Raw genomic sequence first — 115,343 nt, forward strand, 5'->3', positions numbered from 1 at the left:
ATTCTCGTCACCGAACACCATGGTGGAGAATTCCACCATTCGACCGGTTTTCAGGCCCTGATCGGCGGCTTCCTGAAGCCAGGCGTCCGGAATCGGGCGGCCATTCTCTGCCTCAAGCTGGCGATCCGCTGCCAGGAACGAGCTGGCTGAAGACACCAGGGTGCGTTGAAGCTGACTGGCAAACAGGGCAATGGTGGCAACAGTGGCAACGGCGATGATGAGAGCGGCCAGAACGACGCGAACATCCCGTTCCCGCCAGTCCCGGCGAACCGACATGAGTTTTTTTGCAGCTGCCATCAGTGCGCCATCTCCTGCGCTGCTTCCGGTTCGGTCAGAACGCCGGCTTCAATATGGAACTGCCGATTGCAGCGCGCCGCGAGGTGTTCATCGTGGGTTACCATCACCAACGTTGTGCCCTGCTCCCGGTTCAACGCCATCAAGAGATCAGACACTGCCTGACCGGTGCGGTTATCCAGGTTGCCCGTCGGCTCGTCAGCAAACAGGATCAGCGGCTCAGACGCAAATGCCCGCGCGATGGCAACCCGCTGCTGCTCACCACCGGAGAGCTGTCTGGGTGTGTGGGTCAGCCGTTCGCCAAGCCCAACCCGTTCCAGCAGCTCACGGGCCCTCTTCTCCGGAGACGCCATGCCGGCAAGTTCCAGCGGCAACATAACGTTCTCGAGCGCGGTTAGCGCCGGCAAAAGCTGGAAAGACTGGAATACAAAGCCAACCCGGTGTGCGCGGAGTTTTGCCCGCTCATCCTCGCTGAGCTTGCTGATCACCGAGCCGTCCAGCTCCACCGTCCCCTCGCTGGGCGTATCAAGACCCGCCAGCAAACCCAACAGAGTGGTTTTACCAGAACCGGAGCGCCCGACAATGGCTACGGATTCTCCCCGATTGATTTCGAGAGTGACCCCTTGCAAGATCGTGAGCGTATCGGTTTCAACACTGACGCGGTGGGTCAGGTTATCTACCCGTAACATTGGGCTCTGGCTATCCGGGTTAACATTGGTCATCTGATTCACGGAATCTCCCGATCCTGGGTCTTGAAAACGGCTTAAAGGTGTATTGGTTGTCTATGCATACGGCATTGGTGTACGTCAGATCAATTCTTTTTCTCGTGTTTGCCGTGCTGGCGCTGCCGGCAGTGGCCAGTCAAAACACGCTGCTCATCGTAGGTGACAGCCTCAGTGCGGCCTATGGAGTGCCCTCCGAAACTGCCTGGGTGCAGTTGCTGAGAAACCGGCTCGAGAGCAAAGGGTTGAACGACTGGGAAGTGGTCAATGCCAGCATCAGCGGAGAAACCACGGATGGCGGTGCCCGCCGGCTGCCTGATCTCCTTGAGGAGAACGAGCCCGACGTCGTGGTCATTGAATTGGGTGGCAATGATGGCCTTCGCGGCTTTCCCCCCAACGTAATCGAATCCAATCTCGCCTCCATGATCGAAAAGGTGCAGACCTCGGGTGCTCGCGCCGTACTGGTGGGCATGCAAATACCGCCCAACTACGGACAGCGCTACACAGAGATGTTTGCCGAAATCTATCCGAAGCTGTCTGACCGATACGACACCGCGTTGGTTCCCTTTTTCCTGGACGGCATCTACAACCAGGCCGGGCTGATGCAGGACGACGGGATTCACCCCACCGAGGAAGCCCAGGGCAAACTGCTGGAGAATGTCTGGCCGGTGCTCAAACCGATCCTGCAATAAAGATGGTTCAGGTCAATCCCTGGAGGAATGCCAGCGCACGGCGCTCTGACCAATAAAAGCCATCTTTCGAATGCTCGACAAACCCGACGTGGCCGCCCCACCGAGGAGCTTCGAGGCGCACATGAGCGCCCAGCTCCCGCCGGGATTCCGGGAAACAGCGCGCCGAGAGAAACGGATCGTCGGCGGCGTTCACCATCAGCGCCGGCACGCGGATATCTCGCATGCGCCCCAATGCTGAACACTGGGCCCAGTAATCCCGGGCATTGCGGAAACCGTGCAGAGGCGCGGTGTAGCGGTCATCAAACTCGTGAAAGCTGCGAATGGCATCAAACCCCGAAATATCAATCAGGTCCGGAAACCTCTCCGCCTTTTCCTCCATTTTTACCTTCAGATCCCGGAGAAAGCGCTGCATGTAGATCTTTCGGCTGGGCAATGCCAGCATATCTGCGCTGCCGGCCAGGTCGCAGGGAACCGAATAGGCAACGGCTCCGCAGATCCGGCTATCAACACGCTCGCCCTGTTCGCCCAGATAAAGCAGCGTCAGATTGCCCCCCATGCTGAACCCGGAAAGAAACAGGGTGTCGTAAGCACCTGACAAACCGTGGTTGACCACCAGGCCGAGATCCTCGGTGGCGCCGCTGTGATAGAACCGCGGTTGCCGATTCATAACCCCGCCACAAGAGCGGAAGTTCCAGGCAAGAACATCCCAGCCTTCCCGAAGCAGGGCGCGAGTTAAACCGAGCACGTAGGGCCGCCTGCTGTGACCTTCCAGACCGTGAGACACGATGGCCAGGCGATCGCTACCCTGCCGGTACCAGTCCAGGTGCAGTTCGTCGTCATCCAGTGTGGCGATCACTTCCGGCTCCGGTTCCACCATAGGGACTTTGCGAAACAGTGTGGGCCAGACAGACTGAACGTGGCCATTGCGCAACCACGGCGGGGGCCGGTAGTGAAGAGTCCTGCTTTCGTACAATTTTTAGCCTTTCATATCAGGGGGTTGACCCCGTAAACCAAAGCGCTTAATATGCGCGCCACTTGATGCTGTTCCCCGATAGCTCAGTTGGTAGAGCAACGGACTGTTAATCCGTTTGTCGCTGGTTCGAGCCCAGCTCGGGGAGCCACTTATTCCGAAATGCCGCTGATTCTTCTGAACCAGCGGCATTTTTCGTTTACGGCCTCAGAAAATCTGCTCGCGCTGCATGAATTCGGTCAGCACGCGGAACAACGTGAACCCATCCTCGGTGCCAATCAGCTCCCGAATGGAATGCATACCGAACTGGGGCACGCCAATATCCAGCGTGGTTACACCCAGGTTCCCCGCCGTCAGGGGCCCAATGGTGCTGCCACAGCCCATATCGCTCCGAACCACAAAGGTCTGGTGAGGCAACCCCAGCTCGTCACTGATGTGCCGGTAAACTGCTGCCGATCGACTGTTGGTGGCGTACCGCTGGTTATGGTTGACCTTGATCACCGGCCCCTGATTGAGAATCGGGCCATGATTCTCATCATGTTTATCCATGTAATTCGGATGAATGCCATGGGCATTGTCCGCCGACACCATCATTGAGTTGGCAATAGCACGAGCCTTGCCAGCGCCGACCCAGCGGTCCAGAACCGCTGTCAGGAACGGCCCTTGTGCACCTTCGGCAGACATACTGCCAACTTCCTCGTGATCGTTGCAGACCAGCAACGCGGCTTCGTCCCCGGAGGTTTTCAGCAGCGACTGGAGGCCAATGTAACAACTCAGAAGGTTGTCCAGGCGAGCCGAGGCGATGAAATCATCACGCAATCCGACAAACGAGGCTTCACGGGCATCGTAGAAACTGAGCTCGTAACCCAGGACCTTGCGGACAGTGAGCCCGGTCTCGGCCTTGACCTGCTGGGACAGCAGATCCACGAAGCTGGTGGTATCGCTCTCAGGAACCTGCATCAGAACCGGGGGCAGATCGGTCTGTGGGTTAACCGTGCGATTGCTGTTGGCTTCTCGATCAAGATGGATTGCCAGGCTCGGAATGAATGCCACAGGCTTACGGAAATCCACCAGGGTGTCCCGCACCTTGCCGTCTTCGTCCAGCACCGTCACCCGACCGGCCAGGGAAAGATCCCGGTCAAACCAGGGATTCAGCAACACACCACCGTAAACTTCAACACCTAACTGGAAGAAGCCCTTGCGGCGGAGCTCAGGGTTCGGCTTGACCTTCAGGCAGGGGCTGTCGGTATGAGCACCTACCATGCGGATTCCCGAGGTGGTGACATCTTTGCTGCCGGTTCGGAAGGCGACAATTGAGGAGCCGTTGCGGACAACGTAATAGCCCTGGTTGCTCACCAGCGACCAGTCTTCCCGCTCATCCAGCTCCTGAAACCCGGCCGCACTCAGCCGTTGTTTCATGGTGTCAACCGCATGCCAGGGTGTGGGGGAAGTGTTCAGAAACTTCAATAAATCTTTGTTAAATTCAGCGTGTTCCATGATGTCCCTGATTAAAAGATAATTGCGCCAACAGTATGGCATGAAGCCGTAAAGCCTCATACTGCGTCAACGGACATTCCCTATAACCGGGTCACAAATCAACCATCACCGGGAGCCCAACGTGCCAGCACCGAGATTTCTCGACATTGAATACTGCCAGACCGACGACGCGCTTTTTCCCACCGCCATGGCCTGGTCGCTGGAAGACGGCCGAATGAAAACCGTGGTCATCGCCCCTTCCGACGACTGGCTCCCGGAAGACGGTGACCTGGGCGATGTCGACCTCCTCTACCTTGAAGAACAGGGCGTGCCCCTGATCGAGCTGGCCCGGGAACTGCACCAGGATCTGCCCGACCAGACCGTCTTCGTGGACGGCCTCGATCCAGACGAGATTCTGGTAGACCTCATTTTCACGGCCGTGGCACAGGAGGCCCCGTTCGAAATCGCACCCATCAGTGAGCTGATCACAGGCCTGGACAGCGAAACCCTGGAAGACCGCCGCCGCCAGCTCCTGTTCGAGGAAAGCCTGGAACCCCAGTTGCCTGAAAATGGCGTCTACGCACTGCTGCTGATGGCGCGGGAAGAGGGCCTGTTCGACGAGGATTGAGAAACAGCAGGAATTGACAGGGGGAAGTGTGACACGGGTCGACGTAACAAACGGTTACACGAGGCAGAATCAGCCCGTATTCGCCCATGTCAGGAAGCCCGATAACAATGAACAAGGTTGTGCGAACGCCCCTCGTCTGTCCGCTTGTCCCTGCCCTGCTCCTCGCATCCCAGGCCGCCCTGGCCCAGGAAACGCCAAGGGCCGACAAACACTACATCGGGCTGCTGGCAACCACCTACAACCACCGCACCATCGGTGAAAACACCAAGGAAACCGCCTGGGGCACAGGCGGAACACTGGTGGTGGGTGGCCACATAACCGATCTGTTTCACGCCGAGCTGCGGGCCGGTGGCGGCTTCAAAGACGCCGAGGTACCGGACAGTGACCTGACGCTGAGCATTGACTACTACGCCAGCTGGTACATGGGCCTGCACTACCCGATCACCGACTATGCAAACCTCTACGGCCAGTTCGGCTTTTCCTATATCCACGGCGAAGGCGAGATCAGCGACCCCGCAAATGATCGCAACAACCCCTACCTGGATCTCGAAGGCGAGTTCCCGGACAGCGGCTTCTCCATCAGCTGGATTGCAGGGCTAGATTTCGAAGTGATGGACGATACGTTTCTGGTCTTCGAAGGCGGAAAGCTTTTCGAAGATACGGGAACGGATGTGAACACCTTCCAGTTTTCCGGCGGACTGCGATACGAGTTCTGAGAAACAGCTGACTCAGGCGTTCGCAAAGGCTGGATTGGCTGCCTCTCATGGAATGTGTGAAGCCATGGATGGCTTCACTCAAGCGCACATGGATGTGCTCGTAGCGGTTCCATGAGAGGCAGCCAATCCTACCGGTACCCCCGTAAATTCAGGCCTTGTGGCGAATATGCCAGCACCGGTGAATGCGGGCGTTGCGTTGAAAATCCTTGTCCAGGGTATCCCGCGTCACTTCAGCAACCTCGAACTCGCTTTCCAGTGTCTCGTCCAGCTTGAAGCGTCGGAAATTGTTGGAAAAGATCAGCAAACCGTCGGAACTCAACCTTGCCATGGCCTGCCTGACCAGCGTGGGATGATCCTTCTGGATATCCAGAACGCCGGCCATACGGGCAGAATTGGAAAAGGTCGGCGGATCCATGAAAATCAGGTCAAACCGTTGGTCCGCCGTTTTCCGGTCTGCCAGCCAGGCCAGGCAGTCTGCCTGCTCTACCCGATGCTTCTTGAGGTCGGCTCCGTTCAGCGCAAGGTTCTCCTCGGCCCAGCCGACATACGTCTTTGACATATCCAGACTGAGCGAGCGGCTGGCGCCTCCAACAACAGCGTGAACAGTGGCCGCGCCGGTATAACAGAACAGGTTCAGGAATCGCTGGTTTGCCGAGTGCTGCTGAATCCAGTACCGCACCGGCCGATGATCCAGAAACAGACCCGTGTCCAGATAATCCTTGAGGTTCACCTTCAACACGCAGCCGTGTTCGTGAACCCTGAAAAACTCGCCACTGGCTGCCTGCTTCTCGTACTGATTGGTGCCGGTTTGCCGCTGGCGCTGCTTGCACACCATATCCTCCGGCTCCACTCCCAGTGCTTCGGGAATGACTGCAAGGGCCTCCGCCAGGCGTTCTCGAGCAGCACGCTCATCCACCGATTTCGGGGCCGCATACTCCTGCACGTGCACCCGCCCCTCATAGATATCGATCGCCAACGCAAACTCCGGCATATCGGCATCGTAGAGGCGGTAGCAACCAATGCCCTGCTTTCTTGCCCACTGCCCAATGGTCTTCACGTTCTTCTTGAGGCGATTGCGCAACATGGCCGCGCGTTCCTCATTGGCAATTCGAGGGGTGACCTCACCGGGAATATCCGGGGTCCTCGGTGTCATGGCGCTCACTTCATTTATCTCGAACAGCAGCAACTGGGCGGGCAGCTTGCCGTTGAAAAGCCGGTATTGCTTGTAACTTCTCAATCCGATGGACTTGCCGAATTCCGGGGCTCCGGTAAATACACCGAGGCGCCAGCCTGGAACGCAGCGTTTAACCGCGTCGCCCAGTGCCTGGTACAAGCCGCCCAACTCCCTGCGCTCACTCAACCGCTCACCGTACGGGGGATTGGTTAGGACCAGCCCCTGATCAGACCAGTCGCCTTCCAGTTCCAGGGCATCGACTGCGCGAGCCTCAACGTGCACAACATTCTCCAGACCTGCCCTCTGGATGTTTTTCCAGGCGGTCCCGATGACCCGGCTATCCTGGTCAAAGCCCGCCATTCTTGGGATCCGCCCTTGCTTGCCCTCGTGGGCGCGACGCTCCGCCTCCTGGCGCAGCGATAACCAGAGCTCCGGCTGATGGCCCGGCCACTTCTCGAAACCGAACCTTTCCTGCTTGCGGCCGGGCGCCATATCCAGCGCCATCATGGCAGCTTCAACTACAAGGGTGCCTGACCCGCACATCGGGTCCACGAAGTCGCCGCCGGCGGCGGCGATCTCCGGCCAACCCGCTCGCATCAGCAATGCCGCGGCCAGGTTTTCCTTCAGGGGTGCCATGCCCTGATCGGTACGATAGCCGCGCATGTGCAGGCTGTGCCCGCTCAGATCAATGCCCAGGGACAAGCGGCCACGATTGAGTCGCGCGGAGACAATGACATCCGGGTTCTTGGCATCCACTGAAGGCCGCGGTCCGCCATTGGCCTGAAACCGGTCCACAATGCCGTCCTTGACCCTTTGAGCGCCATATTGAGTATTGCGGATGGCCTCGTTCTGACCGAGGAACGTAACGCGGAAACTGCCATGCACAGGAATGTGCTGCTGCCAGTCCATGTGCACAACGCCGTCATAGAGCTGATCGCCACTGTTGGCATCCACTTCATCAATGTGAAGGATCACCCGGTTGGCGAGACGCGACCATAAGCAGGCGCGATAACCACCCTCCAGAGAACCCTCCACCCAGACCCCGGCCGGGGCATTGCGTACGGTATCCAGACCAAAGGTGCTGAGCTCGTCCGCCAGTAGGTATTCCACCCCCTTCGGGCAGGTTACGAAAAATACAGATTTGGACAAGTTCAACTCCTGGTTCCTGGACGGCTTGAGGTAAGTTTCCGAAATAAGGGCTATTCCGAAAATCGCAGCAAAATTTTTAGTTCATATAACTATAAAAAAAGCGTCACATAGATGAAATAATTAGTGTACATCCGCTAAAGGTTCGACTTACCTTGTAAGTGACGCGTCGTTCCGGAAGGGTGCAAACCTTCCGTTAACAGGATCCTGACTGCTCTGGCTTGAGCTGACAATAGTGGGTTATCCCGGAGCGGATAACACTGGTCGCAGCCACTGCAGATGTGTACACGCTTGTTCTGTTAATCCATCAGTGAGGAACGGCATGAAAAGACAGAAAAGAGACATGTACGCTCGTGCATTCAAGCGGGGTTATCTCGCTGGCGTGTCCGGAAAATCCAAAGACAGCTGCCCGATTGAACAGGCGGAAGTTCGCCAGGAATGGCTGAACGGGTGGCGAGAAGGCCGCACAGATCAATGGGAGGGCATGACCGGCGTATCCGGCATCCATAAACTGGCTAACGTTACGACAGCGTGACGCCTCAACTAACCCCGATTCTTAATCTGATCTTTTTACACACAATTTGACGCAGTACTCAGAGCAACCCAAACGGGGCCTCCCGCCCCGTACCATGCGATGAAGCGCCACGGGGTTCATTCCCCGCTCGGGCCCGCTAAGCGGGCCCACCTTCGTTATGGGGCGCGGTAAATCACTTGACCTGCCGGATAGCCTCAACAGCCTCTTTAATAAGTTCAGGCCCCCGGTAAATAAAACCGGTGTAGATCTGGACCAGCTTGGCACCGGCCCGGACTTTCTCGGCCGCACTTTCACCGTCCATAATGCCGCCGACACCAATAATCGGTAGTGATTTCCCCAGTTCCGCGTAAAGCCCCCGGATAACCCTGAGAGAAGCCTCCCGCACCGGTGCACCGCTGAGGCCACCAGCCTCATCGGCATGGGTATGACCTGCCACGGCATCCCGACTGATCGTTGTATTAGTGGCAATCACGCCATCAAGGCCCGTCTCACGCAGGGCGGATGCCACGAAGCGGATACCGTCATCGTCCATGTCCGGGGCGATCTTCACAGCCACAGGCACGTACCGACCATGCTCCTTCTCACACTGGAGCTGTTCGTCCTTGATGGCCTCCAGAAGGCCTTTCAGAGAGTCTCCAAACTGCAAATCCCGAAGACCGGGCGTGTTGGGCGAGGACACATTCACCGTAATGTAATCGGCCCGACTGTAAACCGCCGATATCCCCTTCCGGTAATCGGATTCGGACTGGTCGTTGGGCGTGTCCTTGTTCTTGCCAACATTGATTCCAAGCACGCCCTTGTAGCGGCGCTGATCCACACGGGCCAGCAAGTGGTCCAGCCCCTCGTTGTTGAAACCCATCCGGTTAATGATGGCCTGATGCTCCGGCAGCCTAAACATCCGTGGTTTGGGGTTGCCGGGCTGCGCCAGAGGCGTCACGGTACCGACTTCAATAAAACCGAAGCCCAGGGCGCCAAGCGCATCGAGGTGATCGGCGTTCTTATCCAGACCTGCGGCAAGCCCGACGGGGTTCGGAAAATCCAGCCCCATAACATTCACTGGCAATGAATCTATCTTTGGTGAAAAAGCGCTCAAAACGCCTAATCGGTGCGCAAGATCGAGACCATTCAATGCAACATTGTGAGCTTGCTCCGCTGGAAGGCGGAAAAGCAGATTGCGGATAACGCCGTACATCTGAAAAAACTCCCCTGATCCAAGTGGGCGGAGTATACCGGAAGTTTTCCACAGCATCCCGGGATAGAACCAAATCAGCTGTAAATGACTGTATCATGGCACTCTCATGACCTTTTCCACGGAATCTGTGGATAAACCTGTTGAAAATCGCGGGGCAACGGTTGCCATCCCTTGATAACTGCGCCAATCTACAAATTGATCATTTTTTGACCAGTTATTTTTATTTTTATTTTCAATGATTTATATATTTTTCTCATGGCTGTCGACAAATACTAAACAAAATGTTACCCAGTCATCGTTCTGCAATGATGTGCATAAATCACTTGAAATCCCCTCTTTTAGCCACACCTGCCAAAGCCCGTGAGAATAACGTTATACTGACACCTGTCTTCTGATCTGGAGTGCATCAATGCAAGAGCCGATTTCCCCCGCCCAACAGCACCGGGAAAACCTCGCGGGCGAAATGAAGGCGGCCTCGCGCGTGACCATTATCGGAATGATTCTCGATGCCGTACTCGGGGTCATAAAAGTCATTGGTGGTGCTCTTTTTAACTCCCAGGCCCTGCTGGTGGATGGCATTCACTCGTTTACGGATGTTGCCTCTGATCTGGTTGTTCTTGGCGTCATGAAGGTGTCCCGCCAGGAGCCGGATGACGACCATCCTTACGGCCATCAGCGAATCGAAACCTTCGGCACTCTGGTTCTGGGCAGCATCCTGATTGCCGTTGGCGCCGCCCTGGCCTGGGAAAACACCCTACGCCTGATAGAGGGTGGCGTGGATACTGTGCCTGGCTGGCCGGTTCTGGTGGCAGCTGCAGCGTCTGTTGCGGGCAAGGAATGGATTTTCCGATACACACGCCACGTCGGCCTGAAGATCCGCTCGGATCTGATTATCGCCAACGCCTGGCACAGCCGAACTGATGCGTTCTCCTCAGTCGTGGTTCTGGTGTCCACGGCCGGAGCCATGCTCGGCATGGTCTGGCTTGATGTGTTCGCGGCGGTGGTGATCGCAGGCATCATTATCCACATTGGCTGGAAGTTTACCTGGGACAGCGTCAAGGAACTCGTGGATACCGGCCTCTCCCAGGAGGACACGGAGATGCTCAAGAGTATCGCCCGGGACACAGACGGAGTGCGCAACGTGCATGAGCTTCGCAGCCGTCGTATGGGGCACGACATTCTGCTGGATATTCACCTGGTGGTTCGTCCGGAAATCAGCGTATCAGAAGGGCATCAGATCGGCATGCAGGTTGTCTCGGGAATGCGGGATGCCCTGGACAACATCCGGGACATCAACTTCCACATCGACGCCGAAAACGACGAAGATCAGCCGCTGACCTCCGAGCGACTGCCCTCCCGTGAAGACATCCGGGCCATCCTGGCCCGACACCTGGGAGAGTTGCCGCAACACAGCCGGCTCCGGCTGCACTATCTGAAAAACAAGGTGCATCTGGAGCTGTTCCTGGACAGCCCCGAGGGTGAAACCGTCTTCTCATCCTCAAACATCAGGGAAGAGCTCGGTGATTACCCCTGGTTTGGGAGTGTCCGGGTCTGGGTGGCCGGCCCCTGAAAGCCGCCGGCCATAGAACCTAGCGACGCCTGTTCTCTTCCATCCTTGAAAGAAACTCCTGCATGATCAGGGTGTAGAGCTCGCCCCCCAGGAAGCGGTCTTCCACGCCCGCATCAATGCTCGGGTTGTCGTTGACTTCGATGACGGCAACCCGGTTGCCTGACTGTTTGATATCCACACCGTACAGCCCGTTGCCGATCAGTCTGGTGGCATTCAGGGCCGCCTGAATGACATTCCTTGGCACCTCATACGTGGGCATGGTCTCAAAGCCACCGCTCTCACTCTCGGATTCGCTGTGCTGATAGATCTGCCAGTGGCCTTTCACCATCATGTACTTGCAGGCGTAGATGGCCCGCCCACCGAGCACACCAATGCGCCAGTCGTAATCGGTGTAAAGGTATTCCTGAGCCAGCACCAGGGCGGACTGCTTGAACAGGTCTCTCAGCCCGGCACGGAGGGTCTTCTCGTCTTCGGCCTTGGTTACGCCGCGGGAAAACGCACCATCCGGGATCTTGATAACCACCGGAAAACCCAGCTCACTGATGACCTGCTCGACAGCGTTCTTCTGATCTTTCGACAGGATGAGTGTCTTGGGCGTGGGAACCTTGTTGTTCTTCAGGAGATCTGCAAGGAACACCTTGTTGGTGCACTTGAGGATCGACACCGGATCATCAATGACCACCATGCCCTCAGCGGCCGCCTTGCGGGCAAACCGGTAGGTGTGATGATCAATGGCAGTGGTCTCACGAATGAACAACCCATCGTATTCCGGCAGGCGCATATAATCCCGCCGGGTAATCTGCTCAACGTTGATACCCAGCTTGCGACCGGCTTTCTCGAAACGCTTCAGGGCAACCTTGTCACTCGGCGGCATCTCCTCATCGGGATTGACCAGCACCGCCAGATCATAGCGGTAACGGCGTCGGGTCCGTGGCTTACGCCAGACCATGCTGCTGAAACGATCCAGGGCCGCCGCGAACACGTCCTGCTCCTGCTCACCCAGATCCGCCGGAGCCGCCGGCTTCATGGACTCGATTTGCCACTGCTTGCGGCGCTTGAAAACAATTTCAAGAATCGGACAAGGGAACCGCTCGAACAGCGCCCGGGCGACCGGCTTCAGATCCGGGTGCTCGGCCTGGCCAAAGTAGGTCCGAATGCGCACTTCATGGGTGGCCGCGCGCTCATCACTGGCAGGGTCAATAGCGGAACCCGCCGCTTCGAGCCAGTTGATGACGCTTTCATCAAGCTCTTCCAGCTCAAGTGAAAACAGTCCTTTGCGGCCGAGATCATTGAGCGTCATCACCGAGGGTACGACATGGTGACCACGGGCCTCTGCCAGGAGTGAACAATAATACCCCTTGCTCAGGTAACGGGCGCTCTGACACAGGTTGATGACCCTCACCCGACTGGCGGGCGGAGCTGAGAACTGGAGGTACTGGTCAAACGTCAGCACGTCCTCACTGGGGTAATAAGGCGCCCAGTCTTTGGCGCGGTCCACTACGATAAGCAATCGGGACATTGAAGGCATTCCTCCCTGAAAGGTCTTGCCTGTGGTAATTGTGGCCACAATACGCCGGTCACAATCGCTGCACAATCGGCGCATAATGCGTGCTTTTACGCATCCTTGTGGTCTTTGCGTTACCCTGACTCTCACACATAATAGCGGAGTACGGGAAGCCCACCAGCATGCCCTCCTCGCGTTTTTCAAGGCCGCCTCTCAATGCCTGATTTCCAGCTCCGACAAGCCTCCAGCAAGGACCTCGACGCCCTGGTCTTGCTCGAAAACCGGTGCTTCACCGAAGACCGCCTCTCTCGGCGGAGTTTTCGTCGCTTTCTGGAAATGCCCAGAGACCGCTTGATTGTGGCCGAGGCCGATGGCGAGCTGGTGGGCTACTGCCTGGTTCTGATGAGCGCTGCCACCCGGCTCGCCCGGATCTACTCCATTGCGGTGTCGCCAGCTGTGCGTGGCCAGGGCGTGGGCGAGAAACTGATACGGGAAGCAGAATCGGAGGCGGTGGAGGCTGGCCGTATCATCATGCGCCTGGAAGTCCGCGAGGATAACAGAGGCGCCATCAACCTCTACAAGCGCCTGGGCTATCGCCAGTTCGGCACCTACCGGGACTATTACGAAGACCACGGAGACGCCCTTCGCTTCGAGCGAAGGATTCTGTTCTACGAGCCTTCAAGAGAATTTCCGGCCGTTCCCTACTATCCGCAGACCACGGATTTCTCCTGCGGGCCGGCGGCGCTGATCATGGCGATGGCAGCTCTGGATGAACAGCAACCACTCACAACCCTGGAAGAACTCAGGCTTTGGCGAGAAGCGACCACCATATTTATGCTCGCCGGCCACGGCGGCTGCGGCCCTCATGGACTGGCGCTCGCAGCGTGGAATCGGGGTTTTGAAGCCAGCGCCTGGATCAGCATGGAAGGAGCCCTTTTCAAGGACACCGTCAGAAGCGAGGACAAGAAACGGGTACTGGAGCTGGTACACGAGGGCTTTTTACACGACATCGGCAAGACAGGCATTCAGCTACACCATGACCCGCTGACCCTCGAAGCGATGGAAGAAGCCCTTCACGAAGGCAGAATTCCGGTCATCCTGATCAGCACCTGGCAACTGAATCGCAGCCGCGTGCCCCATTGGGTCACCGTCTGCGCGATTGACGACCAGTTCGTGTACCTGCACGACCCGGAAATCGATGCTGAACTCGGCGAAACCGTGGCCGACAAGCAGTACCTGCCGGTCGACCGCCGGGTGTTCAGCCAGATTTCACGGTACGGCAGGAACCAGCCATTGCAGGCTGCGATCATCGTAGGGCCCAAGCGACCGGCCTGATCAGCCGGTCCGCAGTGCCGCCTCTTTCAGCTCGGCGATATCATCACGCAGGCGCGCAGCCGTCTCGAAATCCAGTTCGGAAGCGGCCTTGTACATTTCATCCTCAAGCCGGGACACCTCCTTGAGGACCTCCTCCGGCGATCGATTGCCAGCCTTGGCCCGATACTGTTCCGCCTCTTCGGCTGCTTTCTGCCCCGGGCGCTCGGCCTTGCGACGGCCACGGCCGCCGCCTCCGGCACCTTCCATGATGTCGGCAATCTTCTTGTTCAGGCCCTGCGGGGTAATGCCCTGTTCCAGGTTGTGAGCTTCCTGCTTGGCCCGGCGACGCTCTGTCTCATCAATAGCCCGCTGCATGGAGCCTGTAATCCGGTCACCGTAGAGAATGGCCTTGCCGTGGACATTCCGCGCCGCACGACCCATGGTCTGGATCAGTGAGCGCTCGGAGCGCAGGAAACCTTCCTTGTCAGCATCCAAGATGGCCACCAGCGAAACCTCGGGCATGTCCAGACCTTCCCGCAGCAGGTTGATGCCCACCAGCACATCGAATTCCCCCCGCCGGAGGTCCCGGATGATCTCCACGCGCTCGACGGTGTCGATGTCCGAGTGCAGATAGCGAACCTTGATGTCGTGTTCCATCAGGAAGTCGGTGAGATCCTCGGCCATACGCTTGGTCAGCGTGGTCACCAGAACCCGTTCCTTCACCTTCACCCGCGTATGGATCTCCGAAAGCAGATCGTCCACCTGGGTAGACGCGGGACGCACCTCGATTTCCGGGTCCAGCAGGCCGGTGGGGCGCACCACCTGTTCCACCACCTGACCCGCATGCTCGGCCTCGTAAGTGGACGGGGTTGCGGATACGAAGATCATCTGGGGCGCAATTCGCTCCCACTCTTCAAACTTCATGGGTCGGTTATCCAGCGCCGACGGGAGGCGGAAACCGTACTCAACAAGGGTTTCCTTCCGGGACCGGTCGCCCTTGTACATGGCGCCGATCTGGGGAATGGTCACGTGAGATTCATCCACCACCAGCAAGGCATTGGGCGGCAGGTAATCAAACAGTGTCGGCGGTGCCTCACCTGGGCGGCGACCCGAGAGATAGCGCGAGTAGTTCTCGATGCCATTGCAATAGCCCAGTTCCAGCATCATTTCGATGTCGTACCGGGTTCGCTCTTCCAGGCGTTGTGCTTCCACCAGGCGGTTGTTGTCCCGCAGCTGCTGCAGCCGCTCATCCAGCTCAACCTTGATATGCTCGACCGCATCCAGCACCGTCTGCCGGGGCGTCACATAATGCGATTTCGGGTAGATGGTGACCCGTGGCACTCGGCGCAGGACCTCACCGGTCAACGGGTCGAAATAGCTGAGATTCTCAACCTCGTCATCGAAGAGCTCGATGCGGATAGCTTCCTTCTCGGATTCCGCCGGGAATACATCGATCACATCGCCGCGTACCCGGTAATTGGCCCGGTGGAACTCGATATCGTTCCTGGTGTACTGAAGTTCGGCCAGGCGCCGGAGGATGTATCGCTGATCGATCTGATCGCCCCGGTCCAGATGCAGCATCATCTTCAGGTAAGACTGGGGGTCACCGAGGCCGTAGATAGACGACACCGTCGCCACAATGATGGCATCCGGTCTTTCCAGCAATGCCTTGGTAGCAGACAGACGCATCTGCTCAATGTGCTCGTTGATAGAAGCGTCTTTCTCGATAAACGTGTCCGACGAGGGCACGTAAGCTTCTGGCTGATAGTAGTCGTAGTAGGAAACGAAATATTCTACCGCATTGTCGGGAAAGAACTCCTTGAACTCACCATAGAGCTGGGCGGCCAGGGTCTTGTTATGGGCCATGATGATGGTGGGCCGCTGGACCTGCTGGATGACATTGGCGATGGTGAAGGTTTTACCGGAGCCGGTTACCCCCAGCAACGTCTGGTGTGCCAGACCGGATTGGATACCATCCACCAGCCCCTCGATTGCCTTGGGCTGATCGCCCGCTGGCTGGAACGGTGAATCAACCTGGAACACACCCTCTCTGGCGGAAACGTTTGCCTGATTACTGGCCATAACTGGCGGAAACCTCCGGTAAAACCGACGCACGGGCGAAACAGCCCCTGCCATTCGAGAAATTTAGCGATACGCTGGCTTCATGATACCATCAGTGCGATCGACGGCTGGGCGTAAATCAGCCAGCAGCTCTGGCACCCGGCGGTCGCAGCCCTATCAGACGCAGCTTTAAGGAGCGCAAGTTTGGACCTTCAACTTTCCAGCCGAGTACAGGCTATCAAGCCCTCTCCCACCCTCGCAGTCACCAACAAGGCAGCGGAACTCCGCGCAGCAGGCCAGGACATTATCGGCCTGGGTGCCGGCGAGCCGGACTTCGACACACCTGATCACATCAAACAGGCAGCCATTGAAGCCATCAATAACGGCCAGACAAAATACACTGCCGTGGATGGTACGCCAGCCCTGAAAAAAGCGATTATTGCGAAGTTCAAACGGGACAACGGCCTGGATTACGAAGCCAACCAGATACTGGTAAGCAGTGGTGGCAAACAGAGCTTTTTCAACCTCGCACTTGCCACACTGAACCCGGGTGACGAAGCCATCATCCCTGCTCCGTACTGGGTTTCCTACCCGGATATGGTGCTGGTGGCTGAAGGCAAACCCGTGATTATCGAAACCGGTGCTGAAACCCGCTTCAAGATCACTCCAGAGCAGCTGGAAAACGCAATTACCGAGCGTACCCGCCTGTTCGTGATCAACAGCCCCTCGAACCCGAGCGGCATGGCCTACACCCTCGAAGAGCTGCAGGCCATCGGCGAGGTGCTCAAGAAGCACCCGAACATCATGATCGCCACTGACGACATGTATGAGCCGATCCTCTGGACCGGCAAACCGTTCTGCAATATCCTGAACGCCACGCCTGAGCTGTATGACCGCACCTTCGTCCTGAATGGCGTATCCAAGGCTTACTCCATGACTGGCTGGCGTATCGGCTACGCCGCGGGGCCGGCGAAAATCATCGGTGCCATGAAGAAGATCCAGTCCCAGAGCACCTCCAACCCGGCCTCGATCTCCCAGGCAGCGGCACAGGCTGCGCTGGATGGCGATCAGGGCTGCGTAGGCGAGATGGTCAAGGCCTTCAAGGAACGCCACGACTGGCTGGTAGAAGCACTAAACAAGCTGCCAGGCGTTGAGTGCCTGAACGGCGACGGTACCTTCTATGTATTCCCCAGCTTCCAAGGCGCCATCGATGCGGATTCCAGCGTCAGCACCGACGTTGAATTCGCCGAGAAACTGCTGACCGACGCCGGCGTGGCACTGGTCCCGGGCTCAGCCTTCGGCTGCCCTGGCCACATGCGCCTGAGCTTTGCGACCAGCATGGAAAACCTAGAAAAGGCTGTCGAACGTCTTCAGAAAGCGCTTGGCTAAAAAGTTCTGGCCAGGGGTTGACGGGGCGGTATTGCCAACTTAATATACGCGCCTCGTCACACGACGACGTTCCCCGATAGCTCAGTTGGTAGAGCAACGGACTGTTAATCCGTTTGTCGCTGGTTCGAGCCCAGCTCGGGGAGCCACTATTCTAAAAGCCCGCTAATTCTCTGAGTTAGCGGGTTTTTTATTGCCCCGCTTTTCGGTTCAGACTTCGGTTGTTGAGAGCAAATCCTGCCCTAGCCTGCTCGTTGGCGGGACTGGTGCGGCTGTCATGGCTTTCCAAAACACGCTACAAGCACGTCCGTGTGCGCTTGTTTCGGGCCGTCCATGGCCCTCTACAGTTTTGGAAAGCCATGACAGCCACACCGTTCGACGGTGTACGTATCCGCAAAACAGACAAAACTCTCACAGAAAGCAGATAGTCAGTAGGTCGCAGTAGCCCACCGAACTCTGACGCAAGATATATCTGAGAAAGTTCGAAGAGGTGGTGTGGGGCCTCCCTCCCAAAAATGTCTGTGGCCAAGGATGGCCACAGCCAAGCGCACATGGATGTGCTCGTAGCGGTTTTTGGGAGGGAGGCCCCACACCACCAGACTCCAAACCATGCAGGCTAGGAGCCCAAATCAGACAAGAACCTAGAAACTAGGCGCCAATAACCTCAGAGTGAATAGCCTCCAAGGCAGCCAGCGGGTCATTTGCCTGGGTAATGGGACGACCGATTACCAGGTAGTCGGAACCGGCTTTGAGGGCATCGGTGGGGGTCATGATGCGCTGCTGATCGCCTTTATCGGCAGTCAACGGACGGATACCCGGCGTGATCAGCTTGAACTCGGCACCCTGCTCGGCTTTGAGCTTCGGTGCCTCTTGCGCGGAGCAGACGACGCCGTCGAGGCCGCAGTTCTTGGTAAGGGTTGCCAGGCGGGATACCTGGGCTTCCGGGGAATCGGTGATGCCGATACCGGCAAGATCGTCGGCGTTCATGCTGGTGAGGACCGTGACGGCAATCAACAGCGGGCGATCCGCTCCAAAGGTTTCCAGACGCTCCCGACAGGCGGTCATCATTTTCTCGCCGCCAGAGGCATGCACATTGACCATCCACACACCGAGATCGGCAGCGGCCGCAACCGCAGCTGAGGTAGTGTTCGGGATGTCATGGAATTTCAGGTCCAAGAATACGTCGAATCCACGCTTCTGAAGTCCTTCCACCAATTGCGGGCCGGAACGGGTGAACAGCTCCTTACCCACTTTCAGGCGGCATTTGCTCGGGTCCAGTTTGTCGACCAGCTCAAGGGCAGGATTCTGGGAGGGAAAATCGAGGGCGACGATGATCTTGGGATCGTTAGCGGTTTGCACGTTCACTTGTCCTGCAGAAATTCTGTAAAGGTTTATTCGGCTTCAACACCCTGGATCGGGCGCACAGTTTCCCATTGCTTGCAGCTTGGGCAAAGCCAGTGCAGCTGACGGCCAGAGAAACCACAGCTGACACAACGGTAGACGGGACGATTGGCGAGAATCAGGTGGCCAATACGGCTCACCAGCCTGCCCTCATCAGTGGTCATGCCCTTCTCATAGCCGGCCATTTCCACCAGCCTGAGCAAGCCACGGACACTCGGGCGGGTTTCCAGTTCCTGCCTGAGCAAGTCGATGGCAGCCGGTCGCCCCGAGGCACGCTCGACGGACTCCACCAGAGCCAGCAACAAACTGGTGCTCGGGTAGTTTTCGTAAAGCTTGCGCAGTTTTTTCGCCAACCGGCCAATGTCGCCGTGCTCATGCTCAAGTTTCATGAGCCGGTCGATGGCTTCCGGCCCAAACTCCGGGTTCTGTTCGAATACTTTCAGGCACTGGCTGCCTGCCTCGCGATAGCTGCCCTGACGAACCAGCAGCTTCATCATAATCAGATTGGCCCGTACGCAGGAGCGATCGTACTCAAGCGCCTCCTTGGCCAGTTTCTGGGCAGCCCAACGGTCGTCCTGTTTCAGGGACTCTTCCGACAGCTCGCATGTCAGGTAGGCCAGCACCTTGAACATTGCCGGGTCGGCGTCCCCACGTGTCAGCGTTCGGGCCACTTCGGCAGCCTTTGCCCATTCCTTTTCCTGTTGGTAGAGGTCGATGAGCTGCTGGGAGGAGTGCCGTCCGTAATCCTTGTCGCCCATCAACTGGTGCAGCAATGCCTCGGCGCGGTCAAGCAGCCCCGCGTTCAGGTAATCGCGGGCAAGCTCGAGAGTCACCTGCGGGGAGAATCTCGGGGGTAATTCGGGCCTGGCCAGAAGGTTCTGGTGGATCAGTATGGCGCGATCGGTTTCGCCCTTGTTGCGGAAATGGCTGCCAATGGAGAGGTGGAGACTGACCGTATCCTTGTTGACCGCAAGGGACTGGACGAAATTCTCAACCGCCTGGTCGGAGTAGTTCGTGAACAGGAACTGGAGACGGTCCTTCACCGATTCCTCATCGGAAATCGTTTTGCCGGATCGCCTGTCACCGCTTCCCAGCCGGCCCACAAGCCAGCCAACGGCGACTGCAACTGTCAGCAGCAGCCACTGTAATACGATATCCATTAAAGAGTCCGGTCGTTCTGGGCCCTGGATTTCTCCAATGCCTGCTCGGCGCGATCAAGTCGTTTCTGAAGGGTTCGCCGGGACACCGAGTTGCGAACGGTGGCCAGCATGGTCATCAGCACGCCAACAAGGGCGCCGACAACAAATGCCATGATAATCCAGACGGCAACACCATGAGGTTGGGTTTCAAACAACAGAAAGTTGAGGGAGACTGCCATTTGATTGTTGAGCGAGAATACCAGTGCCAGCAGAACCAGGACCAAAACCAACAGAATAATGAGGATCTTCTGCAATCCTGCCATAGCGATAGCACTCCCAAAGGGCATTGATGCCCGAATTATACGCGTTCCCTGAGCAGCTGTTAAAAGCCTTTCTTCAAGCTGTCGTTGACCTGCTCTCTCAATTCCTTGCCGGGTTTGAAGTGCGGCACATATTTGGCTGGCAACTGAACAGCCTCACCGGTTTTCGGATTGCGCCCGGTACGCGCGGCCCGGTGATGAAGGGAAAAACTGCCAAATCCCCGGATTTCTATTCTCTGACCATCGGCAAGCGACTGGGACATGTGCTCGATGATGGTTTTTACAGCCAGTTCGACATCTTTAACGGAGAGCTGAGTTTGCTTGGAAGCAATCAGCTCGACCAGTTCGGACTTCGTCATGAGGCGTTTCCCTCTTTCATTTTTATTCGGCCGTCGGTTACCGGATTCCCATGACTACCTAGTTTAGCCAAACCAGAAAAAAACACAAAAAAAACGGGCTCTTAGAGCCCGTTTTTTTCGTACCAACCGGAAGATTAGTCCTTGTTGGCGTTTTGCTGCTGCATCTGCTCCTTGATGAGATCACCGATGGTGGTCGCACCAGAGGAAGTTTCCGCAGTTTTGGTCCGCACATTTTCCAGTGCCTGCTTGTCGTCCTCAACATCTTTTGACTTCACAGACAGGTTGATGATGCGGTTCTTGCGGTCGATGCTGATGATCTTCGCTTCAACTTCTTCGCCTTCCTTCAGCGCGTTGCGTGCATCTTCAACACGGTCACGGCTGATTTCAGAGGCTTTCAGTACCGCTTCAACTTCGTCGTTCAGAGCAATGGTAGCTGCCTTGGCATCAACTGCAGACACGGTGCCCTTAACAATAGAGCCCTTGTCGTTCAGCTGAACAAACTCGGCGAACGGATCGCTCTCGAGCTGTTTGATACCCAGGGAGATACGCTCGCGCTCCGGATCAACAGACAGGATAACGGTTTCAACTTCGTCACCCTTCTTGTATTCACGAACCGCTTCTTCGCCAGTCTCGTTCCAGCTGATGTCAGACAGGTGAACCAGACCGTCGATGCCGCCATCCAGTCCGATGAAGATACCGAAGTCAGTAATTGACTTGATCTTGCCGGAGATGCGGTCGCCCTTGTTGAAGTTGCTGGAGAAATCTTCCCACGGGTTGGATACGCACTGCTTGATACCCAGGGAGATCCGACGACGCTCTTCGTCGATATCCAGAATCATCACGTCCACTTCGTCGCCTACCTGGACAACCTTGGACGGATGGATGTTCTTGTTGGTCCAGTCCATTTCGGAAACGTGAACCAGGCCTTCAACACCTTCTTCCAGCTCAGCAAAGCAGCCGTAGTCGGTCAGGTTGGTAACGCGTGCCTTGACCTTGGAACCTTCCGGGTAACGACCCTTGATATCAACCCAGGGATCTTCGCCCAGCTGCTTCAGGCCGAGGGAAACACGGTTACGCTCACGGTCAAACTTCAGGACCTTAACGCTGATTTCGTCGCCAACATTAACGATTTCGCTCGGATGCTTGATGCGCTTCCAGGCCATATCGGTAATGTGCAGCAGGCCGTCAACACCACCCAGATCCACGAACGCGCCGTAGTCGGTCAGGTTCTTGACGATACCCTTGATTTCCATACCCTCGGTCAGGGTTTCGAGCAGAGCTTCACGCTCAGCACTGTTCTCAGCTTCCAGAACGGCGCGGCGGGACACAACCACGTTGTTACGCTTCTGGTCGAGCTTGATAACCTTGAATTCGAGTTCTTTGTTCTCCAGGTGCGCGGTGTCGCGAACCGGACGAACATCAACCAGCGAGCCAGGCAGGAAGGCACGGATGCCGGCCAGATCGACGGTGAAACCACCCTTGACCTTACCGTTGATGATACCTTTAACCACTTCCTCAGCTTCGAAGGACTTCTCGAGTACCTTCCAGGCTTCTGCACGCTTGGCCTTTTCACGGGACAGACGGGTCTCACCGAAGCCGTCTTCAACAGCGTCGAGAGCTACATCGACAACGTCGCCGATAGCAATTTCCAACTCGCCTTTTTCGTTAAGGAACTGGGAGGCGGGGATAACGCCTTCGGACTTCAGTCCGGCGTTAACGGTGACCCAGTCGTTATCGACGTCTACAACGGTTCCCTGGACGATGGAACCCGGTTGCATGTCAATTTCTTTTAGGCTTTCTTCAAAAAGATCCGCAAAGCTCTCGCTCATTATGAGTCCTATATGATCAACGCAAGTGTACTCCGTGCCACCAGCAACACGGTCTGTTAACAAGTTCCGGACTAAGCCTGTGGCTGGCAGATAGCGCTACATCCGGCATTTCAACGACAAAAAGGTGTAGTCAGGCCTGACCTGCTGCGGCCATACACCTGTCCAACACCTCTTCTATACTCAACCCCGTAGAATCAATGACTTGCGCATCATCTGCGGGCTTGAGAGGGGCTGCGGAACGGTTCATATCCCGTTCATCACGAACCCGTATCTCCTCTAAAAGGGCGTCAATATTAACATCGACACCCGCGTCCTTCAACTGGCTATAGCGCCGCTGGGCCCTCTCCTCAGCGCTTGCCGTCAGGAAGATTTTTACCGGTGCATCCGGAAAAACCACCGTTCCCATATCACGGCCGTCGGCCACCAGGCCCGGCGCCTGCCGGAAGTCCCGCTGGCGTTGCAATAGCGCATCCCGGACCGGCTGCATGACCGCCACCTTCGAGGCGTTGTCGCCAGCCAATTCTGTACGTATATCTGCTGTCACATCCTGGCCGGCAAGAATCACTTTTACCGGCTCACCTTCCGGAGTGGGCTCAAAGGCCACATCCAGTCCGGCCGCGACTTTTACCAGGCCGTTCTCGTCATCCAGAGACACACCCTGGCGAACCGCGGCCAGCGCCGTCAGCCGGTAAAGGGCACCACTATCAAGAAGATGCCACCCAAGCTTTCGGGCCAGCATCTGGGTGATCGTGCCTTTGCCGGAACCTCCGGGACCATCAACGGTAATCACCGGCGCACTGCTATCAACCATTATTCAGCCCCCTCGGCTGAGATATTGATCCCCGTTCCTTGCGCAAGTTCCACAAAACCGGGGAAAGACGTAGCCACATTGGCACAGTCGTTCACCGTAATGTCACCCGCAGCGCGCAGGGAAGCGACCGCAAAGGACATCGCGATGCGATGGTCGCCATGACTGTTCACGGTACCGCCACCGATGGTCTGACCGCCATCGATAATAATGCCGTCAGGCGTGACGGTGGTCTCGACTCCCAGTGCAGCAAGGCCATCTGCCATCACCTGGATCCGGTCGCTTTCCTTGACCCGAAGTTCCTCTGCGCCCCGCAGCACCGTACGGCCATTGGCGCAGGCCGCGGCAATGAATAGCACCGGGAATTCGTCGATGGCCAGGGGCACCTGATCCTCAGGGATGTCGATGCCCTGGAGCTCCGCAGAGCGGACCCGAAGGTCAGCAACCGGCTCACCACCGATTTCGCGCTCGTCCAGAATCTCGATATTGGCGCCCATCTGATTCAGGATGTTGATCACACCAACCCTGGTCGGGTTCATACCAACGTGGCGAAGGATCAAATCGGAGCCCGGGGCAATACTGGCCGCGACCAGGAAAAACGCGGACGACGAAATATCGGCAGGCACATCAATATTGGTCGCCGTCAGTTTGCCGCCACCACTAACACTGGCGGTCGCACCATCACGGTGAACGTGATAGCCAAAACCCGCGAGCATGCGTTCGGTATGATCACGGGTAGGCGCGGGCTCGGTCACCGATGTACTGCCCTCGGCATAAAGCCCGGCCAGCAGAAGACACGATTTCACCTGGGCACTGGCCACCGGCATTTCATAGTGAATGCCGGACAGCTTCTGGCCACCACGGATTTTCAGTGGCGGGCGCCCCCCTTCTGCGGTATCGATAACGGCGCCCATCGCCCTGAGCGGATCGGCAACCCGCCCCATCGGGCGACCGGAGAGACTCGCATCGCCGGTCAGCTCGGAATCAAAGGGCTGGGCCGCCAGCAAACCGGCGAACAGCCGCATGGCGGTTCCCGAGTTACCCAGATACAGAGGCCCGCGGGGGGCCTGAAGCCCGTGCATGCCAACACCATGGATGCGAACAAAGCCGTCGTCCGGGCCTTCAATGGTAACGCCCATATCCCGGAATGCCTGGAGCGTCGCCAGGCTGTCTTCACCCTCCAGAAACCCTTTCACTTCGGTTACGCCATCTGCCAGAGCACCCAGCATGATGGACCGGTGCGACATTGACTTGTCGCCGGGCACCCGGATATCACCGGTGATCGCGCCACCGGGCTGAAGACGGAACGTTACCTGCTTTTCACTGTTGTTTGTCACGTAAGCCTGTCCTGAGAGCATCTTCGAAAAATGTTCACGCGCCGCCTTGGCGCGACTGAAAACCCGCAACAACGTGGCGCTGTCCTGATTGGCAATGGCAGTGCGCAGTTGTTCGAGGTCGTGGGTAAAGTGGTCAATGACACGAAGAACCGCATCACGGTTCGACAGAAAAATATCGTGCCACATCACCGGATCGCTGGCCGCAATCCGGGTGAAATCCCTGAAGCCACCGGCGGCGTACCGGAAGATGTCCATGTTCTCATCTTCACCCGCCAGGGTATCTACCAGGGAGAACGCGATCAGGTGGGGCAAGTGGCTGGTGGCTGCCAGCACCTCATCGTGATACGCCACCGACATGGTCAGCACCGTGGCACCGCATCCCTCCCAGAGCCCTTTCAGGCGAGCCAGGTGGGGCTGGCTGACATTGTCCGGCGGCGTAAGGATGACCTTGTGGTTGGCGAACAACTCGGGATTGGCCGCCCGGATGCCGCTCTTCTCGGAACCGGCAATGGGATGACCGGGAATAACCAGAGGCGACAAGCCGCCGAACACGGCCTCAACATCGGCTACGAAGCTGGATTTGGTACTACCGACATCCGTGAGTATCGCGTCCGGCTCCAGAGCCGGGCGAATCTGCTCAAGAACCGCGCGTGTTGCCCGTACCGGAACGGCAAGCACAACCAGGTCCGCGCCACGAACCGCATCAGACACCGTTGAAGCCGCCTGATCGATCACACCCAACCCTTTACCGAGCTGCAGTTCCTCAGTGCGATGATCCGCACCAACAACCGTACCCGCAAGCCCATTGCGACGGATCGCGCAGGCCAGGGAGCCACCGATAAGCCCCAGGCCAATCACCGCTACCCGTTTAAACAGAGGCTCGGAAGACGTCATATCAGTCGCTGAGCCCCGATGCAGTCAGGGCCTGGGCCAGAGCTTCAATAAAGCGCTCATTTTCTTCCGGCAGCCCTACGGACACCCGAAGATGTCTGGGCATGCCATAGCCCGCGATGGGCCGGACAATTACACCGTGTGCGAGCAGAGCCTGGTATACGCCCATGGCCTGCTCCCCCACTTCCACGGCAACGAAGTTCCCGGCCGACGGAATGTAACCGAGCCCCATCCGGTCAAACGCCTCCTGCAACTGACGAATGCCCGCTGTGTTCACATCCCGGGAACGCTGCAGGTAATCCTCATCATCCAGAACGGCAGTGGCGGCAGACAGGGCAACCGTATCCACGTTGAACGGCTGACGCACCCGGTTAAGAATGTCTGCAATGGCCGGCGAAGAGATACTGTAACCTACCCGCAGAGCCGCCAGACCCCAGGCTTTGGAGAACGTGCGGCAAACGATGAGATTCGGGAAACGGGCCAACAGCTCGACACCGTCCGGGTATTGATCACCGGTCAGGTATTCACAGTAGGCCTCATCCAGAACCACAAGCACGTTCTCGGGGATTTTCTTCAGGAACGCCTCAATGGCGTCCGCCGTGTGAACGGTACCCGTCGGGTTGTTCGGGTTGGCGACAAACACGAGGCGAGTGCGATCGGTAACCGCGGCAGCCATGGCGTCCAAATCGTGCCCCCATTCCCGGGCAGGCACAGACACACCCTTGGCACCGATGGCCTGGGTCACAAGGGGGTAGACAGCGAACGCGTACTGGGAGAAAACCACTTCGGAATCTGCATCGGCGAAACAACGGGTAATGACTTCCAGTACATCGTTGGAGCCGTTACCAAGGGTAATCTGATCCATCCCGACGTTCAGACGCTTCGACAGCGCCTGCTTCAGGTTGAATCCGTTGCCATCGGGATACAGACAAAGCTCGGAGAGGGCCTGCCGCGCCGCAGACAGCGCTTTTTCGCTCGGCCCCAGCGGGTTTTCGTTGCTCGCCAGCTTGATGATCTCTGCCGGATTGAGGCCAAGCTCACGGGCCAGCTCTTCAATCGGCTTGCCCGGCTGATAGGGTGAGAGGGCCTGTACGCCGCGAACCGCCAGGCTCTGGTAATCAATAGCCATAAATCGTCCTCGACACTCTTTGCTCAGAAACGCAGGTGCAGATACTTACAGAACGCCAATCGGGTAGGAACCCAGGCGTTTGAGCTCAACGGCCTCTTCATCCACTTCTGCCAGCACCTTCCGGACCTGTTCGTCTTCCATGTGTCCCTCAAAATCGATGTAGAACACATAGGCCCAGGTGCCACTTGGCGAGGGCCGCGTTTCGATTCTGGTCAGGCTGAGCCCGTGACGATGGAACGGCTCGAGGAGCTGATACAGAGCCCCCGGCTTGTTGCGCATGGACACCAGGATAGACGACTTGTCGTGGCCACTGGCCGGCACTTCCTCCCGGCCAATGATCAGGAAGCGGGTGGTATTGTCCGGGCGATCCTCAATGCTGTTCGCCAGCATCTCCAGACCATAAAGCTCGGCCGCCATATCACCGGCAATGGCCGCCGTGCCGGGCTCCTCGGCTGCGCGCCGGGCCGCTTCCGCATTGCTGGAGACGGTAACCCGCTCGATGCCGTAGCGGTGGGTGTCCAGCCATTGCCGGCATTGGGCAAACGATTGCTGATGGGAATAAATCCGGGTGATTTCCTGGTCGCCATGCTTCGGAGACACAAGCAGGTGATGGTGAATCCGAAGCTGAACCTCGCCGCAGATCTTCAGCGGCGAGGACATGAACATATCCAGGGTGTGGTTGATCATACCCTCGGTCGAGTTTTCGACCGGCACCACGCCGTAATGGGCAGCGCCGGATTCGACCTCCCGGAATACCGCATCAATGGCCGGCAAAGGCACGCTGACCACCGAGTGACCAAAATGCTTGAGCGCTGCCGCCTGTGTGAAGGTGCCAATCGGACCCAGGAAGGCAATGTGCATGGGCTTTTCCAGCGCCAGGCAGGCGGACATGATTTCCCGGAACAGACGGGCCATTTCCTCACCCGACAGCGGCCCCGGATTCTGTTCCTTGATGCGGCGAAGCACTTGGGCCTCCCGCTCGGGGCGATAGAAAAAGACGTCCTGCCCCGGATTGGCGGTCATTTTAACGTGTGCCACTTCCTGGGCACAGGCGGCCCTGGCACTGATCAGCTCCATGATCTTCTGATCAAGTTGATCGATCTCGTCCCGCAGCTCTCCGAGCCGAACCTGCTCATCACTCATGATCAGCCACGCTCCTTCGCAAATTCGGTCATGTAGTCGATCAGTGCATCGACACCGGCTTCTGGCATCGCGTTGTAGATGCTCGCACGCATTCCGCCAACCGACCGGTGGCCGGCCAGGTTCAGCAGGCCACGGGCATTGGCACCCTTCAGGAATTCACCGTTCAGGGCATCATCCGCCAGCGTGAATGGCACGTTCATCCAGGAGCGGAACCGCGGGTCGATGGGGTTGGCGTAGAACTCGTTGGTATCGATGAAATCGTAGAGCTTGCGGGCCTTGCGCAGGTTGATCTCACCCATGGCCTTCACACCGCCCTGCTCTTTCAGCCACTTGAACACCAGACCGGCCAGGTACCAGGAGTAGGTCGCCGGCGTGTTGTACATGGAGCCGTTATCTGCGATCACCTGATAATTCATCATGGTCGGGGTCTCCTTGCGGGCCTTGCCCAGGAGATCCTTGCGGATAATGACCACCACCAATCCCGAGGGACCGATGTTCTTCTGGGCACCGGCATAGATCACACCGAACCTGGAGACGTCCACCGGCCTCGACAGCATTGATGAGGACATGTCGGCCACCAGCGGCGTGCCCGGGCTATCCGGAATAAAACCGAATTCCAGGCCACCGATGGTCTCGTTGGGCGTGTAGTGCAGATACGCCGCGTCGGCACTGGTCTGCCAGGAGGATTGGTCCGGAATCGTGGTAAAGCCACTGTCTTCCGAACTCGCAACCACATTCACCTTGCCATAGCGACTGGCCTCGGCAATGGCCTTCTTGGACCAGATCCCGGTGTTCACGTAGTCCGCAGAGCCTTTTTCGCCCAGCAGATTCAGAGGAATGGTGGAAAACTGGCTGGACGCTCCACCCTGCATGAAAAGAACCGCGTAGTCGTCCGACACGCCGGCCAGTTCACGCAGATCTTTTTCTGCAGTTTCGGCAATCTGGACAAACTCGTCGCTGCGATGGCTCATTTCCATCACCGACATGCCGGTACCGCGCCAGTCGAGCATTTCATCCCGCGCCTGACGAAGCACGCTCTCCGGCAAGGTGGCCGGACCTGCACAAAAGTTATACGCCCTGCTCATGTTGCTGCTTTCTCTCAAGTCTTGCTGAATCTGTCTGTGGCAAGTGCCGGCTTATTCGTCGCCGGCACCCTCGCCGTCTTCGCCTTCTTCCGGGCTCTCGTCGGCAACAATCGGATTGCCTTCACTGTCGAGCTCTTCGTCGTCGGTTTCCGCAATCCGCTCAACGCCAACCAGCCGCTCGTCTTCCTGGCTCAGCTTGATCAGGCGCACGCCCTGGGTGTTCCGGCTAAGAACCGACACTTCGTCTGTCCGGGTACGCACGAGCGTGCCCTTGTCAGAGATCAGCATCATTTCGTCACCGTCGAACAGCTGCAGGGCTGTCACCAGGTTACCGTTACGCTCGGAGCACTGCATGGCGATAACGCCCTGGCTGCCGCGGCTGTAGGTCGGGAACTCGTCAATGGCGGTACGCTTGCCGTAGCCGTTTTCGGAGGCAGTCAGGATAACCCCACCGTCCTGCGGAATGATCAGCGACACCACATGGTGACCCTGCGGCATCTTGATACCGCGAACACCACGGGCTGTCCGGCTCATGGGACGAACGGCTTCTTCGTTGAAGCGCACCGCCTTGCCAGCGGTCGAGAACAGCATGACCTCGGCATCGCCTTTGGTAATGGCTGCACCGATCAGGGTATCGCCCTCATCCAGCGACAGGGCAATCAGGCCGCTGCTGCGCGGACGCGAGAAGTTCGGCAACGGCGTTTTCTTGACCACACCGGCCGAGGTGGCCATCAGCACGAACTGGTCTTCCGGATAATCCCGAACTGGCAGGAAGGTGGTAATACGCTCGCCTTCGTCCAGCGGCAGGATGTTCACCATGGGCCGACCGCGGGAGGCGCGGCTGGCACGCGGAATCTCGAAGACCCGCAACCAGTAAACCTTGCCACGGTTGGAGAAACACAGAATCGTGTCGTGGGAGTTCGCAACCAGCAGCTTCTCTACAAAGTCTTCATCCTTCATGGAGGTTGCTGCCTTGCCGCGACCACCACGACGCTGAGCCTGGTAGTCTTCCACTGCCTGGGTCTTGGCGTAACCACTGTGGGAAATGGTCACCACCAGGTCTTCTTCATCAATCAGGTCGGCGATGGTCAGGTCGCGACGGGAGCTGGTAATTTCGGTACGACGCTCGTCACCGAACTCGGTAACGATCGCTTCCAGCTCTTCCCGGATCACCTGGAGCAGCCGCTCGGGGTCGCCCAGGATGTCCAGCAGATCGGCAATCTTGTCGAGAATTTCCTTGTATTCGTTCTGAAGCTTCTCGGTTTCCAGACCGGTCAGGCGGTGCAGACGCAAGTCCAGAATGGCCTGGGCCTGTTCCGGTGACAGATGATACAGACCTTCACGCAGCCCATAGATCTCTGGCAGGTCGTCCGGACGGCAGGCGTCCTGGCCGGCACGTTCCAGCATGGCCATGACATCGCCCGGCGACCAGCCCTTGGCAATCAGTTTTTCCTTCGCTTCGGCGGCGGACGGCGAGGCCTTGATCAGCTCGATAATCTCGTCGATGTTGGCCAGGGCAACCGTCAAACCTTCCAGAATATGGCCACGCTCACGGGCTTTGCGCAGTTCGTAGATGGTCCGGCGGGTCACCACTTCACGGCGGTGACGAACGAACGCATCCAGCAGCTGCTTCAGATTCAGGGTTTTCGGCTCGCCATTGATCAGGCCAACCATGTTGATGCCGAATACGGTTTCAAGCTGGGTCTGGGCAAACAGGTTGTTGACCACAACATCCGGGTTCTCACCCCGACGCAGTTCGATCACCACCCGGATACCCTCCTTGTTGGATTCGTCCCGCAGCTCGGAGATACCTTCAAGGCGCTTTTCTTTCACCAGCTCCGCGATCTTCTCGATCAGGCGGGCCTTGTTCAGCTGATACGGCAGCTCGGTGATGATGATGGCATCGCGATTGGTCTTGTTGTCGTGCTCGATCTCGTGACGGGCGCGAATATAGATACGACCACGGCCAGTACGGTAGGCCTCCACGATGCCGGCACGGCCATTGATTATGCCCTCGGTCGGGAAATCCGGGCCCGGAATGAATTCCATCAGTTCATCGATGGTCAGATCCGGGTTATCAATCAGCGCCAGGCAGCCACTCACGACTTCCGTCAGATTGTGCGGCGGAATATTGGTGGCCATACCAACGGCAATACCGGAGGAACCATTCACCAGGAGATTGGGAACCCGGGTGGGCAGAACCTCGGGAATCCGCTCGGTGCCGTCGTAGTTGTCAACGAAATCGACGGTTTCCTTGTCCAGATCCGCCAGCAGGGAGTGAGCGATCTTCTCCATGCGGATCTCGGTGTAACGCATGGCAGCCGCGTTGTCACCGTCAATGGAACCGAAGTTACCCTGGCCGTCAACCAGCGGATACCGCAGGGAGAACGGCTGGGCCATACGTACGATGGTGTCGTATACCGCAGAGTCACCGTGGGGGTGGTATTTACCGATAACATCACCCACCACACGGGCGGACTTCTTATAGGCCTTGTTCCAGTCGTTGTTCAGTTCGGACATGGCGAACAGAACGCGGCGGTGAACCGGCTTGAGGCCATCCCTCACATCCGGAAGCGCCCGCCCGACGATCACGCTCATGGCGTAATCGAGGTAGGACTGTTTTAACTCGTCTTCAATATTGACCGGCAGGATCTCTTTGGCTAACTCACCCATCGAGAAAGGTTCCTTTGCGTTATCTGGAAGTCGTATCGGGGCCGTTTCCGGGCCCCATAGTTATTCTTCAACAAGCCGCCAAGTCTACCACAGTCGCACCCTTTCCGGGGCAACTGTGAGGCAGCCTTAATCAAACACCACTGTCTTGTTTTCGTAGGTGATCACCCGGTCTTCAATGTGGGAGCGCAGGCCCCGGGCCAACACGTTCTTTTCCACATCCTTACCCAGGCGAACCATATCCTCGATAGAGTCGCTGTGGGTGATCCGGATAACGTCCTGCTCGATGATCGGGCCCTCGTCGAGGTCCTGGGTCACGTAGTGGCAGGTGGCACCAATCAGCTTAACACCGCGGCTGTAGGCCTGGTGATAGGGGCGCGCACCGGCGAAGGACGGCAGGAAGCTGTGATGGATGTTGATCACCTTGCCGGAGTATTTCTCGCAGAGCTCGCCGGGAAGGATCTGCATGTAGCGCGCAAGGACCACCACATCGGCCTCATATTTCTGGAACAGCTCATCAATATGGGCGAACGCTTCCTCTTTGTTTTCCTTGCTTACCGGCACGTGGTGGTAGGGAATCTCATGCCACTCCACCATCCGGCGCAGGTCGTCGTGGTTGGAGATGACCGCCACGATCTCGGCATTGATCTCCTTGCTGTGCCAGCGGTGCAGCAGATCAGCCACACAATGGGATTCCTTGCTGCACATCAGGATGACTTTCTTTGGCTGGGCAGAGTCGGCAATGTGCCAGTTCATATTGAATTCGCGGGCAATCGGCTCAAACGCGGCGCGGAACTGGTCCAGACCGAACGGAATCGAGGTGGCCTTGATCTCGTGCCGCATGAAAAACCAGCCGGTTTGCGTGTCGGAATGGTGACTCGCCTCGGTAATCCAGCCATTGTATGTCGACAGAAAATTACTCACCTTGGCGACAATTCCCACCCGGTCGGGGCAGGAAATCACAAGACGATAGGTATGCTCCATGAAAGCCTTTCCTTAACTGAAATCCGGGAAAGCAGGTGCGTCGGGGAATCACCGCCGGCATTAACGGCAGGTTAACGGTACGCACCTATGAAAATGACCGGCTATCATAGCCTATCTGAACGCCAGAAACGAGGAATGGAGATATGGACAGAGGCCTCTACCAACGCACAATCAAAAACCTCGCCACGGGGCGCTCAGGCCGCCTTTCGATTGCGGCCGCCCTGGCCTTTTTCATCACCACCGCGCCGGCCTTCGGACAGGCCATTCTCGAGGGTGAGCGGTTTCACCCGGTTACCGCAACCCAGGGCATGGTTGCCACCAGCCATACACTGGCCACCGAGGTGGCTCTGGAAGTGCTGAAAAACGGCGGCAATGCAATCGATGCAGCCGTTACCGCCGGTTTTGCACTCGCTGTCACCCAGCCCCGTTCCGGCAACATTGGCGGTGGCGGTTTCATGCTGATTTCCAGGGGCGACGGATCAGATCCGGAAGCCATTGATTATCGCGAAAAAGCGCCCGCTGCCGCCACAGAAACCATGTTCCAGGACGAATCCGGCGAGGTGGTCAGGAACCGCAGTCGTTTTACCCACCTGGCCGCAGGGGTTCCGGGCACGGTTGCCGGCCTTGCACTGGCGCTGGAGCGGCACGGCACCATTACCCTCAAGCAGGCACTGGCGCCGGCCATCAAACTGGCCCAAGACGGTTTCGTAGTGCCCCAGCGTTTTACTGAAGGTCTGGAGCAGGCCCGGGAGAGACTCGAACGATGGCCCGCCACCCGTGACACCTTTTATAAGGAAGACGGCAGCGCCTGGCAGCCCGGGGAACGCTTTCGACAGCCGGAACTGGCGGCAACGCTCCAGCGCATTGCCGACAACGGCGTGAAAGGCTTTTACGAAGGCGAAACCGCCGATCTGATTGCCAGCGAAATGGAACGGAATGGCGGCCTAATCACGCACCAGGACCTGAAAGACTATCGCCCGGTTGTCCGGGCGCCGGTTCACGGCAACTATCGCGGGTACGATATTTTCTCGATGTCGCCGCCCTCCTCCGGTGGCACGCACATTGTCCAGATCCTGAATATCCTGGAAGGCTTCCCGATGGCCGAGTTTGGCCATAACTCCGCTGATGCGATTCATCACATGGCCGAAGCCATGAAACTGGCCTACGCCGACCGTTCAAAATACCTTGGCGACACGGATTATGTGGAGGTGCCGCTGGCGGGGTTAACCAGCAAAGGCTACGCAGACGAACTGCGCAAAGGCATTGATCCAGACAGGGCACGACCGGCCAGCGACATCGATCCCGGCCAGCCCGCTGCCTGGGAAAGCCCTGAAACCACCCATTTTTCCGTTGTGGATAAATGGGGCAACGCCGTGTCCAACACCTACACAATCAATTTCAGTTATGGATCCGGCATTACGGTGGAAGGCGCCGGATTCCTGCTTAACAACGAAATGGACGATTTCAGTGCCAAGCCCGGTGTACCCAACGCCTATGGCCTGATCGGCGGCGAAGCCAACAAGGTCGAGCCCGGCAAACGCATGCTGAGCTCCATGTCGCCCACTATCGTTAAGAAGGATGGCAAGAACGTTCTGGTGACCGGCAGCCCCGGAGGCTCCCGGATCATTACCACCACCTTGCAGGTGATCCTCAATGTGATTGATCATGGAATGAACGTCCAGACCGCCGTGAGCGCGCCGCGCATGCACCACCAGTGGCTGCCGGATGAAATCCGGATCGAACAGGGCATCAGCCCCGACACCATCCGGCTTCTGCAGGAGCGGGGGCACACGGTGGTCGGTGGATCAGCCATGGGCGCCATCCAGAGCATCCTGATTGACGAAGACGGTGTTCTCAATGGTGGCGCGGACCCGAGGAGGAGCACTTCGTCGGCCATGGGCTATTAACGGGCAATTGACCAGGGTCACTGACCTGAATGGAGGCTTTATGTATCTTTCTGTACAACTGAGCTGCTATCCCCTGAAAGAGGAGTACAAGCAGCCAATCAAAGACCTGATCGCGCGCCTGGAGCAGACCGGACTGGAAGTCTACCCGGGGCGAATGAGCACCGAGATTTTCGGCGACTATGATGAGGTTATGGGCGTGCTCTCGGACACCATGAAATGGTCGTTCGAGACCTACGGCAAATCTGTCTTCGTGGCGAAGATCATGGAGGGCGACCGGAGACCGAAATGACAGCACCGAGTGGGCCAGACAACCAGCAACAGAAACCGGATCAGAACCAACAACCGGTCATTCCGAACCAGTATGCGTTCCTTTGGCTGAGCGCTGCCATCTTCCTGATGGTGCTCTGGCTGCAGGATGGCGGACAACCGCGGCTTCAGGACCTCGCCTACTCGGAATTCAAGACGGCTGTTGTGAACAATCAGGTGGCAGAAGTCACGTTGAAAGAAGAAGCCATTACCGGCTTGTTCACCGACAGCGGTGCAGCCGATTTCAGCTCTGACAGCCCACCCCACACCAGCACGCCCGGTTTCCATACCATCCGCCCGCCCATGGAAGACCCGTCGCTGCTCAACCTTCTTGAAGAGCACAGTGTCACCATTCGGGCCACGCCATCAGGTCTGCCCTGGTGGCAGGAAATGATTCGCGGCTTCCTGCCCTGGATCCTGCTGCTGGCGCTGATGTTCTGGTTCTGGGGTGCGGCGCAGAAACGCATGACACAGGGTGGCGGCCCGTTTGATTTCAGCCGCTCCAAGGCACGGCGGGCTCAAAAGGAAACCTCTACCGCCACCCTGGATGACGTGGCCGGCATTGAATCCGCCAAGCGGGAAATTGCCGAGATCATCGATTTCCTGAAATCTCCCGAAAAATACCGGGCACTGGGTGCCGTCATGCCCAAGGGCGTGCTTCTGGTCGGCCCGCCGGGCACCGGCAAGACACTACTGGCCCGGGCCATCGCCGGCGAAGCCGAAGTGCCCTTCTACAGCATCAGCGCCTCGGAATTCATCGAGATGTTCGTGGGTGTCGGCGCCGCGCGGGTTCGGGACATGTTCAAGGAAGCCCGGAAAGACGCGCCGGCGCTGATTTTCATCGACGAACTGGATGCCATTGGCCGATCACGTGGTGCGGGCCTGGGTGGTGGCCATGATGAACGAGAGCAGACACTGAACCAGATCCTCACGGAAATGGACGGTTTCGAGGCTCACGAAAATGTTCTGGTACTGGCTGCCACCAACCGGCCGGACGTACTCGACAGTGCCCTGCTCCGCCCGGGCCGTTTTGACCGCAAGATCACTCTCGACCGCCCCCACAAGGAGGCCCGCGCGGCGATCCTCGCCGTTCACGTGCGAAAGGTCCCCCTGGCGAATGATGTCGACCTGGATCAACTGGCCGCACGCACCATCGGCTTTTCCGGGGCGGATCTCAAGAACCTCGTAAATGAAGCGGCGCTCACCGCAGCCCGCGAAAGCCTGCATGAGGTGAATGCCCATTGCTTTGATCTGGCCCGGGACAGAATTATTCTCGGTGAAGAACGGGATACCAAGCTGAACCCGCAGGAGCGTGAGGCCGTTGCCTACCACGAGTGTGGCCACGCCATCATGGCCTACTACATGCCGAACGCGGACCCGCTTACCAAGTTGACCATCATTCCTCACGGCATGGCCATGGGAGTGACGGAACAAACCCCCCGGGAAGATCACTACACCTATACCGAAAGCTACCTGAAGGATCGCATCAAGGTGATGCTTGGCGGTCGCTGCTCGGAAAAGCTGATCTACGGAGAAGTCAGTACTGGCGCCCAGAACGACCTCAAGGAGGCCACCGCGCTGATACGCAAGATGATCGGCCAGTGGGGCATGAGCGAAAAGATCGGCCCGCTGGGCCTGAACATCGGCGAGGAACATGTTTTCCTGGGCCGGGAGATGGGCATGCCGAGGGAGTTCAGCGAAAAGATGGCTGAAATGATTGACGAGGAAATCCAGTCCCAGCTCCTGGCCCTCGAGAAGGCAACCCTCGACTTCCTGACCGAGCACCGAAACCAGTTGGACGCATTGGCCAAAGCCGTGCTGAAACAGGAAACGCTGTCAGCAGAGGACGTCGAGGAAATCCTGCGCAAGGAAGATGCACGGAAGATTGCCTGATACCCAAGTCATGGCCTAGATCACCAGGTCATGACTGAACAGGGTAATACAGAACCCAAGGACCGCTCCCAGAGGTGGGCCCCAATGCCGGTCAAGCCTAGACTGAGGAGCGATGTCCTGGAAAATAAGGTACAGAATACCCCCGGAAGCCATCAGCATCAGTGAGCCCAGTAACACGGGGCGCTCAGACAAGAAGAAATAGCCAAACAGGCCGGCCACCGGACCTGTGATCACCAGGCTACTCATAAAGACCAGCGTCTTTCGTGAGCTGTGGCCTTTCAGGTAAAGCAACTCCCGATAGGCGTTGAACCCTTCCGGCAAGTTCTGCAAGGCAATGAGTAACGCCATGAGCAGCGCAATCTCGGTGTTCACCACGGCGAGCCCGCCCAGCGCGGCAGCTTCCGGAATGAAATCCAGCATCACACCCAGGAGCTGCGGAGATTCACGGCGTTTCAAACCGAGAACCCGCTCTATCAGGAAGAATATGAGCCCGCCCGCAAGAATAGCCGGAATCGCAAGAAGGGATCCTCCCATGCTGGATCGGCCTTCCGGAATAAAAACCACAGCGACCGCGCCAAGCAGGATGCCGCCACCGAGCGCGATCACGAAATGGCGAAACTCCTGCTCCAGCCAATTGGGTCGGATCCGTTCAAAGCTGGCGAGCAGTCCGCCCAGTGGAATGCAGGCGCCGGCAAGGACGGTCAGTCCAACAATGGAGAGAACATCTATAAACATCAGCTAATCAAGACCTATGGAGCAACCGATGGGATTCAGGGCGTGACCGTGACGGGAAGGTTCAGGGCCACCAGCAATCGCTCTGCGCCGGGCTCCTGGAGCAGTGTGCATTCCCGGCTTAGCACCAGCTCTACCGCCCTTTCCTGTCGTAGAATTCCGGCCACAACAACCGGATCCGTTGATGGCAGAGACCTTACACGAAGCTCCGATTCCTGAATACCCAGGTCCTGCGCGACGCCTTTAAGATCGTCGGCTGAGACCGTCGAGTCAGCGCCCAACAGTAGTGTCACGGGCCGGTGGGAATGACGAACCACCTCAGCGGTTGCCTGGACAGCGCGGCCGTTAGCGCCATGATGGTCATTGAGAAACACCACAACCCTGCCCAAAGGTTCGGCCCGACTTTCACACCAGAGCAAGACCCTTCCCCGGGAACGACGAACCAGCCCTTTTGCCGTCGAGCCCAAGCGCGCACCGGGCTCGGAGGACCAACCAACGCGGCCCAGCACCAGAAGATCCTGAGGGCCGGCGAGCGCCAGCACCTCATCAATCACATGGCCCCGGGCGACACTCAGGGATTGCCTGCCACCGTATGACGCGACGGCACCGGCAAGAGCACGGCGGGCCTCGCTCGCCAACCTTTGCATGCGCTGTTCAACGTCGCCAGCAGCCAGGGGGCGGCTGATACCGGACGAACCGCCCACTTCGCGGGCAAAACCATAGCCGGCGCTTCGCAGCTGATTCAGCTCCTCAACAAACACACCGAGCACATCGGCACCGGTATTCGCGGCAATCCCGACCGCAGCCTGCAAGGCGGCGTAACTCATCCTGGAACCATCGAGAAGTACCAGTACACGACCGGTTGTGGTGCCGGGATCAGCCTGGTCTGCTGGCCTATCAGTCACGATCCTTGCCTCCGCTGCTGTTCGCTTCTCCGTTCTCGTCCCGTTTCTTGCTGGCCTCCGCGAACTTCTCCAGGCGTTCTGCAACCCGGCGATTGAAGCTGTTCTCAGGGAACTCGCCACTGCTGTCCGGTTCTCCGGCCTCAAGACCGGTTAGCAGCTCAATTGCCTCATTGATGCCTGAAATCGGATAGATCCGGAACCGGTCCTCAGCGATCGCCTGCCTCACATCGGCTCTCAGCATGAGGTGCTCAACATTGCTTGCGGGCAGCAAAACGCCCTGCCCGCGAACGTCGCCGGCCTCTTTGCAGACATCGAAAAAGCCCTCGATCTTCTCATTCACACCGCCTACGGCCTGGACCTCGCCATGCTGGTTCATGGACCCCGTGACCGCGAAGGACTGCTTGATTGGCACCCGGGAAATGGCTGAAAGCAGCACACAGGTTTCCGCTACCGACGCGGAATCGCCCTCAACACCACCGTAGGATTGCTCGAAGGCAAGACTCGCCGACAGGGAAAGTTCGCCGTCGCCAGCGTACCGGCTCGCCAGGAAGCGGGAAAGAATCATCACGGCCTTGCTGTGAATGGGGCCGCCGAGTTTGGCCTCCCGCTCGATATCCACCACCTGCCCCTTACCGGGACGGGCCGTGGCGGTAATCCGGGTAGGCTGCCCGAACATCGACGCCCCAAGTCTGAGCACCGAAAGGCCATTTACCTGAGCCACCTCCTCGCCGGTGGTGGCTATCATCACCACACCCCGGCTGATTTGCTCGCGACTTCGTTCCCGGACCCGGCTGGCCCGGTATTCCCGTTCATCAATGGCCTGCTGGAGATGGCTGGCTTCAACCGTATCGGCCCCGGCCTGTCCCGCCCAGTGGTCTGCCTCACTCAGAATGTCCCGGAGCACCCGATCGTGGGCGGTCAGCTTGCGTTGGTCCGCCGCCAGCCGACTGGCGTGCTCGATCAGCCGGGCCACGGCGCCCCGTTCCAGGGGCCGCATCTTCAGGGCGCGAGCCATGGTGGCGATCATCCGTGCGTAGAGTTCGTAGCAGTCATCATTACGATCAAGATCATCCTCAAAATCCGCCTCAACCTTGAACAGGTCCAGGAAATCCGGATCGTAATGGGACAACAGGTAGTACAGCATCCGGTCCCCGAGCAGTACCACCTTGACCGACACCGGAATCGGCTCCGGCTGCAGGCTGACGGTACTTACCAACCCGTAGAGCCGCTCCAGGGACTCGATGCGGATTTCGCCGGATGACAGAATCCGCTTCAGGCTTTCCCAGGCCATAGGCTGTGTCAGTACCCGCCGGGCATCAATAATCAGATAGCCGCCGTTGGCGCGGTGCATGGAACCACCGCGAATCAGGGTGAAATCGGTATAGAGGTTACCCTGCCGGGCCCGATGCTCGATTTGCCCCGCCAGGTGCTGATGATTGGGCAAGTCCTCATAGATAACCGGCGCGCCGACGGTGTCGGCATTATCCACCAGCAGGTTCACCTTGTACCGCGCCAGCAGCCCTGCCGGCGGCCCGTTGTCACTGTCCTGGAAGGCTTCGGCATGTTCCACCACGTCCTCACGGACCGCATCCAGGTAATCGACGATATCCTGCAGGTGGGACCATTTTTCCCTCAACTCCCCAATCGGGCCGCCCAGGGTCAGCTGCACCATTTCTTCATTCAGGGCATGGACTCTTTCCCTGACCTCCTTCCGCATCCTGGGTATCTGCTGGATGGTTTGCTGAAGCTTTTTCTGAAGCTCCTCAACCTTGGATTCGACCAGCGCTTTCTCCTCGTCCGAGAAGTTCTTGTATTCCTCCGGGTCGATCACCTCGCCCTTGCGCATCGGGGCAAAGGTAAAGCCGGCCGGCGTGGTGATCATGGCAATGTTGATCCGGTTCGCCTCTTCCTGGATATCAAACAGGCCCTGATGCTGACGCTTGGCCATTTCTTCCTGGAGTTCCTGCAACCTGGCCTGGTATTCCTCGCTTTCGAAGGCAGCAGGGATTGCTGTTCGGAGCTCCTCTGCCAGTTCATTCATGTGTTTCTTGAATTGCCGCCCTTCACCGGCCGGCAGTCGAATGGCGCGTGGCCGCTCTGAAAACTGGAAGTTGTATACATGGCACCAATCCGGCGGGACCGGCTGGCTTGCCGCATGCAGGCAAAGAAAGCGTTCGACCAGCTCGTGCTTGCCGGCACCGGAGGGTCCGAGAACAAAGAGATTGAAACCGTCTGCCTGAATACCGGCACCAAATTCCAGCGCCCGCAGTACCCGGTCCTGACCATACGGACGCTCGAGGTCCTGCAGGTCTTCGGTGGTTTGGAAATCCAGCTTGTCTTCCGGGCAACCGTGATAGACCTGGTTTTCGGTCAATGGCGCGGGTAGTGACATTACATCCTCCTGATTGTGTCGGCATTACCTGGGCACAAAACTATTCGAGACGCTTCTTGAACCTGAGTGACGCAACGAGCAGGCCGCCAAGGGTGAACAGCGCCAGCCAGTAGACATCCGACGCCATATTCGTCACCTCAACGTCCCTCAGAACCACTCCGCGAACCAGGTGCATGAAATGCGTCGCGGGCAGTGCCTCTGCAATATACTGGGCTGCGACAGGCATGCCCTCATAGGGAAATACGAACCCCGACAACAGAATCGAGGGCATCAGAACAAACACCGTCATCTGCATTGACTGTAGCTGGTTCCGGGCAATCGTTGAAATGACCAGCCCAAGCGTCAGGCTTGCGGTGATGAACAGGAAGGTGACGCCTGCGAGCTGGGCCAACCCGCCTTCTACCGGAACATGGAACAACACCCGGCCCAGCCCCAGGATGATGCTGACCTGAATCACGCCAATAAAAATGTACGGAATGATCTTCCCGATCATCAGTTCAATCGGTCGCACCGGCGTCGATATCAACATTTCCATGTTGCCCCTCTCCCGCTCGCGGACGATGGCGGCAGAGGTAAACATGATCATGGTCATGGTCAGAATGATCGCGACCAGACCCGGCACAATATTGACGACTGTGCGTTGCTCGGGGTTATAGAGCAGCGTCACTTCAAAGGTCGGTGTAACGCGATTGACAGGACGTTCCAGCAATTCGGCCAGCGGCATGCCACGCAGACTCTTGATGGCAGAGGCAATGATCGTATCGGAGCCATCGGCAATCCATTGGGCGATGGGTTGGCTGGTTTCTTCATCGGTGGCAGGGGGCGAACCAAAGCCCAATGATTGGTGCCGCGCCAGGCGGTTATCAACATCTTCAGGGATGATGAGGACGGCCCTGACTTCGGCACTGGCAATGGCCGCCTGCGCTTTCTCTACGCTCTCGAAGTAGGATCTGATCTCAACCACTTGCGTGGCTTTCACAATCTGCACGATCTCCCGACTCAGGCCGCTCTGGCTGAAATCGACAATGCCTACCGGGATATAGCGGATGTTCGTATTGATGGCATAGCCAAATAGCAACAGCTGGAGAAGAGGGATCATAACGATCATGCCGAACGTCATCCGGTCCCGCCGGAGCTGGATCAGCTCTTTGCCAAAAATGGCTCGGATCCGTCGGAGGCTGTTCATTGTCGGCCTCTTCCCGTACTGGTTACGAAAACATCCTCCAGGCTTGGGCGCACCTCGGTAAGACTGTCCCCTGTTCCGATAAAAGGTTGCCCCGACAGATACGCAACCGGACTGCTAACCCGGTTCTTCACCAGCACTCGAAGCCGCGCGCCAAGTTGCGCTGCGGATATCACGTCTGGCAACTCAAGAAGCCGATGCTTTAACACGCGGAGATTTGCAGAACTGACCTCAACAACCCTGGCGCCCATGTTCTTCATCAACTCATCCGGTGCACCGTCGGCTCGCTTGATCCCCGTCTCGAGAATGGCCAACTTGTGGCAACGCTCCGCCTCGTCCATGTAATGGGTTGAGACCATGATCGTCGTTCCGGCATCACTGAGATCAAACAACTGCTCCCAGAAGTCCCGGCGACTCTGGGGATCCACCGCCGAGGTGGGTTCATCCAGGAACAGCAGATCTGGCTTGTGCAGTGTTGCCGCAGCAAGGCTGAGGCGTTGTCGCTGCCCGCCGCTCATACTTCCTGCCAACTGATGCCGGCTGTCACGCAGCCCATAGATAACAAGCAGATCCTCAACCCTTGAGCGCAGCTGGTTCGCAGACAGGCTGTAAATGGAGGCGATAAACCGGAGATTTTCCTGAACGGTCAGATCATCGTACAGGGAGAATTTCTGGGTCATGTACCCGATCCGCCGCCTGAGTTTCTCGGCACCGGCTGGCAAGCCATAACCAAGCACCTCCGCGGTTCCGGAGCTTGGCTTCAACAAACCGATCAACATTCGGATGGCCGTGGTCTTGCCACTGCCGTTTGGCCCCAGAAAACCATAAATGCGGCCTCGCTCGACCTCCAGATCCAGCGCCTGAACAGCCCTGGTATCGCCGAAATTCCGGCTAAGCCCTTCCGCGCGGATGACACATTCACTCATGGCAACTCAACCTGGGCCGGCACTCCGTTCGGTAAAGCAGCCTCTGCCTCTGGAAGCTGGACCTCTGCCCGGTACATCAGCCGCGCACGTTCTTCCTGATTAAGCGCAAAGTACGGCGTGAATGCAGGCTCCGTGGCAATCCAACGCAAACGGCCCTTTATGGTTCGGCCAAGACCATCCACACGCACATTCAGCTCGTCACCAATCGCCAGCTTTACCCGATAGGGCTCTGGCACATAAACCCTCGCAAACGGCGCCTTGCCGGCCAGAACAATCGCCAGAGGGCTGCCTGCGGTCACTCGCTCCCCCAGATTCCAGGGAAGGTTGTCGAGAATACCGTCCCGTGTCGCGACAACGGTCAGATCGGCGAGGTGTTTCTTTTCACGGGCGAGCATCGCTCTTGCCGCATCCACTCTGGACTCCGCCGCTCTCAGGTCCTCTTCACGAGCGCCATTCGTTAATTCCAGCAAAGCTTCCTGCGCATTGAGCAGCTTCGCATGATTGGCGTCGCGCAAGGCGACCGCCTTGTCCAGGTCGGCCTGACTGGCCAGATTCTGATTCCTGAGGTTGAGGATGCGTGAATAATTGGCCTCACTCTCGATGAGTTCCGCCCGGGCCCCGGCCACATTCGCTCTTGCTGCCGCCACTTCCTCCGGCCGTGCTCCGTGTCGGAGTTTTTCAAGATTGGCGACTGCCTCTGACAACTGGGCTGAGGCCCGGTCAACCTCCGCCCGCTGCAGCGTGTCGTCGAGTTTTACCAGCACACTCCCTTTTTCAACCGGCGAGCCGGGCGGGACAGGGAGCTCAACAACAACTTCACTGGCGGTTGCGGTATGGGCAATTCGATCCCGCTCAAGCGTCCCCAGAGCCAGATTGCCGGAACTCCCATCGCAGGCTGCCAGAGCCAGAAAAGACAGAACCAATGCAAGGCGTATCACGTTACTTACCCTCTTTTGCGATGGGCGAGTCATCGCAGCGGCTCCCGGCTTCGATCCGGCATGGCGATGAGAGCCAGCACGGCAATGAAGGCGGTTACTGCCAGATACATGGCCGGTGCCGTCACAACACCGGTTGTTGCAATCAACGACGTGGCAATCATCGGTGTGAGTCCGCCGAATACACCCAGGCCAAGATTGAAGGCTACAGAATAGCCGGATAAACGGTCGCTCTCCGGAAACATCTCCACAAACAGTGCGGGTGCGGAGCCCAATGGAATGGCCAGCAGCAAGAACACCAGAGCGTGTGCCAATACCACCACATACAGTGAACCGCCGGAGCTTAGCATCCAGGCATGAAGCGGCCAGGCGACCACGGTAAGCAGAAACAGCGAGATGGCTATCCAGCTCCTTCGACGAAGCCATCGATCACCCACGATCGCAAACAGCGGCATCGCCGGGATGACAAGCAGCATCATGCCCGTGTTGATCAACAAAGCTGTTCCGCGAGACAGCAGTTCCTGGGCCGAGAGCCATTCCGGCAGATAAACAAACACAATGTAGTAGCACGTCCCGTAACTTGAAGCGAAGGCCAGTGCTAGAAGGGTTTCCCGCCGATTGGTTGTAAACGCCTGCAGAAGCGGCGATGTTTCGTCGCGATTCTCATGGTGCTGGCTGAATCGCTCTGAGTTGTGCAGGTTCCGGCGAATCGCGATGGCGGCAATGCCCAGAATGGCGCCTCCAAGAAACGGCAAGCGCCAGCCCCAGTCACTCAATGTTTGCTCATCCAGGGTATTGGTTACCAGTGCCGCCGCAGCAACGCCCAGCAAAGAGCCAGTCATCGAGCCGATGTTGGCCCAACTGCCCGTCAGACCTCGTTTACCATCGGGAGCCGTCTCAACCAGGTAGGTCGCCGAGGATGAGAACTCGCCGCCAACAGAAAGGCCTTGAAGCAATCGGATCAGAACCAGCAAGACTGGAGCGAGCAAGCCGGCCTGCTCATAGGAGGGAAGCATCCCGAGCAGCAGGGTCGGCAAGGCCATCAGCATTACAGAGATTTGCATGGTACGAGCACGCCCGTACCGGTCTCCAAACCAGCCGAAAACCGCCGCCCCCAGGGGCCGCATGATGAAGCCGGCAGCAAATATGCCGTAGGTGCCGATAAGTGCTGCCGTTGGGTTGGCAGACGAAAAGAAAACCGGAGCAATAACTCCGGCCAGATAGCCATAAACGGCAAAGTCGTACCACTCCACGACATTACCGATAAAACCCGCCATGATGCGGTGTCGAAGTTCTGGAGAAGGAGGCGTTGGCGAACTTTCGGTCATGTCCAGTTCATCCCGGTTTTACCCCTGCCTTGAGCGAAATGATGGCAGCAAACTCTCTGATGCAGAGAATTATAGGCAAGGGACAGAAACCAGAGATGATCTGGGGCAAGTACCCGGCTCATCAATCACCGGGTAGTTGCCATCAGGTCTACCAGACGAGCGTCTTGGGCTCCTGTGAGTGTTCGCAGAACAGATGCCCCACATCCGGCACGGCGAAGCAGCGGTCACCCCGCTGGGGCTGACGGGCGTTAAACTCGGTATGGCTGATGCCAACTTCCCAGAGCTCCTCGCACTCCCAGCCATCGGGTTTGAGTTCGATGCGAACTTCCGCACCGATCAGGTTGATGGCCTCGATCCGGAAAGGCAGATGGGCCTCGTCACTGGCAGACTGGGTGAGGCGCACTTCGTGGGGCCTCAGGTAGAGCTGCGCGTCATCGTTTTCACAGCCTTCGGGCAGTCGAATCCAGGCGTCACCCTGGCGCATGACACCATCGCGGATCTTGCCAGACAGCACATTCACCTGCCCCAGAAACTCGAATACAAACCGGCTGTCCGGGCGACCATAGAGCTCCAGGGGTGTATCAACCTGCTCAATCCGGCCATTGCTCATCACAACCACCTGATCGGAGAGCTCCAGGGCCTCCTCCTGATCGTGGGTCACGAACACACTGGTGAAATGCAGCTCATCGTGGAGGCTGCGCAGCCAGCGGCGAAGGTCTTTTCGCACCTTGGCATCAAGCGCCCCGAAGGGCTCATCCAGTAGAAGAATCTCCGGGCGCATGGCCATGGCCCGCGCCAGGGCGATGCGTTGCTTCTGCCCACCTGAAAGCTGCGCGGGGTAACGGTCGGCCAGGTGTTCCAGCTGCACCATTTCCAGCAGGTCTTTTACCCGCTTGCGGATTTCCGGCTTGCCGGGACGCTCCTTGCGCGGCAGCACGTTGAGGCCAAAGGCCACGTTATCGGCCACTGTCATGTGACGAAACAACGCATAGTGCTGGAACACAAACCCCACACGCCGGTCCCGCACATGCAGATCGGTCACATCCTTGCCGCTGAACCGGATTCTGCCCTCTTCGGGAGTTTCCAGGCCGGCAATGATCCGCAGCAGCGTGGTCTTGCCCGAACCGGAAGGGCCCAGCAACGCCGTGAGCTGGCCATCCGGAATGGTCAGATTGATGTCATGCAGGGCCTGGAACTTGTCGAAAAACTTGTTGATACCCTGTATCTCGATGCTCATTGGAAACCCTTAGTTACGACTCTGACGCCATTCAACGATGGCCTTGACGACAAGCGTGATCAGCGCAATACCTGCTAGCAACGAAGAAGCTGCAAAGGCGCCCACGGTGTTGTAATCCTGGTAAAGCAGCTCTACCTGCAACGGCAGCGTATTGGTCTCGCCCCGGATGTTGCCGGAGACCACCGACACGGCACCGAACTCGCCGACAGCCCGGGCGTTGGTGAGGATCACGCCGTAAAGGAGCGCCCAGCGGATATTCGGCAGGGTCACGCGTCGGAACAGCTGCCAGCCGGACGCGCCCAGCACCACGCCGGCCTCTTCCTCTTCCCGACCCTGTTGCTGCATCAGCGGGATCAGTTCTCTGGCCACGAACGGACAGGTCACAAACACGGTGACCATCACGATGCCGGGCCAGGAGAACATCAGTTGAATGTCGTATTCACCGAGCCACTGCCCCACCCAGCCATTGCTGCCGTAGAGCAGCAGGAAAAGCAGGCCGGCAACCACAGGCGAAACGGCGAACGGGATATCAATCAATGTGGTCAGCAGCTTGCGACCAGGGAACCGGAAGCGGGTCACCAGCCAGGCCAGGAACACGCCGAACACCATATTTAACGGGACCGTGAGCAGCGCAACCACGAGCGTCAGGCCAATGGCATGGAGCGTGTACTCGTTGAGAATATTGCTGACGTAACCGGCCCAACCCTCGGCAAACGCTTGCACAAAAATCAGCACCAGGGGCATAAACAGCAGAAGCACCGTCAGGCCGACGGCGATTCCGATCAGAGTGCGACGAACCAGAGGGCTGTCGCCAACGCGGCGATGTTTACGCGCAGCCATACCCTAACCTCCGTGCAGGCGCTTGAGATAGCGCCCCTGCCAGACGTTGATCGCCAGGAGCAGCAACAGCGATACCGTCATAACCACTGCGGCAATGGCGCTGGCCGCCGGAAAATCGTATTCCTCCAGGCGAACAAAGATCATCAGACTGATCACTTCACTGATGTAGGGTGAGTTGCCGGCAATAAAGATAACCGCGCCGTATTCCCCAAGGCTGCGGGCAAACGAAAGCGCACCACCGGTCACCACAGCCGGCCAGAGTGTCGGGAACAGGATTTTCCGAAAGACCGTCATGTCCGAAGCACCCAGGCTCATGGCGGCTTCTTCATCCTCCGGCGCCATTTCCTCCAGTACCGGCTGAACCGTGCGCACCACAAACGGTACACTGGTGAAGGCCATCGCCACCACAATACCCAGCGGTGTGAATGCCACTTCAATACCCAGATCGGCGAGATACTGCCCATACCAGCCGTTCTCGGCAAACAAGGTTGCTAGTGTGATGCCGGCCACGGCGGTTGGCAGCGCGAAAGGCAGATCCATGATCGCATCCAGCAGCCGCTTGCCGGGAAACTCGTAACGCACCAGCACCCAGGCCATCAGCAGGCCGAACACGCAGTTGAACAGAGACGCTGCCAGGGCTGCCAGCGCGGTGACTTTATAGGACGCAACCACCCGCGGATCGGTGATCACAAACCAGAACTGCTCCCACCCCATGCCGGCGGCACGGATAAACAGGCCGCTGATGGGCAGAAGCAGCACCAGGCTGATAAAGAAAAGCGAAATGCCGAGGCTCAGTCCGAACCCCGGCAAAACGCGTTTGGTGGCGGGAGCGCTCAGCCGCTTTGACGGGCGCTCCGAAACGTCAGTGGTGGCCATGAATCAGCTGCGCATCCCTTAGCGGCGACGCTGCAACTGGTCCAGTTTGCCGCCACTGGCAAAGTGGGTCTCCATGGCATTTTCCCAGCTGCCGGCGATGTCCTGAATCGGCATCAGCTTCAGTTCGGGGAACTTGTCAGCCACTTCCGCTTTCACGGTTTCGTTGTGCACCCGGTAGTTGAAGCCAGCCAGCATGCGCTGGGCTTCTTCGGAGTACAGATGCTTCAAGTAGGCCTGGGCCAGTTCTTCGGTGCCCTTCTTCTCGATGTTCTTGTCGATCCAGGTCACCGGGAACTCGGCCAGGAAACTCACTTTCGGGACCACAACCTGGAAATTCTTGTCCGGGTTCAGGGCCGGAATGTTGTTCACTTCGGATTCGAAGGTCAGCAGCACATCACCCAGGCCCCGCTCCACAAACGTGGTGGTGGCACCACGACCGCCGGAGTCGAATACCTTAACCTGGCCCAGCAGGTCGCTGAGGAAAGCATCAATCTTCTCCTGGTCGTCACCGAACTTGTCCTGGGCAAAACCCAGCGCCGCCAGGTAGGTATAGCGGCCGTTACCGGAGGTTTTCGGGTTCGGCATGATCAGTTCGACATCTTCGCGGATCAGATCATCCCAGTTCTGGATATTCTTGGGGTTACCCTCACGCACCAGGAACGCCATGGTGGAATAGTACGGAGAGCTGTTATTTGGCAGGCGTGATGCCCAGTCCTCGGGAATCAGATTGCCGCGCTCGGCCAGAATGTTTACGTCGGTGACCTGGTTGTAGGTAACCACATCCGCACCCAGCCCCTGCAGGATGGCGCGCGCTTGCTTGGAAGAGCCAGCGTGTGACTGCTGGATATCGACGATTTCGCCGGTTTTTTCTTTCCAATAGTCCTGGAAAAGAACGTTGTATTCGGCAAACAGCTCGCGGGCAATGTCGTAGGAGGAGTTCAGAAGCTCACGCTCCTGGGCAGAAGCCGGCCCTGTCAGCGAGAACGCCAGCGCCAGCGCACTGAACCACAGGCCCTTACGGGCTTTGGAACCAGAAAAAATCGAATTAGGCATAGTCGGCAGAGCTCCCAGTTAACTCGGAATCTTTATATACGCCAGAGGAATAGGTCGGCGCTTTCTTAGAACGCAAAGATAAGGTAGGAGTCTATGAACAACAATGCCCTGACTAGATAATTTCCGACTGGTTTAAAAGCGTTTGGTTATAACGCGGGCGAGAGATCGGCACTCATCAGGGCGCACAAAGCCACGATGACAAACGCGTCACGGGAATAACCCGCCTTTGGCACCTATACTTGCAACCACAGGCTAAGGAAAGACTGGACAACATCTGGCGCCGAGGGATCGCAGAATTCATCCGACATTGGACATCAAATATCAGACCACTCAATACCCTCAAAATCCGCTTGGTCCTGTCCTTTGGCATCCTCATTCTGGCGGCCACTTCCATCGGAACCTGGCTTGCAAGCGACCTCGCGGTCAACGCACTGCGTAAATCCACCGGGCAAAACCTTGAGGAAGTGGCCGTTCAACTGCGGGACAAGATCGCGCTGGATCTTCATGAGCGCTACAGCGATCTAGCCGTAGCAGCAGCGTTGTCCAGCCAACAACTCGCGAAACAACAGACCGGTGATGTGTCTGCCCTGCTCGACGCACTCGCCCGGAACTTTTCCAGCTATGCCTGGATAGGGCTTACCTCTGCAGACGGCACTGTTGTGGCCAGCACCGCCAGCATGCTTAAAGGTATGAACGTTTCGCACCGCCCCTGGTTCCAGGAAGCCAAAGATAAGCCCTACCTCGGCGACGCCCACGAAGCCCTTCTTCTGGAAGAGAAGCTTAACAACAACACCAACGTTCCCCTGCGGTTTGTCGATGTGGCCGTGCCACTCCAGGACCCTGAAGGAAACTTCGTCGGTGTTCTGGGCGCTCACCTCTACCTTGATTGGGTAGCCAGCCTGGGTGAATCCCTGCTCGCGCCTCTGCAAGAAAGGCTTCAGGCAGAATTGATACTGGCAGACAAAAACGGCGAAGTAATCATCGGCCCGAAAGGCAGCGTGGGGAGCATGCTGAACGAACCGCTTGTGCAGGCCGCCCAATCGGATCGCCCGGGATACATGACCTTGCCTATGGTATTGGAATCAGGCACCGGCACCCGGGATTACCTGGTGGGCTACAGCCGCCTGCAGGACCGGGCTGAATACACCACGTTCAACTGGCTGGTACTGGTTCGTAAGCCCGCAAGTGAAGCTTTCCAGCCTGCGCAATCGCTTCGAAACACCCTGTTTTTCTCCGGTGTGCTGCTAGCCATGCTGCTGATTTTATTCGCCGTCTACACCGCCCGGCGTATCACCCACCCACTGCTGCAAATGGCGCGGGAAGCAGACCGGTTGGATCCGGACAATCCATCTTCCCCGATAAAACTTCGTGATGACTACGAGGAAGTCCGGGTTCTTTCCTCCGTATTTAAGGACCTGGTTCAGCGACTGACGAAGAAGACTCGCCAGATGAACGAGTTGAATGCCAGCCTGGAGCACCGGGTGACCGAGCGGACCCGGGAACTCGAAGAAGCCAATCAGCGCCTGGAAGAAACCGTACGTACAGATGCGCTGACAGGACTGAACAACCGGCGCCACTTCTTTGAGCTGGGCAGAACCGCCCTGAAAAAAGCGATTCGTTCTGGCAAACCGCTATCTGCCATCATGTTCGACGCCGACCTGTTCAAGAAGGTGAACGATACCTATGGCCACGCCGTAGGTGACAAAGCACTGATTCACCTGAGCGTGATGGCAAAACATGCTCTGCGCGATATCGATATTCTGGCCCGCCTAGGCGGCGAGGAATTCGCCGTATTGCTTGAAGGCACCGATGAAGAAGCCGCCGCCGAAGTTGCTGAGAGGCTGCGCCAAAGTATCAACGGCAAGGCCCTGACCCTCGAAAGGGGCAGTGTCACCTTGAGCATCAGTGCCGGTGTGGCATGCCTTACTCCGGAAGGAGGCGACGAGCTGGACACGCTGCTGGTATTCGCGGACAAAGCCCTCTATGCCGCGAAGGCTGGTGGCCGAAACCGGGTGGTTCGCTATTCGGAGGTCAATGTTGAAGATGTGCCGCCTGAAACCGGAGCGTGACCTACCTTGAACTGAAGAATCACGTCCACAGGTTATTGGGTAGACCCTCTGAAGACGCATCAACCGGAGCAGACACAGATGACGCAAACAGTAGCTTTTATCGGACTTGGCATCATGGGTTCGCGTATGGCAGCGAACCTTCTGGACAAGGGCGACGTCAACCTGATCGTCTTCAACCGATCGACTGAAGCCGCAAAACCTCTGAAAGATAAAGGCGCAAAAGTCGCCGATTCGGCGGCCGACGCCGTTCGGCAGGCGGATGTGGTCTTCTCAATGCTCGCCTCTCCTCCCGTTGTTGAGGACATGGCCCTCGGCGAGAATGGATTTGTCAGCGCCATGGCGGAGAATGCCCTCTGGGTGGATTGCTCCACTGTGAACCCATCGTTCACCGAGTACGCCGCAGAAGTCGCCAGAGCTCGGGGCATTCGGTTCATGGATGCCCCGGTTGCCGGCACCCGTGAGCCGGCTGCAAGCGGCGAACTGACCTTCCTGGTTGGCGCCGACGACGAGGACTTTCAATCGGTAGAGCCGCTCCTTCAAACCATGGGCAAGAAAATTGTGCACGTGGGCCAGGTCGGTCGCGGAACCGCCTTCAAAATGCTGGTGAATGCCATGCTGGCGCAGTCCATGCTCGCCTTTGCCGAGACCACTCTGCTGGGCGAGAAACTGGGGTTCTCAAGAGATTTCCTGATGGACACACTGCCAAACTTACCTGTGACTCCGCCCTTTATCGGCGGCAAGGCCGAGCTGATCCGCAATGGGGACTTTGACGCCCAGTTCCCGCTCGAGCTGATGCACAAAGACCTGCACTTGTTGGAGCAAACGGCCTACGAAGTGGGTCAGCCGCTGTATCTGGCCAACCTGGCCAAAGAAGTCTACGGCAGTGCCAGCAGTAGTGGCTGGGGCCGCAAGGATTTTGCGTCGGTGTTTGAGTTTCTCAACCGGCACTGACTCGGCAGTTAACGTTGGCGCACATCTTCCACTACTATCAAGATAAGTGGGTGCGAGGATGACGTTGACGTGGGACTGTCGATCAAGACAACAGAGTTTGCGCCGGAAGAGTTTGAACGTTTTGCCGCCAAGGTCAGGACGGATCTTAAAGCACTTACTCGTCTTCTGAACCGGTCCGGCTTTGGCGAAGGCGCAAGCTCTATCGGAGCCGAGGTAGAGTTCTACATCGTAAACCCGGACCTGCGCGTTCAACCCATCAACACGGAAATCGCCGCCCGCGTTCAGGACCCTCAACTGACGGTTGAGCTTAACCGCTTCAATCTCGAATACAATCTCAGCCCCCAGGCTTTCAAGGGCTCTCCCTTCGCCAGAACAGAGCAGGAGTTGCTCTCTGCGATCCAACGGATCAACCAGCACGCCGCATCACTGGATGGAGAACTGGTGCCGATCGGCATTCTGCCCACGCTTCGCCAGTCTGATATGGGTGCGAAGGCAATGACAGACGAGCCCCGCTATCATGCGTTATCCAAAGCGCTGATCCAGCAACGGGGAGAGCCATTCAGCATCCATATTGGTGGCAACGACGTTATCAATCTGGAAGCTGACGACGTCTATATGGAAGGAGCAAACACGTCCTTCCAGCTTCACTGGCGGGTGCCCGCACACCGTTTTGCCGATTACTTCAATGCGGTCCAACTGGTCACGCCGGTTGTCCTCGCTCTGGCCAGCAATTCACCCAGCCTGTTTGGCCACCACCTGTGGGACGAAACCCGCATTGCCCTGTTCAAGCAATCCATCGACAGCCGATCGCCCAACCATAAAACCTGGCGCCATCCGCCACGGGTATACTACGGCAATGGCTGGACACGCAGCGCCTGGGAACTCTTTGCCGCCTCGGCATCGCTCTATCCGCCCATCATTCCACTGATGTCGGAGGAAGACCCGATGGCGGTGATTGATCGCGGTGATGTGCCGAAACTGGCTGAACTGCGACTGCACCAGGGAACCACCTGGCCCTGGAACCGTGCCATCTACGACCATACCGAAGGCGGCCACCTGCGCATCGAGATTCGCTCAATGCCGGCAGGACCTACGGCTGCTGATATGTGTGCGAACGGACTGTTCATAATTGGCGCTGCGCTGGCAGTCCTTGATGATATTCATCATCTGACGTCGATACTTCCCTTCCATTACACGGAACACAACTTCTACCGCGCCGCGAAATATGGCGTTGGCGCAGAAATCATATGGCCAAACAAGAATCAGGTTCAGTTGCAGGATACGCCCCTGTTAACCGTGGCCCGGGATCTGCTACCCCGCGCCCGGGACGCACTGGCACAAACAGCCGTGGACGAGTCAGAAATTCACCGCTTGCTGGGAATTATCGAAGGCCGCATTGAAACCGCCATGTCGGGCGCCCGGTGGCAACGCCAAATCACCGAATCCCTGTTCAAATCCCTGAGCCCCGATGAGGCCTTCCAGACCATGCTCTCCCTGTACATGGCCAACCAGAAGACAAATACGCCGCTCCATGAATGGACATTGTCGCCGTGAGTAACTCGAACGTCCTCGATTATTTGAATGATCCCTCGCCCCGGACCCTGGGCCGCTCCGCCCTTGAGTGGTTGGACCAGCTACAAAAGCCCACGATTATTCGTGTTGCCGGTCGTGATCGCTCCCGGACCCGAACCATGGCAACGCTGCTTCACGGCAATGAGCCTTCTGGCCTGCTTGCGCTTCATCGATGGCTGCTCGAACAGCACACCCCGGCAGTTAACATGCTGTTTCTTCTGGGCGGCATCTACCCTGCAAAGATTCCTCCCACACTCTCATGGCGACAGCTTCCAGACGGACGTGACCTCAACCGATGTTTCAAGGAACCGTTCGAGGGAGAAGAAGGAGCGATTGCCAGGGCCATGCTGGCAGAACTCCATAACGCGAAGCCCGAATGCCTGCTGGATGTTCACAACACCTCAGGTTCAGGCCCTGCGTTCGCCGTGTCCATCACCAATGACGCAGCGCATCAGGCACTGACATCGCTCTTTACCGACCGCCTCATCATGACGGATCTACGCCTGGGGGCGCTGATGGAATATTCCGAGCAGGAGGTGCCCACAGTAACCATCGAGTGTGGTGGTTCCCAGGACGAGCAGGCACATGAACTGGCCTATGAGGGACTCGTCCGGTATTGTTCAAGGCCAGATGTGTTGTCACTGGAAAAAGCGGACTGGGACGTCACCGTGCTGCGCAATCCGATCCGGGTGGAACTGGCGCCTGAAGCAACCATAGAATACCGCCTCGAACCCACCGGCCACGCCGATCTGACCTTCCCCCCCGACATCGAACATCGTAATTTCGGAATCGTGTCCCCGGATGAGCCCCTGGGGTGGGTTGGCAAAAAAGGCCTCGGCATACTCACCGCGATCGGCCACAACCGAAAAGAGAACATGGCACAGGTACTTGAGGTCAGGGATGGGAAGATCTACCCCGCCCAGGCCCTCAGGACCTTTATGATTACCACCAACCCGGTTATTGCGAAGAGTGACTGCCTGTTTTATGCGGTCAAGGCAACGGGGGAGCCTATTTTTTGACGCCAAGCGAATCGGCGGCTCGTCACGGACGTCTGTCTTACGCGAATTGATATGTGATTCTCGGTGCGGTCGATGGATCTACCAATATTGAGGATCGTTGAATGCCTCAACGCAACACGCCTGCCCCAGTGGGAGCTTAATACTGCCGCCATCCAACGACTGCCCCAGCCACCCCTCTGGATGGGTTAATTTAAATGGCGCTTCCGCAACCTCTTGAGGTACGTGCTCGAAACCCGCTTTTGAATAGTAGTTCGGATCACCATAGGTAAAAATGAGTTCGACACCCAGTTCACGCAAGTGCTCAATGCCAAAATTAATCAGTTTTTGACCAACGCCTTTCCCCTGATGGTCTGTATCAACGGCTACCGGTGACAACATAAATGCATTTACGCGGGAGCCGAACGACAATCTCGTGAAAAAGATACACCCGACTATCTGCCCTTGCTCGGTAGCGATGAACCCGAACATGTCATCGGTTTCGTCCCCATTCATCAACTCATGTACCAAATGGCCAATCAGCTTTCCCTCGGACTCACCTTCTGAATCAGAGAATGTCCGGGTAAACAGGGCCTCGATTTCCTGACGATCAGACTCGCTATACTTCGAGAACTTCATGTATTGGGAACCCTATGGAGACCGACTAAGAAAAGCTCGTATTTACAGATAATGCCGAAATAATCGCCAGCGGAGGAAAGCACAAGCGGTATGCTTTTCGTGTCCGGTTGATCGACTGTTTAACTACCTTCACTCATTGACCAAACATGCCGGTTAAAATAAGCCGGGCAAAAGATGGCAATCACAATGGTCATCAACGTTGCAATCTGGTTGCAGCTAATGCCTGGCTCAAACTCCGATTTGGCGCCGCGAAGGGGCCGAAAATCGGTCGCATTAAAGCCAATTTTTAGCAGACTTTCTCGATTCTACACTTATGGCAAAGAGGATAAGTTTCGACATCACAATGCTCGATTTCCTTTGGTAACTAACGCTTGCAGAATGCGCGCCCATGTAATGGAGCTGAAGGCGCAATGTAATGCACGTCCGTTGAAGGGCCTTCGGCCAGGAACGAACTTGATGGCTTTGTGTTAACCAATTTAGATCCAAACGTCATTCTCTGCCGTCTGGGTACCAGTTTCGTCGCCAGTATTCACGACTCCACGTGGCTCGATAAGTAGAACCTTTTTGCCTCATGTTCCGCAAAAGGCTTGTGTTCAACGCCCTTCTGGACCACGTACATTTCGCCTTCAGATAGGTCCACATGCCCGTCTCTGAAATTGATTCTGAGGCTTCCCTCAAGGACTATAAAAGTCTCGTCTGTGTCTTTGTGATCGTGCCACACAAACTCGCCCTGGATTTTAACGACTTTAAACTGATAGTCATTCATCTCAGCGATGACCTTCGGTGACCATTGCTCATCGAAGAGGCCGAGCTTGTTTTTAAAATTAATCGCCTGATAGCCCATGTGAACTCCTTTTCAGTGACAGTTAATGCCAATATTAAACGGCACCCGACTAGGGCGCCCGGTAGACGCCCGCCAGGCCGGGAACGAACTACAACAGTTGGTTATGTGTTGCTCCCTGAGCCGCCGGAGTCCAACGCCTTTGCGGTCTTAATTTCGCGTACTTTAATTCCAATTACCCACCGAATGTACCGCAGGAACATTCCCAATGCTAAGGATCCTGAGATCAGCACCATTATCAAGATGCCGAGAAACCCCTGTGGAGAACCAGAGTATTCAGGCTGCGATGTTTGGTAAAAATACACCGCCCAAACTCCAATCATCGGGAGCCCCAATACCAACGAGAAAACCCAAAACCATAGCCAGCGGGTGATCAAAACCGGAATGATCAAGAGGGAGGCTGATATTGCGAGAACGGTCTCAATGCTCATTCAGTAGCCACATAACGCCGCGCTCTGCGGCAAATTTGTCCGACAGCAGCGCCTTGTTAGGCGAGAAAATGCACCGCCAGCACATCATACGGCCACCCCGAAAAGCGCACCGACCCCAGCCGTCAAAGCCATTGCCAATGCCCCCCAAAACGTAACCCGAGAGGCAGCCTTAAGAACAGGAGCGCCGCCGACTTTCGCTGACAATGAGCCTAGCAAGGCAAGGAAAAGCAGTGAACTGCCAGGGACGGCCCACATAAGCAACGACGCTGGAAACAACAGGACGACGCATAGGGGAAGGGCCGCACCTACCGAGAATGTGCCTGCCGATGCAAACGCAGCCTGGATTGGACGGGCAGTAGAGACTTCTGAAATGCCAAGCTCATCGCGGGCATGCGCGCCCAGTGCATCCTGTTTCATCAGTTGACTTGCTACTGTGTCTGCGAGCGCCCGGTCTAACCCGCGCCTGACGTAAATCTCGGCAAGCTCCGCATGCTCTTGTTCAGGCGCATCAGCCAGCTCGGCCTTCTCTCTAGCAAGATCGGCCCCCTCGGTGTCGGCTTGAGAGCTGACTGACACGTACTCACCTGCTGCCATAGACATAGCGCCAGCAACTAGACCAGCAACGCCTGCAACCAACACAGCCTTGGAGTCCGCCCCTGCCGCCGCCACACCCAGGACCAGGCTTGCAGTAGATACAATCCCGTCGTTTGCACCAAGAACTGCAGCACGCAGCCAGCCGATCCGTTTTGTTCTGTGCCGTTCAGAATGCTTCATGCGAAGTCCAAATATAAAGGTGGGCAGTAGCGCCTAACGCCAGTGGTAATGGGCGGCAACGGAGCGCAGCGTAGTTGGCGTGGACTTCCCCCAATAAAATGGACACGCCCCATTAATTGATTCCTTCGAACTCTATCGGAGTCCGGTAACCAAGGCCACTGTGCAGCCGTTGGCTGTTATAAAAGCACTCAATATAGTTACTTATATGTTTCCGTAACTGCCGCATGGTCACGAAGCTCGTGGCGTGCAGCAACTCGCCCTTCAGTGTCTTGAAGAAGGACTCCACCTCGGCATTATCCGTGCACTGTCCTGGGCGGTTCATGCTGTGTCGTACCCGGTACTGATTCAGCAGAGCCTGGGTCTTGTGGGCGCGATATTCGATACCACGATCCGTATGGAACAACAGGCCTGAGGCTGGTTTCCGGTTCGTGAAGGCCTCCCGGAGCGTGGCCCTGGCGAAATCCGCGCTCAGGTTCTCACCTAGTCGCCAACTGATGATGCGTCGGGAATACAGATCCAACACCACCGCCAGGAACACGTATTTCTTCCCCAGCTTGATGTAGGTGACATCGCTGCTCCATTGCAGATTCGCTGCCGCCGGTTTGTCGGCCTCCAGTCGATGATTGGGCAGGGCTTTCAGGTCTTCCCTGAGCTTCCTCATTCGGCGATATACGCGGGCAACACGGGCTTTCATTCCCCATTCGCGCATGACCCTTGCAACCCGATTCTCACCCACAATCAGGCCCTCTTTACGAAGAGCCTGATAGACTCTAGGGCTACCATAACGGCCTTTACTGTCGCTGTAGACTCTGCGGATCTTTAACAGCAAATCAGCATTCTCAGCAGCTCTCTGACTGGGCTTGCGGTTTGCCCAGGCGTAGTAGCCAGACCGCGAGATGTTCAGGTGACGACAGAGCGCCTTTACTCCGTGCTGTCCCCGGTGTTTCCAGACGAATCTGAACGCTTCCGTCGTTCCTCTGCCTGAAAACGTTGAAACTTTTTTAGGATGTCATTTTCCTCCTGAAGCTCCGCTATCCGGCGTTTCAGGCGGTTGATCTCATCCCTCTCCTTCATCAACTTTTTGGCTTCATCAGGCGCTTTCTTCACCCGCTTCATGGCGAATTTTCCTTCCCGGTATTCCTTTCGCCAGCGTGACAGCATGAAGGGGTGAATATCCAGCGCCTCGGCGACCCCCTTTACACTTCGGTGGGGCTGGTAGCTCCATTCAACCGCTTTGACTTTGAACTCAAGGCTGTACCTTTGGGTCTTCTTCCCCGTGATCATCTTCGGCATCGCTCTTCTCCTGTTGAGGAGTTATCGATGCGTGTCTACTGAACTGGGGGAAGTCCACGGTCGGCTTCACCTACTGGTTATGCTTTATTCATACAATGCCAGCTCATCTCGCAGGCATTGCTCCAAATCTTTGGGCTCCATCACCCAGAAAACCCACTCTTTGTTTGGAAACACTGCCACCTTTACGCCGTCACTCTCGAAAGTTGGGAGCCAATGAGTCAGGAATTCATCTAGCGTGATTTCAACCGCATGGTGGCCAGGTAAGTGCTCATCTACGATTTTTTGAGCATATTCCGGATGCGGCCAGACAGGGAAATATTCCAAATCATCGGGGGTAATTGGAACCAGCCAACCGTCTTCCTTTTTCACACCCCATAGCTGCTGCCAATCAGCCACCTTACCGACAAAATGAGTGCTTCGATCAGCACTGCTAAGTGCTAAAACAGACTCATATTGTTGGGGATTCATTCGATAAGGCATGTGATTTCTTTTTGAGCATAACAGCTAATTATACGAACGCGTTCGTATATCACCCGTTCGTAAAACTCCATTCAAACGCGCTCAAGAAAAAAGGAACTTCTCTTTTAAAAACAAACACTTGAGCATAATTAACCACGGCTACCGCCAGAGTTATGCGCCCTCTCCCGAGCCACTCCTGCTCCCGCCATAGGCGTATAACTCCGCCATTACTTTTCTAAGTTATCAACCCTATCAGATAGTTACCGTCATTTCTCATGTGATTTTTGGAATTTTGCGAACGCGTTCGTATAACTCCGCCAACATCACTCTCTTGACTTCAACCCAAACCGAAGTACTGTATATAAAAACAGCACCCAAGGATGAATGGATATGGATATCCCCACCCCGTTACCTGCACAACCAACCCGTTTTTTGGACAAGGTTCGGAGTTTCATGCGCCTGCGGGGCATGGCGTATAAAACAGAGAAAACCTATCTGTTCTGGATTAAACGTTTCATCCGTTTCCATGGCCTCCAGCACCCTGAAACCATGGGCTCTATGGAAGTCGAATCGTTTCTGTCTCATCTGGTTTTGCAGGCGAATGCGAGCGCCTCTACCCAGAGAGTCGCTTTGAACGCATTGGTGTTTTTATACCGGGAATTCCTTGGCAAACCTTTGGACGACCTGAAGTTCGAACAGTCCAGAAAGCCGGTAAAGCTCCCAACGGTATTCAGCAAGGAAGAAGCCAGCTCTGTAATTCGCAACCTGAGCGGAGATTACAAGCTTGTTGCCATGCTCCTATATGGTTCTGGTCTGCGTATCAACGAAGCCCTGCGCCTAAGAGTCAAAGATGTTGATTTTGATATGCAACAGTTGATTGTTCGAGGCGGCAAAGGCTCTAAAGATCGAATTACACTGCTACCGGATCGCCTCGTCGAACCGTTAAAGCAACAGATCGATTCCGCGCTGTATTTACATCAGGCGGATCTCTTGAAGGGGTTCGGCTCGGTTTATCTTCCAGCAGGCTTGGAACGCAAATATCCAAGCGCCAGCCAAGAGCCCGCCTGGCAGTATATCTTTCCAGCGCAGGAACTATCGCGAGATCCTCGCTCCGGCATCCACCGGCGCCATCACTTGCTCGACAGGACGGTCCAGAAGCATTTTCGCCGCGCTATTCAGGCAGCAGGTATCCGCAAACTCGCGGGCAGTCATACCTTTCGTCACAGTTTTGCCACGCGTTTGCTTGAGGCCGGCTACGATCTCCGCACTATCCAGAAGCTACTCGGCCACTCGGATTTGCGCACTACGGAAATCTATACTCATGTCATTCGCAAGGGCGGTTTTGGCGTTCGCAGCCCGGTTGACGAAGGCTTCTAACTCTCCCAGTTACTGGCTGGAATTCGCTTAACGTGGATGTGGCTGATAAGCCGGATGGTGGGGCGGATCAGGAACTGGAAGCTGCCAATGATAAACAGCCAGATGGCCGCTTTCTCGTATTCCGGGAAGAGAAACAGGATGCTCCCCACCAGAAACCAGATGGCGATGAAAAAGTCGTTGATGATGCTGACCACTTCGTAGCGGCGCCGGATGATGAGCTCTTCCCTGCCGAGCTTCAGGGTCAGGGGGTTATCGGTGCGGTTTTCAACCATTCGTCTGGTGGTCTCCGGTCCGGAAGGAGCGCGGCGGAAACCGGGTTCCGCCGCGATTGGGATTATTGCATGTCGTTGAAAGCAGCGTCGGTTCTCGCTGCCAGGATAAAGTCGTTCTTGTGCAGGCCGCCGATTTCGTGGCTCCACCAGCTTACTGCAACTTTGCCGTACTCCAGAACAACCACCGGGTGATGGTCTTCTTCTTCGGCTAGTTCGCCAATCTTGTTGGTGAGTTCCAGGGCCTTCACAAAGTTTTTAAGTTTGTAGACCTTATGGAGCTGCTCTTCCCCGTCAATTTCCAGAATTTCCCAGTCTGGAACCTCTTTATGCAGCTGCTGCTTTTCTTCCTCGGTCGCCTTGGGTGCGTTCGGGCTGCAGGCTTCACAGCTGTGTGCTTTCAGGTCACTCATTTCAACCTCCATGGTTGATGGCTGTATTACAAGCGTGGGTCGTGCCCTTCGCTTTATCAACCCTTCTCTTGAAATCCGGCGGCTTTCCGAATACTGTATATTTAAACAGTATTTCGAGAGTTTTCATCATGAGCGAGCTTCTGAACACGCTGATGCAGGATGCCCGTGTCTGGCAGGGGCACCGCCACACCCAGACCACACAGCCTGCGCAATCAACCGGTTACCAGGTGCTGGATAACCAGCTCGGTGGCCTGGGCTGGCCCCGGGGTGCCCTGAGCGAATGCCTGCTGGATGCACCGGGTATTGGTGAGCTGCATTTGCTTCTGCCGCTGATGCAACGGGTGTGTGAAGAAGGCAAAAGTGTGTTCTGGCTGAACCCGCCGCATACGCCCTATGCCCCTGCCCTGGCCCGGGAAGGCGTCAACCTGGACCAAGTGGTGCTGATCCATACCGACGATGAGGGCGACTTTCTGTGGACACTGGAGAACTGTCTGCGTTCACCAGTAACAGGCCTGGTAATGGCCTGGCCGGGAAAGCTGGCCTCACGGGAGGTCCGGCGCCTGCAACTGGCCGCCGAAGCCGGGAGCAATGTGTGTGTGCTGTTCCGGGAACGACGTTACGCCGGGCAAAATTCTCCGGCTGCCCTGCGGCTGGAGCTGGAACCGGGGGAGCAGCAGGATCTCAAGGTGAATGTGCTCAAGCGCCGAGGTAGCTGGCCCGGGCAGCGCTGTTCACTGGCCATGGCCCAGCGGGCCGATCTCTCCTTCCGTGAAACCACCCGGGTTGTCCGGGGCCCATGGTCGGGTTCAACCGGGTAATAACGCTCCATGCTCTGGCTGTATCTGCATTTCCCGCACCTGGTGCTGGACCATATTCGGCGCACCCGTGAAGATGAGGGCGCCCTGGTGGTGGTTGAAGGCTCTGGCCAGAAGGTGATCCAGGCCTGCCCGGACGCCAGGAGCCAGGGTATTCGTAGCGGCATGCGCTTGAAAACCGCCATCAGCCTGGCCCCGGATCTGGGCATGGTGCGGGCCGATGAAACCCAGGAAGCCAGGATTCTGGAAGATCAGGCCCGCTGGCTGTACCGCTATGCGGCCCATATTGTGTTGGTGCCGCCCGATGGTCTGCTGGCCGAAATTGGCAGCCTTCAAAAACTGTATGGTGGGCTGCCCGCCGTTTGGCAAACCGTAGAACAGGGGCTGAATGAGCGCCAGCTGAACGCCTGGATCGGTATTGGCTATACCCCTCTGGCGGCCCGGCTGATTGCCCGCGCCGGCAAGGGGGAATGCACGGCAGACAAAGGCCACATTCTTCGAAGCCTGAGCCAGATGCCCCTGTTGGCAGCGGAATTCAACGAGAAAGCCTGTACCCGTTTGCAGCGCCTGGGGCTGAACACGCTGGGAGAGGTGTTTGATTTACCGCCCGGCGAACTGGCACGGCGTCTGTCTCCAGAGCTTCTGGCTTATATACAGAAAATCCAGGGCACCCGGCCAGATCCCCGCACGCCCTGGCAGCCGCCCCACTCGTTCCGGCAACAGGCGGATTTTGTGCAGGAAATAGAACACACCCAGGGGCTGCTGTTTCCGCTCCAGCGCATGCTTGTCGAACTGGAAGAGGATCTGTGCTGGCGTCAGCAGGATACCGACAGCCTGCGGCTGGTTCTGAAGCACCGGCATGCGGAACCAACCCGGCTGCAGATTCGCACATCCGGGCCGGAGCACCGGGCCGATCATTTCCTGAACCTGGTTCGTCTGCGGTTGGAGCAACATTCCCTGAGCTCCCCGGTTATCTCCATGGTTTTGCTGGTGAAGCGTTTCCTGTCACGGGAAGCACCCTCCGGGCAGGATCTTCTGGGTGAAACCCAGGATCTGAATGAAGCCTGGCATACCCTGATCAGCCGGCTGCAGGCGCGTCTGGGCGATCAGGCTCTCAGGCAGCTCTCGCCCCAGGCGGATCATCGTCCCGAACGGGCCTGGTCAGCCTCGGAAGTTCTGCGTAAAACCGGAACGCCGCTAGTACCGGCAGCAGAACTGCCCAGGCGGCCGCTCTGGTTGTTGAAAGGCCCGCAACCGCTGACCGAGGCACCCGTTACCTGGTTTTCCGGGCCTGAGCGCATCAGCGGTGGCTGGTGGGATGGCCAGCGCGTGCACCGGGATTATTACATTGCCCAGTTGAGCAGCGGCCAGTTGGCCTGGGTCTTCCGGGATGCCCGGGAAGGCTGGTTTGTGCATGGGTGGTTTGGCTGATGTCCGGGCAGCAGTATGCAGAGCTGTTTTGCTTCAGCAATTTCACCTTCCTCACCGGGGCCTCTCACCCCCACGAACTGGCTGAGCGAGCGCATGAGCTGGGCTACACCGCCCTGGCCATCACCGATGCCTGCTCCGTTGCCGGCATTCCCCGGGCCTGGGCGGCGCTGGCAGAAAGTCCTGTAAAACTCATTACCGGCAGCTGGTTTGAGTTGTCGGATGCCCCCGCCGGCGCCACTCAGCCCCGCTTTATCCTTCTGGCCCGCACGCGCAAAGGCTATGGCCAGCTTTGCCAGTTGATCACTACCGGCCGCCGTCGGGCTGAGAAAGGCCATTACCAGCTGTTTTACCGGGACATTGAAACCCACACCCTGGATGACTGCCTGTGCCTGTGGCTGCCCCCGTCGCCTACCGAAGCGGATTCCGATCAAGCGCTGGCCGGCGGCGAGTGGCTGGCCCGCCTGTTTGATCCCCGGATCTGGATTGCCGCGGCCCGCACCCTGGAATCCGGCGAGGAGCAGCGGCTGGCGCGGATACACTGGCTGGCCGATCTGTTGCGCATTCCCGTGGCTGCCGTGGGCGAGGTGCACATGCACAGCCGGGAGCGCCAGCCGCTGCAGGATGTACTGACAGCACTGCGCAATCACACCAATCTGGAGAATGCCGGCCACTGCCTGTTCCAGAATGGCGAGCGATACCTGCGTCCCCTGCCCGTTCTGCAACGGCTGTTTCCGGAAGCCTGGCTGCATGAAACCCTGGCCATTGCCAGCCAGTGCACCTTCGAGCCCGGCAGCCTGCGCTATGAATACCCGCCAGATCTGGTGCCGGAAGGCGAGACTCCGGCCGGCTACCTGAAACGGCTGACCCGCGAAGGCGAGCGCCGGCGTTACCCGGATGGCACACCACTGCAGGTTCAGAGCCTGATCCGCAAGGAGCTGGGCCTGATCTCGGAGATGAACTACGAGCATTACTTCCTCACCATCCACGATATTGTCGATTTTGCCCGCAGCCGGGGGATTCTCTGCCAGGGGCGGGGGTCGGCAGCAAACTCTGCGGTTTGTTATTGCCTGGGCATCACCGAGGTGAACCCGGCCCGGGTGGAACTGCTGTTCGAGCGGTTTATTTCCAAAGACCGAAACGAACCGCCCGATATCGATGTGGATTTCGAGCACGAGCGGCGTGAAGAGGTTATCCAGTATATCTACCGGCGCTATACCCGTGAGCGCGCCGCCCTGGCTGCCACGGTGATCCGTTACCGGCCCAAAAGCGCCATTCGGGATGTTGGCAAGGCCCTGGGGTTTGATCCGGCCCTGGTGGAACAGCTGCTGGAAGGCATCGACTGGCGGGACAAGGCCACCAACTGGCGCCAGCAGATTCTCGACAAGAAAATCACCCGCAACCCACAGGTGGCGGACCAGTTCTTCACCCTGGTGAATACCCTGCTGGGCTTCCCCCGGCATCTGTCCCAGCACGTGGGCGGTTTCGTGATCAGCGCCGGGCCACTGGCCGAACTGGTGCCGGTGGAGAACGCTGCCATGGCCGACCGCACTGTAATCCAGTGGGACAAGGACGACCTTGAGAGCCTGGGGCTGATGAAGGTGGATGTGCTGGCCCTTGGCATGCTCTCCGCCATTCGAAAAGCGCTGGAACTGATCAGCGATGAAAAAGGCCAGCCTTTCCGGATACAGGACATTCCTCAGGAAGACCGTGACACCTACGCCATGCTTCAGACAGGCGACAGCATCGGGGTTTTCCAGGTGGAGTCCCGGGCCCAGATCAACATGCTGCCCCGCCTGAAACCTGAAACCTATTACGATCTGGTGATTGAGGTGGCCATCGTTCGGCCGGGCCCCATCCAGGGTGACATGGTGCACCCGTACCTGCGCCGCAAGCACGGCCTGGAGCCGGTGGATTACCCGAACGATTCCGTGCGCAAGGTGCTGGAGCGCACCCTCGGTGTGCCCATCTTCCAGGAACAGGTGATCAAACTGGCCATGGTGGCGGCCGGCTTCTCCGCCGGCGAAGCCGACCAGTTGCGCCGGGCCATGGCGGCCTGGAAATCCCACGGCGACCTGACCCCGTTCCGGGAAAAGTTGGTCACCGGTATGCTAGAGCGTGGTCACGATGCCGACTTCGCCGAACGGCTGTACCAGCAGATCTGCGGCTTTGGCGGCTATGGCTTTCCTGAATCCCACGCCGCCAGCTTTGCCCTGCTTGTCTACGTCTCCGCCTGGATCAAACGGCACTACCCGGCAGCCTTCTACTGCGCCCTGCTCAACAGCCAGCCGATGGGGTTCTATTCCCCGTCACAACTGGTGCAGGACGCCCGGCGCCACAATGTCACCGTGCTGCCGCCGGACGTGAATGCCAGCCAGTGGGACCACACCCTGCAAGACGAAGACCGCCATCTGCGCCTGGGCCTGAGAATTATTCAGGGCCTGTCCGTTTACGGCGCCGAGCGTATCCACCAGAACCGGCCAGCAGAGGGCTACCGCTCTGCCAGCGAGCTTCGCCGACTGGCCGCCCTGAACCAGCGGGATATGGAGCTGCTGGCCGGGGCCAACGCCATGCCGGCATTCACCGCCAACCGCCACCAGGCGTACTGGCAACTGCTCGACCATGAACAACCTGCGGAGCTGTTCGCTCAGGAAACGGCGGTCGACTACCAGCCGGACTACTGCCAGCAATTGCCGGAACCCTCCGAAGGCCAGAACGTGCTGGCCGACTACGCCAGCCAGGGCCTCACCCTGCAGCGTCACCCTCTGGCCCTGCTTCGGGAACAGGGCCACCTGAAGTTCTGCCTCAGTGCCGAGCAACTGAAAAGTACCAAAGCCGGCATTCCGGTTCAGGTCGCTGGCCTCGTCACGGGCCGCCAGCGCCCCGGTTCCGCCTCCGGCGTCACCTTCGTCACTCTGGAAGACGAAACCGGTAATGTGAACGTGGTGGTGTGGCTGGAAACGGCGCGGCGGCAGCGCAAGCCGTTACTGACTGCCCGATTGCTGCATGTGAAGGGAGTGCTGGAGCGACAGGGGGACATTGTGCATGTGATGGCAGGTCGGCTTTCGGACCTCAGCCACCTGATTCAGTCGTTACCCGTGAATTCCAGAAATTTTCATTAGACACAAAAAACCCCGCACAGAGGCGGGGTTTTTTGTACTGCGGTGAACAAATCAGCCAAGAAGCTTGATCATTACACCCGCAGCAACCGCAGAGCCAATAACGCCGGCCACGTTCGGACCCATGGCGTGCATCAACAGGAAGTTCTGCGGGTTGGCTTCCAGGCCCACTTTGTTGGAGACCCGCGCTGCCATCGGCACCGCAGATACGCCGGCAGAACCGATCAGCGGGTTGATCTGCTCTTTGCTCAGCTTGTTCATCAGCTTCGCCATCAGAACACCCGAGGCAGTACCCACACCGAAGGCCACGATACCCAGGCCCAGGATACCCAGGGTCTGGGCGTCCAGGAACTTGTCTGCCATCAGTTTGGAACCAACGGACAGGCCAAGGAAAATGGTCACGATGTTAATCAGCGCGTTCTGGGCCGTGTCGCTCAAACGCTCGACCACGCCACATTCACGCATCAGGTTACCAAAGGTGAACATACCCAGCAGCGGCGCTGCATCCGGAAGGAACAGAACGACCGCAATCAGAACCACCAGCGGGAAAATGATCTTTTCCTGCTTGCTGACAGGGCGCAGCTGCGTCATCTTGATCTTGCGCTCTTCAGCGGAGGTCAGCGCTTTCATGATCGGCGGCTGGATCATCGGCACCAGTGCCATGTAAGCGTAGGCAGAGACCGCAATGGCACCCAGCAGGTGCGGGGCCAGAACACTGGAGACATAGATGGAAGTCGGGCCATCTGCACCACCAATGATACCGATAGCGGCGGCTTCCAGAATGTTGAACTCCAGAACACCGGTCCAGTCCAGCAGCGCAGCACCAATTACAGTACCGAAGATACCGAACTGGGCAGCGGCACCCAGCAGCAGGGTCTTGGGGTTAGCCAGCAACGGACCGAAGTCGGTCATCGCGCCCACACCCATGAAGATCAACAGCGGGCCAACCGTACTGCCAATGATCACGGAGTAGAAGTTATAGAGCATGCCATTGCCGTAACCGAAATCCTGGGCCAGGGAGTTGGCCATCGCCATTTCAGAGTAGCTGGCCTCTTTTACGGCCACCTTGAAGGCGTCTTTCAGCTCTGGCGTTACCGCCTGCCCGACCTGGTAGGCCACATCCAGAGGTGCGGCCAGAGCAGCCAGAATCTGGGTTGACTCTTCCTTCAGGGCAAAATGGATGGCATTTTCCGCCGCAGTCAGGGCAAGGCCTGCCTCCGGAATATTCGCCAGGATGCCGCCGAACCCGATGGGTACCAGAAGCAACGGCTCAAATTTCTTGTTTATCGCAAGATAGAGAAGCAAGAGGCCGATGGCGATCATGATCACCTGGCCGATCTCGATGTTGAACAGGCCACTACCTGTCCAGAGTGTCATTAATTTATCCATGGAATGCTGGCCCTTATGCGATTGTCAGCATTTCGTCATCAGGGGAGACGGCATCACCGACCTTGATGAAGACTTCGCCGATTGTGCCGGCTTTTGGCGCGCGAACCTCGGTTTCCATTTTCATGGCCTCGAGGATAATCATCACATCGCCCTCTTCCACGGTGTCACCCGGAGAAACCAGGACCTTGAAGATGTTGCCGCCCAGCGGTGCAACCACAGGCTCGCCTTCACCCGCTGCGGGTGCCGGAGCCGAGGAAGCAGCCGGTGCGGAAGCGGCACCGCCCTCGCCCTGGATCTGGCTGATCTCGCCACCTTCGGAAACGGCAACCACAAACTTCTTGCCATTCACTTCAACGGTGTAGGTCTCGGGGCCTTCAGATTTCGCGGCCGGAGCAGCGCTTTCAGCGGTCGGAACCGGCTCGAACGCATCCGGGTTGTCACGGTTTTCCAGGAACTTCAGGCCGATCTGCGGGAACAGCGCGTAGGTGAGAACGTCGTCTTCAACGTTGTCAGCCAGCTTAATGCCCTTCTCGTCGGCCAGCTTCTTGAGTTCGTCAGTCAGCTTGTCCATTTCCGGCTCAAGCAGGTCCGCCGGACGACAGGTCACAGGCTCTTTGCCATCCAGAACACGCTCCTGCAGCTCCTTGTTCATCGGCGCCGGTGCAGCACCGTACTCGCCTTTCAGAATCGCAGAGGTTTCTTTGGAGATGGACTTGTAGCGCTCGCCGGTCAGAACGTTCAGTACCGCCTGGGTACCGACGATCTGGGAAGTCGGGGTTACCAGCGGGATAAAGCCCAGGTCTTCGCGAACCTTGGGAATCTCGTCCAGAACCTGGTCGAACTTGTCACTGGCGTTCTGCTCACGCAGCTGGTTTTCCATGTTGGTGAGCATGCCACCCGGTACCTGGGCAATCAGGATGCGGGAATCGGTGCCACGCAGGCTGCCTTCGAATTTCGCGTACTTCTTGCGCACCTGGCGGAAGTAGCTGGCGATTTCTTCAAGCAGGTTGAGGTCCAGGCCGGTGTCACGGTCAGTGCCCTCCAGGATCGCAACCACGGCTTCTGTGGGCGAGTGACCGTAGGTCATGCTCATGGAGGAGATGGCCGTATCCACGTTATCGATACCGGCTTCCGCAGCCTTGATGGCGGTAGCGGTCGACATGCCGGTGGTGGCGTGACACTGCATGTGGATCGGAATATCCAGCTCTTTCTTCAGACGGCTGACCAGATCATAGGCCACGTACGGCTTGAGGATACCGGCCATGTCCTTGATCGCAATGGAGTCCGCACCCATGTCGGCAACTTCTTTCGCCAGCTCTACCCACATCTCGATGGTGTGCACCGGGCTGGTGGTGTAGGCAATGGTGCCCTGGGCATGCTTGCCGGTCTTGCGTACGGCCTTAATGGCACGATCCAGGTTACGGGGATCGTTCATCGCATCGAAAATACGGAATACGTCAACGCCATTTTCAGCGGCACGCTCACAGAAACGGTCCACCACATCATCCGCATAATGACGATAGCCCAGCAGGTTCTGACCGCGCAGCAGCATCTGCTGCTGGGTGTTGGGCATGGCTTTTTTCAGCTCGCGGATGCGCTCCCAGGGATCTTCGCCCAGGTAGCGAATGCAGGAATCAAAGGTAGCGCCACCCCAGGATTCCAGGGACCAGAAACCTACCTTGTCGAGTTTCTCGGCAATTGGCAGCATGTCATCCAGCCGCATACGGGTGGCAAGCAGGGACTGGTGGGCGTCACGCAGGATAACGTCCGTAATCCCCAGCGGTTTCTTTGTGTCAGTCATCGTGTCAGCCTTCTGTTTAAAGGTTCTAGTCTTTTACCGGTTCACTTCTTGTGGCGGGACCGGAATTGTGCAATCGCCTTCTTGATGGCCTCGGCGGTGTCAGGGTCAACCGACGCGGGCGCCTTCGGCTTGGCACGTGGCGTTTTGGCCGGGGTTGCCGGCTCTGGCGGCGCAAACCGTCCTATGAGCTTGGACATGAGGAGTGTCGCGAACACCAGAATAATGAGGAACACGAATACAAACCCCATTCCGGCAATCATCAGATCGACGGCTTGTGACATCAGGTCATTCATATCGAACAGCTACCTGTATTGATTTATATTTCTCCCGATCTGTGCCCGGACTGACCAGTTAGACTAAGGTCTAACACGCTTCCGCGACAATTCGGGGGGCAAAATCCTGCGTAATTTACCGTTTTCAGGGTGCCCGGGCAACCTGAATGCAAAAATCTATACGGGGTTTCCGAGCGTCGCGGCCCGAAAAGACACGCATTTATACAGACGAAGCAATTCTCATTCAGGCATATCGAACGCGTATTTTCCGCCCCTTGACCTTGCCACTTTCGAGCCTGGCCAATGCCTTAGCTGCAAGCGACTTCTCTACCGCGACAAAACACTGATGATCAAACAGATCAATCTTGCCGACAGCTTTGCCAGGCAGGCCTGCTTCGCCCGTCAGGGCACCCAGGACATCGCCAGGACGGACCTTGTCTTTGCGACCACCGGCAATGCACAGGGTCTTCATGGCGGGCACGACAGGTTTCAGCGGCGTCGCCAGGAGTTTCTCTGTGTCTCCCCATGTCACGCTGCGGCCTCTTTCGGACTCAATGCGGGTAATCTTGTGCCCCTGGGCCGGCGTGCAGAAGGTAACGGCATGACCCTGCTCCCCCGCCCGGCCGGTGCGCCCGATCCGATGGGTATGAACTTCGGGATCCCGCGCGGGCTCGGCGTTGATAACCAGGGGCAGAGACTTTATGTCGAGGCCACGGGCAGCCACGTCGGTGGCAACCAGGATGGAGCAGCTCTGATTGCCAAAGCGCACGAGCACGCTGTCTCGATCCCGTTGCTCCAGATCGCCATGCAAAGGCAGCGCAGAGAAACCCCGCTCACCGAGTTCCGCCGCCATGTCGTCGCACTGCTGTTTGGTGGTGCAGAAAACGATGCAGGACTCGGGCTGACGCTCGGAAAGCAGCGCTACGATGGCATCCGATTTGGACTGTGGCGACACTTCGTAGAACAGCTCTTCAATGTCCGGGTTGTCACCGGTGTCCTCGGCCCGAACGTCTACCGGGCTTTTCTGGTACTGCTTGCTCAATTCACGGATGGGCGCCGGCCAGGTCGCCGAAAACATCATGGTCTGGCGTGATGGCGGAGTCTGGGACAGGATGTCTTCCATCGCTTCCTGAAACCCCATATCCAGCATTCGGTCCGCCTCATCAAGCACCACGGTTTTAAGCCGCACCAGCGAGAGGGTCTGCTTTCGCTGGTGGTCCTGAATCCTGCCCGGGGTACCCACAACAATGTGAGCGCCATGGCTCAGGGACCCGATCTGGGGGCCGATGGCAACACCACCACACAGAGTCAGCACCTTGATATTGTCCCGGGCCCTCGCCAGCTCACGGATAGCTTTGGCGACCTGGTCTGCCAGCTCACGGGTCGGGCACAGCACGAGCGCCTGAACCGCGAACAGACGGGGATTGAGCCGCTCAACCAGGCTGATGCCAAACGCCGCCGTTTTTCCGCTACCGGTTTTGGCCATGGCAATGATGTCTTTTCCCGCCAGCCCCGGGGCAATGGCCTTCGCCTGAATCTCCGTGGGTTGGGCAAACCCCAGCTGGTTAAGGTTCGAGCACATGGCGGTAGACAGGCCAAAGTCGTTAAAAGAAGACATAGAAGAAAATCCCGGATTCAGCGGAAGCTGGTTATGAAGGCAATAATGAGGGCGTATACTAGGCCGAAATGATACCAGAATATGCAACGAAAGAACGGAGTTACTGATGGCATCCCTGCAGGATCAATTGCTGAAGGCCGGCCTTGCCGACGAGAAAAAAGCCAAGGCCATTCGCAGCGAAAAACGGAAGAAAAGAAAGCAGCAACCCAAGGGGGCTGTGGAAGTTAACGAGGCCGAGATCCGTGCACGTCAGGCCCGTGAGGAAAAAGCAGAGCGGGATCGCCAACTCAACCTGGAGCGCCAGCGCGCTGCCGAAAAGAAAGCCATCCAGGCCCAGATCCGGCAATTGGTAGAAACCAACCGGCTGGACCGAAGCCGCGGCGAAACCTCCTATCAGTTTGTTCATGACAAAAAGATCAAGAAGCTCTTCGTAGACGACACTATGGTCGATCAGCTATCCCGCGGCCGCCTGGCAATTGTTTTCGTGAACGATAACTACGAGATTGTGGCGGAAGGTGTTGCCCGAAAAATCATGGAGCGGGATGAGAGCGCCGTGGTGGTACTTCATGATCGCAAACAGGACGATGCAGGCGAGGATGATCCTTACGCAGGCTACGAAATCCCTGATGATCTGATGTGGTAACGCACTACTCAACCGCAGATACACCCTTTTGGTACTACATGCACCCGGGAAATACATAGGTACTACTCATAACCCCAAAACTTCTGACTTGGCCTATACTTTAGTTATATCCATAGAACGAAGGGGATTAACCATGAGAGTGAAAAAATCATTGAGCTTGATAGCTGGCGCCACGTTACTGGCGTCTTTGGCCAGTATGCCGGTTGCCGCCCAATCGGACGACCAGGTTTTCGGACGGGAACTGATGACCCAGCAAGAGCTGCAACAGCACCGGGAAACCATGCGCAACCTGAACACCGACGCCGAGCGTGCGAAGTACCGCCAGCTCCACCATGAACGGATGATGGAACGAGCCAGAGAGCGTGGCGTTGAGCTCAGGAACGGCATGGGACAGGGTTCCGGACAAGGCATGGGTAAAGGCCAGGGCATGGGCCAGAAGAACGGGCAAGGCATGGGCCAGGGTATGGGCCAGCAAAATGGGCAAGGCGCCGGGGGTGGCGGTAACGGCAAGAATCAGCAGTATAAGATGAAAGGATCAAACAGCCAGTAGTCGGACATTGCTGTTCCGGGCCACAAAAAAGCGGGGCTGATTGTCAGCCCCGCTTTTTATTTGCGCCTTTTACCTCGAGATTATTCAGGCATTGCGTAGACGCTTACGCGCCCACAAGCCGCCCATCGCCATCAGCACCAGGCCCGGCAGAACCGGATCGAACGGAGCACCTGGTTTGCCTGCGGTGCAACCAAAGATGGTACCGCCGCCACTACTGGACGCTGCAGTGGGCTCTCCAGGCTCGGGTTCAACCGGAGTATCTGGAATCATCGGATCATCAACTGCACCATTCAGACCGGTAACCCTGAACGTGAAGCTACAAGTCGTACTCACACCATCACCAGTACAGGTTGGCCAATTGGCAGCCGCGCCCACTGAAATTGTGGGGTTGATATTGACGTTGGCGAGATCTTCAATCGGGCCTTGAACATAACCGGCAACGCGTTCATATGCCGCTTCATCAGCCAGAATCGTCGCGTTTACAGCCTCAAGAGTTTCGAACGAGCCGTCTGCCAACTCATACAACCCATCCTCACCCTCATCAGACCTCCATGTAGCGTAGAGGGAGCCGTCTGAAGTATTGAGCACTTTCGGAGGTTGATTAGCCCACTCGGCGAAGGCATCAATGGCTACAGCCTCGCCATCGATCAGGACTTTGAAACCCTCGCCCGTATTGTTGTAATCGGCAACATACAGGCCAGCAGCAGAAGACTGATTCAATGAAATTGCATCAGGTACAGTATCTTGGGCATCCCCCTCACCCAAGGTATCCACAATTGGCCCTACATCATCGGCTACGCTCGGGTCGAAGTTAATGCTGTTGGGATCCCATCGATCAGCGAGAGTATCTACCGTATTGTCGCCATCGGCATCTACCTCAACTGTCGTACTAAAGACTTTTTCATAAGTCTGCCAATCCGGCGCGGAAGCCGTTCCGGCGTTATAAGCCAGAAGGATCGAGTCGTTGGCCGGATTACCGTCGTGATCAATAAACCATCCCGTGGGCGTTTCGCTCAGCGTCCGCCAATCACCAAACAAAGAACTGTACTGCGTGGCAATGGTGCCATTGGTTTCAAGCACATCTCCATCGGCAGCCGTTCCTACCGATTCCGTGAAAGGCGCAACTTCGGTACTGAAGAACGGAAGGCCTTCCACTTTACTTCCGCCAAAAAGACCACCGGGGTATTTGCCAACCGGCCCGATGCTAAGCTTGTCATTACCAGCGAAACCAAAGCCGAGGCCATCACCAACAGATGAACGCATAAACTCGCTTCCAACCCCAAAACCGAGCTCGAAACGGATCGCATTCAAATCACCGCCAACCGAATTGGAGGCGTCGGTAAGATTGGAAAACTTGCCAATCACCCGGTAGAGACTTACAGAATCATCGGCTGACACGTCGACAACGATGTCGATGGGACCATTGGTTTCGGTTGTTTTGAGCTTGAAACGCTTTCCGGAATCAGGCGGGGCTGTACAGTTGTCGCCGGGGGCACGATCGGGCTGGGCCATCAGGCAACCGGCAAAATCGTATGTCTGCTGGGCGGTGAACGGCTCGTTATAGACCTTGATCCCCAACCCTACATTGCCAAAATCGTTAACCGGATCGAGCCACCCAAAGCTGGCAGTTCCCTCTGTATCGGTATACACCAGGGTTTTACCTTCAACCGGTGGAACCGCAAGGTTTTCTTCGTTCACTCCCTCCATCGTTGCCGCAACAGCCACACACGGCAGGCCAATCATGGAACAAAACACGGCGCTAGCAAGTCGATTTCTCGCAAAATCATTTTTTGTAGTAGTCATAATGCTTTCCCTAATGCAGTTCAGAAAATCCAAAACATAGAGCAGTTCAAGATTACCGTTCATTCACAATCGTAAAGCACAAAAACTGATAAGCAAATGCTTTTTAGTTACAACTAGTAGAACAATCTAGCACGAACAGTTCTCATGCTTTTGCCAGAAGCGCAAAGGTGCAACATCGCGATCGGCCGTATACTCAGGCATGAGACCCCCACCAACAGGAGTCTCATGACAATTACCTGTGAAAGAAAACTCCATAACACCACTCGCAGTTGCAGCCAGTCGTCCCTGTCTAGCCACCAAATCGATAGGTGTGACTTTTTGTCGCACCCTCAAAGCCGAGCAGACCTCAATACCAATCAGGCAGTGTTCACCCTCGAGTCCTTGTAGGCTCACTGCTTAATGATTTTTTATTTCGGCGAATGACTGCATTTCCGTATCAAATAAACTCGTCCAGAAACTATCTGTTACGGTATGCCTCTGGATTCTTTTGATAAAAGCGGCCTTAATAGCTGCAAATAAAAGATTCCAAATTTCCTAGGTGTATCAATTTCGTTTGCTGCCTCGCGCTGAAAATGAGGCAAAGCACTCTTTGATGCTGCCCTCAAGCAAGTAAGGACAACCATGACAGTCTCGAGCTTCTTCACCAACATGACCATCCGGACCAGATTAGCTGGCGGCTTTGCGGTTCTCTTGTTGCTGACCATCGTAGTGGGATTGGTAGGTGATCGGGCCCTGGAGAGCTATGGCCAACGTTCGAACATTGTTGCCATGCTCGGGCAGGTAAACACCAACCTGACCGAAGCCCGGGTTGAGGAGAAGAACTTCTTGCTGACCGGTGAGGCGCAGGCTGTTGCCCGAACTCAGGCCCAGGGCGACCGGGTTCTGGAGCTGACCAATGAGATCAAGCCGCTGCTCGCAGTCGCCAAGGATATTGAAACCTTGGGCCAGATCCAGGCAGACGTAAAACAATACCAGCGGCTCATGGGCGAGGTTGAAACCAACATTGGTGAACGGGAGGCAGCGCTCGAGCGCCTTGAAACCAGTGCCCGCATCTTCGGATCTTCTTTGAAGGCCCACAGCTCTCTGTTCTTCGCTTCAGCCATTTTCGAGGATATGCGTCGCTCTGAACGCAAGTTCCTGATCGAACATGATGACGCCAGCGTCAAGGCTTATCTCGATGATGCGAAAAGAGTCCAGGGCCCGCTGAAATCAGCGGCGATCACGACCGAGGAAAAAGACCAGATCAATGCTGCGCTGAAGACCTATGTCAATGAATTTCAAACGGTCGTGGATCTCACCAACTCCGGAAAACAGCTGTCGGATGATATGGTCAGCACAGCTCGCAGTGCCATCGAATCGGCAAATAACCTTCGGGCACTTCAGACTGAGAAAATGGAGGCTGATCGTGAGCAGGCTTCCTGGTTGATCTTCGGCGCGACCGGTATCGCCCTTATTCTTGGCATCCTGATGGCCCTACTCATTACCCGCGCCATCGTCTCCCCCGTTAACCAGGCAGTGAATATCGCCTCCGAGGTGGCTTCCGGCAACCTGACCGTGGATATCAAGGCCAGCGGCACCAACGAGATCGGACGACTGATGGCTGCCCTGGCTTCCATGGTGACCAGCCTCCGGGAATTGGTAAGAAGTATTGAGTCGGGGGCGTCCAATATTGCAGCCTCGGCAGAAGAACTCTCAACTGTTACCAGCCAGACCAGCGATGGCATCAATCGTCAGAAGCAGGAAACCGATCAGGTTGCTACCGCCATGAACGAAATGACCGCAACCGTTGGTGAGATCGCCCGCAGCGCCGAACAGGCCTTTTCCGTGGCCGCCGATGCGGCCAGCCAGGCCAGCGACGGTGAGCGGGAAGTCCGCGCGACCGTAGATCAGGTCAACAATCTGGCACGGGAAGTCAGCCAGAGCATGGAGACCATCCAGGGACTCCAGAAAGAAACCGCGAACATCGGCACCGTTCTGGATGTGATCAAATCCGTCGCCGAGCAGACCAACCTGCTGGCGCTGAATGCCGCTATCGAGGCAGCCCGGGCTGGTGAGCAGGGTCGCGGCTTTGCCGTGGTGGCCGACGAGGTGCGCTCTCTCGCACAGCGGACACAATCATCGGCCCAGGAAATCGAGACTCTGGTAACGTCACTTCAGAACAGCGCCGGTGACTCGGTGTCCGCGATGGAGTCCAGCACCACCATGGCCTCGAACACCCTTGAACGTGCCACGGCAACCGGAGCGACCATTGAGCGCATTGCCCGTGCTGTGGAGGAGATCAAACAGTACAACAGTCAGATTGCCACAGCCTCCGAACAACAGACCTCGGTGGCCGAGGAAATCAACCAGAACATTACCAGCATTCGGGATGTTACGGATCAGTCCGCCGCCTCATCGAACCAGACCGCCAGCTCCAGCAGCGAACTGGCCAGACTCGGCAGCGATTTGCAGAATCTGGTCGCGCGATTCCGGCTGTAGGTTCCTGATAATAAAAAAGGGGCACGCTCACCTCGCCCCCCTGGTTTTCTTGCACTTGGCAGTGGCCAGCAAACTAGAGGGAATACTCCTCGTGTAGGCCTGGCATGATGACCTCCGTGTTACTCAACTGCGCAGCAAACGACTCCATCGTATCTTGCTCGCCGTGGACCAGGAACGTTCGAGCCGGACTCCCGGTTCGACGGTGCCAGGCCAAGAGCTCATCGCGGTCGGCGTGGGCGGAAAATCCTCCAATGGTATGGATGTTGGCTCGTACCGGAATCTCCTCGCCAAACAATCGAATCTCTTTGGCGCCATCCACGATGAGCCTCGCCAACGTGCCCCTGGCGGCAAAGCCCACGAACACGATACTGGAGTCCTTGCGCCACAAGTGATGTTTGAGGTGGTGACGAACCCTGCCACCCGTGCACATCCCGGAACCTGCCATTATGACGGCCCCACCTCCCAGCCGATTCAGAGCCATCGACTCGGACGTCTGACGCACGAAGTGGAGGCCGGGAAAATCAAAAGGATCGTGTCCTTCACTGAACAGTTCGCAGGCGTCTTTGTCATAGCACTCCGGGTGACGTCGAAAGATCTCTGTCGCAGAGATTGCCATCGGGGAATCCAGGAACACCTGAATTGATCCAGAGAGGCTTCCAGCCTTGATACCCTCCCGAAGGTAATAAAGAATCTCCTGGGCTCGTTCCAGGGCAAAGGTAGGGATGATGACATTTCCGCCAGCTGCGAACGTGCTGTTGATTGCCTCATAGAGCTCTTCAACGGATGGCTTCAGCGACTTGTGCAGACGATCGCCGTAGGTTGTTTCCATCACGACCACATCCACATCTGAAGGAGGATTCGGATCCCGCAGTATAGCGCGCCCCTGGTAGCCCAAGTCCCCGGAAAACAACACCCGCCTCTTTCTTCCTTCCTCTTCAAGTTCCAGCAAAACAGATGCGGAACCCAGAATATGCCCGGCATCAGAAAAAGTCGCCTGAACGCCCTTTCCCAGGGCTATAGCCTCCCCATACGTCGCTGTGCGCCCAAAATGATCGAGGCTGTTGAGCGCATCAAGCGTTGTGTATAGCGGGCCAGTCAGCTCTTCTTTGTTGTGCCCGTGTCGAGCATGTCTTCGGGCCTGTCTCTCAGCCTCTTCTTCCTGAAGCCCTGCCGCATCCAGCATAACCAGCTTGGCCAACTCTCTGCTTGCAGCGGTGGTGATGATTTCGCCCCGAAAACCTCGATTCACCAGAAGCGGTATTCGACCGCAATGATCGAGGTGGGCGTGAGTGAGCAAAAGGTAATCTATATCAGCCGGATCAAAACCAAGCGGCGCCCGATTTTCTTCATTCAGTTCGTGCCCTCCCTGGTAAAGGCCGCAATCGATCAATATCTTCTGGCCGCCGCATTGGACCAGATGACATGATCCGGTTACGCCCAGATCGGCTCCGTGAAATGAAATTTCCATCAGCCTGTTTCCCTTAATTGTTGTTAGGCAGCGGGCTGCCGCTGGCCCGATGCCAGTGTCGGATTCCGTCCCATATTTCCTCAGCGGTTTCGGCATACCAGAACAGTTCACGATCCTCTTCGTCGATCACACCCTCAGCGACAAGGAAATCGATATTCACTGCCTGGCGCCAAAACGATTCACCCACCAGAACGATCGGTAACGGCGCAATGGTCCGGGTCTGCACGAGTGTCAGCGTTTCGAACAGCTCATCCAGCGTGCCATAGCCCCCTGGAAAGGCAACGAGTGCTTTTGCCCGCTTCAGAAAGTGGAGTTTACGCATGGCAAAATAGTGAAAACGGAAACACAGGTCCGGGGTAATGTAGGGATTGGGAAACTGCTCATGGGGCAACGTAATATTTAGACCGACAGATTTGGCCCCTAGGTCAAAAGCGCCCCGATTTGCCGCCTCCATGATACCCGGCCCACCGCCCGTAACCATCGTCACGCGAGAATCCTCGGGGCCCTCCCCGCATTCCGCGACCAGCCTTCCCAATCTCCTCGCTTCCTCGTAGTAACGGCTTTTCGATTCAATCGCCTTTGCCACTTGCAGACGACACCGGAGGTCCTCGTTTTCAGGGCTGCCTGCCGATGCCTTCTCGAGAGCTGCAACTTTACGGCGTGCCGCCTCGGGTTGATGCAGGCGAGTGCTACCAAACACTACGATGGTGTGCTCGATTCCATGCTTCTTCAGCAACAGTTCGGGTTTCAGGTAGTCAATCTGCAGGCGAACACCACGGGTGTCTTCCTCGTTGAGAAACTCAACATCGCGATCCGCCTGACGATAACCCGGGCTCGCAATCAGTGCCTGAACCCGCTCGAGTGCTTCCGGGTCGTCCTCCGCCGCTTTTGGCGTTTGCCAGGGCAAAGGCTCCTTTCGTTCGACTCGATGAACGGGGGGCGGTACGGACTTGTGAGGATCCCAATCTTTGGACATAAATCCAGTCAGCCAATCAGGGACTCATTGAGTCAATGCCCGCTCAAATGGCCTCTCAAGACGCACACGCCGAGAGGTTGATGGGCAAGGAGGTTTTACTAAATAAAGTAGTCAGGCGAGGTTATGCTGTCCATGGGTCAGCAGGAGATGCAAATAAAAAACCCCGCACTAGGCGGGGTTCTTTATTTGATATGGCGCGGCTGGGAGGATTATTCGGGCCTTTGGCCCTCACCCCTTCGGGGTCGCCGTCGCGTGGCTCCGGCGTTCCTCAACCCACTGCGTGGGTTTCGATCGAACCTCTTATCGGTTCAAATCCTCCCAGCTATACAAAGCAAAACGCCTCAGCCTGTGAGGTTCACAAACTGAGGCGTCTTGATCTTAATATGGCGCGGCTGGGAGGATTCGAACCTCCGACCGCCTGGTTCGTAGCCAGGTACTCTATCCAGCTGAGCTACAGCCGCTTAAAACTTGTGGCAGGTTGATCGATGGCGCGGCTGGGAGGATTCGAACCTCCGACCGCCTGGTTCGTAGCCAGGTACTCTATCCAGCTGAGCTACAGCCGCACATTGATCACTTGCTGTGGTTGAGTGCTACTTCAACCTGTCTCGCTCTCCCAAAAGGGAAATGGCGGAGAGGGAGGGATTCGAACCCTCGGTACGATTGCTCGTACGGTTCCTTAGCAGGGAACTGGTTTCAGCCACTCACCCACCTCTCCTTGAGAACGGGGCGTATACTACCATAATTTTTCTGTTTTCATAGGGTTGACACGAGATTTTTCGGGCCCGTTTCCCCACATCATCAAAAAAGCCGTTCAGGTTTCCCTTGAACGGCTTTCTGTCTCTCAGCTGTTGCCGGGCTCGGGCTCTTCAGAGCCTTTTTCCGACTGAATCCGCTGGTAGATTTCCTCACGGTGTACCGCAACTTCTTTCGGGGCATTGACGCCAATGCGCACCTGATTGCCTTTCACTCCCAGGACGGTGACGGTGATATCGTCGCCGACCATCAGAGTTTCGCCCACGCGGCGAGTCAAAATCAACATATCCCTTACTCCCTATCCAGAGCTACCTGTTCCGATAAATGGTTTTTTGATCTATTTATTGCTTTTATAGTGGGATCACTTACTGACCTGTAGACGCACATTCCCTTATACGGTGCACGTTTGTCATAGGCTCAGTATATGATGCCTTTTTTCGGAGGCCCCGCAGACCGACCTTTTATCTGCGGTTTTCAGGCCTCTTCCGATACCGCGGGCTTGTCCAGCTCAAATGCACTGTGAAGCGCGCGAACCGCAAGCTCAAGGTATTTCTCGTCGATCACCACGGAAATCTTGATTTCTGATGTGGAGATCATCTGGATATTGATTCCCTCGTTGGACAGCGCCTCAAACATCTGAGTTGCCACACCAGCGTGAGAACGCATACCGACACCCACGATACTGACTTTGGCAATCTTGCTGTCGCCGGCCACTTCACGAGCACCCAGTTCGTCAGCAACACGCTGAAGCACTTCTTTCGCACGCTTGAAATCATTGCGATGGACGGTGAACGTGAAGGCTGTGCGGTTATCCTCACCCACGTTCTGCACGATCATATCCACTTCGATATTGGCGTCACTCACCGGCTTCAGAATACGCAGCGCGCTGCCCGGGGTGTCCGGTACGCCGGCAATGGTCAGTTTGGCTTCATCACGGTTAAAAGCGATGCCGGAAACAACCGGTTGTTCCATGGCGTTTTCATCCTCAAGAGTAATCAGGGTGCCCTCGCCTTCCTGGAAGCTGGAAAGAACCCTTAATGGAACGTTGTATTTACCTGCAAATTCTACCGAGCGGATCTGGAGCACTTTCGAACCCAGACTCGCCATTTCAAGCATTTCCTCGAACGTAATCCGTTCAAGCCTGCGCGCAGTGTCGACAACCCTTGGGTCGGTTGTGTAGACACCGTCAACGTCAGTGTAGATCTGGCATTCGTCTGCCCTGAGCGCTGCCGCCAGAGCCACCGCTGTGGTATCGGAGCCGCCACGCCCGAGCGTAGTGATGTTTCCACTCTCGTCTATGCCCTGGAATCCGGCAACCACAACCACTCGACCAGCATCCAGATCTTCGCGCATGCGCTGCTCATCGATCTGTTTGATCCGCGCCTTGGTATGGCTGCTGTCGGTCAGGATGCGCACCTGAGAACCGGTGTAGGACCGTGCTTCACAACCGAGCTTCTGCAGCGCCATGGACAGGAGCGCAATGGTTACCTGCTCACCAGTGGATACCAGCACATCCATCTCACGCGGTGTCGGCTCCTCCATGATGTTGTTGGCCAGGGCGATCAGCCGGTTGGTTTCACCGCTCATGGCGGAAACCACGACAACAACATCATGACCTTCCTTCCGAAAACGGCTCACCTTCTCGGCTACCGCTTCAATACGCTCGGTTGTTCCAACCGATGTGCCACCAAATTTCTGAACCAACAGAGCCATTATTTTCCCAATATCCGAAACGGGGACTCACAGCGGAGTGACACTCCGCCACTTAGAAGAAACGGGCGGGATTATAAACCCCAGCCCGCCGACAAAAACAGTTGCTTAAGCGATATTTTTCTCGACCCAGCCGGCAACACCCGCCAGGGCATCCTCCAGCTTGGATGGATCGTTGCCACCACCCTGAGCCATGTCGGGTCGCCCCCCGCCCTTGCCATCGACCTGGGCGGCCAGATGCTTCATGAGGTCCCCGGCCTTGATCCGGCCCGTGGCCGATTTTGTAACACCGGCAACCAGAGTCACCTTGCCATCTTCCACGCTGGCCAGAACCACAACGCCCTCGCCCAGCTTGTTCTTCAGCTGATCGGCCGTTTCCATCAGGGCCTTGCGGTCAGCACCTTCCAACTCGGAAGCCACCACCTTGAGCCCGCCGACGTCGACAGCGGTGCTGGCCAGATCGGTACCGGCCGAGGAAGCAAGTTTTGCCTTCAGCGCGTCCACTTCCTTCTCAAGCTGACGGTTGCGGTCAATCGTCTGCTGGACCTTTTCAATGACCGACTCGCGGGAGCCTTTCACCAGACGGGCCGCCTCGCGAAGGGTACGCTCGGTGCCGTCGATCCAGTCCAGCGCGCCCATGCCGGTAACGGCTTCGATACGACGGACGCCGGATGATATGCCACTTTCAGAGGTAATACGGAAAAGACCAATGTCCCCGGTACGGGAAACGTGCGTACCACCACACAGTTCAACGGAGTAATTGTCGGTACCCATGCTGAGTACCCGAACCACATCACCGTACTTTTCCCCGAACAGCGCCATGGCACCCTTTTCCTGGGCCTTTTCCATGTCGGTAATTTCGGTCTGGACCGGGCTGTTTTCCAGGATCTGCTCGTTCACCTGGCGCTCAATCTCGCGAAGCTGCTCCGGAGTAACGGCCTCGAAATGGGAGAAATCGAAACGCAGTTTATCCGGGTCCACCAGTGAACCTTTCTGGCTAACGTGCTCACCCAGTACCTTGCGAAGGGCCGCGTGCAGTAGGTGCGTAGCGGAGTGGTTACGCTTGGTTCGCTCGCGACGGGCGTGATCAATCCGCGCATCGACTTCCAGCCCCGGAAACAGCTCGCCCTCGATCAGGGTGCCAAGGTGCAGGTGGTTATCCCCTTCCTTTCGGGTGTCCGTTACCTTGAACCGGCCGCCGCTCCAGGTCAGCAGACCAGTATCGCCGACCTGGCCACCAGACTCGGCATAGAACGGCGTGCGCTCGAGCACCACAACGGCCTCATCACCGGCTTCGGCGGTCTTTTCCTCGCCGTTCACGATGACTGCACGGATTTTCTCGTGGCCGTCAATGTGCTCGTAACCGGTGAACTCGGTCTTGCCCTCAAGCTGCAGGCCCGCGGCGTTGTAGTCGATCCCGAATTTGCTGGCTGCCCGGGCGCGCTCGCGCTGACCTTCCATCGCCTTCTCATAACCTTCGTAATCCAGCGTCAGGCCTCGTTCGCGAGCGATGTCGTTGGTCAGGTCGACCGGGAAACCATAGGTGTCATAAAGCGTGAAGATTGTCTCACCCGGAATCTCGGTACCCTTGAGTTCGGCAATGTCCTGCTCAAGCAGACGCAAACCCTTGTCCAACGTCTTGGCAAACTGCTCCTCTTCCTGCAGCAGAACCTTTTCAATCTGTTTGCGGCTGCTGACCAGCTGCGGGAAGGCCTCGCCCATCAGCTCGCATAGTGCACCGGTGAGTTTGTAGAAAAACGGCCCCGTTGCACCCAGCTTGTTGCCATGGCGTGCCGCGCGGCGAATGATACGGCGCAGCACAAAACCGCGCCCCTCATTTGAGGGCATGACGCCGTCCGCGATCAGGAAGGCGCAGGAACGGATGTGGTCCGCGACCACACGCAAAGATGCTTCCGTGGTTGCGGCACCGCCCAGAATCTGTGAGGCAGCTGCCAGCAAATCCTGGAACAGATCAATTTCATAGTTGCTGTGAACACCCTGCAGAACCGCCGTGATGCGCTCCAGACCCATGCCAGTGTCAACAGACGGCTTGGGCAGCTTCAACATCTCACCGTCAGCGGTGCGGTTGTACTGCATGAACACCACGTTCCAGATTTCGATGTAGCGGTCACCGTCCTCTTCCGGTGATCCGGGGGGACCACCAGCGACATCCGGGCCGTGATCGTAAAAGATTTCGGTGCAGGGACCGCAGGGACCGGTGTCCCCCATCTGCCAGAAGTTGTCTGAAGCGTAACGGCCGCCTTTGTTATCGCCGATACGGACGATACGGTCTGCCGGCACGCCGATTTCCTTGTTCCAGATGTCGAAGGCTTCGTCGTCTTCCGCGTAAACGGTAACCCAGAGTTTCTCCTGGGGCAGGTTCAGCCAGTTCTCGCCTGTCAGGAATGTCCAGGCGTAGTTGATGGCTTCCCGCTTGAAGTAATCACCGAAGCTGAAGTTGCCCAGCATCTCGAAGAAGGTGTGGTGACGGGCGGTGTAACCGACGTTTTCGAGGTCGTTGTGCTTGCCGCCAGCGCGGACACATTTCTGGGACGAGGTTGCCCGGGTGTAGTCGCGCTCTTCACGACCCAGGAACAGGTCCTTGAACTGGTTCATTCCCGCATTCGTAAACAACAATGTGGGGTCGTCCGCAGGTACCAGCGAACTACTTGGAACAATGGTGTGACCTTGCTGCTTGAAATAATCGAGGAATGCCTGTCGCAACTCTGCGGTTTTCATAGCCCTTTGATACCTTTCCAGAAACCCGACGGAAATGCCGCCCGGTCCGCGATTGAATACGGATACTTACATGCTTGTGCAAATCCGCTACTCTAGCACACGCCGAGAACAGGAAAAACGTGAAACATCACAGGAGATTCCATGCCCCGACGCTTCCATGACGCCGAGGAACTATTCCCACCAGCCACCGCCCTCAAACGTGCCCTTGCCATTATTTACGACGGTTTGATCAGCATTGCCGTGCTGCTTGTCGCTACCTGGGGATACACCATGGTGGCCGGCTGGATCACCGGCTGGGACAGGTACGAACAGATGGCCGAGGCAGGCCAGCTTTCCGGGGACCCGGGGCTGACGTTCACGTTGTTCCTCATCCTTTACCTGTTCTTTGCCTATTTCTGGACGCGCATTGGCCAGACCCTGGGGATGCAGGTCTGGCGGATTCGCATTGAAAACATTGATGGTACTTCGGTGAGCTGGAGCAAGGCGCTCAGGCGTTACGTGACGGCGGCGGCTGTGATCTTCCTGACACTTCTGGGAAGCTACTACCTCGGAGCTGCCACCCTGTTTCTGGGCATCCCGGCTATTGTTGCGCTGTTCTATCCGATCAATGGTCTGTCCATTACCGACCGCCTCTCTGACAGCGTGGTTGTATCCATACCCAAAGAAGCGACCAAAAAGTAATGGTTTAGCCGGTGGGATAGCAGGGCTGGTCAACCAGCCCGACGCATCAGGATGCCACCAGCCACGGCGCTTACCGCGATGGGCACCAGCACCGCAAGCATTGGATTGAACCCGTATACAAGGCTCATTGGCCCAAGAAAATCCTGCATATATTTGAACAGAAGCCCCACCAACAGCCCGGTAAAAACCCGGAACCCCATGGTGACCGAGCGCAATGGCCCAAAGATGAAGGATATTGCCACCAGCACCATGACCGCCGTTCCCAGAGGCATGAGCGCCTTCTTCCAGAACGCCAGCCAATAGCGGGAGGCGTTCAGGCTTTGCTCGCCAAGATAGGTGGCGTATGTGTAGAGTCCGGTCATCGAAAGATTCTCGGGCTTCACGATCAACACGCTGAGAACGCCGGGCGAGAGGCCGGTTTCCCAGCGCAGGGTCCGGTCGTCAACCCGTACTGTCCGATCATCCTCGAAGCTCGTGGTGCGAACATTCTCCAGCAACCAGTGGTCGCCCTGATAAATCGCTCTCTCCGCAAAACTTGCGGCCAGCAGCTGCCGATCATCATCAAACTGGAAACGCGACACCCCATGCAGGACGCCATTCGGTTGCACGGCATTGAGATGGATGTATGAATCCCCTTCCTTATGCCAGACCCCCGAAGCCGACGCCACGTTGCTACCGGCGCCCAATGCCACTGCCTTGTAACTCTGGGCCACGCGCTCGGCAGGCGGAGCCAGATATTCGCCTATCAATACACCCATAACCACGATAACCAGCGCCGGCTTCATCGCGGACCAGACAATACGTTTGAGCGATACGCCGGCAGCCCGTACAACCGTCAACTCCGAGGAACTGGCCATAGAACCCAGGCCCACCAGGCAACCCATGAAGGCACCCAGCGGCAGATAATCGTAGATTCGTCTTGGCAGGGTCAGAAAGACATACCAGAGTGCGTCCAGGATCTGGTAGTTGTTGCGGATGTCATCCAGTTCGGCGATGAACGCAAAAATGAGATCAAGGGACAACACCACCATCATCACGAGGAACATCGCGCCGCCAACCGAGCGCATTACATACCCGTCAATTTTGCGCACGAGCACCCCCATCCCGAATCAGGCGCCGGCGGTACAACCACGCTGGGCCGAACTGAAGCCATAGCCCGAAGCCGAGGAACAACGCGTGGACCCAGAGCATGCCCAGCCATTCCGGGACCTTGCCGGCCGCCAGCCAGTCCCGGGCTACAATGAGTAGGCCCAGATAAGTAATGTAGACAAGCATTGCCGGTAACAGATGAAAGAACCGGCCCTGGCGCGGATTCACGCGGCTCAGCCTCACTGCCAGCAACGTTACGATTGGCACGATGAGCGGCAGCGAAAATCGCCAGTGCAGCAACGCACGATCTTCCAGGCGGTCTGACTGCATCAGGCTCCAGGTACTGGCGCCCTCTTCCCGCTGCTTGGTGCCAGCCTCGCCGCCCTCGATCTTCAGACCGTAGGCTTCGAAATCGATCACATTGTAATTCAACTGGCCCGCGGCGCCCTCAAAGCGACCACCGTTTTCCAGAATGAGAAAACGGCTGCCGGTTTCCGGATCGATCAGCTGGGAGCCGGAATCTGCGGTTATGATCGTCAGGCCACGCCCGTCCGGTGCGTACTCGGCGATAAAAACGCCCTGCAACTGGCGTTTATCTTCACTCAAAGCCTCGGTGTAGGTCACCCGTCCGCCAGAGGAAAAATCCTGGAAGCGCCCGGGCGCAAGCATTTCAAACTCGGTTGCCTTTCGTTGTTCGTTCAGAATTTCCTGAACCTGATTCATTCCCCAGGGCGACACGTAAAGACTCATGGCACCGACAATGATCATCACTGGCAGACTGCCCAGAAGCGTTTTTCCCAACAGTGCCTTGTCACTCACCCCACAGGCGGACAGGACCGTCATTTCGCTTTCGAGATACATACGCCCATAGGCGAGCAGGATGCCGATGAAAAGCCCGAGGGGCAGAATCAGCTCAAGAAAACCCGGAAACCGGAAGGCCATGATCTCCAGCAGCACACCGGCCGAAATGCTGCCCTGGGCCGCACTGTCGAGATATTTCAGGAAACGGCCGCTCATGAACACCAGCAGCAGGATGCCCGAAACGGCAACCATGCTGATCATGATCTGGCGTATGAGGTAACGGAAAATGATGCTCAAATCGGTCTCTCTGGCGGTATCCGCTGAAACGTGGAGGTCGCTGGGAACTGCGCGTATTCTATGTAACCTTGGTGCCGAATGACAGAGTAGCGGTATTACACCGGCATGAAGGCACAGACAGGCACGGAAGCGGCGCCAATTGCTTGATAATTTCCCCGCAAGCCCCAATGCTAGACTAGATCACAATCAAGAACGATTCCCGCCGCCGGCGGGAGCCTCGTGAACAATCAACAGGAGTTGCCATGAATTTCAGCCTGAGCAGTAAAGCCATCGCCAGCACCAAAGCAGACTGTCTCGTAGTTGGCTTGCCTGAGAAAGGCACCTGGCCCGATTCGACGAATCAGGCCGATGAGGCTCTGGGCGGGATGATCAAGACACTCCAGAAGGCCGGTGACCTTTCCGGCAAGAATGCCACGACGCTGACCATTCCCCTGACCGATCAGCCCTGGACTCGCCTGCTTGTGGTTGGCACTGGCAAGGATGAAGATCGCAGCCCCGCCAACTACCGTAAAGCGTTGATCGCGATGATGACCGCGCTCAAGGACGGTCCGTCCAAAAGCGTCGCCATCGCCCTCGCAGATACCCCTGTAACCGGCGAAGAAGCTGTGAGTTCTGAAGCAGCCCGTCTCAGCCTGATTGGCCGGACCCTTGAAGATCAGCTTTACACCTTCAGCGACTTCAAGAGCGAAAAACCCGCCGCCCGGAAGCTCAACAAAGCTATTGTGCATGCCTCCAGTGCCGGCAAGGCCCTCAAGGATTCCTTCAACCTCGGCCTGGCCACCGGCCGTGGTATGAATCTCACCCGGGATCTGGGCAATACCCCGCCCAACATCTGCCACCCGGAGTGGCTGGCCCAACAAGCCAAGAAGCTGGCCAAGGATTACGACTGCATCAAGACCGAAGTGCTTGACGAGAAGCAGATGGAAAAGATGGGCATGAACACCATCCTGGCCGTGGGCAAAGGCAGCACCCAACCCCCGCGACTGATCGTAATGGAATACCGGGGTGGCAACGCGAAAGACAAGCCCCACGTACTTGTCGGCAAAGGCATCACTTTTGACACCGGCGGTATCAGCCTCAAGCCCGGCGAAGGCATGGACGAAATGAAGTACGACATGGGTGGCTCCGCCAGTGTCTTTGGTGCCATGAAAGTCCTGGCTGAAACCCAACCCAAGATCAACGTAGTGGCTGTGATTGCCGCCGCGGAAAACATGCCGGACGGTGGCGCGTCCCGCCCGGGCGATATCGTGACCACCCTGTCAGGCATGACTGTCGAAATCCTGAATACCGACGCCGAAGGCCGCTTGGTGCTGTGCGATGCCCTCACCTACGTGAAAAAGTTCGACCCGGCCGCCGTCATCGATCTGGCAACCCTGACCGGTGCCTGCATCATCGCACTTGGCAATCACGCCACTGGTCTGCTTGCCAACAACGACGAGCTGGCCAACGAACTGCTCGCCGCAGGCGAGCGTGCCGGTGATCGCGCCTGGCGCCTGCCGCTCTGGGACGAGTACCAGAGCCAGCTCGACAGCAACTTTGCCGACATGGCCAACATCGGTGGCCGCCCTGCCGGGACCATAACAGCGGCCTGTTTCCTTTCCCGCTTTGCCAAGGACTATCGCTGGGCGCACCTGGACATCGCCGGCACCGCCTGGCACTCCGGCAAAGCCAAGGGCTCATCCGGTCGCCCGGTGCCCATGCTGGTCGACTACCTGATGTCCCATGCTGGAAAGTAAGCCCTCCAGCTCTTCGGAGACCGGCAGCCCAGCTGCCGGCCACTCCGGACAGGAAGACCGGAACCAGCGCTACTGGTTTCACATCCTTGCCCAGAACACGCCCGCCGCCCGCAATCTCCACGCTGCAAAACTCGTGGACAAAGCCTGGCAGCAGGGCGACCGCGTGTGCGTCGTGTGCGATACCATGCAACACGCAGAAGAGCTGGACGACCTGCTCTGGAACTTCAGCCCGGACGCATTCATCCCCCATAGCGTTGTTCCGGACTCTGCCACAACCTGCTCCGACCCCGTTGGCATTCTGCTTTGCCCGCCGGCGCCAGAGGATTGGGACACCGTGATCATTCTCTCCGCAACCTTGCCGGCGGATGCCGACCGGTTCAAGCGACTGGCCCTGGTTGCCCATAACGACCCAAATGTTCTTAATCAGGCGCGGTCACACTTCAAGCAATTGCGGGCACTGGGGATTGAACCTCGGGTGCATGATCAGAGGAAGCGTTAGGTTCGCCGCAAACAGGGCGACCATGTATAATCGTGCGTCTCAATTTTCCCTTGTGAATCAACCAACGGTCACTGCAGAACCCCATGGAAAAAACCTACCAGCCAGAAAACATCGAGCGCCAGTGGTACGAAAACTGGGAATCCAAAGGGTACTTCCGCCCCAGCGGTGAAGGCCAGTCCTACAGCATCGCGATCCCGCCGCCCAACGTAACCGGCAGCCTGCACATGGGCCACGCGTTCCAGCACACCATCATGGACACCCTCACCCGCTTCAAGCGTATGCAGGGCCGTAACGCACTGTGGACGGTTGGTACCGACCACGCCGGCATTGCCACCCAGATGGTGGTTGAGCGCAAACTCGCTGCGGAAGAAGACAAGACCCGCCACGATCTGGGCCGGGAAGAATTCATCAAGCGCATCTGGGACTGGAAAGAGCACTCCGGGGGCACCATCACCCGCCAGATCCGCCGCCTTGGCAATTCCGTGGACTGGGACAACGAACGCTTCACCATGGACGACGGCTTCTACAAAGCCGTTCAGGAAGTGTTTATCCGCCTGTACGACGAGGGACTTGTCTATCGCGGCAAGCGGTTGGTGAACTGGGACCCGAAACTGCACACCGCCATCTCCGATCTGGAAGTGGAAAACAAGGAAGAAAAGGGCTTTTTCTGGCACCTGCGTTACCCGCTGGCTGACGGCACGCAAACCCAGGATGGCAAGGATTACCTGATCGTAGCCACTACCCGGCCGGAAACCATGCTCGGTGACACGGCCGTGGCCGTGCATCCGGAAGACGAGCGTTATCAGCACCTGATTGGCAAGCACGTGATGCTGCCGCTGGTGAACCGCCGTATCCCCATCGTTGCCGACCATCACGCCGATCCGGAGAAAGGCTCCGGTTGCGTGAAGATCACGCCGGCCCACGATTTCAACGACTATGCCGTGGGCAAGCGCAACAACCTGCCGATGATTAACGTCATGACTCAAGACGCCAACATCCGGGACGTGGCCGAGGTGTTCAATGCCGACGGCACCGAAAACACCGAACTCGACGGCACCATGCCGGGCGCCTACGCTGGCCTGACCCGCGAAGCGGCGCGCAAGCAAATCGTTGCCGATATGGAAGCCGAGGGGCTGGTCGAGAACATCGAGGATCACGTACTCAGCGTTCCACGCGGTGACCGGTCGGGCCTGATTATCGAGCCCATGCTCACCGACCAGTGGTTTGCCGATGCCAAGACCCTGGCCAAGCCGGCCATTGAAGCGGTGGAAGACGGTCGTATCCAGTTCGTACCCAAGCAGTACGAGAACATGTACTTCGCCTGGATGCGCGATATCCAGGATTGGTGCATCTCGCGCCAGCTCTGGTGGGGCCACCGCATTCCGGCCTGGTACGACGCCGACGGCAATATCTACGTAGGCCGCAGCGAAGATGAAGTGCGCCAGAAGCACGATCTGGACACCAATGTCGCCCTCGAGCAGGATGAAGACGTTCTTGATACGTGGTTCAGCTCTGCCCTGTGGACGTTCGGCACCCTGGGCTGGCCAGAGATCACCGAGCGCCTGAAAACCTTCCATCCGACCGACGTCCTGGTCACCGGCTTCGACATCATCTTCTTCTGGGTAGCCCGGATGATCATGATGACCATGCACTTCATGAAGAACGAAGACGGCAGCCCCCAGGTACCCTTCCATACCGTCTATGTCACCGGCCTTATCCGTGATGAGCACGGCGACAAGATGTCCAAGTCCAAGGGTAACGTGATCGACCCGCTGGACATGATCGACGGCATCAGCCTGGATGACCTGCTGGAGAAACGAACCGGCAACCTGATGCAGCCCAAGCTGGCCGAGAAAATCGGCAAGCGCACCAAAAAGGAATTCCCGGAGGGCATCACCGCCCACGGCACCGATGCCCTGCGCTTCACCCTTGCCGCCATGGCAACGACCGGCCGCGACATCAACTGGGATATGAAGCGCCTGGAAGGCTACCGCAACTTCTGTAACAAGCTCTGGAACGCAGCCCGCTACGTGTTGATGAACACCGAAGGCGAAGACTGTGGTGTGAATGACGAGCCCGTGGAACTGTCTCTGGCCGACCGCTGGATCATCAGCGAGCTGCAGAGCTGCGAGCAGGACGTGATCCGTCACCTGGACCAGTACCGCTTCGATCTGGCGGCCTACGCTCTCTATGAGTTCATCTGGAACGAATACTGCGACTGGTATCTGGAACTGTCCAAGCCTGTGCTCAGTGATGAAGACGCCAGTGCCGAAGCCAAACGTGGCACCCGTCGCACCCTGGTGCGCGTACTGGAATCCGTTCTGCGCCTGGCGCACCCGATGATGCCGTTTATCACCGAGGAAATCTGGCAGCGGATTGCCCCCCTGGCCGGCAAGACCGGCGACAGCATCATGCTGCAGGCCTACCCGCAACCGGATGCCACCAAGCAGGATTCAGCAGTTACCGCTGATATTGAATGGCTCAAGGGCGTGATCGTTGCCGTGCGGAACATCCGGGGCGAAATGAACATCTCGCCGGCGAAGAAGATCCCGGTATTGCTGCGTGGCAAAGACGCCGAGGATCAGCGCCGCATGAATGACAATCGCCAGTTCCTGAGTTCCCTGGCCAAGCTGGAGAGCCTGGACTGGTTTGAGGGTGACAAAGCCCCCATGTCTGCCACCCAACTGGTGGGAGATATGGAAGTACTGGTTCCCATGGCCGGCCTGATTGACAAGGAAGCCGAACTCAAGCGTCTGGACAAGGAGCTGGAACGCCTGCAGAAAGAGATCGGTCGCCTGGAGGGTAAACTGGGTAACGAGAAGTTCACGGCCAAGGCTCCGGCCGAGGTGGTCGAGAAGGAACAGGAAAAACTCCGGGACGCCCAAAGCAGCCAGGCCCGCCTGAGCCAGCAAAGGGCCGATATCGAGGCCATGTAACCGGCATGATCGGTATTCTCGGCGCAGGCTCTCTGGGCAGGCTCTGGGGCGCAATGCTACCCAACGGTTGCGTTGCCTTCATGGCCAGACCGGGCGAGCCCATCGACTCAAGCGTCGATTACCGTTTCCGGCCCTTTGAGGGGCCGGAATCCTCCATACAGATTCCCTTCCTCAGGACCGGCGACACGCCGGACCTGATGCTGGTGACAACCAAGGCCGGTGATACCCTGAGCGCCTTAGCAGGCGTGATCGACCAATTACCCGTTGAAACCCCCATCCTGCTTTTCCAGAACGGACTGGGCAGCCAGCAAGCTGTCGCCGAGCGGTGGCCGGAGCGCCCGATCCTGGCCGCAAGCACCACCGAGGGAGCAAATCGACCTGAACCGGGGCTTCTCGTCCATGCCGGTACCGGCGATACCTGGGTGGGTCCGCTGACAGAGCAGGCCAGGTTCTCGGTGGACCGCGCGGTCGCCATGCTGGAAGACTCCGGCCTGGCCATTCATCCGGAGCCGGCCATCCTCCAGCGACTCTGGCAGAAACTGATCATCAATGCGGGCATCAATCCCTACACCGCGATCCTGAACTGCCCCAATGGCGACATCCTGTCTGCAGGGCTATATCAGGACACCATCGAGGAACTTTGCCGGGAATTGTCAGAGCTGATGAGCGCCGCCGTCCAGATTACGGAAACACCGGATTCCCTGCGCCAACGCATTGAACAGGTCGCTCAAAACACCGCCGGCAACACATCGTCGATGCGTGCCGATGTTCTCCGGAAACGCCAAACCGAGATAGACTTTATCAACGGGTATCTGGCAAAACTCGGAAAAGAACTCGGTATCGACACGCCGGTGAACCAAATGCTGACCGAACGGGTACAACAACTGTCGTCACATTAACAGGAGCAGACTGATGGGCAACCGCCTTTCCAAGATTTACACCCGCACCGGAGACGATGGCTCCACGGGCCTGGCCGATGGCAACCGGATTGCCAAGAATGCCCAGCGAGTTGAAGCCATGGGCACCGCTGATGAACTCAACTGCCATATCGGGTTGCTAATCGAAACCCTGGACAGCGAAGACGAACTGGTGGAGAGCCTGCGCCGCATTCAGCATCATCTGTTTGACCTTGGGGGCGAATTTGCCATCCCCGGCAGCCGTGTGATTGGTGACGAACACATCGAATGGCTGGAAGGCACCCTGGACCGGCACAACGAAGGCCTGCCACCGCTGAAGAATTTTGTCCTGCCCGGCGGCAGTCCCGGCGCCGCCCAATGTCACCTTGCCCGGGCGGTCTGCCGTCGTGCAGAGCGGGTTGTCGTCGCCCTCGGCCATGAGGACTCGATCAACACCGCTTCCCGACACTACCTGAACCGTCTATCGGATCTGTTGTTTGTCATCGCCCGCGTACTGGCCCGGCGCGAGGGTGGCGAAGAGATTCTCTGGGAACAAAAAAAATCCGGCCTCTAAGGGCCGGATTTTTTATGCGCCTGATCGCGCGCAAAGGTCCGCTGGTCAGACCTTGAACGCTTCCACCAGACGCTGAAGCGACGCTGTCAGTTGCGACATTTCTCTGGAAGAACCCAGGGTTTCTTCAGCATTGGCGGCTGTTTTATGGCCCAGCTCGCCAATCTGCTCAACGTTCGAGTTCACGTTTTTCGCGACGGCAGACTGCTCTTCGGCGGCCTGGGCGATCTGGTGACTCATATCCACGATCACGGAGATGCCCTTGGCGATTCTATCCAGGGCCTCTGTCACCTCTCCGGACTTCTGCACCGTTGCCTCGGTCACGTCCCGGCTGTTGGTCATGGCCGACACCGCGTCCTTGACGCCGCTCTGGAGCCGGGAAATCATGCCTTCGATTTCTTCCGTCGATTTATGCGTGCGCTGTGACAGCGAGCGAACCTCATCGGCAACCACCGCGAAACCACGCCCCTGCTCCCCGGCTCGGGCCGCCTCGATCGCGGCGTTCAGGGCGAGCAGGTTGGTCTGCTCGGCGATGGCCTTGATCTCGACCAGCACCTGACTGATGTTGTCACTGTCCTTGCTGACCCGGTTGATCACTTCCACCGCGCCTGAGATTTCACCTGCCAGCTTGTTGATGGTTTCAACCGTGTCGGCCACCACGCCCCGGCCGGTTTCTGTGTCCTGTTCGGCATTGCTCGCGCTGTCCGCAACCCGGTGCGCGCTTTCGGTGACTTCATGAACCGCCTCAACCATCTGGTTCATGGCTTCATTGATCTGGCCGCTTTCTTCCATCTGACGCGCAACCGCTTCGCTGTTGGCCGCAGCGGTGTCATTGACCCGGGTGGCCTGCTGGTCTACGTCCGCCGTCGTCCGGCTGACAGAGCGGATCAGCTCGGCAATCCGGTCGGTCATGTTATTGAATTCCGTCGTCAACTCGCCCAGCTCATCGCGGTTGCGCAAACTGATGTGCGTGGTCATGTCGCCGGCGGCAACGTTCCGCGCGGCTTCGCTGAAGCGGTTGATGGCAGTACGTACGGACATGAAGAAGCCGATGTAGAGATAGACAACCACAAGCAGCACGGCGATCAGGGCAACCACGATCAGGCGACGCTGGTTGATCTCACTCTCGAGCCGTGCGCGAAGGTTCGAGTCGACCACGCTGAAGGCAGCCGTCTTGACGTCGTCGTAGTGGGCCAACTGCCCGGACATCAGATCGTCGTATTCGGTCCAGGGCATTTCCAGACGCATGGGCGTTATCACGTTCAGATCCAGATGATCCCGAACCACCATCAAACTCTCGTCAACCCGTTGAATGGCGTTGCCTGCCTGATTGGCAAGGGCCGGCGATGCTTCAGAAGCAAGAGCCAAGGCCGGTGAAAGCAAGGAGGTGCGATTAGTCAACTGGTCATAGATTTCGTTCAGGGTTTCGCTCAGGGCATAACCTACCTGCCCCTCGACCAATGCGAAGATTCCGTAGGATTTTGCCCGACCGATCACGGTGCGTGCAGCCGGGAGAGAGTCCTGGACCAGGCCCAGAATCAACTGGTTTTCTCTTGAGGCCCCCTGCCCCAAACCAGAGATTTCAATGGTGGCCGAAAGCAGCGCCTGTGCCTTCTGAACGAATTCCTGATAATACTTGAACTGAGGATCGAAGCTGCCCTGATAATTGTCATCGGCCCGCAATGCTTCCCACTCCTGGCGAAGGCCTTCAACCTGATCGGCCCAGGAGCCAGTCGTATCGAACGAGCGCTCTTCTGCGGTCAGAGCCGCCAAAAGGCTATCAATCTCAGCGGCCGCTTCTTCGGAAACTGCGGTAATGGCACTCTCATCCTTGATGATCGCCGGTGAGCGATAGTCTCGATAATCCATCGCCGCATCCACCAGCCGATCCACTTGCTGGAGTTGCTCCAGCCCCTCGACACCCCGGGTCATGGTCTGAACCGAGCGGTTCAGCTCGGAAATGGCAAGCCAGGACAGCCCGCCAATTGGTAAAAGGAACAGAATGCTGATGAGACTGAACTTGTAGACCATCGGCAGCCGGTTCATCAGGGCAATGGCAGGATTAATGAGTTGCTTCACAGGGACCCTCGTGCTGGCAAATAACCACTGAACGTTAATTCTTTTCTTCTATTGTCGCCTAAAGTCTTAAAAACTTAAGCTTTATTTGTTGTTAAACTGTAATGTTTTATAAAATCCGGGCTAAACGACGCCGGAAATAACCAGCAGGGCGAGTATGCATATCCATACCAGCATGCTTCTGTTCAGCAGATCCCTTACCGCTCGCAGACTCCTTCCCCCAAACGCTGTCCACTCATCCGGGTGAATCCGGGAAAACCTCGCTGGATCCAGTGCATACCCGGTTAACGACCCGTTGGCCGAAATCATGAGTACCTCGCCCGCTTTTTTGGAGATTCCGGTCAGAGTCTGGCGAGTTTCACGCAGCCAGCCGGCCAGATCTCCGGCAATTCCGAACGTTAACGACAAAAGCCTGGCAGGGATCCAGCCGGCAAGGTCGGACATTTTTGCAAACCTGGGCCTGGCCGGCGCCTGCGGCCATTGCTCGGCGAGCGCTACCAGCCCACGCGCCAGGACCGCGAGACCGATACCGCCAACCACATACCAGAAAGCCACCAGAAAAAAGCGCTGGAACACCGAAACCATCAGTGCCTTGGACAGGGAGAGGTGCATGGCCTCGGGAGACACTGCGGCTCCCCGTTCATCGGCCGGAAGAAGGTCTTTCACATGATGCCAGGCCGACTGCATGTCTCCCCGATGCCACGCCTCCGCATAGGCCCGCAGTACCTGTCGCCAGCCCGGCGTTCCCATAAGGACGACCAGCACCAGGAACTCCAGCGGGTAAGCCGCCATTCTCCAGCCAGAAGACACCAGCAGGTATTCCGCAAGCCCCAGTATCAGGGCCGGCAACAGGACCAGTGCCAGCCCGGTTGCTATCCCCGATTCATGGCCGGCCCTGACCCGGCTGCCGTAGCGGAACCAACGGCGCCAGACCTCATCGCCAGACAGCATGTCCAGGGAATCCAGACGCCTGCGCACCATGTAGGCCAGAAGAAACACAACAAATACCATTCAGACGTTCCTCCCCGATCCTCGGACTATTTCCAGGGCTGACCGGAAATACCGCCAGTCAAAAGCCGGGCCGGGATCGCTCTTCCTGCCGGGCGCAATGTCGCAGTGCCCGGTAATCCGATTGGCCGTGATATCCGGCCAGGCCGTCATAATCAGGTCCGCCACTTTCGCCAGCATGCGATATTGCTCGGTGGTGTAAGGGGTGTCGTCGGTCCCTTCCAGCTCAATCCCGATGGAAAAATCATTGCATTCCTCCTGCCCTTCAAAACACGATCGGCCGGCATGCCAGGCCCGATCAAGCAGGCTGACAAACTGCACCAGCGCGCCATCGCGGCGAATCAGCAGGTGCGCAGACACCTGGACGCCCTCGATAGTCTTGAAGTAGGGGTGCGCAGAATGGTCGAGTTGGTTGCAGAAGAAGTCTTCTATTTCGCGGCCACCAAACTGGCCCGGAGGCAGGCTGATATTGTGGACGACCAGAAGAGAAATGCCCGCTCCATCCGGACGAGGCCCGAAATTCGGCGAAGGGGTCCAGCGGGCGAAGGAAATCCGCCCGGTTTCGCGAAGCGAATTTCCATCGGTACCGGAGGCGGAAGGGCGTTCGGAAAAAACGTCTGAATCGGGCAAAGTAATTCCAAAAGTTTCAGAGCATTACAGCCTCTGATTGAATCACAAAGTTGCCACGGTTGCTACGAATCAGTCCTTGCGGCTGCTGCGCAGGTTGTCGATGATCGACTCCAGTGCCCGGTCGAAGATCAGACCATCATCCAGCATGCTGATTTTCCCGGATTCCATGTCGGCGGCCAGCTCCTGACGCAGATACTCTGCCACCTTCGCGCCACTGCGATTCACAAAGATATATTTGCCAGTAGCCTTGATAAAGGCCGCAAGCTTACAGCGCACCCGGGTTTCGTCGCGGGTAAGTTCAATCCAGGAACCCACACGCAGGCTTTCGGCCTTTGACAGCCACTCTGGAGATACTGAAGCAGTCTGCGTTTCAGCGTCCGCCTGGGAGGCAGCCTCGCTGACCACAGAAACAGGCACTTCAGGCTCGGCCGGCGCGGGCGTTGCTTTGACAGCGTCTTCGGCCGCCGGCTCAGGGGGCTCGACGGGCTGCTCAGCAGCGGGTTCCGGAACGAGCAGATCCTCTGGTTCCGAAGGTGATTCCGGCCTGGACGGAGCCGTCACCAATCGCTGGAAAACGTCCACATGGGCAAGTTCAAGGTCGCGAATGGCCGCATCGGTGGCAAACGGGTCCCAGGAAATATCCTGCAGTGCCTTGCGAAGGTCGTCCACAATGGCCGGTATTGCCCTCAGCAGATCTGACCTGGTGGTATCAGTGACCGGGCGCGGATCCACACTCCAGACCAACTGCTCGGTCACGTTCCGGGCGTGCTGCCACCGGTCGCTTTCCTCGCCCTCCCGGAGGACAACCCATTGCAGGTACCGGGTCCAGGCTTCGCTCAGGAGGCCGGCAACCGGTTCGGGTACGTCCCGCTGCTCTGTCAGCTCCTTAACCAGGCCTTCCGCCGCCTGGGACGCCCGCTCCTGTCGAGCCCGCCCTTCTTCAGCATCCCGAAGACGTTGCTCGACGAGCTCACGACGTCGGCGATCGAGATCCATGAAGTGGCTGAAATCTTTCAACAACTCCTCAAACAGAGAGACGTTGGTAGTGAACTCTGTCAGAACCCGATCTACCACCGATTCGATTTTGTCCCGAAGCGGGTCTCTTTGCCCGGCCTTCTTCTCGGTCCAGCCAATGGCCGAAAGTGCCAGCTCGTTAAGCAGTTTTCGAACCGGGTGACCGCCCCGGTTGAAAAAGTTCTTGTCACTAAGCGCAACTTTCAGCACCGGAATCTGCAGGCGCCCGATCAATGCTTTCATCACCGGATGCAGTTGGCGATCTTCCAGAATAAAGTCGAACAGCATGGAAACCAGATTGATCACGTCACTGTCGACCTGCCCAACGCTCAGGCTGTTGCCGTCGCCGGAACGCAGGATGGGTTGAAGCTGCTCGTTCAGAGGTACAACGGTACCTTCACCCCATTGCCTGCTACTCGACTGCGCTTCAGTCAAACGGGCCATGAGCCTGTCGGTATCAATGTAGCTTTCGCCGACCGGGGATCCACCAGTGACAGCATTGGACTCACCGCGATGCAACAGCGCGCTGAGCTCCGAGAAAGTGGCCTGTGATTGAGACATACCCTGACTCTCGCTGGCAGAATCCGCCTGACCGCTGGCACTGGTCGGCACTGAACTCTCTACTGACCCACGTTGACCGGAGCGGGAGGGCACCTTGCCGGTGGGCGGTCGTTTCATGTCAGGCATTACGCCTTCACTGATCAAGGTGCGATTGGCTTCTTTGTAGAAATCACCGAGGGTATCGGCAAGCAGGCGATCAAACAGCTTCAGAACCACCAGCTTGGCCCGGATATCAATATCGAGGTCGGCACAGGCCTCGGCAACACCGCCACAGATGATTTCCGGGCTCAGCGGCATTTGTGCGTCTTTCAGCTCGATGCCCGGCACCAGATGCCCGACCCGGACGGTAAGCAGACGGATCTGTTCGGTATAACGGTTCCGGAGTTTATTTATGAGATTGTCGACTGCCACCTGCTGCTCAAGCTGGGAATGGTCAACGAGGCTGAGAGAGTCCTCGTCAACTTCATCCAGGGACCTGGCACTTTGCTGGGGCTGGAACCTGCCGATTTCATTGAAAGCCTGGCTGACATACTGGAGGATCGAGACCACCATGGCCTTGCGACGAAGCCTGAGTTCCCGCATGGCATCAAAGTAGGCGGTCTGGTCGAGGTTGGAGCCGGCTCTGTCGGCGAGTTCAAACAGGGCATCATCGGCACGATCGAAAAAACTGGCAAGAACGGACTTGAGAGACTGACCCGATGCGTCACGCAGGCGCACGAGGGAGGCAGGCAAAGAAAACCGGGCGGGCGGTTTCTGGCCTGAAAAGCTGACAACCTTGTTATCGTGCACCATCTCGCTGCTCCGCCTTGTATTACACAATTGCCTGTTTATTTCTCCACTTCACATGATACGAGCTGCCCACGTCAGGTTGTGTCAGAATTTGTCACCTTTTGTGTAGACCTGACGTGCATCACAGTTTAGCAGCCCTGCCCCAAGAGTTTGGCGATTCACCAGCGGCGCTTTAGAATTGGCAGCCTGAAACGCCGACAACCCACTGCACCGGACTTTTTGCCCTATGATTGCCCCTGAACTCCTCCGCCAGGCCAGAATTGAAAATGTTGCCCAGAGTCTGCGGGAGGACATCGGCGATGGCGACATCACGGCCAGACTGATACCCGCCGACAAACAGGCAACAGGGCGGGTAATTACGCGGGAAACCGCCACCATCGCGGGCAGGGAGTGGGTGGACGAGGTTTTCCGACAGGTGGATCCGGCCGTCGAGCTCAACTGGCAGGTGGCCGATGGCGAGACCGTGTCACCGGATCAGGTGTTGTTTACCATGCAGGGTTCGGCGCGAAGCCTGCTGAGCGCCGAACGCGCGGCTCTGAACTGGCTCCAGTCCCTGTCTGGCGTTGCGACCACCTGCTCGGGCTATGCCGCCCGGGTTGCGCACACCGGTGTTCGACTGCTGGATACCCGTAAAACCCTGCCGGGTCTGCGACTGGCCCAGAAATACGCTGTGACCTGTGGCGGCTGCTTCAATCACCGGATCGGGCTGTGGGATGCCTTCCTGATCAAGGAAAATCACATTGCCGCCTGCGGCTCCATTGCCCAGGCCATTGAAGCCGCCCACCGGATTGCACCGGGCAAACCGGTGGAGGTGGAAACCGAGAACCTTGACGAGCTGGAACAAGCCCTTCGAGCGGGTGCAGACATCATCATGCTGGATGAGTTCTCACTTGAAGACATGCGGACCGCGGTCGCTACCACGGGTGGCAAAGCAAAGCTGGAGGCATCCGGGGGAATCAATGCCGACACCCTGGTGCCGATCGCCGAAACCGGCGTGGACTTCATCTCGATTGGCGCGCTGACCAAGGATTTAAAGGCTGTCGACCTGTCAATGAGACTGGACTGATCACTCCCCGCTTAGCAGGCGATCGATCACCTCCAGCTCCCGAACCAGCCTGCTACCGGACTCCGGTCGCCCCCGGAAATGCTCTTCGGCCATCGGCGCTATGCCGGAGGCCGAGGGCAACTGGTGGTCATTTTCGATAATGATCTTCATTCTTTCCACAAAAACAAATTGCAGCCACTGGGTAAATTCCAGCGTATCGATGCAAAAGGGCTGCGCACTCTGGAACGCCTCGTCCGGTGGCGGCTCTGACTCCCAGAGCCCCAGCTGCCGCAACTCCATCTCAATGTTCAGAAGGCAGTCCGCAACCTGCCCGACCGGGTTACCGGATTCGGTCATATCAGTCTCGCTTCAATCGTTAAGCGGCTCAAGCTCCACGGTTTCGCCATGCAGAACCCGGAACAGGTCCTCGTACTGGCGCGTCAGCGGGTGCTTGGGTGCCATGTGAATCAGGGGCTGTCGGCTCTGGTGGGACTCTTTCATCTTCACGGAACTCGAGAGACGCACAGGCAGAACCGGCAAGCCCTCCTCGGTAAGCTCCCTGACCAGCTGCTTGGGCAGGCTGGCCCGCGGCTGGAACTGGTTGGCAACAATCCCTTCGACAACAAGATCCTCGTTGTGGTCTTCCTGCAGATCACGAATCTCGTTGAGGATGTTGTACAGCGCCTGACGGGAAAAATCGTCACAGTCGAAGGGTATCAGACAGCGCTGGGCTGCAATCAGGGCAGACCGGGTGTAGAAATTGAGCGCCGGCGCGGTATCGATGTAGATCGCATCGAAGGATTCACCCAGTTTTTTCAGGGCTTCCCTGAGCTTGTATATCTTGTGCTTGGCCTCCAGCTTGCGCTCGAGAAAATCCAGCTCCGGGCTGGAGGGCATCACAAACAGGTTCTTGAACGGTGAGGCATGGACAAATTCGTCCGGACGGCGATTGAACACGGTAAAGGCCACCGTCTGCTCCAGCATATCCGCCACGGTGTCCTTGAGCTCGCTGGCAGGCTTGCCCAGCAGATAATGGGTGGAGTTTCCCTGCGGATCAAGATCCACGACTAGGGTTCGCTTTCCACGAGCGGCGCTGATAGCTGCGAGATTGCACGTGATACTGGACTTACCGACACCGCCTTTCTGGTTGAATACCACCCGTCTCATTTTGCCTCTCCCTTGATGAATCCGTTATCGATTTCTGCCCTGCGATGAACCCATTCCAACTCACCACCCCATCACTGTCTTCACAAACGGGATAGTAAGCCGTCGCTGTGCCTGAAGTGAATTTTCATCCAGTATATCCAGAATCCCCAGCAAATCACCGAGCCTTCGAGGCGCCCGGCGCATTATATAGCTGGCCACATCATCCGCCATCACCAGGCCACGTTTCTCGGCACGGGCTCTGAGAATGGTCAGGCGATCCTCATCCCGGTAAATACCCAACTGGATGATCAGCCCGTGACTGAATCTGGAGACCAGATCCGGCAACTCAAAGGCCGAACTGGCCGGCAAATCGGCCAGACTCACCAGCAAAAGGCCGCCTCGATCGAGAATCCGGTTATAGAGATGAAAAATGGCCTCTTCCCACACCCGCTGGCCTGCGATGCGGTCGACATCGTCAAGACAGACGATCTCATGGGTCTCAAGCCCCGACAAGGCATCGGGACCAAAAGGCTCTAGCTCTGCGATGCTGATACACACCGCTGCCCTGCCCTGCTTTTCGCCCAGGTGGCACACTGCCTGTAGAAGATGGCTCTTGCCGGTATCGGCATCACCGCACAGAACAACGACAGGCATATCATCAGGTTGCTGACAAACGCTTTCAAGACGCTGGGCTGCGCTCGTGTTCCGGTCGCCATGGAAATTGTCGAATCGGGCGTCGTCACGCAGCTTGACCCCGAGCACCAACTGGGATGCGGTCATGGCCGGGTAGCCCTCCAGGCCCGCAAGCCCCACACAAACAGGTAATGCCCCCCGCTGAACACGGTGGAAACAGCCACCAGGATAATGCCGGCATCCACCACCCAGGGCTGCATCGGCAGGTCCGCCAGAAGCACGATGATGGCCAGGGCTACAAGAATCTGGATAAACGTATTGATCTTGCCGGGAATGCTGGGCTCCATATCGTATCGACCAACCTTATAGTGGTAGGCCAGAGCGCCGACCACAATCAGCAGGTCACGCCCCAACACCAGCAGAAACAGCCACACGGGCAGAACAGCGGTGAGAGTAAGCATCAGGTACGCGGTGATCAACAAGGCCTTGTCGGCGAGAGGATCTGCAATTGCACCAAGCCTGGAACGCCAATTGAAATGGCGGGCAAGGAAGCCGTCAACCGCGTCTGTGCCGGCGGCCAGAAAGAATATCAGCAACGCTCGGCGATAATCTCCGATCAGTAACGCTCCCGCGAAGGGAGCGATCAGAAGAATGCGCAGGAACGTCAGGGCATTGGGAATCCAGCGCCAGCGGTGCAAATTCAAAAGACTCCCTCCGGTTACACCTTATTCGCCGCCATCGCTCCCGATGACAGAAGACGGTTGCCAACGATAATACAGAACCTGGTACAGGGATTCGAACGCCTCCCTGGCATCTTCCTCATCGACGGGCACCGGCTGATAGGTAAACAGGGCAGTCTCTTCAGACGCCTCCGCAGAGGTTTGCTGATCCGGGCCAGCCGGCTGCGATTCCTTGCTCTCGGGCGCCTCTTGCGGGTTCGGCCCAGGCGAAGCCACCTGGCCCTCTGCTGTACGGGCGGTAACCGGAGGTTCTGCCGGAACGTCGGCCTCCATTGGAACGAAGCGCGGATCCAGGGCGATGTACTCCCGCAGCTGGTCCAGCTCACCGGAGAAAGCCACCCGCAGGGTCAGTTGTTCGTCCCGTACCCGATGGGCACCAACGCTAACCACGGGGGTCAGTCCTTCCAGCACCTTATTGGCGCCGGCATAGTCTTCAAGCGACGTAACGCCACGCAGCACAATGTCCACCTGGGGCGAATCGCCCACTTCCGATGCAGCAACCGCGTATCGGCTGGCGTATAGCTCCGCCCAGCGGTTTATCGTCGCCTCCGCCAGCGCTTCCGGGGTATCGGCGGTTACCGACTCTTCCCCGGCATTCATGGCCATACCATCGAAGACCCAGCCGGCACGCCATTGCCCGCCAGCACGGCTGACCCGCACCAAAGCGAGCACATCATGGTCCAGATTCCCGGATGCAGACTTCACCCGACCAATAAACTGCCCCCAGATATCCGAGAGCAATTCGCGGTCAGAGCTGAAATCTGACGGGGGCAGCGCCACGGGCAAGCCACGCTTTCTGGCCGCCTCATCGAACGCAGCCCTCCAGGCTCCTGCGTCTTCCTGACCAGAGCCGGCCCCGGGCCGTGTTACGAGTGTTCTCGATCCACGATCCTCGGCAGCAATCCAGGCCAGCGTGAGCGGTCTGTTGGCACCCCACACCGGCGCATCAATTGCAGCCAGCGCGCGATTCACGCCAACCGCTCCGAAGGACATGCTCAGAACACTCTGCCCGGACTCGCCACGGGCAACCTGATAGGAAAGCAGTAACGACTCGGCATCGGACAGCAGGGCTTCAACGCCCTCCATCGCCAGTACGTCTCGGGTACCGGAAACCCTTACCAGTACCTGGCTCAGCCCGTCTGCATATCCCTGGGCGAGTTGACCCGGCGAGGACCCTTCCACTGGCACCTTTGCCGAATAGAGACCGGAAACCGTCACGGCACTCGCCTGAGCGGAAAACCCAGACAGCAGAACGGTGAACAACGCAACGACCCACGCCCCGGATAAAGACCTGTGTGCCGGCTTTTGCCCTGATACTGACATGAAACACCCTGCAATTCGCATGAATGGCGCATAGGATACACCATGCCCCAAGGTGTGAGTAGCGGCCCCGGATTTCGGAAAAGCAATATACATTTGGAGCGCCACACCGCACCTGTTAAAATCCGCCGCCTGACCCACTGGCCAACGGTTAAGTACACCATGAGCGAACAGAAGCCCTCCCTGACCTACCGCGATGCTGGCGTTGATATTGATGCCGGCAATGAACTCGTCAGCCGAATCAAGGACACCGCCGCGCGCACCCGCCGCCCCGAGGTTCTTGGCGGTCTCGGCGGCTTCGGCGCCATGGTCTCCATCCCCGCCGGATATAACGAACCGGTTCTGGTTTCCGGCACCGACGGAGTGGGCACAAAGCTCAGACTGGCCATGCAACTGGACAAGCACGACAGCATCGGCATCGATCTGGTCGCCATGTGCGTGAACGATCTGGTTGTCGGCGGCGCTGAACCGCTTTTCTTCCTCGACTACTACGCGACCGGCAAGCTGAACGTAGACGTTGCCACTCAGGTGGTTGCCGGAATCGGCGAGGGCTGCGAGCAGGCTGGCTGTGCGCTGGTCGGCGGTGAAACCGCTGAAATGCCAGGCATGTACGAAGGCGACGACTACGATCTGGCTGGCTTCTGCGTAGGCGTTGCCGAACGCAGCGAGATTATTGACGGCGGCCGCGTCCAGGCCGGAGACGTGCTGATTGCCCTGGGCTCTTCCGGCCCCCACTCCAACGGCTACTCCCTGATCCGGAAAATTCTGGAAGTCAGCAACGCTGACCTCGAGCAGCCAATGGGCGACACCACCCTGGCCAACGCTTTGATGGCACCGACTCGAATCTACGTAAAGAATCTTCTGCAGCTGATTCGCGAAGTCGACGTTCGTGCCCTCTCCCACATCACTGGTGGTGGCCTGCCGGAAAATATTCCCAGGGTGCTGCCGAACGGCACCATCGCTGCCATCGATACAAACAGCTGGTCATTGCCCCCGGTATTCCAGTGGCTCAAGGACAACGGCGGCGTTGCCAGTGAAGAGATGTACCGCACCTTTAACTGTGGTATCGGCATGATTGTCTGCGTGCCTGCCAACCAGAAGGAGTTGGCCCTGGATACCCTGAAAGCACTGGGCGAGCATGCCTGGCAGGTAGGCCTGATCGAACGTGCCGATGACGAACAGGCAGATGCCTGCGTTCGCTACGCACCGGGGCTGCTGTCGGCATGAAGGCAGATCAGACCCCGTTGCCGAAAATCCTGGTGCTCGCCTCCGGAAGCGGCACCAACCTTCAGGCACTGATTGACGCCAGCCGGGAGCGGGATTTTCCCGGTCAGATCATTGCCGTTGGCTGCAACCAGCCTGGCGCGTTTGCCCTTGAGCGCGCGGCCCAGGCCAATATCGAGACCTTTGTGGTAAACCACAAGAATTTCGAATCCCGGGATGAGTTTGATGCCTCCCTGATGGCGGAAATCCTCCGATACAATCCGGATCTGATTGTCCTGGCAGGCTTCATGCGCATTCTGACCACGGATTTTGTTCGGGCATTCCGGGGCAAGATGCTGAACATTCACCCGTCCCTGTTGCCGAAGTACACCGGGCTGAATACTCACCGTCGTGCACTGGAAGCGGGCGATACCGTACATGGCGTTTCCATCCACTTCGTTACCGAAGAGCTGGATGGCGGCCCCGTGATTGCCCAGGCAGAAGTGGCGATTGTTTCCGATGACACGCCAGAAAGCCTCGCAGAGAAGGTACAGGCCAAGGAACACATTCTCTACCCCATTGTTGTCCGCTGGTTCTGTGAGGGCCGGATTCAACTGGGTAGCGATTATGTGTTGTTCGACGGCGAACCCTTGAACGCTCCGATGCGCTTGCCGGACAACTGAGGCATCGCCTGAACGAATTGTCATCCCCGCATCCTGCCCGAGCAGCTACACTGTCGCCATTGATGACGGTAATTGTTCGGGTTTAACAAGATGCTTTCACGACGTCTCATCAGATTTGGTTGCGCCGCACTGCTGGCCTGTCTCGGCATTCTCGCCGGACCGGTCACACTGCATGCCGAGACCGAAGCCGACCTCACCCCCTTCGAGGCCAGCTATACCGCAGCCATGGAGAAGGGTCTCTCTCTCAATGGCACCGCAAAACGCACACTCTCCTCCCAGGGCAACGATGTCTGGCTGTACCGCACGGATGTCGACTCCTTCATTGTCAGCATCGATGAATCGCTGGTATTCCGCTGGGAGGACGGGCACGTCATACCCATGCGATACCGATACCGCTTATCCGGTTTCCTGATCAGCGACCGCAAGAACTCTATCGACTTCGACTGGTCCGCAGGCGTCGCAACCGGGGAATACAAGGGAAAGCCCTTCGAACTGGCGCTGGAAGAAGGCCTCCTGGATCCGCTGGGCTACCAGCTTCAGCTGCACCAGGACATCAAGAATGGCAAGCGGGAAATGACCTATCGGGTGCTCGACGGTAATTCTATCGACACCGATCGCTTCGCGGTGATCAATGGCGAGAATATGAGCACCGGCAACAAACAGAGCGCCACCCTGAAGGCGGAGAAGGTTCGCGAGGATTCCAAGCGCCAGACGCTGATGTGGTTCTCGCCGGAGCAGAATTTCCTGCTAGTCCGCCTCAGGCAGGTTGAGCCGGACGGCAGCACCTACGAATTGAAACTCAAGGAAGCAGAGTTCGAGCGCTAGACCTCACGCCCGGCCTCGCGCCACACGGCCTTGACCTCATTGGCAATGATCCGGAGGCCCTCGGCAACCCGATCGTCGTCCTGGGAGTAGGTCACGCGCAGACACTCATGCCGGTGCCTCCAGCCATCTTCCGGTAATCCGGGAAAGAAATAGTGTCCGGAAACGACCAGAACCCCTCGGCTCTTCAACCGCTGATACAGCTCAAGGCTGGAGATCGGCAGATCCGGGAACCAGAGCCACAGGAACATGGCGCCCTCGGGCTTGTGCACATACCAGCGGCAGCTGTCCTCTCCCATGGCCTCCCGGAATGCGGATACCGCCCGCTCCATCTTCGCCTTGTAGAACGGGCAAACCACATCCCGGCTCAGGGACAATATTTCACCGGAACGAACCAGAGGCTCTGCCAGCATGGCGCCAAAACTGCCCGTGGCCAGGTTCATAATGGCATTAATGCCTGACAACGCCTTGATCACCGGTTCGGCCGCAATCACGATTCCGGTCCGCGCTGCCGGCAAACCAAGCTTCGAGAGGCTCAGGCAGAGGATGATCTGGTCGTTCCAGGTGGGTGTTGCATCAACGAACAGCAAGCTCGGAAATGGTGTGCCATAGGCGCCATCGACGATCAGTGGTATGTCGTGTTGGCGGGCGAGCCCTTCAAGCCGGGCAAGCTCTTCGTCCGTAACGACGTTACCGGTCGGATTGGTGGGACGTGACACACAGATAGCGCCGGTCTCACCGGTAACCTCTACGGCATCAAAATCCACCCGGTATTTGAACTCGTGGGCGTCGGTGAACGAGATGTCCGGCTGCACCGCATGGAACAGGCCCGGTTCAATGCCAGCGTCAGCGTAGCCGATGTACTCGGGCGCAAGTGGCAAAAGAATATGCTTGCGGTTACCGTCGCCGTAGTCTCCGCCAAACATGTTGAACAACATGAAGAAGGCCGCCTGGCTGCCGTTGGTCAGGGCGATATTCTCAGGTTTCAGGCCCCAGCCATATTCGCGGTTGAGCAGCTCGGCGAGCGAGGCGATAAACTGCTTTTCCCCCTGAGGCGGATCGTAGATGCCGACCAGACGGCGAACATCGCCCTCGTTACGACTCATATCCGCGAGAATTTCCTGTACTCTCTGCTGGATCTCGGGAATATGCCCGGGATTTCCCCCGCCCATCATGATCATGTCGTCGCCGGATGCCATGGCGTTACCCAGGTCATCCATGAGGGACGTGATACCGGCATCGGCGGTGAACTTGCGACCAAAAGCAGAGAGTTTCATGGGATAAAATCCATCTGACCTATTCTGAATACAACGGGTAATACCGAAAGTGTAGCTTGCTCGCTCCCCAACGTTTATTCGGTGAGCGAAATGCCAAGGTTACTGACGCCCTCGTTGGCTGCATCCTCCCGGAGACGGGCCACGAACTGATCGGTTGGCGTGCGTTGGCGCTTCAGCTCCAGGATCAGGTCCCGCTGGAAGGTTTTGTCTTCTTTCATCAACGGGTGATGATCAAGCAGACGGACGAGCTCGTCTTCCTCGAGGTCTTCCCCTTCGGACAGCTCAATAAAGTTCATCACGGTTCCGGTCGCCATCTGTGACGCATCGGTAGCGCGGTGTTTGGAGGGGTTCAGGCGGTTCAGCAGAGCCTGCTCCAGTAGCTGACAGAAGTCGAAGGCCGGGTAAACACCGTAGGCGTCGTAGGCGTCCACGTCCGGCGACAGGGTTTCCAGTTTGGCGAGCAACTGCGGGATCGCCGATTCGGAGACGTCTTTTTGGAGCAAGTCCCAGCCAAGATCGAGAAGCTGGCGCATTTTGGCACCGGTCTTCAGGCCCATGGCATCGGCAAACAGGGCGTAGTTCGGGAATGAGCGCTCAGCCAGAGCGAGCAGGAAGGCGCATTCGCGCCATCCCTGCAGTTGTGAAACGGCTTTCAGGAACTGGTTGGCGTTCATGTCCTGGGCAGGGTCACGCCGGTCTGGCCAAGATATTTGCCACCCCGGTCTTTGTAGCTGGTTTCACAGATCTCGTCGGATTCAAAGAATAGCATCTGGGCGACGCCTTCGTTGGCGTAGATCTTCGCCGGCAGGTTGGTGGTGTTAGAGAATTCCAGCGTAACCTGGCCTTCCCATTCTGGTTCCAGCGGGGTGACGTTGACGATGATGCCGCAACGCGCATAGGTGGACTTGCCCAGGCAGATGGTCAGGACGCTTCGTGGAATGCGGAAGTATTCAACGGTGCGGGCCAGTGCAAAGGAGTTCGGCGGGATGATGCAGACGTCGCCGGTGTAGTTGACGAAGCTGTTTTCGTCGAAGTTCTTCGGGTCCACGGTGGCGGAGTGGACGTTGGTGAAGATTTTGAATTCGTTGCTGCAGCGTACGTCGTAGCCGTAGCTGGAGGTGCCGTAGGAGATCACGCGGCCTTTTTCGGTTTCACGAACCTGTCCGCTTTCGAACGGTTCGATCATGCCGTGTTGTTCGGACATCCGGCGAATCCACTTGTCGGATTTGATGCTCATTGGCGAAGTCTCGTATCCACTGGGAAAATTGGGGCGTAGTTTACCTTTTCCCTTGGGGTCTGTCGAAGGCTGTCGAGTCTTTACTTCTGGGGCTGCGGCTGCGTGTTCGGACCTCAGAATTGGCGGGCTGCGCTCATAGGAGCAGCCTTCCAAAAACCGCTACGAGCACATCCATGTGCGCTTGGCGAAGGCCATCCATGGCCTTCGACATTTTTGGAAGGCTGCCCCTAAGACCGCGAACTAACTTCGGAGTGAAACGCCGCAAACCTTGAGACGTTGTCAGTGCTCCGTGACTGAAACGCTTGAGATCGAACCGGAAAGGTTCCGCTCCCGAGTGGACAGTTCAGCCCCTACCCTTCTCGCGATATCCCGGTAACGGCGAGCCACTTCGGAGTCCGGTTCGGCGATCACTGAGGGGGTGCCGCCGTCGGTCTGTTCGCGGATGGTCATGTGCAGTGGCAGTTGGCCCAGCAGTGTTGTGTCGTATTCCTGGGCAATGCGTTCACCGCCGCCGTGGCCGAAGAGGGGTTCTTCGTGGCCGCAATTGCTGCAGATGTGGACGCTCATGTTTTCGACCACGCCAAGCACCGGGATATCGACTTTGCGGAACATTTCGATGCCTTTCTTGCCGTCCAGCAAGGCGATGTCCTGGGGTGTGGTGACGATGACGGCGCCGGTTACAGGGACTTTCTGAGCCAGGGTGAGCTGGATGTCCCCGGTGCCGGGGGGCATGTCGACGATAAGGTAGTCGAGTTCGTTCCAGAGGGTCTGCTGGAGTAGTTGCATCACGGCGCCGCTGACCATGGGGCCGCGCCAGACCATGGGGGTTTTCTCGGTAACGACAAAAGCCATGGAATTGGCCTGGAGGCCGTGGGCGTCCATGGGGACGAAGTATTTGTTTTCGCGTGTGTCCGGGCGTTTGCCTTCGGGCACGCCGAGCATCATGCCGATGCTGGGGCCGTAGATGTCGGCGTCGAGGATGCCAACCCGTGCGCCTTCGGCCTGGAGTGCCAAAGCCAGGTTGACGGCGGTGGTGGATTTACCGACGCCACCCTTGCCCGACGCGACAGCGATGATGTTTTTCACGCCGGGTACCGAGGGCAGGTCTTTCTGGACTTTGTAGGAGTGGATTTTCTGGCCCACGTGGACGTCCACATCCTCGACACCGTCGACGTCTTCCAGAGCATTACCGACAAGCTGCTTGAGGGCACCTGCAATGCCTTTCGAGGGGTATGGCAGCTCAACCATGAGGGTAACGTTTCCGCGCTCGTCGGCGTTCAGGGATCTTACGGCACCCAGTTGGTAGAGGTCCTTGTTGAGGTAAGGATCACGGTACTCGCGAACCGCTGATTGCAGGGCCTGCTCAGAAATCTGTGTCATCGGGTTCTCCGGAATAAGCTCATGCTCGATTTTAAGCACGGAAACAGGTGATTCGGGTGAAAATTATCTGCTCGGAAGGTATCATCTGTGCCCGTTTCTGACCATATGGGGTCTTTACCTGGGGCAATCAATCAAGACAGCCACCAGTTCCCCGTTTTGTCTTTCCAACCCGTGTCAACATAAGGTTCGGACATCACCATGACGCAAGCGAGCAAGCAACAGCGCGATATTCTGGTTACCAGCGCCCTGCCGTACGCCAACGGCCCTATTCATCTGGGGCACCTGCTGGAATACATTCAGACCGACATCTGGGTGCGTTATCAGAAGATGCGTGGCCAGAATTGTTACTACGTTTGCGCCGATGATGCCCATGGCACTGCCATCATGCTTCGTGCCGAGCGGGAAGGCATTACCTCCGAGCAGCTGATCGACCGGATCCGCGAGGAGCATCAGGAGGACTTCGCCGGGTTCCACATCCGGTTCGACAACTATTACACCACCCATTCCGAAGAGAACCGTTATTTCTCGGAATATATTTACCGTCAGCTCCAGGAAAACGGGCACATTGCCACGCGCAAGATTACCCAGTCCTACGACCCTGAAAAGAACATGTTCCTGGCGGACCGGTTCATCAAGGGCACCTGCCCCAAGTGCAAGACCGAGGACCAGTACGGGGATAACTGCGAGGCCTGTGGCGCAACCTACACGCCGGCCGAGCTGATCAATCCGCGCTCGGCGGTTTCCGGCGCCACACCGATCGAGAAAGAGTCCGAGCACTATTTCTTCAAGCTGCCGGATTTCCAGGACTTCCTCGCCAAGTGGACCCGCAGCGGCACGCTGCAACCCCAGGTGGCCAACAAGCTGGCTGAATGGCTGGACGCAGGCCTTCAGGAGTGGGACATCAGCCGTGATGCACCCTACTTCGGTTTCGAAATTCCGGACGCGCCCGGCAAGTACTTCTACGTGTGGCTGGATGCGCCGATCGGCTACCTTGCCAGCTTCAAGAACCTTTGCAACCGGGAAGGCATCGATTTCGAGCACTTCTGGAAGGCCGATTCCACCGCCGAGGTCTACCACTTCATCGGCAAGGACATCATCAACTTCCACGCGCTGTTCTGGCCGTCCATGCTGCACGATGCGGGCTTCCGCACACCAACCGCAGTCTGGGCTCACGGCTTTGTCACCGTTAACGGGAAGAAAATGTCCAAGTCCCGCGGCACGTTCATCATGGCGCGCACTTACCTGGATCATCTGAACCCCGAATACCTGCGCTACTACTTCGCCGCCAAGCTGACCGGCAGCGTGGATGACATGGACCTGAACCTGGAAGACTTTGCTGCCCGGGTGAACTCGGATCTGGTGGGCAAGGTGGTAAACATTGCCAGCCGCAGTGCCGGTTTCATTACCAAGCGCTTCGACGGCCAGCTTGGCCAGGTCACCGAGCACGCCAAACTGAAGGAATTCATCGAGGCCGGCAAGGAAATCGAGGAATACTACGAGTCCCGCGAATTCGGCCGCGCGATGAGACGGATCATGGAACTGGCAGACATTGCCAACCAGTACGTCAATGATGAGCAGCCGTGGGTGATCGCCAAGCAGGAAGGCCAGGACGAGAATCTCCAGGCCATCTGCACCAACGCCATCAACATGTTCCATCTTCTGATGACCTATCTGGCACCGGTGCTGCCGGAGACCGCCAAGGCCTCCGAGGCTTTCCTGAATGCACCGCTGGACTGGAACAATCGGAGCGAACGCCTGGAGAACCACGGCATCAACAAGTTCAAGCCGTTGATGAACCGTGTGGATATGGCCCAGATCGAGAAAATGCTGGATTCCTCCAAGGAGGAGTTGCCCGCAGCGACCGGAAAACCGGCACCCGCTGCCAATCTTGAACCCATCGCCGATGAAATAGAATTTGGCGATTTCGCGAAAGTGGATCTTCGGGTCGTTAAAATTGTCAAAGCAGAGCATGTGGAAGGTGCCGACAAGCTTCTTCGCCTCACCCTTGACATAGGGCATGGCGAGCGCAACGTGTTTGCTGGTATCAAGTCAGCCTACAAGCCGGAAGATCTCGAGGGACGCCTGACCGTCATGGTCGCCAACCTCAAGCCGCGGAAGATGAAGTTCGGAATGTCCGAGGGTATGGTTCTGGCGGCCGGCCCGGGAGGCAAGGACATCTTTATCCTGTCTCCGGATTCGGGCGCCACGCCCGGCATGCGGATTATGTAAGGGCGACCGGGCTGAGCGCTGACAGGTGCCAATGGAGCAAGGTAAATGACCGAATATCTGCTGATTCTGGTCAGCACCATTCTGGTGAACAATTTTGTACTGGTTCAGTTCCTGGGCCTGTGCCCCTTTATGGGCGTATCCGGAAAACTGGAAACGGCCATGGGGATGTCCCTGGCCACCACGTTCGTGCTGACCCTGGCTTCGGTGTGCAGTTACCTTGCCTATACCTACCTGCTCGAGCCGCTGGACCTCGCGTTCCTCAGAACCATCACCTTTATCCTGGTGATTGCCGTGGTAGTTCAGTTCACCGAGATGGTGGTGCGCAAAACCAGCCCGTTGCTTTACCGGGTATTGGGCATCTTCCTTCCGTTGATCACCACGAATTGCGCGGTGCTGGGCGTCGCCCTGCTTAACATCAACAAGAACAACAACTTCGTTGAGTCCGTGTTGTATGGATTTGGTGCAGCAGCGGGCTTCTCGATGGTTCTGGTGCTGTTCGCCGCCATGCGTGAGCGCATCGCCGTGTCCGATGTGCCGGTGGCCTTTCGCGGTGCTGCCATCGGGCTGGTGACAGCCGGGTTGATGGCCCTGGCTTTCCTGGGCTTTGGCGGCCTGGTCAGCGTTTGATCGGCCGGCGGGATTAGGAGTAACAGGTTATGTGGACAAGCGTTCTTGTTGCCGTTGTGGTGCTTCTGGCCCTGGCCGTTGTTTTCGGCGGCCTGCTCGGATTTGCGGCCGAACGGTTCAGGGTGGAGGGCAACCCGCTGGTGGATCAGATTGACGCCCTTCTTCCCCAGACCCAGTGTGGCCAGTGCGGCTATCCCGGTTGCCGGCCCTACGCCGAATCCATTGCCGAGGGGGGACCGATCAACAAATGCCCGCCGGGCGGCGAGTCTACCATCAAGGCACTGGCAGACCTCCTGGATGTGGAACCGGAACCCCTGGATGCCGAACACGGCGTTGAACAGGTCAAACGGGTCGCGGTGATTCGTGAGGACGAATGCATTGGTTGCACCAAGTGCATCCAGGCCTGCCCCGTGGACGCCATTCTTGGCGCCGCCAAGCACATGCACACGGTCATTGAGAGCGAATGCACCGGCTGCGATCTGTGTGTTGATCCTTGCCCGGTGGACTGCATCGACATGGTGACGGTGGAACCCGATATTCGTACCTGGACCTGGACACCGCCCAAATCCGGACTCATTGCCACCGATCGCCAGGGAGCCAGTGCCTGATGACTCAACTCTGGGATTTCTCCGGCGGCATCCATCCTCCGGAACACAAAGACATCTCAACCGCGCGTCCGATTCGCGATGCGGGCATGCCTGCCCAGTTGGTTCTGCCACTTCAGCAGCACATCGGCGATCCGGCGGAGGCCATTGTTGAGGTCGGCGAGCGGGTCTTGAAGGGC

At 57.5% G+C, this 115,343-nt stretch carries 98 protein-coding genes, 5 tRNA genes, 1 other RNA gene and 1 pseudogene (2 of these 105 running past the window's edge); 37 read left to right on the forward strand and 68 right to left on the reverse strand.

The annotated features are described in order from the left end of the window. On the reverse strand, positions 1-297 hold the 5' end (the start) of the coding sequence (locus tag EDB94_RS17090) for an ABC transporter permease (RefSeq protein ID WP_108019031.1). Its footprint begins 2,190 nt before the window's first position; only the first 297 of its 2,487 coding nucleotides appear in the window; it begins with the start codon at positions 295-297; the stop codon falls past the left edge of the window. Beyond that, positions 297-1,016: an ABC transporter ATP-binding protein gene (locus tag EDB94_RS17095; RefSeq protein ID WP_041645164.1), complete on the reverse strand. Its 720-nt coding sequence runs from the start codon at positions 1,014-1,016 to the stop codon at positions 297-299. The genes EDB94_RS17090 and EDB94_RS17095 overlap by 1 nt, the downstream gene beginning before the upstream one ends. Positions 1,017-1,078: 62 nt before the next feature. Here EDB94_RS17095 and EDB94_RS17100 point away from each other — a divergent pair, with 62 nt between their 5' ends. Beyond that, on the forward strand, positions 1,079-1,708 hold the full coding sequence (locus EDB94_RS17100; protein WP_041645163.1) for an arylesterase: 630 nt from the start codon (positions 1,079-1,081) through the stop codon (positions 1,706-1,708). Between the two features lie 7 nt (positions 1,709-1,715). Here EDB94_RS17100 and EDB94_RS17105 read toward each other — a convergent pair whose 3' ends face one another. Beyond that, the gene (locus EDB94_RS17105) at positions 1,716-2,585 is read right to left on the reverse strand and encodes a YheT family hydrolase (RefSeq protein WP_228743744.1); all 870 of its coding nucleotides are present in this window, start codon (positions 2,583-2,585) and stop codon (positions 1,716-1,718) included. Positions 2,586-2,753: 168 nt separating this feature from the next. Between EDB94_RS17105 and EDB94_RS17110 the strand changes: the two genes are divergently transcribed. Beyond that, positions 2,754-2,829 (forward strand) — tRNA-Asn (locus EDB94_RS17110). A gap of 56 nt (positions 2,830-2,885) precedes the next feature. Here EDB94_RS17110 and EDB94_RS17115 read toward each other — a convergent pair. Further along, the gene (locus EDB94_RS17115; protein WP_041645161.1) at positions 2,886-4,175 is read right to left on the reverse strand and encodes a M18 family aminopeptidase; all 1,290 of its coding nucleotides are present in this window, start codon (positions 4,173-4,175) and stop codon (positions 2,886-2,888) included. Positions 4,176-4,296: 121 nt separating this feature from the next. Between EDB94_RS17115 and EDB94_RS17120 the strand changes: the two genes are divergently transcribed. Next, positions 4,297-4,782 (forward strand): hypothetical protein, encoded by a 486-nt coding sequence (locus EDB94_RS17120; protein WP_014576806.1) that lies wholly within the window; start codon positions 4,297-4,299, stop codon positions 4,780-4,782. Between the two features lie 107 nt (positions 4,783-4,889). Next, positions 4,890-5,498, forward strand: coding sequence for an outer membrane beta-barrel protein (locus EDB94_RS17125; protein WP_108019033.1), 609 nt, complete (start codon positions 4,890-4,892; stop codon positions 5,496-5,498). Positions 5,499-5,646: 148 nt separating this feature from the next. Here EDB94_RS17125 and rlmKL read toward each other — a convergent pair whose 3' ends face one another. Further along, on the reverse strand, positions 5,647-7,821 hold the full coding sequence (gene rlmKL, locus EDB94_RS17130; RefSeq protein ID WP_108019034.1) for a bifunctional 23S rRNA (guanine(2069)-N(7))-methyltransferase RlmK/23S rRNA (guanine(2445)-N(2))-methyltransferase RlmL: 2,175 nt from the start codon (positions 7,819-7,821) through the stop codon (positions 5,647-5,649). Positions 7,822-8,140: 319 nt separating this feature from the next. Between rlmKL and rmf the strand changes: the two genes are divergently transcribed. Continuing rightward, entirely contained in the window at positions 8,141-8,353 is a 213-nt protein-coding gene (rmf, locus tag EDB94_RS17135) for a ribosome modulation factor (protein ID WP_008172042.1), read from the forward strand. 172 nt (positions 8,354-8,525) lie between these two features. Here rmf and EDB94_RS17140 read toward each other — a convergent pair whose 3' ends face one another. Next, a complete protein-coding gene (locus tag EDB94_RS17140) occupies positions 8,526-9,545 on the reverse strand; it encodes a quinone-dependent dihydroorotate dehydrogenase (RefSeq protein ID WP_108019035.1) in 1,020 nt (339 codons plus the stop codon). 409 nt (positions 9,546-9,954) lie between these two features. Here EDB94_RS17140 and EDB94_RS17145 point away from each other — a divergent pair, with 409 nt between their 5' ends. Beyond that, complete coding sequence (locus tag EDB94_RS17145; RefSeq protein ID WP_008172046.1) at positions 9,955-11,115, forward strand: cation diffusion facilitator family transporter; 1,161 nt, start codon at positions 9,955-9,957, stop codon at positions 11,113-11,115. 19 nt (positions 11,116-11,134) lie between these two features. On the opposite strand, the gene EDB94_RS17150 is transcribed toward EDB94_RS17145, so the two are convergent. Continuing rightward, positions 11,135-12,634, reverse strand: coding sequence for a RimK family protein (locus tag EDB94_RS17150; RefSeq protein WP_053114956.1), 1,500 nt, complete (start codon positions 12,632-12,634; stop codon positions 11,135-11,137). A gap of 201 nt (positions 12,635-12,835) precedes the next feature. On the opposite strand from EDB94_RS17150, the gene rimI reads away from it, so the two are divergent. Continuing rightward, positions 12,836-13,954: a ribosomal protein S18-alanine N-acetyltransferase gene (rimI, locus tag EDB94_RS17155; RefSeq protein ID WP_108019036.1), complete on the forward strand. Its 1,119-nt coding sequence runs from the start codon at positions 12,836-12,838 to the stop codon at positions 13,952-13,954. Here the strand turns inward: rimI and uvrB are convergent, their stop codons facing one another. Beyond that, positions 13,955-16,015, reverse strand: a complete 2,061-nt coding sequence (gene uvrB / locus EDB94_RS17160; protein WP_053114954.1) for an excinuclease ABC subunit UvrB — start codon at positions 16,013-16,015, stop codon at positions 13,955-13,957. 183 nt (positions 16,016-16,198) lie between these two features. Here uvrB and EDB94_RS17165 point away from each other — a divergent pair, with 183 nt between their 5' ends. After that, positions 16,199-17,383, forward strand: coding sequence for a pyridoxal phosphate-dependent aminotransferase (locus tag EDB94_RS17165; RefSeq protein WP_014576796.1), 1,185 nt, complete (start codon positions 16,199-16,201; stop codon positions 17,381-17,383). A gap of 70 nt (positions 17,384-17,453) precedes the next feature. Further along, positions 17,454-17,529 (forward strand) — tRNA-Asn (locus EDB94_RS17170). 499 nt (positions 17,530-18,028) lie between these two features. Here EDB94_RS17170 and pyrF read toward each other — a convergent pair. The 12 genes from pyrF to purU all read right to left on the reverse strand — a co-directional run bounded on the left by pyrF (position 18,029) and on the right by purU (position 32,475). Continuing rightward, positions 18,029-18,739 (reverse strand): orotidine-5'-phosphate decarboxylase, encoded by a 711-nt coding sequence (gene pyrF, locus EDB94_RS17175; protein WP_108019037.1) that lies wholly within the window; start codon positions 18,737-18,739, stop codon positions 18,029-18,031. 32 nt (positions 18,740-18,771) lie between these two features. Then, complete coding sequence (lapB, locus tag EDB94_RS17180) at positions 18,772-19,941, reverse strand: lipopolysaccharide assembly protein LapB (protein WP_008172059.1); 1,170 nt, start codon at positions 19,939-19,941, stop codon at positions 18,772-18,774. Next, positions 19,941-20,243, reverse strand: coding sequence for a LapA family protein (locus EDB94_RS17185; protein WP_008172060.1), 303 nt, complete (start codon positions 20,241-20,243; stop codon positions 19,941-19,943). The genes lapB and EDB94_RS17185 overlap by 1 nt, the downstream gene beginning before the upstream one ends. 59 nt (positions 20,244-20,302) lie before the next feature. Beyond that, positions 20,303-20,599, reverse strand: a complete 297-nt coding sequence (locus EDB94_RS17190; RefSeq protein WP_008172061.1) for an integration host factor subunit beta — start codon at positions 20,597-20,599, stop codon at positions 20,303-20,305. A gap of 134 nt (positions 20,600-20,733) precedes the next feature. Then, positions 20,734-22,428: a 30S ribosomal protein S1 gene (gene rpsA, locus EDB94_RS17195; RefSeq protein WP_014576794.1), complete on the reverse strand. Its 1,695-nt coding sequence runs from the start codon at positions 22,426-22,428 to the stop codon at positions 20,734-20,736. A 130-nt stretch (positions 22,429-22,558) separates the two neighbouring features. Further along, positions 22,559-23,239, reverse strand: coding sequence for a (d)CMP kinase (gene cmk, locus EDB94_RS17200; RefSeq protein ID WP_108019038.1), 681 nt, complete (start codon positions 23,237-23,239; stop codon positions 22,559-22,561). Next, positions 23,239-25,467, reverse strand: a complete 2,229-nt coding sequence (locus EDB94_RS17205; protein WP_108019039.1) for a bifunctional prephenate dehydrogenase/3-phosphoshikimate 1-carboxyvinyltransferase — start codon at positions 25,465-25,467, stop codon at positions 23,239-23,241. Before EDB94_RS17205 ends, cmk begins: the two co-directional genes overlap by 1 nt. 1 nt (position 25,468) lies before the next feature. Continuing rightward, a complete protein-coding gene (gene hisC / locus EDB94_RS17210; protein ID WP_108019040.1) occupies positions 25,469-26,593 on the reverse strand; it encodes a histidinol-phosphate transaminase in 1,125 nt (374 codons plus the stop codon). Positions 26,594-26,638: 45 nt separating this feature from the next. Further along, the gene (pheA, locus tag EDB94_RS17215; RefSeq protein ID WP_108019041.1) at positions 26,639-27,736 is read right to left on the reverse strand and encodes a prephenate dehydratase; all 1,098 of its coding nucleotides are present in this window, start codon (positions 27,734-27,736) and stop codon (positions 26,639-26,641) included. A gap of 2 nt (positions 27,737-27,738) precedes the next feature. Next, positions 27,739-28,821 (reverse strand): 3-phosphoserine/phosphohydroxythreonine transaminase, encoded by a 1,083-nt coding sequence (gene serC / locus EDB94_RS17220; RefSeq protein ID WP_104271402.1) that lies wholly within the window; start codon positions 28,819-28,821, stop codon positions 27,739-27,741. A 51-nt stretch (positions 28,822-28,872) separates the two neighbouring features. Next, positions 28,873-31,494, reverse strand: coding sequence for a DNA gyrase subunit A (gyrA, locus tag EDB94_RS17225; RefSeq protein WP_108019042.1), 2,622 nt, complete (start codon positions 31,492-31,494; stop codon positions 28,873-28,875). A 126-nt stretch (positions 31,495-31,620) separates the two neighbouring features. Beyond that, positions 31,621-32,475 (reverse strand): formyltetrahydrofolate deformylase, encoded by an 855-nt coding sequence (purU, locus tag EDB94_RS17230; protein WP_008172070.1) that lies wholly within the window; start codon positions 32,473-32,475, stop codon positions 31,621-31,623. Between the two features lie 143 nt (positions 32,476-32,618). On the opposite strand from purU, the gene ggt reads away from it, so the two are divergent. The 3 genes from ggt to ftsH are packed head-to-tail and all read left to right on the forward strand — an operon-like array spanning position 32,619 to position 36,581. Continuing rightward, a complete protein-coding gene (ggt, locus tag EDB94_RS17235) occupies positions 32,619-34,382 on the forward strand; it encodes a gamma-glutamyltransferase (RefSeq protein ID WP_108019043.1) in 1,764 nt (587 codons plus the stop codon). Between the two features lie 40 nt (positions 34,383-34,422). Then, positions 34,423-34,671 (forward strand): thiamine-binding protein, encoded by a 249-nt coding sequence (locus tag EDB94_RS17240; RefSeq protein ID WP_014576785.1) that lies wholly within the window; start codon positions 34,423-34,425, stop codon positions 34,669-34,671. Further along, on the forward strand, positions 34,668-36,581 hold the full coding sequence (ftsH, locus tag EDB94_RS17245) for an ATP-dependent zinc metalloprotease FtsH (RefSeq protein ID WP_108019044.1): 1,914 nt from the start codon (positions 34,668-34,670) through the stop codon (positions 36,579-36,581). Before EDB94_RS17240 ends, ftsH begins: the two co-directional genes overlap by 4 nt. A 15-nt stretch (positions 36,582-36,596) precedes the next feature. On the opposite strand, the gene EDB94_RS17250 is transcribed toward ftsH, so the two are convergent. The 11 genes from EDB94_RS17250 to cysP all read right to left on the reverse strand — a co-directional run bounded on the left by EDB94_RS17250 (position 36,597) and on the right by cysP (position 48,988). Continuing rightward, a complete protein-coding gene (locus EDB94_RS17250; RefSeq protein ID WP_062784806.1) occupies positions 36,597-37,316 on the reverse strand; it encodes a ZIP family metal transporter in 720 nt (239 codons plus the stop codon). Positions 37,317-37,351: 35 nt separating this feature from the next. Continuing rightward, positions 37,352-38,218, reverse strand: coding sequence for a universal stress protein (locus EDB94_RS17255; RefSeq protein WP_108019045.1), 867 nt, complete (start codon positions 38,216-38,218; stop codon positions 37,352-37,354). After that, complete coding sequence (locus EDB94_RS17260; protein ID WP_108019046.1) at positions 38,211-40,610, reverse strand: Lon protease family protein; 2,400 nt, start codon at positions 40,608-40,610, stop codon at positions 38,211-38,213. The genes EDB94_RS17255 and EDB94_RS17260 overlap by 8 nt, the downstream gene beginning before the upstream one ends. A 40-nt stretch (positions 40,611-40,650) precedes the next feature. Next, the gene (locus tag EDB94_RS17265) at positions 40,651-41,796 is read right to left on the reverse strand and encodes an ABC transporter permease (protein ID WP_108019047.1); all 1,146 of its coding nucleotides are present in this window, start codon (positions 41,794-41,796) and stop codon (positions 40,651-40,653) included. Continuing rightward, positions 41,793-42,719 (reverse strand): ABC transporter ATP-binding protein, encoded by a 927-nt coding sequence (locus EDB94_RS17270; protein WP_108019048.1) that lies wholly within the window; start codon positions 42,717-42,719, stop codon positions 41,793-41,795. Before EDB94_RS17270 ends, EDB94_RS17265 begins: the two co-directional genes overlap by 4 nt. Next, entirely contained in the window at positions 42,716-43,690 is a 975-nt protein-coding gene (locus tag EDB94_RS17275; RefSeq protein ID WP_181259064.1) for an HlyD family secretion protein, read from the reverse strand. Before EDB94_RS17275 ends, EDB94_RS17270 begins: the two co-directional genes overlap by 4 nt. Then, a complete protein-coding gene (locus EDB94_RS17280) occupies positions 43,687-44,982 on the reverse strand; it encodes an MFS transporter (RefSeq protein WP_260312621.1) in 1,296 nt (431 codons plus the stop codon). Before EDB94_RS17280 ends, EDB94_RS17275 begins: the two co-directional genes overlap by 4 nt. A gap of 148 nt (positions 44,983-45,130) precedes the next feature. Then, on the reverse strand, positions 45,131-46,219 hold the full coding sequence (locus EDB94_RS17285) for a sulfate/molybdate ABC transporter ATP-binding protein (protein ID WP_108019050.1): 1,089 nt from the start codon (positions 46,217-46,219) through the stop codon (positions 45,131-45,133). Between the two features lie 9 nt (positions 46,220-46,228). Beyond that, the gene (gene cysW / locus EDB94_RS17290) at positions 46,229-47,059 is read right to left on the reverse strand and encodes a sulfate ABC transporter permease subunit CysW (protein WP_053114946.1); all 831 of its coding nucleotides are present in this window, start codon (positions 47,057-47,059) and stop codon (positions 46,229-46,231) included. A gap of 3 nt (positions 47,060-47,062) precedes the next feature. After that, the gene (gene cysT, locus EDB94_RS17295) at positions 47,063-47,935 is read right to left on the reverse strand and encodes a sulfate/thiosulfate ABC transporter permease CysT (RefSeq protein WP_008172088.1); all 873 of its coding nucleotides are present in this window, start codon (positions 47,933-47,935) and stop codon (positions 47,063-47,065) included. A gap of 18 nt (positions 47,936-47,953) precedes the next feature. Further along, a complete protein-coding gene (gene cysP / locus EDB94_RS17300; protein WP_108019051.1) occupies positions 47,954-48,988 on the reverse strand; it encodes a thiosulfate ABC transporter substrate-binding protein CysP in 1,035 nt (344 codons plus the stop codon). Positions 48,989-49,338: 350 nt separating this feature from the next. On the opposite strand from cysP, the gene EDB94_RS17305 reads away from it, so the two are divergent. From EDB94_RS17305 to EDB94_RS17320, 4 genes are all read left to right on the forward strand, one after another. Continuing rightward, positions 49,339-51,057, forward strand: coding sequence for a diguanylate cyclase (locus tag EDB94_RS17305; RefSeq protein WP_146162219.1), 1,719 nt, complete (start codon positions 49,339-49,341; stop codon positions 51,055-51,057). 18 nt (positions 51,058-51,075) lie between these two features. Beyond that, on the forward strand, positions 51,076-52,008 hold the full coding sequence (locus EDB94_RS17310; RefSeq protein ID WP_404935311.1) for an NAD(P)-dependent oxidoreductase: 933 nt from the start codon (positions 51,076-51,078) through the stop codon (positions 52,006-52,008). 69 nt (positions 52,009-52,077) lie between these two features. Beyond that, positions 52,078-53,562, forward strand: a complete 1,485-nt coding sequence (locus EDB94_RS17315; RefSeq protein WP_108019054.1) for a hypothetical protein — start codon at positions 52,078-52,080, stop codon at positions 53,560-53,562. After that, entirely contained in the window at positions 53,559-54,599 is a 1,041-nt protein-coding gene (locus EDB94_RS17320; RefSeq protein ID WP_260312622.1) for a succinylglutamate desuccinylase/aspartoacylase family protein, read from the forward strand. The genes EDB94_RS17315 and EDB94_RS17320 overlap by 4 nt, the downstream gene beginning before the upstream one ends. A 78-nt stretch (positions 54,600-54,677) precedes the next feature. Here the strand turns inward: EDB94_RS17320 and EDB94_RS17325 are convergent, their stop codons facing one another. From EDB94_RS17325 to EDB94_RS17350, 6 genes and pseudogenes are all read right to left on the reverse strand, one after another. Continuing rightward, entirely contained in the window at positions 54,678-55,214 is a 537-nt protein-coding gene (locus tag EDB94_RS17325) for a GNAT family N-acetyltransferase (RefSeq protein WP_108019056.1), read from the reverse strand. A gap of 476 nt (positions 55,215-55,690) precedes the next feature. Continuing rightward, positions 55,691-56,058: pseudogene (locus EDB94_RS17330) on the reverse strand (cupin domain-containing protein). 101 nt (positions 56,059-56,159) lie between these two features. Then, complete coding sequence (locus EDB94_RS17335) at positions 56,160-56,486, reverse strand: hypothetical protein (protein WP_108019057.1); 327 nt, start codon at positions 56,484-56,486, stop codon at positions 56,160-56,162. A gap of 84 nt (positions 56,487-56,570) precedes the next feature. Then, the gene (locus tag EDB94_RS17340; RefSeq protein WP_108019058.1) at positions 56,571-57,260 is read right to left on the reverse strand and encodes a VIT family protein; all 690 of its coding nucleotides are present in this window, start codon (positions 57,258-57,260) and stop codon (positions 56,571-56,573) included. A 112-nt stretch (positions 57,261-57,372) separates the two neighbouring features. Further along, a protein-coding gene (locus EDB94_RS17345; protein ID WP_108019059.1) for an IS3 family transposase occupies positions 57,373-58,553 on the reverse strand; the annotation gives its coding sequence in 2 pieces (ribosomal slippage) (positions 57,373-58,254 and positions 58,257-58,553; 1,179 coding nt in all). Positions 58,554-58,637: 84 nt separating this feature from the next. Then, positions 58,638-59,033 (reverse strand): DUF2750 domain-containing protein, encoded by a 396-nt coding sequence (locus EDB94_RS17350; RefSeq protein ID WP_108019060.1) that lies wholly within the window; start codon positions 59,031-59,033, stop codon positions 58,638-58,640. 369 nt (positions 59,034-59,402) lie between these two features. On the opposite strand from EDB94_RS17350, the gene EDB94_RS17355 reads away from it, so the two are divergent. Beyond that, positions 59,403-60,389 (forward strand): integron integrase, encoded by a 987-nt coding sequence (locus EDB94_RS17355; RefSeq protein ID WP_311316508.1) that lies wholly within the window; start codon positions 59,403-59,405, stop codon positions 60,387-60,389. On the opposite strand, the gene EDB94_RS17360 is transcribed toward EDB94_RS17355, so the two are convergent. Together EDB94_RS17360 and EDB94_RS17365 are read right to left on the reverse strand one after the other, a co-directional pair. Then, positions 60,386-60,661, reverse strand: coding sequence for a YrhK family protein (locus EDB94_RS17360; RefSeq protein WP_014576767.1), 276 nt, complete (start codon positions 60,659-60,661; stop codon positions 60,386-60,388). The two genes, EDB94_RS17355 and EDB94_RS17360, sit on opposite strands and share 4 nt — an antisense overlap. 62 nt (positions 60,662-60,723) lie before the next feature. Then, entirely contained in the window at positions 60,724-61,071 is a 348-nt protein-coding gene (locus EDB94_RS17365; protein WP_088557551.1) for a 4a-hydroxytetrahydrobiopterin dehydratase, read from the reverse strand. Positions 61,072-61,199: 128 nt separating this feature from the next. Between EDB94_RS17365 and imuA the strand changes: the two genes are divergently transcribed. From imuA to EDB94_RS17380, 3 genes are read left to right on the forward strand one after another with little or no spacing between them, the layout of a single operon-like run. Then, complete coding sequence (imuA, locus tag EDB94_RS17370) at positions 61,200-61,889, forward strand: translesion DNA synthesis-associated protein ImuA (protein ID WP_092031874.1); 690 nt, start codon at positions 61,200-61,202, stop codon at positions 61,887-61,889. Positions 61,890-61,898: 9 nt separating this feature from the next. Further along, positions 61,899-63,317, forward strand: coding sequence for a DNA polymerase Y family protein (locus tag EDB94_RS17375; protein ID WP_108019062.1), 1,419 nt, complete (start codon positions 61,899-61,901; stop codon positions 63,315-63,317). Continuing rightward, the gene (locus tag EDB94_RS17380; protein ID WP_108019063.1) at positions 63,317-66,436 is read left to right on the forward strand and encodes an error-prone DNA polymerase; all 3,120 of its coding nucleotides are present in this window, start codon (positions 63,317-63,319) and stop codon (positions 66,434-66,436) included. Before EDB94_RS17375 ends, EDB94_RS17380 begins: the two co-directional genes overlap by 1 nt. A 51-nt stretch (positions 66,437-66,487) precedes the next feature. Here EDB94_RS17380 and EDB94_RS17385 read toward each other — a convergent pair whose 3' ends face one another. The 4 genes from EDB94_RS17385 to dbpA all read right to left on the reverse strand — a co-directional run bounded on the left by EDB94_RS17385 (position 66,488) and on the right by dbpA (position 71,513). Then, on the reverse strand, positions 66,488-67,822 hold the full coding sequence (locus EDB94_RS17385) for a sodium ion-translocating decarboxylase subunit beta (RefSeq protein WP_053114931.1): 1,335 nt from the start codon (positions 67,820-67,822) through the stop codon (positions 66,488-66,490). Between the two features lie 13 nt (positions 67,823-67,835). Next, entirely contained in the window at positions 67,836-69,623 is a 1,788-nt protein-coding gene (gene oadA / locus EDB94_RS17390; RefSeq protein ID WP_108019064.1) for a sodium-extruding oxaloacetate decarboxylase subunit alpha, read from the reverse strand. 41 nt (positions 69,624-69,664) lie between these two features. After that, on the reverse strand, positions 69,665-69,916 hold the full coding sequence (locus tag EDB94_RS17395; protein WP_008172126.1) for an OadG family protein: 252 nt from the start codon (positions 69,914-69,916) through the stop codon (positions 69,665-69,667). Between the two features lie 223 nt (positions 69,917-70,139). Then, positions 70,140-71,513, reverse strand: coding sequence for an ATP-dependent RNA helicase DbpA (dbpA, locus tag EDB94_RS17400; RefSeq protein WP_108019065.1), 1,374 nt, complete (start codon positions 71,511-71,513; stop codon positions 70,140-70,142). Between the two features lie 106 nt (positions 71,514-71,619). On the opposite strand from dbpA, the gene EDB94_RS17405 reads away from it, so the two are divergent. Next, positions 71,620-72,156, forward strand: a complete 537-nt coding sequence (locus EDB94_RS17405) for a DUF2058 domain-containing protein (RefSeq protein ID WP_014576759.1) — start codon at positions 71,620-71,622, stop codon at positions 72,154-72,156. A 133-nt stretch (positions 72,157-72,289) separates the two neighbouring features. Continuing rightward, positions 72,290-72,706: a hypothetical protein gene (locus tag EDB94_RS17410; RefSeq protein WP_146162220.1), complete on the forward strand. Its 417-nt coding sequence runs from the start codon at positions 72,290-72,292 to the stop codon at positions 72,704-72,706. A gap of 84 nt (positions 72,707-72,790) precedes the next feature. On the opposite strand, the gene EDB94_RS17415 is transcribed toward EDB94_RS17410, so the two are convergent. Further along, complete coding sequence (locus EDB94_RS17415; RefSeq protein WP_123499297.1) at positions 72,791-74,572, reverse strand: choice-of-anchor F family protein; 1,782 nt, start codon at positions 74,570-74,572, stop codon at positions 72,791-72,793. Positions 74,573-75,130: 558 nt separating this feature from the next. On the opposite strand from EDB94_RS17415, the gene EDB94_RS17420 reads away from it, so the two are divergent. Beyond that, the gene (locus EDB94_RS17420; protein ID WP_108019067.1) at positions 75,131-76,987 is read left to right on the forward strand and encodes a methyl-accepting chemotaxis protein; all 1,857 of its coding nucleotides are present in this window, start codon (positions 75,131-75,133) and stop codon (positions 76,985-76,987) included. Positions 76,988-77,060: 73 nt separating this feature from the next. Here the strand turns inward: EDB94_RS17420 and EDB94_RS17425 are convergent, their stop codons facing one another. The 9 genes from EDB94_RS17425 to alaS form a co-directional block, all read right to left on the reverse strand. Then, positions 77,061-78,455, reverse strand: coding sequence for an MBL fold metallo-hydrolase RNA specificity domain-containing protein (locus EDB94_RS17425; protein ID WP_062784847.1), 1,395 nt, complete (start codon positions 78,453-78,455; stop codon positions 77,061-77,063). A 13-nt stretch (positions 78,456-78,468) separates the two neighbouring features. Next, a complete protein-coding gene (locus EDB94_RS17430; RefSeq protein WP_181259065.1) occupies positions 78,469-79,431 on the reverse strand; it encodes a TIGR00730 family Rossman fold protein in 963 nt (320 codons plus the stop codon). Between the two features lie 192 nt (positions 79,432-79,623). Next, positions 79,624-79,766: non-coding RNA, RtT sRNA (locus tag EDB94_RS17435), on the reverse strand. A gap of 49 nt (positions 79,767-79,815) precedes the next feature. Further along, positions 79,816-79,892, reverse strand: a tRNA-Arg gene (locus tag EDB94_RS17440). A gap of 25 nt (positions 79,893-79,917) precedes the next feature. Beyond that, positions 79,918-79,994: transfer RNA gene (locus EDB94_RS17445), tRNA-Arg, on the reverse strand. A 62-nt stretch (positions 79,995-80,056) separates the two neighbouring features. Continuing rightward, positions 80,057-80,146: transfer RNA gene (locus EDB94_RS17450), tRNA-Ser, on the reverse strand. 126 nt (positions 80,147-80,272) lie between these two features. Next, positions 80,273-80,470, reverse strand: coding sequence for a carbon storage regulator CsrA (gene csrA, locus EDB94_RS17455; RefSeq protein ID WP_008172808.1), 198 nt, complete (start codon positions 80,468-80,470; stop codon positions 80,273-80,275). A 188-nt stretch (positions 80,471-80,658) separates the two neighbouring features. Next, the gene (locus tag EDB94_RS17460; protein WP_014576751.1) at positions 80,659-81,897 is read right to left on the reverse strand and encodes an aspartate kinase; all 1,239 of its coding nucleotides are present in this window, start codon (positions 81,895-81,897) and stop codon (positions 80,659-80,661) included. A gap of 105 nt (positions 81,898-82,002) precedes the next feature. Continuing rightward, positions 82,003-84,633, reverse strand: coding sequence for an alanine--tRNA ligase (alaS, locus tag EDB94_RS17465; protein ID WP_014576750.1), 2,631 nt, complete (start codon positions 84,631-84,633; stop codon positions 82,003-82,005). A 141-nt stretch (positions 84,634-84,774) separates the two neighbouring features. On the opposite strand from alaS, the gene EDB94_RS17470 reads away from it, so the two are divergent. Beyond that, a complete protein-coding gene (locus EDB94_RS17470) occupies positions 84,775-85,314 on the forward strand; it encodes an RDD family protein (RefSeq protein ID WP_008172814.1) in 540 nt (179 codons plus the stop codon). 29 nt (positions 85,315-85,343) lie between these two features. On the opposite strand, the gene lptG is transcribed toward EDB94_RS17470, so the two are convergent. Further along, a complete protein-coding gene (lptG, locus tag EDB94_RS17475; protein WP_108019104.1) occupies positions 85,344-86,405 on the reverse strand; it encodes an LPS export ABC transporter permease LptG in 1,062 nt (353 codons plus the stop codon). Next, positions 86,392-87,501: an LPS export ABC transporter permease LptF gene (gene lptF / locus EDB94_RS17480; RefSeq protein WP_014576748.1), complete on the reverse strand. Its 1,110-nt coding sequence runs from the start codon at positions 87,499-87,501 to the stop codon at positions 86,392-86,394. The genes lptG and lptF overlap by 14 nt, the downstream gene beginning before the upstream one ends. Before the next feature lie 242 nt (positions 87,502-87,743). Here lptF and EDB94_RS17485 point away from each other — a divergent pair, with 242 nt between their 5' ends. The 5 genes from EDB94_RS17485 (at position 87,744) to EDB94_RS17505 (ending at position 94,142) form a co-directional block, all read left to right on the forward strand. Continuing rightward, on the forward strand, positions 87,744-89,237 hold the full coding sequence (locus EDB94_RS17485; RefSeq protein WP_108019069.1) for a leucyl aminopeptidase: 1,494 nt from the start codon (positions 87,744-87,746) through the stop codon (positions 89,235-89,237). After that, entirely contained in the window at positions 89,224-89,736 is a 513-nt protein-coding gene (locus EDB94_RS17490; protein WP_108019070.1) for a DNA polymerase III subunit chi, read from the forward strand. The genes EDB94_RS17485 and EDB94_RS17490 overlap by 14 nt, the downstream gene beginning before the upstream one ends. Positions 89,737-89,819: 83 nt before the next feature. Continuing rightward, positions 89,820-92,672: a valine--tRNA ligase gene (locus tag EDB94_RS17495; RefSeq protein ID WP_108019071.1), complete on the forward strand. Its 2,853-nt coding sequence runs from the start codon at positions 89,820-89,822 to the stop codon at positions 92,670-92,672. Between the two features lie 5 nt (positions 92,673-92,677). Further along, positions 92,678-93,571: a ketopantoate reductase family protein gene (locus EDB94_RS17500; RefSeq protein WP_108019072.1), complete on the forward strand. Its 894-nt coding sequence runs from the start codon at positions 92,678-92,680 to the stop codon at positions 93,569-93,571. 13 nt (positions 93,572-93,584) lie between these two features. Next, positions 93,585-94,142: a cob(I)yrinic acid a,c-diamide adenosyltransferase gene (locus EDB94_RS17505; RefSeq protein ID WP_108019073.1), complete on the forward strand. Its 558-nt coding sequence runs from the start codon at positions 93,585-93,587 to the stop codon at positions 94,140-94,142. Positions 94,143-94,187: 45 nt separating this feature from the next. Here EDB94_RS17505 and EDB94_RS17510 read toward each other — a convergent pair whose 3' ends face one another. From EDB94_RS17510 to EDB94_RS17525, 4 genes are all read right to left on the reverse strand, one after another. Further along, positions 94,188-96,218, reverse strand: coding sequence for a methyl-accepting chemotaxis protein (locus EDB94_RS17510; RefSeq protein WP_062784863.1), 2,031 nt, complete (start codon positions 96,216-96,218; stop codon positions 94,188-94,190). 120 nt (positions 96,219-96,338) lie between these two features. Then, positions 96,339-97,226, reverse strand: a complete 888-nt coding sequence (locus EDB94_RS17515) for a hypothetical protein (protein WP_008172824.1) — start codon at positions 97,224-97,226, stop codon at positions 96,339-96,341. Continuing rightward, the gene (gene ampD, locus EDB94_RS17520; RefSeq protein WP_062784867.1) at positions 97,227-97,853 is read right to left on the reverse strand and encodes a 1,6-anhydro-N-acetylmuramyl-L-alanine amidase AmpD; all 627 of its coding nucleotides are present in this window, start codon (positions 97,851-97,853) and stop codon (positions 97,227-97,229) included. Between the two features lie 69 nt (positions 97,854-97,922). Continuing rightward, the gene (locus EDB94_RS17525; protein ID WP_108019074.1) at positions 97,923-100,220 is read right to left on the reverse strand and encodes a DUF1631 domain-containing protein; all 2,298 of its coding nucleotides are present in this window, start codon (positions 100,218-100,220) and stop codon (positions 97,923-97,925) included. Between the two features lie 223 nt (positions 100,221-100,443). On the opposite strand from EDB94_RS17525, the gene nadC reads away from it, so the two are divergent. After that, entirely contained in the window at positions 100,444-101,283 is an 840-nt protein-coding gene (nadC, locus tag EDB94_RS17530; RefSeq protein WP_108019075.1) for a carboxylating nicotinate-nucleotide diphosphorylase, read from the forward strand. Here nadC and EDB94_RS17535 read toward each other — a convergent pair whose 3' ends face one another. Genes EDB94_RS17535 through EDB94_RS17555 form a run of 5 tightly spaced genes read right to left on the reverse strand, consistent with a single transcriptional unit; the run spans position 101,284 to position 105,044 of the window. Next, the gene (locus tag EDB94_RS17535) at positions 101,284-101,619 is read right to left on the reverse strand and encodes a YqcC family protein (protein ID WP_108019076.1); all 336 of its coding nucleotides are present in this window, start codon (positions 101,617-101,619) and stop codon (positions 101,284-101,286) included. It abuts the gene before it with no gap. A gap of 12 nt (positions 101,620-101,631) precedes the next feature. Then, the gene (locus EDB94_RS17540; RefSeq protein WP_008172831.1) at positions 101,632-102,429 is read right to left on the reverse strand and encodes a ParA family protein; all 798 of its coding nucleotides are present in this window, start codon (positions 102,427-102,429) and stop codon (positions 101,632-101,634) included. 60 nt (positions 102,430-102,489) lie between these two features. Then, positions 102,490-103,188, reverse strand: a complete 699-nt coding sequence (gene hda / locus EDB94_RS17545) for a DnaA regulatory inactivator Hda (RefSeq protein WP_062784873.1) — start codon at positions 103,186-103,188, stop codon at positions 102,490-102,492. Continuing rightward, positions 103,185-103,745: a CDP-alcohol phosphatidyltransferase family protein gene (locus EDB94_RS17550; RefSeq protein WP_169702144.1), complete on the reverse strand. Its 561-nt coding sequence runs from the start codon at positions 103,743-103,745 to the stop codon at positions 103,185-103,187. The genes hda and EDB94_RS17550 overlap by 4 nt, the downstream gene beginning before the upstream one ends. 21 nt (positions 103,746-103,766) lie before the next feature. Then, entirely contained in the window at positions 103,767-105,044 is a 1,278-nt protein-coding gene (locus EDB94_RS17555) for a DUF2066 domain-containing protein (protein ID WP_082814033.1), read from the reverse strand. A gap of 219 nt (positions 105,045-105,263) precedes the next feature. On the opposite strand from EDB94_RS17555, the gene purM reads away from it, so the two are divergent. From purM to EDB94_RS17570, 3 genes are all read left to right on the forward strand, one after another. Then, the gene (gene purM, locus EDB94_RS17560) at positions 105,264-106,328 is read left to right on the forward strand and encodes a phosphoribosylformylglycinamidine cyclo-ligase (protein ID WP_039881976.1); all 1,065 of its coding nucleotides are present in this window, start codon (positions 105,264-105,266) and stop codon (positions 106,326-106,328) included. Further along, a complete protein-coding gene (gene purN, locus EDB94_RS17565) occupies positions 106,325-106,987 on the forward strand; it encodes a phosphoribosylglycinamide formyltransferase (RefSeq protein ID WP_014576731.1) in 663 nt (220 codons plus the stop codon). The genes purM and purN overlap by 4 nt, the downstream gene beginning before the upstream one ends. A gap of 90 nt (positions 106,988-107,077) precedes the next feature. After that, positions 107,078-107,812, forward strand: a complete 735-nt coding sequence (locus EDB94_RS17570; RefSeq protein ID WP_008172842.1) for a DUF3108 domain-containing protein — start codon at positions 107,078-107,080, stop codon at positions 107,810-107,812. On the opposite strand, the gene EDB94_RS17575 is transcribed toward EDB94_RS17570, so the two are convergent. The 4 genes from EDB94_RS17575 to apbC all read right to left on the reverse strand — a co-directional run bounded on the left by EDB94_RS17575 (position 107,809) and on the right by apbC (position 111,703). Further along, positions 107,809-109,086 carry a valine--pyruvate transaminase gene (locus tag EDB94_RS17575; protein WP_108019077.1) on the reverse strand — a complete coding sequence of 426 codons (1,278 nt, stop codon included), beginning with the start codon at positions 109,084-109,086 and terminating at the stop codon, positions 107,809-107,811. The genes EDB94_RS17570 and EDB94_RS17575 overlap by 4 nt on opposite strands. A 74-nt stretch (positions 109,087-109,160) precedes the next feature. Next, positions 109,161-109,760, reverse strand: a complete 600-nt coding sequence (locus EDB94_RS17580) for a YjaG family protein (RefSeq protein ID WP_008172846.1) — start codon at positions 109,758-109,760, stop codon at positions 109,161-109,163. Beyond that, the gene (dcd, locus tag EDB94_RS17585) at positions 109,757-110,323 is read right to left on the reverse strand and encodes a dCTP deaminase (protein WP_008172848.1); all 567 of its coding nucleotides are present in this window, start codon (positions 110,321-110,323) and stop codon (positions 109,757-109,759) included. Before dcd ends, EDB94_RS17580 begins: the two co-directional genes overlap by 4 nt. 279 nt (positions 110,324-110,602) lie before the next feature. After that, the gene (gene apbC / locus EDB94_RS17590) at positions 110,603-111,703 is read right to left on the reverse strand and encodes an iron-sulfur cluster carrier protein ApbC (protein ID WP_108019078.1); all 1,101 of its coding nucleotides are present in this window, start codon (positions 111,701-111,703) and stop codon (positions 110,603-110,605) included. A gap of 198 nt (positions 111,704-111,901) precedes the next feature. On the opposite strand from apbC, the gene metG reads away from it, so the two are divergent. The 4 genes in view from metG to rsxC are tightly spaced (at most 45 nt apart) and all read left to right on the forward strand, a layout consistent with a single transcriptional unit that may run on beyond the window. After that, positions 111,902-113,932, forward strand: coding sequence for a methionine--tRNA ligase (gene metG, locus EDB94_RS17595; protein WP_108019079.1), 2,031 nt, complete (start codon positions 111,902-111,904; stop codon positions 113,930-113,932). A gap of 45 nt (positions 113,933-113,977) precedes the next feature. Next, a complete protein-coding gene (gene rsxA, locus EDB94_RS17600) occupies positions 113,978-114,559 on the forward strand; it encodes an electron transport complex subunit RsxA (RefSeq protein ID WP_014576726.1) in 582 nt (193 codons plus the stop codon). 29 nt (positions 114,560-114,588) lie between these two features. Beyond that, positions 114,589-115,167, forward strand: coding sequence for an electron transport complex subunit RsxB (rsxB, locus tag EDB94_RS17605; protein WP_088557582.1), 579 nt, complete (start codon positions 114,589-114,591; stop codon positions 115,165-115,167). After that, positions 115,167-115,343, forward strand: partial view of an electron transport complex subunit RsxC gene (gene rsxC, locus EDB94_RS17610; protein WP_108019080.1) — the beginning only. It continues 1,653 nt past the right edge of the window; 177 of the gene's 1,830 nt are visible here — the first part of the coding sequence; it begins with the start codon at positions 115,167-115,169; its stop codon lies beyond the right edge, outside the window. Before rsxB ends, rsxC begins: the two co-directional genes overlap by 1 nt.

This window comes from Marinobacter sp. 3-2, assembly GCF_003751355.1.
GTDB lineage: Bacteria > Pseudomonadota > Gammaproteobacteria > Pseudomonadales > Oleiphilaceae > Marinobacter > Marinobacter adhaerens.

Bases quoted from the DNA above. Each gene is read 5' to 3' on its own strand.
- EDB94_RS17250 (WP_062784806.1), bottom strand. From the start codon at position 37,316: ATGTTTATAGATGTTCTCTCCATTGTTGGACTGACCGTCCTTGCCGGC.
- nadC (WP_108019075.1), top strand. From the start codon at position 100,444: ATGATTGCCCCTGAACTCCTCCGCCAGGCCAGAATTGAAAATGTTGCC.
- ftsH (WP_108019044.1), top strand. From the start codon at position 34,668: ATGACAGCACCGAGTGGGCCAGACAACCAGCAACAGAAACCGGATCAG.
- EDB94_RS17355 (WP_311316508.1), top strand. From the start codon at position 59,403: ATGGATATCCCCACCCCGTTACCTGCACAACCAACCCGTTTTTTGGAC.
- EDB94_RS17265 (WP_108019047.1), bottom strand. From the start codon at position 41,796: ATGAACAGCCTCCGACGGATCCGAGCCATTTTTGGCAAAGAGCTGATC.
- EDB94_RS17105 (WP_228743744.1), bottom strand. From the start codon at position 2,585: ATGGTGGAACCGGAGCCGGAAGTGATCGCCACACTGGATGACGACGAA.
- EDB94_RS17145 (WP_008172046.1), top strand. From the start codon at position 9,955: ATGCAAGAGCCGATTTCCCCCGCCCAACAGCACCGGGAAAACCTCGCG.
- EDB94_RS17395 (WP_008172126.1), bottom strand. From the start codon at position 69,916: ATGAATGACCTGATGTCACAAGCCGTCGATCTGATGATTGCCGGAATG.
- EDB94_RS17205 (WP_108019039.1), bottom strand. From the start codon at position 25,467: ATGACGTCTTCCGAGCCTCTGTTTAAACGGGTAGCGGTGATTGGCCTG.
- EDB94_RS17365 (WP_088557551.1), bottom strand. From the start codon at position 61,071: ATGAGTGACCTGAAAGCACACAGCTGTGAAGCCTGCAGCCCGAACGCA.
- purN (WP_014576731.1), top strand. From the start codon at position 106,325: ATGAAGGCAGATCAGACCCCGTTGCCGAAAATCCTGGTGCTCGCCTCC.
- EDB94_RS17240 (WP_014576785.1), top strand. From the start codon at position 34,423: ATGTATCTTTCTGTACAACTGAGCTGCTATCCCCTGAAAGAGGAGTAC.
- EDB94_RS17375 (WP_108019062.1), top strand. From the start codon at position 61,899: ATGCTCTGGCTGTATCTGCATTTCCCGCACCTGGTGCTGGACCATATT.
- cysW (WP_053114946.1), bottom strand. From the start codon at position 47,059: ATGGCTGCGCGTAAACATCGCCGCGTTGGCGACAGCCCTCTGGTTCGT.
- pheA (WP_108019041.1), bottom strand. From the start codon at position 27,736: ATGAGTGATGAGCAGGTTCGGCTCGGAGAGCTGCGGGACGAGATCGAT.
- EDB94_RS17485 (WP_108019069.1), top strand. From the start codon at position 87,744: ATGAATTTCAGCCTGAGCAGTAAAGCCATCGCCAGCACCAAAGCAGAC.
- cmk (WP_108019038.1), bottom strand. From the start codon at position 23,239: ATGGTTGATAGCAGTGCGCCGGTGATTACCGTTGATGGTCCCGGAGGT.
- uvrB (WP_053114954.1), bottom strand. From the start codon at position 16,015: ATGGCCAGTAATCAGGCAAACGTTTCCGCCAGAGAGGGTGTGTTCCAG.
- EDB94_RS17470 (WP_008172814.1), top strand. From the start codon at position 84,775: ATGCCCCGACGCTTCCATGACGCCGAGGAACTATTCCCACCAGCCACC.
- imuA (WP_092031874.1), top strand. From the start codon at position 61,200: ATGAGCGAGCTTCTGAACACGCTGATGCAGGATGCCCGTGTCTGGCAG.
- apbC (WP_108019078.1), bottom strand. From the start codon at position 111,703: ATGACACAGATTTCTGAGCAGGCCCTGCAATCAGCGGTTCGCGAGTAC.
- purU (WP_008172070.1), bottom strand. From the start codon at position 32,475: ATGGAGCATACCTATCGTCTTGTGATTTCCTGCCCCGACCGGGTGGGA.
- cysT (WP_008172088.1), bottom strand. From the start codon at position 47,935: ATGGCCACCACTGACGTTTCGGAGCGCCCGTCAAAGCGGCTGAGCGCT.
- EDB94_RS17095 (WP_041645164.1), bottom strand. From the start codon at position 1,016: ATGACCAATGTTAACCCGGATAGCCAGAGCCCAATGTTACGGGTAGAT.
- purM (WP_039881976.1), top strand. From the start codon at position 105,264: ATGAGCGAACAGAAGCCCTCCCTGACCTACCGCGATGCTGGCGTTGAT.
- EDB94_RS17385 (WP_053114931.1), bottom strand. From the start codon at position 67,822: ATGGATAAATTAATGACACTCTGGACAGGTAGTGGCCTGTTCAACATC.
- rpsA (WP_014576794.1), bottom strand. From the start codon at position 22,428: ATGAGCGAGAGCTTTGCGGATCTTTTTGAAGAAAGCCTAAAAGAAATT.
- hda (WP_062784873.1), bottom strand. From the start codon at position 103,188: ATGACCGCATCCCAGTTGGTGCTCGGGGTCAAGCTGCGTGACGACGCC.
- serC (WP_104271402.1), bottom strand. From the start codon at position 28,821: ATGAGCAGGGCGTATAACTTTTGTGCAGGTCCGGCCACCTTGCCGGAG.
- EDB94_RS17505 (WP_108019073.1), top strand. From the start codon at position 93,585: ATGGGCAACCGCCTTTCCAAGATTTACACCCGCACCGGAGACGATGGC.
- EDB94_RS17410 (WP_146162220.1), top strand. From the start codon at position 72,290: ATGAGAGTGAAAAAATCATTGAGCTTGATAGCTGGCGCCACGTTACTG.
- rimI (WP_108019036.1), top strand. From the start codon at position 12,836: ATGCCTGATTTCCAGCTCCGACAAGCCTCCAGCAAGGACCTCGACGCC.
- EDB94_RS17140 (WP_108019035.1), bottom strand. From the start codon at position 9,545: ATGTACGGCGTTATCCGCAATCTGCTTTTCCGCCTTCCAGCGGAGCAA.
- EDB94_RS17525 (WP_108019074.1), bottom strand. From the start codon at position 100,220: ATGGTGCACGATAACAAGGTTGTCAGCTTTTCAGGCCAGAAACCGCCC.
- cysP (WP_108019051.1), bottom strand. From the start codon at position 48,988: ATGCCTAATTCGATTTTTTCTGGTTCCAAAGCCCGTAAGGGCCTGTGG.
- EDB94_RS17280 (WP_260312621.1), bottom strand. From the start codon at position 44,982: ATGACCGAAAGTTCGCCAACGCCTCCTTCTCCAGAACTTCGACACCGC.
- rsxB (WP_088557582.1), top strand. From the start codon at position 114,589: ATGTGGACAAGCGTTCTTGTTGCCGTTGTGGTGCTTCTGGCCCTGGCC.
- EDB94_RS17420 (WP_108019067.1), top strand. From the start codon at position 75,131: ATGACAGTCTCGAGCTTCTTCACCAACATGACCATCCGGACCAGATTA.
- EDB94_RS17335 (WP_108019057.1), bottom strand. From the start codon at position 56,486: ATGAGCATTGAGACCGTTCTCGCAATATCAGCCTCCCTCTTGATCATT.
- lapB (WP_008172059.1), bottom strand. From the start codon at position 19,941: ATGGATATCGTATTACAGTGGCTGCTGCTGACAGTTGCAGTCGCCGTT.
- EDB94_RS17325 (WP_108019056.1), bottom strand. From the start codon at position 55,214: ATGAAGTTCTCGAAGTATAGCGAGTCTGATCGTCAGGAAATCGAGGCC.
- EDB94_RS17460 (WP_014576751.1), bottom strand. From the start codon at position 81,897: ATGGCTCTGTTGGTTCAGAAATTTGGTGGCACATCGGTTGGAACAACC.
- EDB94_RS17575 (WP_108019077.1), bottom strand. From the start codon at position 109,086: ATGAAACTCTCTGCTTTTGGTCGCAAGTTCACCGCCGATGCCGGTATC.
- EDB94_RS17515 (WP_008172824.1), bottom strand. From the start codon at position 97,226: ATGGTATTTGTTGTGTTTCTTCTGGCCTACATGGTGCGCAGGCGTCTG.
- EDB94_RS17190 (WP_008172061.1), bottom strand. From the start codon at position 20,599: ATGACGAAGTCCGAACTGGTCGAGCTGATTGCTTCCAAGCAAACTCAG.
- EDB94_RS17535 (WP_108019076.1), bottom strand. From the start codon at position 101,619: ATGACCGAATCCGGTAACCCGGTCGGGCAGGTTGCGGACTGCCTTCTG.
- EDB94_RS17275 (WP_181259064.1), bottom strand. From the start codon at position 43,690: ATGACTCGCCCATCGCAAAAGAGGGTAAGTAACGTGATACGCCTTGCA.
- EDB94_RS17380 (WP_108019063.1), top strand. From the start codon at position 63,317: ATGTCCGGGCAGCAGTATGCAGAGCTGTTTTGCTTCAGCAATTTCACC.
- rsxA (WP_014576726.1), top strand. From the start codon at position 113,978: ATGACCGAATATCTGCTGATTCTGGTCAGCACCATTCTGGTGAACAAT.
- oadA (WP_108019064.1), bottom strand. From the start codon at position 69,623: ATGACTGACACAAAGAAACCGCTGGGGATTACGGACGTTATCCTGCGT.
- dcd (WP_008172848.1), bottom strand. From the start codon at position 110,323: ATGAGCATCAAATCCGACAAGTGGATTCGCCGGATGTCCGAACAACAC.
- rmf (WP_008172042.1), top strand. From the start codon at position 8,141: ATGAAAAGACAGAAAAGAGACATGTACGCTCGTGCATTCAAGCGGGGT.
- EDB94_RS17350 (WP_108019060.1), bottom strand. From the start codon at position 59,033: ATGCCTTATCGAATGAATCCCCAACAATATGAGTCTGTTTTAGCACTT.
- ggt (WP_108019043.1), top strand. From the start codon at position 32,619: ATGGACAGAGGCCTCTACCAACGCACAATCAAAAACCTCGCCACGGGG.
- EDB94_RS17115 (WP_041645161.1), bottom strand. From the start codon at position 4,175: ATGGAACACGCTGAATTTAACAAAGATTTATTGAAGTTTCTGAACACT.
- EDB94_RS17100 (WP_041645163.1), top strand. From the start codon at position 1,079: ATGCATACGGCATTGGTGTACGTCAGATCAATTCTTTTTCTCGTGTTT.
- EDB94_RS17340 (WP_108019058.1), bottom strand. From the start codon at position 57,260: ATGAAGCATTCTGAACGGCACAGAACAAAACGGATCGGCTGGCTGCGT.
- EDB94_RS17495 (WP_108019071.1), top strand. From the start codon at position 89,820: ATGGAAAAAACCTACCAGCCAGAAAACATCGAGCGCCAGTGGTACGAA.
- csrA (WP_008172808.1), bottom strand. From the start codon at position 80,470: ATGTTGATTTTGACTCGCCGCGTGGGCGAAACTCTGATGGTCGGCGAC.
- EDB94_RS17415 (WP_123499297.1), bottom strand. From the start codon at position 74,572: ATGAACGGTAATCTTGAACTGCTCTATGTTTTGGATTTTCTGAACTGC.
- EDB94_RS17270 (WP_108019048.1), bottom strand. From the start codon at position 42,719: ATGAGTGAATGTGTCATCCGCGCGGAAGGGCTTAGCCGGAATTTCGGC.
- EDB94_RS17570 (WP_008172842.1), top strand. From the start codon at position 107,078: ATGCTTTCACGACGTCTCATCAGATTTGGTTGCGCCGCACTGCTGGCC.
- EDB94_RS17185 (WP_008172060.1), bottom strand. From the start codon at position 20,243: ATGGCAGGATTGCAGAAGATCCTCATTATTCTGTTGGTTTTGGTCCTG.
- EDB94_RS17125 (WP_108019033.1), top strand. From the start codon at position 4,890: ATGAACAAGGTTGTGCGAACGCCCCTCGTCTGTCCGCTTGTCCCTGCC.
- EDB94_RS17500 (WP_108019072.1), top strand. From the start codon at position 92,678: ATGATCGGTATTCTCGGCGCAGGCTCTCTGGGCAGGCTCTGGGGCGCA.
- EDB94_RS17490 (WP_108019070.1), top strand. From the start codon at position 89,224: ATGCTGGAAAGTAAGCCCTCCAGCTCTTCGGAGACCGGCAGCCCAGCT.
- EDB94_RS17425 (WP_062784847.1), bottom strand. From the start codon at position 78,455: ATGGAAATTTCATTTCACGGAGCCGATCTGGGCGTAACCGGATCATGT.
- EDB94_RS17360 (WP_014576767.1), bottom strand. From the start codon at position 60,661: ATGGTTGAAAACCGCACCGATAACCCCCTGACCCTGAAGCTCGGCAGG.
- hisC (WP_108019040.1), bottom strand. From the start codon at position 26,593: ATGGCTATTGATTACCAGAGCCTGGCGGTTCGCGGCGTACAGGCCCTC.
- EDB94_RS17430 (WP_181259065.1), bottom strand. From the start codon at position 79,431: ATGTCCAAAGATTGGGATCCTCACAAGTCCGTACCGCCCCCCGTTCAT.
- EDB94_RS17260 (WP_108019046.1), bottom strand. From the start codon at position 40,610: ATGTCACTACCCGCGCCATTGACCGAAAACCAGGTCTATCACGGTTGC.
- dbpA (WP_108019065.1), bottom strand. From the start codon at position 71,513: ATGTCTTCTTTTAACGACTTTGGCCTGTCTACCGCCATGTGCTCGAAC.
- gyrA (WP_108019042.1), bottom strand. From the start codon at position 31,494: ATGGGTGAGTTAGCCAAAGAGATCCTGCCGGTCAATATTGAAGACGAG.
- EDB94_RS17285 (WP_108019050.1), bottom strand. From the start codon at position 46,219: ATGAGCATCGAGATACAGGGTATCAACAAGTTTTTCGACAAGTTCCAG.
- EDB94_RS17405 (WP_014576759.1), top strand. From the start codon at position 71,620: ATGGCATCCCTGCAGGATCAATTGCTGAAGGCCGGCCTTGCCGACGAG.
- alaS (WP_014576750.1), bottom strand. From the start codon at position 84,633: ATGAAAACCGCAGAGTTGCGACAGGCATTCCTCGATTATTTCAAGCAG.
- EDB94_RS17540 (WP_008172831.1), bottom strand. From the start codon at position 102,429: ATGAGACGGGTGGTATTCAACCAGAAAGGCGGTGTCGGTAAGTCCAGT.
- EDB94_RS17580 (WP_008172846.1), bottom strand. From the start codon at position 109,760: ATGAACGCCAACCAGTTCCTGAAAGCCGTTTCACAACTGCAGGGATGG.
- metG (WP_108019079.1), top strand. From the start codon at position 111,902: ATGACGCAAGCGAGCAAGCAACAGCGCGATATTCTGGTTACCAGCGCC.
- EDB94_RS17150 (WP_053114956.1), bottom strand. From the start codon at position 12,634: ATGTCCCGATTGCTTATCGTAGTGGACCGCGCCAAAGACTGGGCGCCT.